The organism is Paraburkholderia heleia NBRC 101817 (genome assembly GCF_000739775.1).
Taxonomy (GTDB): domain Bacteria; phylum Pseudomonadota; class Gammaproteobacteria; order Burkholderiales; family Burkholderiaceae; genus Paraburkholderia; species Paraburkholderia heleia.
The window spans coordinates 1-95,117 of record NZ_BBJH01000017.1 but is presented as its reverse complement, the minus strand read 5'-3'; the positions used below and the strand labels follow the sequence as shown (position 1 = coordinate 95,117).

General features: G+C 65.4%; 86 protein-coding genes and 1 tRNA gene. 52 read left to right on the top strand and 35 right to left on the bottom strand.

Annotation, left to right across the window (positions count from 1 at the left end; all coding sequences use genetic code 11):
• Positions 1–197: 197 nt before the first annotated feature.
• The 4 genes from BHE01S_RS15560 to dndC are packed head-to-tail and all read right to left on the bottom strand — an operon-like array spanning position 198 to position 5,163.
• Positions 198–1,742, bottom strand: coding sequence for an FtsK/SpoIIIE domain-containing protein (locus BHE01S_RS15560; RefSeq protein ID WP_042265559.1), 1,545 nt, complete (start codon positions 1,740–1,742; stop codon positions 198–200).
• The gene (dndD, locus tag BHE01S_RS15555; RefSeq protein WP_042265557.1) at positions 1,739–3,808 is read right to left on the bottom strand and encodes a DNA sulfur modification protein DndD; all 2,070 of its coding nucleotides are present in this window, start codon (positions 3,806–3,808) and stop codon (positions 1,739–1,741) included. Before dndD ends, BHE01S_RS15560 begins: the two co-directional genes overlap by 4 nt.
• Before the next feature lie 10 nt (positions 3,809–3,818).
• Positions 3,819–4,034 carry a DNA modification system-associated small protein gene (locus BHE01S_RS15550; RefSeq protein WP_042265555.1) on the bottom strand — a complete coding sequence of 72 codons (216 nt, stop codon included), beginning with the start codon at positions 4,032–4,034 and terminating at the stop codon, positions 3,819–3,821.
• Positions 4,027–5,163: a DNA phosphorothioation system sulfurtransferase DndC gene (gene dndC / locus BHE01S_RS36810; protein WP_084068895.1), complete on the bottom strand. Its 1,137-nt coding sequence runs from the start codon at positions 5,161–5,163 to the stop codon at positions 4,027–4,029. The genes BHE01S_RS15550 and dndC overlap by 8 nt, the downstream gene beginning before the upstream one ends.
• Positions 5,164–5,529: 366 nt before the next feature.
• Here dndC and BHE01S_RS15540 point away from each other — a divergent pair, with 366 nt between their 5' ends.
• Together BHE01S_RS15540 and BHE01S_RS36805 are read left to right on the top strand one after the other, a co-directional pair.
• The gene (locus tag BHE01S_RS15540; RefSeq protein ID WP_157025409.1) at positions 5,530–6,123 is read left to right on the top strand and encodes a hypothetical protein; all 594 of its coding nucleotides are present in this window, start codon (positions 5,530–5,532) and stop codon (positions 6,121–6,123) included.
• A gap of 1 nt (position 6,124) precedes the next feature.
• Positions 6,125–7,261, top strand: coding sequence for a DGQHR domain-containing protein (locus tag BHE01S_RS36805; RefSeq protein ID WP_084068893.1), 1,137 nt, complete (start codon positions 6,125–6,127; stop codon positions 7,259–7,261).
• Between the two features lie 490 nt (positions 7,262–7,751).
• Here BHE01S_RS36805 and BHE01S_RS39855 read toward each other — a convergent pair whose 3' ends face one another.
• The 6 genes from BHE01S_RS39855 to BHE01S_RS15510 form a co-directional block, all read right to left on the bottom strand.
• On the bottom strand, positions 7,752–7,988 hold the full coding sequence (locus BHE01S_RS39855; RefSeq protein WP_157025407.1) for a hypothetical protein: 237 nt from the start codon (positions 7,986–7,988) through the stop codon (positions 7,752–7,754).
• 154 nt (positions 7,989–8,142) lie between these two features.
• Positions 8,143–8,218 (bottom strand) — tRNA-Ala (locus BHE01S_RS15530).
• A gap of 67 nt (positions 8,219–8,285) precedes the next feature.
• Positions 8,286–8,621 carry a c-type cytochrome gene (locus BHE01S_RS15525; RefSeq protein ID WP_042265547.1) on the bottom strand — a complete coding sequence of 112 codons (336 nt, stop codon included), beginning with the start codon at positions 8,619–8,621 and terminating at the stop codon, positions 8,286–8,288.
• Positions 8,621–9,403 (bottom strand): BON domain-containing protein, encoded by a 783-nt coding sequence (locus tag BHE01S_RS15520; RefSeq protein ID WP_042265546.1) that lies wholly within the window; start codon positions 9,401–9,403, stop codon positions 8,621–8,623. The genes BHE01S_RS15525 and BHE01S_RS15520 overlap by 1 nt, the downstream gene beginning before the upstream one ends.
• 28 nt (positions 9,404–9,431) lie before the next feature.
• A complete protein-coding gene (locus BHE01S_RS15515) occupies positions 9,432–10,019 on the bottom strand; it encodes a phosphoheptose isomerase (RefSeq protein WP_042265543.1) in 588 nt (195 codons plus the stop codon).
• Positions 10,020–10,133: 114 nt separating this feature from the next.
• Entirely contained in the window at positions 10,134–10,673 is a 540-nt protein-coding gene (locus BHE01S_RS15510; protein WP_052405947.1) for a YraN family protein, read from the bottom strand.
• Here BHE01S_RS15510 and rsmI point away from each other — a divergent pair.
• Entirely contained in the window at positions 10,672–11,574 is a 903-nt protein-coding gene (gene rsmI / locus BHE01S_RS15505; RefSeq protein WP_042265542.1) for a 16S rRNA (cytidine(1402)-2'-O)-methyltransferase, read from the top strand. The genes BHE01S_RS15510 and rsmI overlap by 2 nt on opposite strands.
• Positions 11,575–11,734: 160 nt before the next feature.
• Here rsmI and BHE01S_RS15500 read toward each other — a convergent pair whose 3' ends face one another.
• The gene (locus BHE01S_RS15500; protein ID WP_042265540.1) at positions 11,735–12,334 is read right to left on the bottom strand and encodes a septal ring lytic transglycosylase RlpA family protein; all 600 of its coding nucleotides are present in this window, start codon (positions 12,332–12,334) and stop codon (positions 11,735–11,737) included.
• A gap of 781 nt (positions 12,335–13,115) precedes the next feature.
• On the opposite strand from BHE01S_RS15500, the gene BHE01S_RS15495 reads away from it, so the two are divergent.
• The 3 genes from BHE01S_RS15495 (at position 13,116) to BHE01S_RS15485 (ending at position 14,955) form a co-directional block, all read left to right on the top strand.
• Entirely contained in the window at positions 13,116–13,760 is a 645-nt protein-coding gene (locus BHE01S_RS15495) for an MBL fold metallo-hydrolase (protein ID WP_042265537.1), read from the top strand.
• A gap of 14 nt (positions 13,761–13,774) precedes the next feature.
• The gene (locus BHE01S_RS15490; protein ID WP_042265535.1) at positions 13,775–14,407 is read left to right on the top strand and encodes a 3'-5' exonuclease family protein; all 633 of its coding nucleotides are present in this window, start codon (positions 13,775–13,777) and stop codon (positions 14,405–14,407) included.
• A 77-nt stretch (positions 14,408–14,484) separates the two neighbouring features.
• Positions 14,485–14,955: an Lrp/AsnC family transcriptional regulator gene (locus BHE01S_RS15485; RefSeq protein ID WP_174479506.1), complete on the top strand. Its 471-nt coding sequence runs from the start codon at positions 14,485–14,487 to the stop codon at positions 14,953–14,955.
• A gap of 54 nt (positions 14,956–15,009) precedes the next feature.
• Here BHE01S_RS15485 and BHE01S_RS15480 read toward each other — a convergent pair whose 3' ends face one another.
• From BHE01S_RS15480 to BHE01S_RS15470, 3 genes are all read right to left on the bottom strand, one after another.
• Complete coding sequence (locus BHE01S_RS15480; protein WP_042265533.1) at positions 15,010–16,191, bottom strand: cation diffusion facilitator family transporter; 1,182 nt, start codon at positions 16,189–16,191, stop codon at positions 15,010–15,012.
• A 294-nt stretch (positions 16,192–16,485) separates the two neighbouring features.
• Positions 16,486–16,794 (bottom strand): H-NS histone family protein, encoded by a 309-nt coding sequence (locus BHE01S_RS15475; protein ID WP_042265531.1) that lies wholly within the window; start codon positions 16,792–16,794, stop codon positions 16,486–16,488.
• Between the two features lie 412 nt (positions 16,795–17,206).
• Positions 17,207–17,884 carry a HugZ family pyridoxamine 5'-phosphate oxidase gene (locus BHE01S_RS15470; protein WP_042265530.1) on the bottom strand — a complete coding sequence of 226 codons (678 nt, stop codon included), beginning with the start codon at positions 17,882–17,884 and terminating at the stop codon, positions 17,207–17,209.
• A 169-nt stretch (positions 17,885–18,053) separates the two neighbouring features.
• Here BHE01S_RS15470 and BHE01S_RS15465 point away from each other — a divergent pair, with 169 nt between their 5' ends.
• Positions 18,054–19,274, top strand: coding sequence for an MFS transporter (locus BHE01S_RS15465; protein ID WP_042265528.1), 1,221 nt, complete (start codon positions 18,054–18,056; stop codon positions 19,272–19,274).
• A gap of 105 nt (positions 19,275–19,379) precedes the next feature.
• Here the strand turns inward: BHE01S_RS15465 and BHE01S_RS15460 are convergent, their stop codons facing one another.
• Positions 19,380–20,525, bottom strand: a complete 1,146-nt coding sequence (locus BHE01S_RS15460) for a branched-chain amino acid ABC transporter substrate-binding protein (protein WP_042265525.1) — start codon at positions 20,523–20,525, stop codon at positions 19,380–19,382.
• 571 nt (positions 20,526–21,096) lie between these two features.
• On the bottom strand, positions 21,097–22,299 hold the full coding sequence (locus BHE01S_RS15455) for an NAD(P)H-dependent flavin oxidoreductase (protein ID WP_042265524.1): 1,203 nt from the start codon (positions 22,297–22,299) through the stop codon (positions 21,097–21,099).
• Between the two features lie 266 nt (positions 22,300–22,565).
• Between BHE01S_RS15455 and BHE01S_RS15450 the strand changes: the two genes are divergently transcribed.
• Entirely contained in the window at positions 22,566–23,264 is a 699-nt protein-coding gene (locus BHE01S_RS15450) for a dienelactone hydrolase family protein (RefSeq protein ID WP_042265522.1), read from the top strand.
• Between the two features lie 187 nt (positions 23,265–23,451).
• Positions 23,452–24,966 (top strand): amidase, encoded by a 1,515-nt coding sequence (locus BHE01S_RS15445; RefSeq protein ID WP_042265580.1) that lies wholly within the window; start codon positions 23,452–23,454, stop codon positions 24,964–24,966.
• A 94-nt stretch (positions 24,967–25,060) separates the two neighbouring features.
• Here BHE01S_RS15445 and BHE01S_RS15440 read toward each other — a convergent pair whose 3' ends face one another.
• The 3 genes from BHE01S_RS15440 to BHE01S_RS15430 form a co-directional block, all read right to left on the bottom strand.
• Positions 25,061–25,372, bottom strand: coding sequence for a high-potential iron-sulfur protein (locus tag BHE01S_RS15440; RefSeq protein WP_042265518.1), 312 nt, complete (start codon positions 25,370–25,372; stop codon positions 25,061–25,063).
• 216 nt (positions 25,373–25,588) lie between these two features.
• On the bottom strand, positions 25,589–26,695 hold the full coding sequence (locus tag BHE01S_RS15435) for an NAD(P)/FAD-dependent oxidoreductase (RefSeq protein ID WP_042265516.1): 1,107 nt from the start codon (positions 26,693–26,695) through the stop codon (positions 25,589–25,591).
• A gap of 208 nt (positions 26,696–26,903) precedes the next feature.
• On the bottom strand, positions 26,904–27,212 hold the full coding sequence (locus tag BHE01S_RS15430; RefSeq protein WP_042265515.1) for a DUF4148 domain-containing protein: 309 nt from the start codon (positions 27,210–27,212) through the stop codon (positions 26,904–26,906).
• Positions 27,213–27,832: 620 nt separating this feature from the next.
• Between BHE01S_RS15430 and BHE01S_RS15425 the strand changes: the two genes are divergently transcribed.
• The 13 genes from BHE01S_RS15425 (at position 27,833) to BHE01S_RS15365 (ending at position 42,475) form a co-directional block, all read left to right on the top strand.
• Positions 27,833–28,285: a hypothetical protein gene (locus BHE01S_RS15425; RefSeq protein ID WP_042265513.1), complete on the top strand. Its 453-nt coding sequence runs from the start codon at positions 27,833–27,835 to the stop codon at positions 28,283–28,285.
• Between the two features lie 52 nt (positions 28,286–28,337).
• The gene (locus BHE01S_RS15420; protein ID WP_042265511.1) at positions 28,338–29,138 is read left to right on the top strand and encodes an endonuclease/exonuclease/phosphatase family protein; all 801 of its coding nucleotides are present in this window, start codon (positions 28,338–28,340) and stop codon (positions 29,136–29,138) included.
• A 698-nt stretch (positions 29,139–29,836) separates the two neighbouring features.
• Complete coding sequence (locus BHE01S_RS15415; protein WP_042265508.1) at positions 29,837–30,607, top strand: ferredoxin--NADP reductase; 771 nt, start codon at positions 29,837–29,839, stop codon at positions 30,605–30,607.
• A gap of 419 nt (positions 30,608–31,026) precedes the next feature.
• Positions 31,027–32,079: a sensor histidine kinase gene (locus BHE01S_RS15410; protein WP_084068890.1), complete on the top strand. Its 1,053-nt coding sequence runs from the start codon at positions 31,027–31,029 to the stop codon at positions 32,077–32,079.
• Positions 32,076–32,732 (top strand): response regulator transcription factor RqpR, encoded by a 657-nt coding sequence (gene rqpR, locus BHE01S_RS15405; RefSeq protein ID WP_042265507.1) that lies wholly within the window; start codon positions 32,076–32,078, stop codon positions 32,730–32,732. The genes BHE01S_RS15410 and rqpR overlap by 4 nt, the downstream gene beginning before the upstream one ends.
• Positions 32,733–33,034: 302 nt before the next feature.
• Positions 33,035–34,453, top strand: coding sequence for an amino acid permease (locus tag BHE01S_RS15400; RefSeq protein WP_042265505.1), 1,419 nt, complete (start codon positions 33,035–33,037; stop codon positions 34,451–34,453).
• 463 nt (positions 34,454–34,916) lie between these two features.
• Complete coding sequence (locus tag BHE01S_RS15395) at positions 34,917–35,414, top strand: (2Fe-2S)-binding protein (protein WP_042265503.1); 498 nt, start codon at positions 34,917–34,919, stop codon at positions 35,412–35,414.
• Positions 35,415–35,428: 14 nt separating this feature from the next.
• Complete coding sequence (locus BHE01S_RS15390; protein WP_042265578.1) at positions 35,429–37,819, top strand: xanthine dehydrogenase family protein molybdopterin-binding subunit; 2,391 nt, start codon at positions 35,429–35,431, stop codon at positions 37,817–37,819.
• Between the two features lie 13 nt (positions 37,820–37,832).
• Positions 37,833–38,630, top strand: coding sequence for an FAD binding domain-containing protein (locus tag BHE01S_RS15385; protein ID WP_042265501.1), 798 nt, complete (start codon positions 37,833–37,835; stop codon positions 38,628–38,630).
• Positions 38,631–38,707: 77 nt separating this feature from the next.
• The gene (locus BHE01S_RS15380; RefSeq protein WP_042265497.1) at positions 38,708–39,595 is read left to right on the top strand and encodes an AAA family ATPase; all 888 of its coding nucleotides are present in this window, start codon (positions 38,708–38,710) and stop codon (positions 39,593–39,595) included.
• A gap of 71 nt (positions 39,596–39,666) precedes the next feature.
• Positions 39,667–40,896, top strand: coding sequence for a vWA domain-containing protein (locus tag BHE01S_RS15375; RefSeq protein WP_042265575.1), 1,230 nt, complete (start codon positions 39,667–39,669; stop codon positions 40,894–40,896).
• A gap of 11 nt (positions 40,897–40,907) precedes the next feature.
• Positions 40,908–41,480 (top strand): CoxG family protein, encoded by a 573-nt coding sequence (locus BHE01S_RS15370; protein ID WP_042265496.1) that lies wholly within the window; start codon positions 40,908–40,910, stop codon positions 41,478–41,480.
• The gene (locus BHE01S_RS15365) at positions 41,453–42,475 is read left to right on the top strand and encodes an XdhC family protein (protein ID WP_042265494.1); all 1,023 of its coding nucleotides are present in this window, start codon (positions 41,453–41,455) and stop codon (positions 42,473–42,475) included. Before BHE01S_RS15370 ends, BHE01S_RS15365 begins: the two co-directional genes overlap by 28 nt.
• Positions 42,476–42,660: 185 nt before the next feature.
• Here the strand turns inward: BHE01S_RS15365 and BHE01S_RS15360 are convergent, their stop codons facing one another.
• On the bottom strand, positions 42,661–42,789 hold the full coding sequence (locus BHE01S_RS15360; RefSeq protein WP_042265492.1) for an MFS transporter small subunit: 129 nt from the start codon (positions 42,787–42,789) through the stop codon (positions 42,661–42,663).
• A gap of 13 nt (positions 42,790–42,802) precedes the next feature.
• A complete protein-coding gene (locus tag BHE01S_RS15355; RefSeq protein WP_042265491.1) occupies positions 42,803–44,203 on the bottom strand; it encodes an L-lactate MFS transporter in 1,401 nt (466 codons plus the stop codon).
• A 451-nt stretch (positions 44,204–44,654) separates the two neighbouring features.
• Between BHE01S_RS15355 and BHE01S_RS15350 the strand changes: the two genes are divergently transcribed.
• Complete coding sequence (locus BHE01S_RS15350) at positions 44,655–46,613, top strand: DUF3857 domain-containing transglutaminase family protein (RefSeq protein ID WP_052405946.1); 1,959 nt, start codon at positions 44,655–44,657, stop codon at positions 46,611–46,613.
• Positions 46,614–46,628: 15 nt separating this feature from the next.
• On the opposite strand, the gene BHE01S_RS15345 is transcribed toward BHE01S_RS15350, so the two are convergent.
• Together BHE01S_RS15345 and BHE01S_RS15340 are read right to left on the bottom strand one after the other, a co-directional pair.
• On the bottom strand, positions 46,629–47,672 hold the full coding sequence (locus BHE01S_RS15345; protein ID WP_084068888.1) for a serine/threonine protein kinase: 1,044 nt from the start codon (positions 47,670–47,672) through the stop codon (positions 46,629–46,631).
• Between the two features lie 101 nt (positions 47,673–47,773).
• On the bottom strand, positions 47,774–47,986 hold the full coding sequence (locus BHE01S_RS15340) for a hypothetical protein (protein ID WP_042265489.1): 213 nt from the start codon (positions 47,984–47,986) through the stop codon (positions 47,774–47,776).
• 546 nt (positions 47,987–48,532) lie between these two features.
• On the opposite strand from BHE01S_RS15340, the gene BHE01S_RS15335 reads away from it, so the two are divergent.
• The 5 genes from BHE01S_RS15335 (at position 48,533) to BHE01S_RS15315 (ending at position 56,428) form a co-directional block, all read left to right on the top strand.
• Positions 48,533–51,715, top strand: a complete 3,183-nt coding sequence (locus BHE01S_RS15335; protein ID WP_042265487.1) for an efflux RND transporter permease subunit — start codon at positions 48,533–48,535, stop codon at positions 51,713–51,715.
• Positions 51,716–51,725: 10 nt separating this feature from the next.
• Complete coding sequence (locus tag BHE01S_RS15330) at positions 51,726–53,015, top strand: efflux RND transporter periplasmic adaptor subunit (protein WP_042265485.1); 1,290 nt, start codon at positions 51,726–51,728, stop codon at positions 53,013–53,015.
• Entirely contained in the window at positions 53,012–54,553 is a 1,542-nt protein-coding gene (locus BHE01S_RS15325) for an efflux transporter outer membrane subunit (protein WP_084068886.1), read from the top strand. Before BHE01S_RS15330 ends, BHE01S_RS15325 begins: the two co-directional genes overlap by 4 nt.
• 111 nt (positions 54,554–54,664) lie before the next feature.
• A complete protein-coding gene (locus BHE01S_RS15320; RefSeq protein ID WP_042265483.1) occupies positions 54,665–55,906 on the top strand; it encodes an MFS transporter in 1,242 nt (413 codons plus the stop codon).
• A 336-nt stretch (positions 55,907–56,242) separates the two neighbouring features.
• Complete coding sequence (locus BHE01S_RS15315) at positions 56,243–56,428, top strand: hypothetical protein (protein WP_042265480.1); 186 nt, start codon at positions 56,243–56,245, stop codon at positions 56,426–56,428.
• A 133-nt stretch (positions 56,429–56,561) separates the two neighbouring features.
• Here the strand turns inward: BHE01S_RS15315 and BHE01S_RS15310 are convergent, their stop codons facing one another.
• Together BHE01S_RS15310 and mgrA are read right to left on the bottom strand one after the other, a co-directional pair.
• Positions 56,562–57,485, bottom strand: coding sequence for a fatty acid desaturase (locus tag BHE01S_RS15310; RefSeq protein WP_042265477.1), 924 nt, complete (start codon positions 57,483–57,485; stop codon positions 56,562–56,564).
• Between the two features lie 284 nt (positions 57,486–57,769).
• Positions 57,770–58,813 carry an L-glyceraldehyde 3-phosphate reductase gene (gene mgrA, locus BHE01S_RS15305; protein ID WP_042265476.1) on the bottom strand — a complete coding sequence of 348 codons (1,044 nt, stop codon included), beginning with the start codon at positions 58,811–58,813 and terminating at the stop codon, positions 57,770–57,772.
• A gap of 245 nt (positions 58,814–59,058) precedes the next feature.
• On the opposite strand from mgrA, the gene BHE01S_RS15300 reads away from it, so the two are divergent.
• On the top strand, positions 59,059–59,265 hold the full coding sequence (locus BHE01S_RS15300; protein WP_042265473.1) for a DUF3185 family protein: 207 nt from the start codon (positions 59,059–59,061) through the stop codon (positions 59,263–59,265).
• Positions 59,266–59,288: 23 nt separating this feature from the next.
• Here the strand turns inward: BHE01S_RS15300 and BHE01S_RS15295 are convergent, their stop codons facing one another.
• The gene (locus BHE01S_RS15295; RefSeq protein WP_042265471.1) at positions 59,289–60,050 is read right to left on the bottom strand and encodes a phytanoyl-CoA dioxygenase family protein; all 762 of its coding nucleotides are present in this window, start codon (positions 60,048–60,050) and stop codon (positions 59,289–59,291) included.
• Between the two features lie 526 nt (positions 60,051–60,576).
• Between BHE01S_RS15295 and BHE01S_RS15290 the strand changes: the two genes are divergently transcribed.
• Positions 60,577–60,945 (top strand): hypothetical protein, encoded by a 369-nt coding sequence (locus tag BHE01S_RS15290; protein WP_042265469.1) that lies wholly within the window; start codon positions 60,577–60,579, stop codon positions 60,943–60,945.
• Positions 60,946–61,116: 171 nt separating this feature from the next.
• Here the strand turns inward: BHE01S_RS15290 and metK are convergent, their stop codons facing one another.
• Positions 61,117–62,310 carry a methionine adenosyltransferase gene (gene metK / locus BHE01S_RS15285; protein WP_042265468.1) on the bottom strand — a complete coding sequence of 398 codons (1,194 nt, stop codon included), beginning with the start codon at positions 62,308–62,310 and terminating at the stop codon, positions 61,117–61,119.
• 285 nt (positions 62,311–62,595) lie between these two features.
• On the opposite strand from metK, the gene BHE01S_RS15280 reads away from it, so the two are divergent.
• From BHE01S_RS15280 to hslU, 9 genes are all read left to right on the top strand, one after another.
• On the top strand, positions 62,596–63,483 hold the full coding sequence (locus BHE01S_RS15280; RefSeq protein WP_042265466.1) for a lipid A biosynthesis lauroyl acyltransferase: 888 nt from the start codon (positions 62,596–62,598) through the stop codon (positions 63,481–63,483).
• A 58-nt stretch (positions 63,484–63,541) separates the two neighbouring features.
• Positions 63,542–64,420: a diaminopimelate epimerase gene (dapF, locus tag BHE01S_RS15275; RefSeq protein WP_042265464.1), complete on the top strand. Its 879-nt coding sequence runs from the start codon at positions 63,542–63,544 to the stop codon at positions 64,418–64,420.
• Positions 64,421–64,550: 130 nt separating this feature from the next.
• Complete coding sequence (locus tag BHE01S_RS15270) at positions 64,551–65,234, top strand: DUF484 family protein (protein WP_042265463.1); 684 nt, start codon at positions 64,551–64,553, stop codon at positions 65,232–65,234.
• Between the two features lie 57 nt (positions 65,235–65,291).
• On the top strand, positions 65,292–66,194 hold the full coding sequence (gene xerC, locus BHE01S_RS15265) for a tyrosine recombinase XerC (protein ID WP_042265566.1): 903 nt from the start codon (positions 65,292–65,294) through the stop codon (positions 66,192–66,194).
• Between the two features lie 58 nt (positions 66,195–66,252).
• Positions 66,253–67,467, top strand: coding sequence for a class I SAM-dependent rRNA methyltransferase (locus BHE01S_RS15260; RefSeq protein WP_042265461.1), 1,215 nt, complete (start codon positions 66,253–66,255; stop codon positions 67,465–67,467).
• Between the two features lie 231 nt (positions 67,468–67,698).
• Positions 67,699–68,793, top strand: a complete 1,095-nt coding sequence (locus BHE01S_RS15255) for a CobW family GTP-binding protein (protein WP_174479507.1) — start codon at positions 67,699–67,701, stop codon at positions 68,791–68,793.
• A 607-nt stretch (positions 68,794–69,400) separates the two neighbouring features.
• Entirely contained in the window at positions 69,401–69,820 is a 420-nt protein-coding gene (gene dksA, locus BHE01S_RS15250; RefSeq protein WP_028203189.1) for an RNA polymerase-binding protein DksA, read from the top strand.
• Positions 69,821–70,157: 337 nt separating this feature from the next.
• Positions 70,158–70,694, top strand: coding sequence for an ATP-dependent protease subunit HslV (hslV, locus tag BHE01S_RS15245; protein WP_042265455.1), 537 nt, complete (start codon positions 70,158–70,160; stop codon positions 70,692–70,694).
• Between the two features lie 36 nt (positions 70,695–70,730).
• Positions 70,731–72,092 carry an ATP-dependent protease ATPase subunit HslU gene (gene hslU, locus BHE01S_RS15240; protein WP_042265454.1) on the top strand — a complete coding sequence of 454 codons (1,362 nt, stop codon included), beginning with the start codon at positions 70,731–70,733 and terminating at the stop codon, positions 72,090–72,092.
• Between the two features lie 68 nt (positions 72,093–72,160).
• On the opposite strand, the gene BHE01S_RS15235 is transcribed toward hslU, so the two are convergent.
• Together BHE01S_RS15235 and BHE01S_RS15230 are read right to left on the bottom strand one after the other, a co-directional pair.
• The gene (locus BHE01S_RS15235) at positions 72,161–72,703 is read right to left on the bottom strand and encodes a response regulator transcription factor (RefSeq protein WP_028203192.1); all 543 of its coding nucleotides are present in this window, start codon (positions 72,701–72,703) and stop codon (positions 72,161–72,163) included.
• Between the two features lie 18 nt (positions 72,704–72,721).
• Positions 72,722–74,155 (bottom strand): ATP-binding protein, encoded by a 1,434-nt coding sequence (locus BHE01S_RS15230; protein WP_042265452.1) that lies wholly within the window; start codon positions 74,153–74,155, stop codon positions 72,722–72,724.
• 117 nt (positions 74,156–74,272) lie between these two features.
• On the opposite strand from BHE01S_RS15230, the gene BHE01S_RS15225 reads away from it, so the two are divergent.
• The gene (locus BHE01S_RS15225) at positions 74,273–75,919 is read left to right on the top strand and encodes a tetratricopeptide repeat protein (protein ID WP_042265449.1); all 1,647 of its coding nucleotides are present in this window, start codon (positions 74,273–74,275) and stop codon (positions 75,917–75,919) included.
• On the opposite strand, the gene BHE01S_RS36800 is transcribed toward BHE01S_RS15225, so the two are convergent.
• Complete coding sequence (locus BHE01S_RS36800) at positions 75,909–76,145, bottom strand: cysteine-rich CWC family protein (RefSeq protein ID WP_084068881.1); 237 nt, start codon at positions 76,143–76,145, stop codon at positions 75,909–75,911. The two genes, BHE01S_RS15225 and BHE01S_RS36800, sit on opposite strands and share 11 nt — an antisense overlap.
• Positions 76,146–76,478: 333 nt before the next feature.
• Here BHE01S_RS36800 and argB point away from each other — a divergent pair, with 333 nt between their 5' ends.
• From argB to BHE01S_RS15185, 8 genes are all read left to right on the top strand, one after another.
• A complete protein-coding gene (argB, locus tag BHE01S_RS15220; protein WP_028203194.1) occupies positions 76,479–77,378 on the top strand; it encodes an acetylglutamate kinase in 900 nt (299 codons plus the stop codon).
• Positions 77,379–77,430: 52 nt separating this feature from the next.
• Positions 77,431–78,174: a pyrimidine 5'-nucleotidase gene (locus BHE01S_RS15215; protein ID WP_042265564.1), complete on the top strand. Its 744-nt coding sequence runs from the start codon at positions 77,431–77,433 to the stop codon at positions 78,172–78,174.
• Positions 78,175–78,219: 45 nt separating this feature from the next.
• Positions 78,220–78,906 (top strand): nucleoid occlusion factor SlmA, encoded by a 687-nt coding sequence (gene slmA / locus BHE01S_RS15210; RefSeq protein ID WP_042265447.1) that lies wholly within the window; start codon positions 78,220–78,222, stop codon positions 78,904–78,906.
• 60 nt (positions 78,907–78,966) lie between these two features.
• The gene (locus tag BHE01S_RS15205) at positions 78,967–79,560 is read left to right on the top strand and encodes an HdeD family acid-resistance protein (protein WP_042265446.1); all 594 of its coding nucleotides are present in this window, start codon (positions 78,967–78,969) and stop codon (positions 79,558–79,560) included.
• A gap of 313 nt (positions 79,561–79,873) precedes the next feature.
• Entirely contained in the window at positions 79,874–81,019 is a 1,146-nt protein-coding gene (metX, locus tag BHE01S_RS15200) for a homoserine O-succinyltransferase MetX (RefSeq protein ID WP_042265444.1), read from the top strand.
• Positions 81,016–81,624: a methionine biosynthesis protein MetW gene (gene metW, locus BHE01S_RS15195; protein WP_042265442.1), complete on the top strand. Its 609-nt coding sequence runs from the start codon at positions 81,016–81,018 to the stop codon at positions 81,622–81,624. The genes metX and metW overlap by 4 nt, the downstream gene beginning before the upstream one ends.
• An 81-nt stretch (positions 81,625–81,705) precedes the next feature.
• Complete coding sequence (locus BHE01S_RS15190) at positions 81,706–83,100, top strand: AmpG family muropeptide MFS transporter (protein ID WP_042265441.1); 1,395 nt, start codon at positions 81,706–81,708, stop codon at positions 83,098–83,100.
• Entirely contained in the window at positions 83,097–84,227 is a 1,131-nt protein-coding gene (locus BHE01S_RS15185; RefSeq protein ID WP_245639751.1) for a M48 family metallopeptidase, read from the top strand. The genes BHE01S_RS15190 and BHE01S_RS15185 overlap by 4 nt, the downstream gene beginning before the upstream one ends.
• Before the next feature lie 30 nt (positions 84,228–84,257).
• On the opposite strand, the gene BHE01S_RS15180 is transcribed toward BHE01S_RS15185, so the two are convergent.
• The 5 genes from BHE01S_RS15180 to gatC all read right to left on the bottom strand — a co-directional run bounded on the left by BHE01S_RS15180 (position 84,258) and on the right by gatC (position 89,704).
• Entirely contained in the window at positions 84,258–85,037 is a 780-nt protein-coding gene (locus BHE01S_RS15180; RefSeq protein ID WP_042265439.1) for an exodeoxyribonuclease III, read from the bottom strand.
• Between the two features lie 84 nt (positions 85,038–85,121).
• Complete coding sequence (locus BHE01S_RS15175) at positions 85,122–85,958, bottom strand: PPK2 family polyphosphate kinase (protein WP_042265437.1); 837 nt, start codon at positions 85,956–85,958, stop codon at positions 85,122–85,124.
• Positions 85,959–86,110: 152 nt separating this feature from the next.
• Positions 86,111–87,586, bottom strand: coding sequence for an Asp-tRNA(Asn)/Glu-tRNA(Gln) amidotransferase subunit GatB (gatB, locus tag BHE01S_RS15170; protein ID WP_042265434.1), 1,476 nt, complete (start codon positions 87,584–87,586; stop codon positions 86,111–86,113).
• A 2-nt stretch (positions 87,587–87,588) separates the two neighbouring features.
• A complete protein-coding gene (locus tag BHE01S_RS15165; protein WP_042265431.1) occupies positions 87,589–89,211 on the bottom strand; it encodes an amidase family protein in 1,623 nt (540 codons plus the stop codon).
• 193 nt (positions 89,212–89,404) lie between these two features.
• Positions 89,405–89,704 carry an Asp-tRNA(Asn)/Glu-tRNA(Gln) amidotransferase subunit GatC gene (gene gatC, locus BHE01S_RS15160; RefSeq protein WP_028203206.1) on the bottom strand — a complete coding sequence of 100 codons (300 nt, stop codon included), beginning with the start codon at positions 89,702–89,704 and terminating at the stop codon, positions 89,405–89,407.
• A 430-nt stretch (positions 89,705–90,134) separates the two neighbouring features.
• On the opposite strand from gatC, the gene BHE01S_RS15155 reads away from it, so the two are divergent.
• The 4 genes from BHE01S_RS15155 to mrdA form a co-directional block, all read left to right on the top strand.
• Positions 90,135–91,178, top strand: coding sequence for a rod shape-determining protein (locus BHE01S_RS15155; protein WP_004189550.1), 1,044 nt, complete (start codon positions 90,135–90,137; stop codon positions 91,176–91,178).
• A 191-nt stretch (positions 91,179–91,369) separates the two neighbouring features.
• The gene (gene mreC, locus BHE01S_RS15150; RefSeq protein ID WP_042265401.1) at positions 91,370–92,488 is read left to right on the top strand and encodes a rod shape-determining protein MreC; all 1,119 of its coding nucleotides are present in this window, start codon (positions 91,370–91,372) and stop codon (positions 92,486–92,488) included.
• On the top strand, positions 92,488–93,000 hold the full coding sequence (gene mreD / locus BHE01S_RS15145) for a rod shape-determining protein MreD (protein WP_042265399.1): 513 nt from the start codon (positions 92,488–92,490) through the stop codon (positions 92,998–93,000). The genes mreC and mreD overlap by 1 nt, the downstream gene beginning before the upstream one ends.
• A gap of 113 nt (positions 93,001–93,113) precedes the next feature.
• On the top strand, positions 93,114–95,117 hold a 2,004-nt coding region (mrdA, locus tag BHE01S_RS15140; RefSeq protein ID WP_042265397.1), incomplete at its 3' end, for a penicillin-binding protein 2.

Below are 95,117 nucleotides of genomic sequence, written 5' to 3'. Positions count from 1 at the left end.
GGCATACGAGATGGCTCCGACCCCGAGCGGGAAGCTGCTACCGCGCGCCTTTTCAAGGAACGCGGTACTTCGGTGAGCAGGAAGACATGAGAACGATTTTTCCACGGAGCTCGGTGCTTTGCACCAACCTCGAATCTAGCGGCCATAACATCAGCGATATTTTCGGCGGAAGCGTTTCACGGACGGTACTTCCTCAACTACCTAGCCCCTGCAGCGACCAATTGCGCAATGTTCTCCAGCTTCACGAACACTCCATGGGCACGTCTTGGCCCTTCACCCGGCATGCGGATCAGCATATCACCTGAGCCGAGCAGGTTCTCCGCACCTTTCTCGTCAAGGATGATGGTCGACTCTGTACTCTTCTGAACAGTTAAGGCGATCCGTCCCGGGATGTTGCTCCGGATGAGCCCCGAGAAGGTCTCTGAGTCTGGGCGTTGTGTCGCCAGCACAAGGTGGATACCGGCCGCACGCGCCTTCTGTGCTAGCCGTGCAATAAGCGGCTCGATACTGGGGTCTTGCAATACCAGATCTGCAAGCTCCTCGATAAGCAACACAATAAATGGCATTGCTTGCCCTTTTCGACGAGCCTCACTAATGTTGGAAACACCAAGCCGGCTGAAGATGCTGTAGCGAGCGTCCATCTCAACACCAAGCTCCTGAAGCATTTCGCGCGCTTGGGCAAGTTCAGTCGCAACCGCACCCCCGTAGAGGTTCTGGAGCTTCGCATATTGAGCAAACTCAACCTGCTTCGGGTCAATAAGGGCGAGTTGCAACGTGTTGGGCTTGTGCCTTTGGAGCAGAGACAAGATGAGTGAATGGAGGCAGACACTCTTGCCGGAACCGGTTGTCCCCCCTACCAGCAGGTGCGGGGTAACCGCCAGATCGAACGCGACATCTTCCCCTGTTACATCAACGCCAGCGTAGACCATTAGTTGATTTGCGTCCTTCGGACCGACTTGCGCCCACTCGCGCAGTCGTTCAATGCCAACCGTCTTCCACGTTGCTTTGGGGCGAGGCAAATCGATAAATAGTGTTTTGGCCTCGTCGCCGTTAGATACCGTCGGTAAAGCGCTTCCAAGATTGAGCGCGAGTCCCAATTGCGGCATGCTGCGCTTGAGCTTCGCCGAGTCCGCAAGATTGACTAGAAGAACGCGGTAACGTGTCATGCGCGGTCCATGAATCGTACCCTTGACTTGCACCTTGATGCCGAGTTCGGCGAGCGCCTTCGGCAATGCCTGAGAAGCGTCATTCGACGTAAGCTTGTCCGCTAGGTCCTCAGAATCAGCCTCCTTGATGGCGGGTCGTTTCGCGGCGAAGTCCGGCATATCCGAGCGGCGCATCAAGGCTTCGATAAACTTATCGTAGTTCCGATCGACACCGACCCAATCAGCCCAGAGAGCGACGGCGCCACGGTGCCAGTGAGCGCGGATGGATGTTCGCAAACCATCCATCGAGTCAATCGCCGCGCCGCCATTGGTCAATGAGTGTGAGACCAACAGCCCAACCCATGCGCCAATGTTTTCCGGAGAGAACAGTGACATGGCAGGAATATCCTTACCTTGCGAGTCGACGGTCTCATTCGAAAGCTTTCCCATGGCTAGGGAGCGTCCGATGGCCAAACGAGCCACCTGTGCCTTGGTATCTAGGCCAAGTAACTGACGCAATTGGTCCGTATAGTTATCCGCTTCAAGGCTGGTTCGGTACCGAAGACTGAGCGCTTGCTGTACGTCCAGGTCACTCATTTCGCAGCTCCGAAGTATTTGCCTTCCCTTGCAGTTGTACGGCCGATGCCGTCACCAACGTCTTCATGTTCAAGCAGGTATGTCACGGACACGCTCTTGTTGATGCGCCTGTAGAAGTCAATATCGATTTCTTGGTCTTGGGATAACAAGATGACCTGGCGGTCCGGGTTTCCTGTCCAGAACTGGAAGATATTTTGACGGTGTTTGCTGTCGAGGCGGCCCAGCGGCGTATCGACGACCATTGGCGCCTTAACACCTGACACTTCAGCAAGGCCGGCAATGAGTGCGGTTGCGAAAATCTGGTTCTCGCCCGCGGATCGATCAAACGACATTTCCTTACCCGTCTTACCCAAGATATGCGTAGTGCCGTCGTTGTCAATGGTGATACTCGCCACTTGGTCTTTATGTGCCAGTTGCTTGTAGACCTTCGTCATTGCTCGCCCCAATGCCTGAACCTTCAAAGGAAATAGCAATGGCACGACCTCTTCCAGGACCGATCGAACGCGCTCCGATTTATTTAGCAGTTGCCGAACTGGGCTTGTCTCGTCACGCCGCTTCGCTTCTTGGGTATATCGGGAGCGCATGTTGTTGACCGTGACTTCAAGGCCAAGCACTTCGCGGTCGTCCTCGCGAATATGTGCTTCCATTTCGTCAATTTCGGCGGAGACGCGACTGAGGTTGCTTTTCAGCTCAGTCAACGTACCGTCTCGGTCAATGCCCTCCACACGCGCAATCTTGCGGTTAAGCTCCTCGATGCGCTCTCCAAAGTCGCGCTGCTCAGACAATAAGTCATGCACCTCTTGTTGCCCGACAGCAATGGTGTCCAAAAACTGAAGCGCACGTGTGCGCAAGCCTTCATGAAGGTACCCATGAATGACTGTGTCAGCGCAGTTTGGCGGTGGCGGATGAAAAAGAGACGCCCATGCTGTCTCAATCCGACCTTTTAACGCCTCGATTTGATCGACAGTCAAAGCCGGTGAAATTTCTGGGCTCGCCGCGCCAAGGAATGCGCTTTGAAACTGATCTCGCTTCGGTTGTAACGCACGGCATTCAGTTTGCCACTCCGCCAGCGCCACTTCTTCGTGCAGCTGATTTTTGAAGTCAGCCAAGAGCGCCTTCGGCATTAGATGAAACGGCAATTTCTCGGCGAGGATACGCTCCAGGGCCTTCTGCGCATCCTTTTGTGCACCGCGAAGCTGCTCGCGCTCTTCCACGAGATCTTTGACAGTCGCAATGTCGCCACCGCCGCCGCCGGAAGCGGTGATACGTTCGAAGTACGAAGTACGCTCCGCCTTAAGTTGAGTCAGCTTACGCTGACTGTTTTCCGCGTCTTTCTGGAGGAGTTTGAGTCGCTCTTCGTCAGTAGTCAGTGCTTCCAGCAGTCGGTCGATGTTTTCATCGTCAACGCTTGAGATCGCGGAACGCTTGGTGCTCTCGAAAGTCTTAAGCCGTTCGGCGAGGTTGCGCAACAATACGACGCCAAGCAAACCTTCCAAGCCTTGCTTGACCTGCTCAATACGAGATTGATCCGCAAGCTTCTTGACTTCTTCGCCGTCAAAAAAGAAAAACGGCGCGATGTGTGCCGGCACGAAGTGGTCGTCAAGAAGGTCTGCGAGTTGGAAGCCAGCCTTTCCGTCCCTCTTAGGAACGCCCGGTACACTGCGCGTCACCTCGCGCACAATGGCTTCTTCCTCGAGCCACTGTCCTGTAGAGGTCTTAAAGTACCACCGCCGGGAAATGTCGATGCCTTTGGTCTTCGTACGCTGGACCACCACCCGGACCGTCATCTGGTCTTGGCCCTCTCGCCGCGCCTCTCCGTTGAAGGCTCTTTCCAGAAACGTCGGATAGCCTTTGTAATCATCGGGCTTCAGGCCTGCGCGCGCCAAGTGAACCATGGCGTCCTTGCCATACAAGCAAAGGTAGAGCGCTTCAAGAATTGAAGTCTTCCCGTAACCGTTCAAACCGCCCACAAGAACGATGTTCCGACCGTCGGCCGGCTCAGGAAAATTGAATTCCGCGTGAGGATAGCTTTTGAAATGCGTCAGTTCAATCTTAGAAATCCACAAAATAAGTCCCCTAGTCCATGCTTCCTAGGATTTCCTCGATGCGGGCATAGATGCCCGCTGCGCGTTCTTGGTGCTGCCTCTCGCGCTGAAGTGAAACCAGATCAGTGATAACCCCGATGGGCACGTTATATTTATTGCACACGTCGGCCAAGCGATTGTTCGCTTCGGTATTAGACCACAACGGAAGGTCTGCGACGGAGCTATCGTCGTATTGTTCGTCAGACATTTGCTAGACTTTCTTCTTGCTGTAGTTCGGTTGCCCACGTCTTGTGGATAAGTTCGAGTTCGTCGTCCGATATCAGGCGCCCGCCAAACTCTGACTGCACAAGCAACAATCGATCTAAGATTTCGCGACGCGCCTGGATCGTGAATGGACCAGGAATATGTTTGCCAGTGAGATCAAAGGTGAGGCGCCCATTGCGCCGGATGGCGCTGCGACGATTTGGATCATTGCGGATGTCTACAAGCCAGTCGCGGAAACCAACGAGTGGCTGATAGCGATGTTTGCCCGAGTCGATAAACCCTTGCAGACTCTTGTCCTTCTCGACGACCGTGCAGGTCCAGCAGCCGAACCGACTATTCGGCGTACCGCACCCCGGAGCTTCGTCTTTGCTCAGCACAACGGGGCACTCCCCCCCTTCCGCATCACGATAAAGCTGAAACAGCTTACTATGAGTCCCCCCCCACGGGGCTGGAAAGGATCCCAGGATTTCCCAGACATCGTCCGTCGATAAATCGACGATAGGACGAAAGACGTATGCCCCCGGGATGCTTGAATGCGGGTTTAGGTTTGTACCGCGCTCGTTCTCATACTTATCGACAGTCATCATGCGACGGATGCTTTCGGTCCGACGAACGCCCAGCACTACAATCGCCGCACCGTGATCGGAGATGTTTGCCTTGATATAGCCGCTGGTAGGTTGAATCTTCAGCCGGTCTGTGCACCAGCGCATTTGGGAGTTTGGGCTTGGATAGCCCTTACCTATGAGCAAGACCCAAAATGACTTATCGAGCTCTGGGCGTGTACGCGCGACCGTGAGCGGCAGACCCAAACTACTCACTGCGTCGTCGATTTGCGCCGTTACCTCATCGAGGTGCGCGATTACGAGCGGACTTTCAACCAGCGTGTCGTTGGACACGATGTGAACCGGCCTAGCGCGTTGTGACGGTGGGACTGCGCGCAGCGCTTCGAAAACAGCGTGGGCTACGACGGTCGAATCCTTGCCGCCCGAGAATCCAACAATCCATGGGTAGCCCTGTGTAGGTGAGAGGTACTCGTCCTTTACATGCTGGACGATTCCTTGCCAGCGTTCAGCAATAGGGCGATCAACATCTTCAGACACAAACTTCTCCATGTTTGGCGCCTCAGAACCGCAGCACATACGGAAGCCTGCCGTGCCAAGAGAGCGGGCGGACGCTACGTTCGATAGGCAGCCGAATTCTACCAAAGAAGCGACCTATGAACTGGGCAACTGCGGCACTACCGCAGGTCGCAGCCACGCTCATCCGCTACGAGAAGCGCGAGACTCATACCCCAAAAATCGTCACAATCTGTTACATTAAGTGTACACGAGGCCCGTCTGAAGCACTACCGCCGCAAGGCAAACTTGCCCATATATTGGGCAAAAATATGAAGTCGCAAAAACCGCCAATAATATTGCGTCAATAGCACACATATGCCGTCTTTCGATTGACGCGCTCCAACGCCTTCGAGCACTTAGATGAATAAGCATCAATTTCCGAAGCAATTTCCAAGCAATTTCCTGGGATGGGTTCTTGTTTTTTTAAGATGGATATTTGGCAATCTAATTTTGGGATCCATTGCATTGCTAGTTAGCTTAATCGCAACTGCACTCAGCCTTAAGCCACCAAGCCTGCCCCAAGATTTTATCTTGGGAATCACCGTACTTGCGATGACCATCGCAGCAACAAGCGCGGAATGGCTAGACGAATCGGAAGACGCCCTACTGAAGGAATCCAAGGCGTGGCTTAGACGAATCACGATATTGGTGCTCATCGTCGGCGCGCTCCTTGCCTTCGTAAAAACTCCCAGCGAACTTCTTCAGGATAAAAAGATTGACAACCATATTGCCCTTTGGGTTAGCTTGGGATTACTTCTGAGTTCTGTAATAATCGGCTTTCTCTCGCATCTTGTTCAACTCAAAGGGCGGGACGCACTCGTTGTCTCTGTAATATCTGAAACGGTTAAATCACTACAAAAGACCGAGGACTACGCAGAACAGGAAAAAAACATGACCACAACTATCCAAAAAATATCTGCGGACGTAACCATCCATAACGGCATGCGGTATTAATATGAAAACGATAGAATTTTATGCAACAAAGGTCACTCAGCCGATTGGAGAGTTCTTTGTCTGCGTTCTACCCGCGGAAGTTGTCCGAAGAACAGCCGCACCGGAGCCTCGGAAGGTCGTCGACGCCAAAGACGAAACGAACGAGGGAATTCAACGCGCCCTGAGTGAACGGCGTGTAAGCGAGATTCGAGATTATCTTGCGACCGTCGATGCGAGCTTTCCCAATTCAATAATACTGAGTTTGGCCAAAAAATCACTGCTTGATGGACCAACTCCAATATCCACTGACGGCAGAGACCGAGGACTGTACAAATTTCAGATTCTTGACAGTAAAGATTCTTTTTCGGTTATCGACGGACAACATCGCCTGAAAGGTTTTAATGACGAGAACAGCAAAAAATTCGACTTAATCGTAACTATATTCATCGGCCTGGAGGAAGAAGAGAAAGCATATTTATTTTCCACAATAAACTCCACGCAAACCAAGGTGAGCAAATCACTAGTATACGATTTATTCGATATTGCCGAGACTCGAAGCCCGCAGCGCAGCGCCCACTTGGTAGCAAAAGGCATGAACTCAGATGAGAATTCTCCATTTTATAGGCGAATCAAACTCCTCGGAACCAATCCAAAGGTTGGTGATCAATTTTTATACAAGGCAAATCTGAGTCAAGGGACCGTTGTAGAGCGCCTCCTCAATCTCATTACAATGGATGCTGCAATGGATCGGGATGCAGTCAAGCGAGGACAGACCCCTCAATACGATGAAAAAGCGCATGGCGCCCTCGTTTTTCGGAAGCTTTGGATAGATGAAGAAGATGCGATCATCATGCGCATCATGACAAACTATTTCAATGCGGTTTCGTCCGTTTTTAAATCTGAATGGAACGATTACCAATCCCCGCTTTCCAAAACCATCGGATTCGGCGCGCTCATGCGGCTCTTACCGATTTTTTTTCGGATAGGGGAAGAAAAGAAAGACCTTTCCGAGGATTTTTTTACATCATACATGCGCAAAATCCACAAAAACTTCGTCGAGTCTGGCATAGAGCTCAGCTTTTCCAACTTCCCGGCAGCCGGAAATGGGGAAACTAAACTCTTTAAGCAACTCTCGGAATGGGCAGATTTGAAAGAATGACATCGGAGGGGCGCGCGAGGCCGCTCACCGATTGCTCGCTCCCTGACGCGGCCTCCTCATGCTCGCGCCAGCTCGCAAGCGCGTTTACAAGTGCATTCGGGGCCACGATGTCTAAGGATTGGGCCTCCTCACCAAATTCTAGCCGGGTCAATACAGTAGCCCCTGGGCCGCCTCGTCTTCAGCAGGCTAGCGCTTGAGTTCGCCTTCGAAGCTGCGCAATCTCCTCGGTAAGCTGGCCGTAGCGCCGATGTAGCCGCAGCAAGATTCAAACGAGCCGCGGTAGTAACGCCTTGGTTGGATCATCCGGCAAGGCTAGCAGCCGGATGGATGGCAAGCTAACGCCGAATTCGAGCAGAAGCCGTGGATCTGGTTGGTCGTGGCCGTACGCCCCGGTCACCGGTGCCTGGCGCGCGCAATACAGTGCAAGCAGCGTCCGCTGGTCGGGCGTCTTGACTGCGACGAAGCGCATGGACGGTCCCAACGCCGCTTCTTAGATTGCGTCGGCATCATCGAAATCGCTCTTGCTTCCTTTCACGAAGGGGCGTGCGAACTGCGGCACGGTCGGCAGCACCCGATGCCGAATATCTGGAGCTTGCGAAAGAGTGCGCGCTGCGTAGCTTGCAAGCGATGTCGGTAGTTGAGCACGCGTGAATCTCTTGCGCCACACATCATGCCCGTGGCCGCCCTGCGCATGTGGGAAGAGCTTGCCCAGATCGATTCCGATCAACGTGGCGACGCCGATGACGATCTCCCAAAAGAGGAAATGGCCCGCTCAGCATAAGCCAATCGGGCCATTTCGGTCAGGCTGATCATCTCTACCCCCGCGAGCCTTATAGGACGCGGGGTTTGCGGACTTCTTTGGAACTGCCTGGAATGTCTGATGGTGGAGCGGAGGAGGATCGAACTCCCGACCTTCGCATTGCGAACGCGACGCTCTCCCAGCTGAGCTACCGCCCCAACGAATCACCGATTCTACACACACGAAATCCATTTTGCCAAGTGTCAAATTTGACCCCAAGCAAAACTACTTCGAAGGCGCTCCAGCCAGCACCCAGCCCACCACGGAATGAATATCGGCGGCGCTCATCGCGGGGTGAGAGGGCATGGGAATCGCCCCCCAAACCCCAGCCCCGCCGTCGCGCACCTTCTTCTCCAGCCTGGCCTCGGCAGCACCATCGCCCTTGTACTTCGCAGCGACATCCTTGAACGATGGCCCCACAAGCTTGCGATCCACCGCATGGCACCCCATGCAGGCATTCGCCTGAGCCACCCTCAACCCATCCGGCACAGCCGCAAAAGCCGGCAAAGCGAACCCAACAAGCGCCCCAGCAGCCACAACCCCACCCATAAACCGCCGCATCACAAAGCCCCCGAATTCCCCGGCCTTGTCGCCGACGAATTCGTCACCGGCGCGGGCGGTTGGTGATCAATAGGCTGCGAAGTCACGCCCGAGTCCGGCACCGCCCCCACCATCGGCGCTTCGGCAGCAGGCGCCGCCGGCGCACTGGGCGCCGCAGCAGCCGTCGCCACCGCCGCCTGCTGCGCATCGATGTACTGATAGCACTTCACCACCTGCGCCACGCCCATCACCCCGGCCGTCGCGTTGGCGGCGATATTGCCTTCCTCCGGCGTAACCAGGCCCATCAGATAGATCGTGCCGCGCTCGCTCACCACCTTGAAGTTGTTCGCGGAGATGTCCTTATAGGCAATCAGCTCCGCCTTCACGCGTCCTTCGAGGTACGAGTCGTTCGCGCGCGAGGAGAACGAGCTGGCCGGCTGCACCGCCAGTTCGTTGACGATCGAAGCCACGTTCGTCACGCCTCGCACGATGCTCTCGGCCTTCTGCTTCGAGGCGTCGTCGGGCACTTCACCCGTGATCAGCACGCGCTGGTTGAACACCGCCACGTTCACGTGCGCCGTATCGGGCAGTTGCTTGCCGAGATCGGCCAGCGCCTTCACCTGGATCTCGCGGTCTTCGGTTTGCGATCCCACCGTGCGGCGGTCGGTTGCCACCAGCGCCGTGCCGCCCGCCGCGCCCGCCAGCGCCAGGAAGCAGCCCTGCAAGCTTGCGCAGAGCGAGGCTGCGAAGCCGATCGTCAGCGTGGTCCGTGCCAGCGCGCGCGTCATGCCGTATCTGCTCATCAACTTCCCCTCTCTTCGTCTTACGGTGTCAGTCTTCGCCCAGCAGCATCGCGTCGATGCCGTCGCACAGGCAGTGAATAATTAACTGATGCACTTCCTGAATACGCGCCGTCCGCTCGCTCGGCACGCACAGCTGGATGTCGGTATCGGCGAGCACGCTGTTCACGTCGCCGCCGCCCCTGCCGGTCAGCGCGATCACGACCATTTCGCGTTCGTGCGCTTCCTGGATGGCGGCCAGCACGTTCACGGAGTTGCCCGAGGTCGTGATGGCAAGCAGCACGTCGCCGGGCTGGCCGAGCGCGCGCACCTGCTTCGCGAATACCTGCTCGTACGCGTAGTCGTTGGCAACGGCGGTGAGCACCGAGGCGTCGGTGGTCAGCGCGAGCGCGGGCAGGCCCGGGCGTTCGCGCTCGAACCGGCCGATCAGTTCGGCAGCGAGTTGCTGGGCGGTGGCGGCGGATCCGCCGTTACCGCACGCGAGAATCTTGTTGCTGTTCGCCAGCGCGGCGAACATCGTATCGACCGCGGCGGCAATCGGGACCGCCAAGGTTTCCATGGCCGCGAGCGTGATGGCTGCGCTATCGCGGAAGTGCTGTTGAATGCGTTCGACGGACATCGACTCTCTAATCTGTACTGCGGGTATCGCAAATTTTCCGCGTAATGCGGCGTGCCGCAAGTTTAGCGCACTCGAGGGCCTTCATTTTCACCCTTCTTTTTATGAGCCTCTGTTTTAGCTCTGGTGGGCTTCCGGTCGAAACGCGTCGCGCAGCCACACGAGCCGGCCGCTCTCGAACGCGATCACGTCGAAGCGGCACGCGGGCGGCGTGCGCGCTGGCGTGTGAGCTTCGCCGTTCGCACCGCCGTTCGCACCGCCGACGCGCCACGTCGCGAGAAAGTACCGCGCCGCGCGCAACACGCGCTGCTGTTTGCGCCACCCCACGCTGGCCGCCGCGCCACCGAACTCCGGACGCGCCCGTGCGCGCACTTCCACGAACACCAGCGTGCCGTCGCGCTCGCGCATCACGAGATCGATTTCGCCGCCGCGGCAACTCACGTTGCGCGCGACCAGCTCCAGGCGCTCGCGCCGCAAAAACGCCAGTGCATGCGCTTCGAAACGCGCGCCTGTCGCGCGGCGTTGGGCATTCGACTGCGCTCGCGCATAAAAGTTGTCTACGCGTGCACATTCGTTCGCGCCGCTTCCCTCGGGTGCGCTCGCGGGCGCGTGGCACAATGTCGGCCTCTTTTCCTGCATTCGCGCGTTGCGTGTCATGACGTCCCTCTCGTCCCCCTTCGAACTCGCACAGACCCAGCAGTATCCGGCCGCCACGCTGTACGTCGTGGCCACGCCCATCGGCAATGCCGCCGACATCACCTTGCGCGCGCTGCACCTGCTCGGTCTCGTCGATCGCATCGCCGCTGAGGACACGCGCAACACCGGCCAGCTCCTCGCGCGCTACGGTATTTCGAAGCCGCTCGTCGCCGTGCACGAGCACAACGAGCGCGAGGCGGCGCAACGCGTGATCGAGTTTCTGCGCGCGGGCGAGCGCGTGGCCTGCGTGTCCGACGCGGGCACGCCAGGCATTTCCGACCCGGGCGCCAAGCTCGTGGATGCCGTGCGCGCCGCCGGCCTCAACGTCGTGCCGCTGCCTGGCGCGAGCGCACTCGCCACGGCGCTTTCCGCTGCCGGCGACTGGGTCTCGACTTTCACGTTCCTCGGTTTTCTGCCGCCCAAGGCCAGGCAACGCGCGGCCGCATTGCAGCCGCTCGCCGCGCATACGCACGCGATGGTGTTTTACGAAGCCCCGCATCGCATCGTCGAAACCGTGCAGTCGCTCGCCGATGCGTTCGGCCCCGCGCGCCGCATCCTCATCGCCCGCGAATTGACGAAGCTACACGAGTCGCTCTGGAGCGGCACCCTGGCCGAAGCGCCAGCGTGGCTCGCTGCGGATGCGAACCGTCAGCGCGGCGAGTTCGTACTGGTGGTGGAAGGCGCGAGCGGGCAGGCAGAGGGCGAGGCCGATCACGACGCGCTCCTGCGCGTGCTGCTTCAGGAAGTGCCGGTCAAGGGCGCGGCGAAGATCGCGGCGGCGCTCACGGGCGCGTCGCGCAATGCGCTTTACGCGCGGGCGCTGGAACTGAAGGGCGAAGGCGAGGAAGAAGAGCACGACTGAGCCGCCGGCCGAAGCCGTCAAAAGCACGAGCCGTAAAAACCGAAGGGCCGCCTAACAAGGCGGCCCTTCGCGTATGCATTCAGCGGTATCGAACGTGCAACAAGCGGTTCAGCTTCGGGCGCGTCGCGGCGCACTCAGCGCCACGCCCAAACGAATGCGCTTAGTGATCGACGTTCGAGTTCGCGGCAACCATTTCGGCTTGTGCGGCCTTCGCTTCCTGGCGCGTGAGGCCTTCGATGTCGACCTTCGCCGTACCGGCGTGCTGCACGCCAAGGAGCTTGGCTGCGGCATACGAGAGGTCGAGTACCCGGCCACGTGCGTACGGGCCGCGGTCGTTGATCTTCACCACCACCCACTTCGACGTGCCGGGCACGCTCACGCGCACATACGAGCCGAGCGGCAGCGTGCGGTGCGCAGCCGTGAGCGCCTTCATGTTGAAGCGCTCGCCGCTTGCGGTGCGGCGGCCGTGGAACGCGCGGCCGTACCACGAGGCGCGGCCGGTCTGGTGGAACGAATGGACGTCGGGGCTGTCCTCGTCGATCGCCTCGGCGTTCGCGAGCGAGTTGTCCTTCGCGGTGCCCGATGCGGGCAGCGCAGCGAGCGCGGAGCCGTAGCCCTGCGGCGCGATGAATGCGGCGTCCTTCGTGCGAAGGGCGTCGCTGGACGCCTGGTCCTGCGGGCCAGGCGGCATGGCGCAACCGGCCAGAATGGACACGGCTGCGAGACTCCCGAGTCGTCGTCGAGTCAGTCTAAGGTTCATAACATTGCCATCACGTTTTCGAAGCCCGTCCCGCGCCATGTGTGCGCGTTGTCGGAAGGCTTCGGCGGTCGCGGGCAAAGCTTCGCCATCGCTCGCCTGGAATGAAAAAGGCGAACGCGTGCCAATGCCCGGATGCAGCCCCAATAAGCCGCTAACCGCTAGTTATCTTTCACGTCTGGCGCAACCTGTCCCCGGCAGCCTGACCAGACCCCACATGCCGCCATCGAACGATGAAGCTCGTTCAGGCGCACCGGAAACTCCCGGCGCACAGGAACGGCGGCGTAGGCCCCACCCAGCGTCACGGCATGTAGGCCGTTGCAGGCGCGTGGCACCTGGCTGGGCAAGACGTGCGGCGTCGAACGGATCGACACCTGATTTGCTATCTTGTAAGGCAGCCTCTTTCGGCCCGCCTCGAACGACAGCACTGCTTGACGGCGATGTATGCGACCTCTTTTTTTGCGAAGGTCACACCGCCCTTTGAGAGCACGAATTTCGTGCGTGATGGGTCGCATTATACCCAAAAGTTATTCCTGTCACGCCGGTGCCCCACAAATCTCCATGATTTTTCACTATTGATGTAACAAAGCCGTTCGTCTTGCGCCGCCGCATCCCTTGTCAGACAAGGGGTTCCGGCCACCGCGAGCCGCGTCGGCGGCGCTTCCTGCACCCCGGTACAATCGATCCTTTGGCTGGGGCCTGCCGGCGCGCATCGATCGCTTTCGAAGCGTGGCTGCGCCCGCCCCGCGAGACCGAACCGCACCAACCCGCCCACGATTCCCGCATGAAAGTCACGCTGATTCCCGTCACGCCGTTCCAGCAAAACTGCTCGCTGCTCGTCGACGAAACGACGAACCGCGCCGCCGTTGTCGATCCGGGCGGCGACCTCGAACGCATCGAAGCCGAGATCGAGCGTCAGGGCGTGCAGCTGGAAAAGGTGCTGCTCACCCATGGCCACCTCGACCACTGCGCCGGCGCGAAGGCGCTCGCCACGAAGTTCGGCGTGCCGATCGAAGGCCCGCAGGAAGACGAGCGCTTCTGGATCGACCAGTTGCCGCAGCAGAGCGTGCGCTTCGGCTTCGGTCACGCCGAGGCGTTCGAGCCCACGCGCTGGCTTCACGACGGCGACACGGTGCGCTTCGGCAGCGAGGAACTCGAGGTCTACCACTGCCCCGGGCACACGCCCGGTCACGTGATCTTCTTCAGCCGCAAGCACCGGCTCGCCACGGTCGGCGACGTGCTGTTCGCGGGTTCGATCGGGCGCACGGACTTTCCGCGCGGCAATCATGCGGACCTGATCCGTTCGATCCGCGAAAAGCTCTGGCCGCTCGGCGACGACGTCACGTTCGTGCCGGGCCATGGCCCGGTTTCGACTTTCGGCGAGGAGCGCCGCTCCAACCCCTACGTCGCAGATGGCGTACCCGGATGAGAGTGAAAAGTACGATGAATCAAGCCGCTATTGAAGAGATTTACGTCAGCACCGACGTCGAGGCGGATGGTCCCATTCCCGGCCCGCATTCGATGTTGAGTTTCGCTTCGGCGGCGTACACCGCCGACAAGCGTCTGATCGCCACGTTCTCGGCCAATCTCGAGATGCTCGAAGGCGCGGCGCCGCATCCGGTGCAGGCCGCCTGGTGGGAAACGCAGCCCGAAGCCTGGGCCGCCTGCCGCCAGGACCTGCAAGACCCGGCGGCGGCGCTCGTCGCCTATGTCGAATGGGTGGAGGCGCTGCCCGGCAAGCCCGTGTTCGTGGCGATGCCGGCGGGCTTCGATTTCACCTTCATGTTCTGGTACATGATGCGCTTCGCCGGGCGTTGCCCGTTCTCGTGGTCGGCGCTCGACATCAAGACGCTCGCCTTCGCGATGACGGGCCTGCCGTACCGCAAGTGCATCAAGCCGCGCTTTCCGAAGCACTGGTTCGACGACCATCCGCACACGCATGTCGCGCTCGACGACGCGATCGAACAAGGCGCCCTCTTCTGCAACATGCTCGCCGACCTGCGGGCGCAGCAAGCCGCGCTCGCCGCTGATGGGGACGACTCAGGGCAAAACGCCGCGAGCACTCCGGCAAATTAGGTAATCTCCCTCATCATCTGCGCTTCGCATTGCGTTCTGTTCTCCTGGCCTCTAACATTCAGGAATACAGCGACGCAATGGAGGCGCAGTTGACACTCGATACGTTCTCTCAGAAGATCCTGCGCCTGCTGCAGCTCGACGCGCGCCGTTCGGTGCAGGAAATCTCCGACCAGGTGGGGCTTTCCAGCACGCCCTGCTGGCGTCGTATCAAGGACATGGAACAGTCGGGCGTGATCCAGCGCTACACGGCGCTGCTCGATCGCGAAAAGCTGGGCCTGCACGTGTGCGCACTCGCGCACATCCATCTCACGCGCCACACCGAAGGCGGTGTCGAAGCCTTCGAGCGCGAGATCGCCACCTGCCCCGAAGTCACCGAGTGTTACAGCACCACGGGCGAATCGGACTACATCCTCAAGATCGTCGCGCCCGACATCAAGGCCTACGACGCCTTCCTGCACGAGCGCATCTTCCGCATTCCCGCCGTGGCGCAGGTGCGCACGAGCGTCGTATTGCGGGAGATCAAGTTCGATACGCAATTGCCGCTGTGAATGCGCGAAGGCGCGACGGCTTCCCTGTCGCGCCGCCCGCATTTTTCGCGCGCTTCAATGCGTCTCGCGCGGTTTGCCGTGCGCGGCCTGCGCGCCATGCGCATCGAGCGGCTGCACGACCTCGAGCTTGCTCGCGCCGAGGCGCGCACGCAGCGCCTCCAGATCCACGCCAGCCGCGCGGCGCGCATCGTCTGCCGCGGCCAGCACCACCTGAATTTCCAGACCCGTGCTCAAGTAGTGCAGCGTGACGGCTTCCACATGCACGTCATGCTCCGCCAGCGCGCTTCGCAGGCGGGCTGCGACATCGTCGCGCGCAGGCAGGTTGGCCACGGACCGCACGTGCATGTCGTCTTCGGGGTCGACGTGAATCAGCGCGTCGAGCACGCGGGCATCGGTGAGCAGGCGCGCGCGCGCTGTCTCCGCGATGTAGTGCCCTTCCGAAACCGAAATCAGCGGATCGACGAGGATGTGCGCGTCCACGAGCGCGAGGTCGCCGGTCTTGCGCGTGCGCATCTCGTGCACGTCGAGCACGCCCGGGGTGCCCATCAGCAGCGCGCGCAGGTCCGCGGCGGCGGCTTCGTCGAGCGCGCGGTCGGAGAGGTCCTGCAGCGCGTCCCAGCCGAATACCCAGCCCATGCGCGCGACCATGAAGCCGACGATGGCCGCGGCGATCGGATCGAGCAGCCGCACGCCCGCGAGGCTGCCCACGATGCCGATCGCCACGACGAGCGACGACGCCGCGTCCGAGCGCGCATGCCACGCATTGGCGATCAGCATGGCCGAGCGCACGCGCTGCGCCTCGCGCAGCATGTAGCGAAAGAGCCCTTCCTTGGAAACCAGCACGAGGAGCGCCACGACCAGCGCGCTCACGTGCAGCGCCGGAATATCGCCGAGATTCATGATGCGCGTGCCGGCGCGCACCAGCATGCCGACGCCCACTGCAATCAGCAATGCGCCAAGGAATAACGACGCGACCGTCTCATAACGGCTGTGGCCGTAATTGTGATCGGCGTCCGGCTTGGCGCCGCTGTGCCGGTTGGCCAGCAGCACGACGAAGTCCGAAACGATATCGGCCAGTGAATGAACGCCGTCGGCGATCAAAGCCTGCGAATGCGCAAACACGCCGACGACGATTTGCAGCACTACCAGCACGCTATTGACGGCAACGCTGACCCACGTCGTGCGGCGCGCGACCTCATGTTTATCTGACAGCGGTGGGGCGGCGGAAGAAGTCATGTGCGGCGGGAGAGCAAATTAGGGAATAACCGCGATTGTAACGGCCAGCTGCGTCGATTTTATGGATATCCCTAAAAATCTCTTTTAAATCATATGCCTACAATAGCGGGAAGCATTCTCATTCAAGCCGGCGATACCGCCGGTCGCAACCTGACGCGGCGCAGAAAATCAAAAAGCCGCGCGTCCCCAGACTGCGCGGCTTCTTGTTTTCGGGAATCAGGAGATGCCTGACCTGACTCCGTTCCTGCTTTCACTCATGCGCAGCGCGTTCAAACGCGCCACTGACAGGCTGATTTACTTCTGGATCAGAAAACGATCGCGGTCTTGACCGGCGATCCAGCGCGGCGGCTTGCCGCGGCCCGACCACGTGCTGCCGCTGTCGGGATCGCGGTATTTCGGCGCGACGCTCGCACGCGAACGGCTGGCCGCCTTCGCGGCTTTGCCGCCGGCGCGGCCGCCGCCGAGTTCTGCCAGGGTAATGCCGTAGTCGGCCATCTTTTGCTTGATTTCGTCGAGGACTTCGGCATATTCGCGAGCCTTCGCCTCTTCAATCTGCTTTTCCAGCTTTTCTCGCTGAGCGAGAAGTTCCTTGTAGGAAGACATAGGTGCCCTTGTGGTTTGATCTTTAATGGCTACTGATCTCGCGCCAGTATGCCGATTGATAGATGCATGCCTCGGAAATCGGTGGCGAGATTAACACAAAATTGAATGCCGGGATGCATGTAAGCAATAAAAATAATTAAAGCCAGATTTCAATCCATCACCGTCACGCAAGGCGCTAACGCCCTGTCATTCCGTGCAAATCCCATTTTTACTAAATCCCGCTTTTGCCAGATAAATCCACATCTCATAATTAGCAGCGGATGAAAATTAAATACGTTGAAATAGGTCAAACATTTCATCGCATGACAACTTTGAGTCAACCAATGGGGACAGAAACAGGTTGTTGCAAAGCAGCATAAGGCTACACGCTATACAGGACGGCGGATAACACCCGCATGGGCGGAAAAAACCGTCATTGCGTATGGCGCTCGATGCAGTCTGCTAGCACCGCATGCAAGGATTGCAGATCGAGCTGTGGCGCATCGAAAACGAAGCGCGTGCGGGCGCCGTCGATCGCGAGATCGGCGCCGTAGCGATCCACGCCTGCGAGCGCCAGTCCGGCACGCCGCGCGGGGTGCGCTTCGAAAAAGCGGATCAGCGTGGCTTCTTCGGCGGGAGCGAGCGGCGCCAGCGTGTCGAGGTCGGCGCCGTCCATCCAGCCCATCGCGCCAAAGCCGCCGATATAGCGCAGCCGCTCGACGTGCATGACCCAGAAGGTGAAGTCGCCGAGTGCGAGATAGCGCTCGGCGTCCGGGTGATAGCGCACGTAGCGCCGCGCCAGCGCATCGTTCGCCTCGTGGGCAGCCGCCTCGACCGGCTCGAAGCGGCCGAGCAGCGTGGCCCGCGGCGCGTTCAGCACGTCGGCGTCGCTGGCGTGCGCGACGAGAAAGCCCGCGCGCGGGTCGTCGAGCAGATTGCGCGTGTGCTCGGCGAGGCGGCTCACCAGGATCACCGGACGGTGCCTGGCGTCGGGCGCGAACGGCAGCAGCGTGGGATACGGGAAGCCGCGCGGCTCGCGCGAGTGCGTGGCGAGCGTGGCGGTGGGCGCCTGGTGCAGCAGATGCAGCGGCGCGTGAGCGGGAATCTTCAAGGGGGCGTCCTCGAGCGATGGATGCCCCAATAGTAGAGCAGTTGGCTCGGCAAACAGAGCAGCCGGCTCGGCAAGCGCGCTCCGACAGGCCAATCGCAGCTTCGTTAGAATCATCGTTTGCTTTCAGGCGCCTTCCTGGCCCACCTTCTCTCTTCTAGCCGGAATTCCCGTGTCCGACCGACCGTCCGATCCCCCCCTCGCCGTTGCGAGCCCCGCCGCCCACCATCGCGCGCTGCCCGCCGCCACGCGTCAGCGCGCGCGCATCGCGACCATGGCGCTCTTTTTCATCGCCGGCATGATGTACGCGTCGTGGGGCGTGCACGTGCCCACCGTGCGCGACAAGTTCCATCTGAGCCCGGCGCTGCTCTCCTACGCGCTCTTCGCGGTCGCGGGCGGCTCGATCGCCGCGATGACGACCATCGGCGGCTGGATCGCGCGGGCGGGCTCGCGCCGCGCCTGCCTCACCGGCGGCCTGACGATGTCCGTGTGCGGCGCGCTGATCCTGGTCGTGCCGTATTACTGGATGCTGATCGTCGTGCTCGCCTTTTTCGGCGTGGGCATGGCCACGCTCGACGTCGCCATGAACGCCGAAGCGAGCGCCGTGGAAGAAGCCGTCGCCAGGCCGATCATGTCGGGGCTGCACGGCATGTTCAGCCTGGGCGGCATGGCCGGCGCGGCGATTGGCGGCGCGCTGCTCGCGCGCGGCATGGCGCCGGCGCTGCATCTCTTTCTCGCATCGGCGCTGGCGGCGCTCGTGCTCTTCATCTCGTGTCCGGCCGTCCTGCCGCACGTGCCGCACGCCACCCACGGCGAGCACGCGAAAACCGGCAACCGCTGGCGCACGCCCGCGCTCTGGGCGCTCGGCGCCATCGCGCTGATCGCCCTGATCGCCGAAGGCGCGATGTACGACTGGGCCACGGTCTATATGCGCGACGTGGTGCTCTCCACGCCCGCGCTCGCCAGCGCGGCCTACGCGGCGTTCTCGGGCGGCATGGCCGCGGCGCGCTTCGCCGGCGACGCCGTGCGCGCGCGCTTCGGCGCGCCGCAGCTCGTGATGGCGAGCGCCTCGCTCGCGTGCGCGGGCATGATCGGCGCGCTGCTGCTGCCGTTCCCGTTCACCGCGCTCACGGGTTTCACGCTGATGGGCCTGGGCCTCGCCAACATGATGCCGGTGCTGTTCGCGGCCGCCGCGCGCGTGAAGGGCATTCACGCGGCCGAAGGGCTCGCGCATGTGGCGGGCATCGCGTATTTCGGCTTGCTGTTCGGGCCGGTGATGATCGGCGGGATTACCCAGGTGACCAACCTCACGGTCGGGCTGGCCGTCGTGGCGTTGTGCGCGGCGCTCGTGGCATTCGCGGGGCCGAAGGTGTTGCGGCGGCTGGGAATCTGACAGCGCATCGCTTGCCGCGTCGCGCGAAACCGAAACAAAAAAAGCCCGCGAGTCCGAAAACCCGCGGGCCTTTCCAGTCGCGTGAGCGAAATCGCTAAACGCGATTTACATCTTCACGACGTCGAGCAGCGACTTCTTGCCCGACTTGTAGTTGTACAGCGAGATCACGCCGTGCTTGAGGTCGCCCTTCGAATCGAAGGTCGTCTCGCCAATCACGCCCTTGTAGTCCGTGCTCGGCATTTCGGCGAGGATCTTTGCCGGATCCGTCGAGTTCGCACGCTTCATGGCGTCGACGATGATGTACACGGCGTCATACGTGAACGGTGCGTAGATCTGGATCGGCTGGCCGAAGCGCTTCTCGAACTTGGCTTCGAATTCCTTGCCGCCCGGCATCTTTTCGAGCGCCATGCCCGCTTCCGAACACACGATGTTGTCGGTCGCGTCGCCGGCCAGGTCGGCCAGCTTGTCGGTACAGACGCCGTCGCCCGCGAGCACCTTCGCGCGCAGGCCAAGCTGCTTGGCTTGCTTGGCGAACGGGCCGCCGGTGGCGTCCATGCCGCCGTACATGATCGCGTCGGGGTTTTCGCCCTTGATCTTCGTCAGAATGGCGCGGAAGTCCACGGCCTTGTCGTTCGTCGCGTCATGCGACAGCACGTTCATGCCGAGCGACTTGGCGGTCTTCTCGAATTCGTTCGCGAGACCCTGGCCATAAGCCGTCGAGTCGTCGACCACGGCAACGGTCTTGACCTTCAGGGCCTTCGCCGCGTAGTTCGCGAGCGCCGGGCCTTGCTGGGCGTCGGTCGCCACGACACGGTAGGTCGTCTTGAAGCCTTGTTGCGTGTAGGCCGGGTTCGTGGCCGACGGCGAGATCTGCACGATGCCGGCATCGCTGTAGATCTTCGATGCCGGGATCGACGTGCCCGAGTTCAGGTGGCCGACGACGGCAACGACCTTGTCGTCGACGAGCTTCTGCGCGACCTGGGTGGCCGTGCGGGGGTCAGCTGCGTCGTCTTGCGCGTCGAGCACGAGCGTGACCTTCTGGCCGCCGATGACGAGGCCCTTTGCGTTGATCTCTTCGACTGCGAGACGTGCGCCGTTTTCGTTGTCTTTACCGAGGTGCGCAATCCCACCCGTAAGCGGCGCGACGTGGCCAATCTTGACCGTAACGTCTGCGCTCGCTGCCGTTGCGAACGACGCGAACATCATGGCCGCAGCGCTGATCGGCAACAGCTTGTGAAGCTTGATAGTCATGTAAGTCTCCAGTTTCGAACCCAAAATCTACGTAATCGCCCAGTGCTCCCGCGCCCCGAACGTGTCGCTCCCCGTGCGGACGACCACGCAGGATGCATCCTTGATGCACCTGGCCAGCATGGCGAATGACCCGTTCATGGCGGGCCGCCCATCCATACTTGCGCGCAAGTGTAGGTGATCAAATTAATTTGGGGGATTTTTTTCAGATATTGGTGCGAGTACCAATATGCGTGCTGCAAGAACGGTTCGAAAACCCTATCAAGCGATCGAAAGCCTTGTGTAATAGGACATCCGGACTTTGGATCCCGTTCTTGGGAGATTCCCTGAGCGGCCGCCGCGCGAATCGTTTTTGAGATTAATTGACGGGAGTTATTGGGGTGTTGGCGCATGCATTGCGGGAATCCACCAGGGCGCGTTGCGACCATAGGAAAGTCCCGCGCATTTGCGACAACGTTTGCGAGTCCCGCGGCAGTCGGGCACGCGCTTTTTTGCGCGCGCCGGTTCAAGTAAGCATTCGATTAATTTCGGTTGCCGATGCGCTGCCAACGCGCGTCTCGTGCGGCCACGTGCCTCACGACTCGTGACTGAAGTTGCCGCTGAAGTTGCCGCTGAAGTTGCCGGGTAGTTTGCTGAGAAGCGCGCGCCATTCGGCATCGAGCGCTTCTACGATTTGCCCTGCGCCGAGACCCGCCTCGCGCGTGCGCGAAAGCGGGGCGCCCTGCCCCGACCACAGCGAAAGATAATCGCCGTCGTTCTCGCGCGCCGCGCGCTGGCGCAGCGGCTGCGTGAGCGCGTTCTGCACGGGGTACGGCGCAACCGCTTCGGGCCGCGCCTCGAGTTGCTGCATGAGCGGATTGCGAATGCCGCGTGCGTGGCGCCCGGTGATCGCGCGCGTGACCGAGGTAGCGGTATCCGTCGACGCACGCAGCCGCGCCTTCCAGTCGGCGGGAATCGCACTTTCTGCGCAGCCTAAAAACGCAGTGCCCATCTGGACGCCTTGCGCGCCCAGCGCGAGCGCCGCGGCGATGCCGCGCCCGTCCATGATGCCGCCCGCCGCCAGCACCGGCAGGCCGCTTGCGCCTGGCACACCGGGCACACCGGGCACACCGGGCGCACCGACTGCATCGACGAGTTGCGGCACCAGCGCCATCGTGCCGACGAGCGCGTGCGGCGCCTCGCCGATGAACGTGCCGCGGTGGCCGCCCGCTTCGGCGCCTTGCGCGACGATCGCATCCGCGCCCGCGTCGCGCCACGCCACGGCTTCGGCCACGTGCGTCGCCGTGCCCATCACGAAGCTGCCTGCCGCGTGCAGGCGGGCGACATCGGCCTTGGGCAAGAGGCCGAACGTGAAGCTCACCACCGGCACGCGCAGCTCGATCACGGTGTCGAGTTGCGCGCGCAGGTCGGGCGCGTAACGTGCGAGCGCCTGACCGGGCGGCAGGCCGAACTGCGCCGCCACCGGATCGATCGCTTCGAGCGCGCGCCGCACGGTGGCGTCGTCGGGTTGCGCGGGGTCGAGCACGAAGAGATTCACGCCGAACGGCTTGTCGGTGAGCGCGCGAATCGCGGCAACTTCGCTTGCGATCTTTTCGGGCGCGAGCGCCGCCCCGGCGAGAAAACCGAGACCGCCCGCATTCGACACCGCCGCGACGAGCGCGGGCGTGGTCGGGCCGCCGGCCATCGGCCCCTGCACGAGCGGCAGGCGCAAACCGAAGCGGCGGCTGAACGGGGTGGAAAGGTCGGGCGACGGGCGCAACGCGGGAGCAGAACGCATGAGGCAATCCTTGTATGGCTGAATGAGCGATGACGATGCAAACCGCTACCGACTCTAGCCAAAGGCCTCGTGCCCGAAAAATGAATAATCGAGATCATTACGATCCGCTTGCGAGAACGGGTTTTCCGTGGCGTGCGCTGCAGAGGTTCAAGGGCCTATGGCAAACTGGCTCCCCGATTTCGCGACGCGCCGCGGGCAGTGTGCGAGCCGCCTGCCAGCGCGCTGCCGTGCGTCGCATGACTCATTGATGAAGACGGAGAAACAACATGAGCGTTTCGAGCAGATGGATCGACATTCCCGCCGGCAATGACAGCTTCGGCGCTTACCTCGCGCTGCCCAAGGGCGGCAAGGGTCCCGGCATCGTCATCCTGCAGGAGATCTTCGGCGTGAACGGGCACATCCGCGACATCGTCGAGCAATACGCGCTCGACGGCTACGTGGCCATCGCCCCCGACGTGTTCTGGCGCGCGGCTCCGCGCGTCGAGCTCGACTACGTGGGCGCGGACCGCGACCGCGGCATCGCGCTGATGCAGAAAACGGACGTCGACCTCGTGGTCGAGGACATCGCCGCGACGGCGGCCGCGCTGCGCGCGCTGCCCGAGTGCACGGGCAAGGTCGCGGCGATCGGCTATTGCTTCGGCGGCCGCCTTGCCTACCTTGCGGCCGCCGGCGGCTCGGTGGATGCAGCCGTGTCCTACTACGGCGGCGGCATCCAGAATCAGCTCGATCTCGCCGACAAGGTCACCAGGCCGATTCTGTTCCACTACGCCGAACTCGATCACGGCATTCCGCTGACGGCGGTGGGCCAGGTGAAAGAGCGCTTCGCGGGCCGCCCGAACGCCGAGTTCCACCTGTACCCGAACGCCGATCACGGCTTCAACTGCCCGGTACGCGCCTCGTACAACCAGCACGCTTCGGCGCTCGCGCACGGCCGCACGCTGAGCTTCCTCGCCGGGCATCTGTAATACCCGGGTCCGACGGGCGGCGGCGCTTGCTGCGTCGATGCCCCGCCGCCGCCTATCTGTCGTTGCGCACGCGTTGATGCATCGATGCGCGCGCAACGACAAACCCGGCCAGCGCGCCGCCCGCTTACACTCCTTGCGTAGCCCGTATCGCTCAAGCCCGGCCCCAACCCGACGAGGAGTGCGCGCCTTGCAGTCCGACTACCTGGAATACGACGCCATCGGCCTCGCCGATCTCGTGCGCCGCCGCGAGGTGAGTGCGCGCGAGCTGCTCGACACCGCCATCGCCCGCGCGGAAGCCGCCAATCCCGCGATCAACGCCATCGTTCTCAAGGACTATGAAGCGGCGCGCGAGCGCGCGCGGCGCATCGAGGCGTCCGGCAACGGCGTGAACGCGCTAAGCGTCGGGCCGCTCGCGGGTGTGCCGTTTCTCGTCAAGGACCTCGGCGCTGCAGTAGCCGGGCTGCGCATGACGTTCGGCAGCCGCCACTACCGCCACTACATCCCCACTGCCGACGCGCCCGTGGTCGCGCGGTTTCGCGCTGCGGGCCTGAACATCTTCGGCAAGACGAGCGCCTCGGAACTCGGGCAGATGCCCTACACCGAACCCGAGCTGTTCGGCCCCTGCCGCAACCCGTGGAACCTCGATCACACGCCCGGCGGCTCGAGCGGCGGCGCGGCCGCCTCGGTCGCGGCGGGCATCGTGCCGCTCGCGCACGCGTCCGACGGCGGCGGGTCGATCCGCATTCCGGCGTCGTGCTGCGGGCTGTTCGGCTTCAAGCCGTCGCGCGTGTTCCAGCCGGCGTCCGACGTGCCGCCGCCGCCCGGCGCGCTCGGCGTCGATCTCGCGGTGTCGCGCAGCGTGCGGGACAGCGCGCTCATGCTCGACCTGATCGCCGGCGACCCCGCGCTGCCGGCCGGCGCGCCCGGCACCTTCCTCGCCGCCGCGCGTACCCCGCTCGACGGCTCGAAGCCGCTCGCCGTTGCGCTGCTGACCGAGCCGATGTTCGCGGACACGCTCTCGCCCGATGTGCGCGGCGCGCTCGACGATGCCGCCGAACTGCTCACGTCGCTCGGCCATCGCGTGGAGCCGTATTCGCTGCCCGTGGATTACGCGCAGGCGCGCGAGGCGTTCCTGATGCTGTGGTCGGTGGTGGCCGAACAGTACGTGCTGCACGCGGACGACATCACGGGCACGAAGCCGCGCCGCCGGGAGTTCGAGATCGCCACATGGGCCATGGCGCACATCGGCCAGAAGCTCGGCGAGCGCGAGTTGCCCGCGGCGCTCGACGTGCAGCAGCGCATCACGGCGCAGCTCGCCGACCTGATGAAGCGCTACGACGTGCTCCTGTGCCCGACGCTCGCGGCGCCTCCGGTGAAAATCGGCGAACTGAAGCCGAGCCAGAGCGAGCGCATCCAGATGCGCGCGGTCACGGCCATGCCCGTGGAAGTGCTGATGAGAAAGCTGCTGACCGAAGCCTCGAACAAGGCGTTCGCGTGGGCGGGCTGCACGGAGCTGTTCAACCTGACAGGCCAGCCGTCGATGTCGGTGCCGCTCGCGTGGAATGCGCGTGGGCTGCCGATCGGCGTTCAGTTCGCCGCGCGCGAGGGCAACGACGCGTTGCTGCTGCGCCTCGCGGCGCAACTGGAGGCGGCGCGCCCGTGGTTCAACCGGCGGCCGCCGTTGCTGCAGGCGCGGCTCTAGCGCGCCTGCGCCTTTGCGACCGGGCTGCGCGGGCAGCCAGGCGCGCGGGGCCTACGCCTTGGGATCGACGCACTGGCGCGCACGCACCGGTTCATCACGCCTTTTTGTTATAGGCGCTGCACCAGCCCTTGCCCGCCACCTGCTTGCCGCCGAACATCGGGCACGGCGCGAACGCGTCGGTGGCCTTGCCCTGATAGAACGTGCAGTTGCTGCAGTCCTGGCCGGCGGCGTACTTCGCGAACCTGGCCTTGTCGACCTTGGTTGCGTCGAGCTTGTAGCCGAGCGCCTGGGCGGTGGGATCGGATTCGGCAGCCTTGGGCGCGTCGGCGAAGGCCTGGCGCGAAAGCGCGAGCGTCGAAGCGACGCCGATGCTCGTGATCAGAAAGCTGCGGCGGGACGATTTCATATGACTCACTCCAGTATTGTGGCGATTCGTTCGCTGGGTTTTCGCGCGGCGCGATTGTGTGGCGCGTGCCACGCATGCCTCTGAGCCGCTCTGGTGGCGGCGTCGCGAAGAAGCTTAACAACGAAGCAAGCCCAGGTGGCGCTGCAATGCCGGAGATAAGTGAGCGGCATGATGCCGCCCAGCGGAACAAGGGCGCAAGACTGGCGCAAGCACGGATCAGTCGAACGAAGCCATCTCGCACACGCGCTGCGCGATCGCAAGCGAAGCCGTGAGCCCCGGCGACTCGATGCCGAACAGGTTCACGAGGCCGCGCACGCCGTGCGACGCCGCGCCCTGGATCATGAAGTCGGCGGCGGGTTCGCCCGGCCCGGAGAGCTTCGGGCGGATGCCCGCGTAGGCCGGCTGCAGTGCACCGTCGGGCAGCGCGGGCCAGTAGGTGCGGATCTGGGCGTAGAAGGAATCGGCGCGGCGCGGATCGACGTCGTAATCGACCGCATCGATCCACTCGACGTCGGGACCGAAGCGCGCCTGGCCACCCAGATCGAGCGTGAGATGCACGCCGAGGCCCGCGTCGTTGGGCATCGGGTAGATGAGACGGGAGAACGGCACGCGGCCCGAGACGCTGAAGTAATTGCCGCGCGCCAGATAGAACGGCGGCACGTGGCGCGCGTCGAGCCCGCGAATGCGTTTGGCGAGCTTCGTCGCATGCAGGCCGGCGCTATTGACGACGCAGGTGGCACGGATGTCGATCGGCGCGTCGCCGCCCGTTCGCACCGTGAAGCCGCTGCCCAGTGCATCGATCGACTCGACCGGCGACTTCAGCGCGATCACGGCGCCGTCGCGCTCGGCGTCGCCTTGCAGCGCGAGCATGAGCTGATGGCTGTCGACGATGCCGGTTTGCGGCGAGTACACGGCCGCGACGCATTCGAGCGCCGGTTCGAGCGAGAGCGCCTCGCTGCCGCTGATGCGCGTGAGGTCGAACACGCCGTTTTCCTTGCCGCGCGCGCGAATCGCCTCGAGTTGCGGAATCTGGTTCGCGGCCGTGGCGACTAGCAATTTGCCGCAGCGCGCGTGCGTGACGTTGCGCGACGCGCAGTACTCATAGAGCATTTCTCGCCCCCGCACGCACAAGGTGGCCTTGAGCGAGCCGCGCGGATAGTAAAGCCCGGCGTGAATGACCTCGCTGTTGCGCGAACTGGTGCTGGTGCCGATGGCCTCGGCGGCTTCGAGCACGATCACCTCGCGCCCGCGCGCGGCAAGCGCACGCGCTACGGCGAGGCCGACCACGCCCGCGCCGATCACCACGCATTCGATCTGGTCCATGTCCCTGCGTCCCGCCTTCGCCGCGCCGGCAGGCAAGCCAGCCGCACCGCGATCCTCTCTGCCATGGGGGCGGCCGCGCGCGAAGCGCGCCGCCGCATGACAAAAATTGTACGCCGCCCGGCGGAGAGGCTACGCCAGACGCTCGCAAGGAAAGAGCGGAAGGGAACAGAGCAGCGGGCAGCGCAGTCGCCGCAGACCCGCCGAAGCGTCAGTTGGCGACGCGGCGAGCGTGGAAGAAACCCGCGGCCTGCTCGCGAGGCGCGGTATAGCCGCCCATCGCGTATTGCTGCGGATACGCCGGCGAATTCGGGTTCAGACTCAGTTCGCCGTGAGCACGGGCGCTGGCCAGCTCGGCCTTCACTTCGGCGCGCGTCTTCGGGCCGTTCGTGGCGACCGCCGCGACAGGCAGCGATTGAACCGCCTGGGCCGCCGCATCGGCGCCAGCCAAGGCGGGCGCGGCAACAAGGGCGGTGGCGGCGCTGACCAGCAGGGCAGCAAGCGTAGCGGACTTCTTCATGGCGATGCTCCTTCGAGTGGATGCGCGGCGAGCTTCGCAACCCATGCTGGCCGGCCGGCGGAATCCCGGACAACGTGCTGGACACGTCGAAGCCAGTGTAAACACGGGCTATCGAAAAACCATCCCGATAAGCAACAAGTCAGTGTTGCAGGCAGGACAACAATTTCCCTCAGATCACCTTCTATGATTTGTGTTTGTTGCACTTCAATAACCAATCACGCAGCGCCCGACGGTTGAAGCGCGCCTGCCGCATCCCCATCTCCAATGAACCGCTGCGGTCCGGCGTTTGCGAACCCGGTATAGGATCGATGGTCAGAACGTACCCGCCCCGCCGTAGCGTTGCCGACACTGTCGCCTCGCGCAGCGCCGTGCACGGAGCCAGCCATATGAAGTTGTGGAAACATTGCCTTGCCCTGATGCTGTCCGCCGTCCTCGTGGGAGCGAGTGCGTGCGCGCTGGCGCAAGCAACGGCGCAGCCCGCTTATGCACAGGCTGCGGAACCGCCCATCCTGCCGGGCGCGCAAGCGCCGGCACACCCCCCGCCACCGCCGCCTCCCCCGCCGCCGACCTCACGCGCCGTGACACCCCCGCCGCCGCCCGCTGCGCCCGTCGCACCCGCCATGGCGCCCGCGACGGCGCCTGTCACGCAGGGCGCCGTGCAGTGGGAACTGCAGGTGATACGCGACGGCCAGCAAATCGACGCGTTCAACGGCACGACCTCAATCGGCCAGGCGCACACCGACACGCATCACAAGGTCGTCTCGCACAACGTGGGCTGCAAGGACCAGCCGGCGGGCAGCATCGATCTGTCGCGCACGATCACCGTTTCGCCGCTGCAGGTGCGCGCGAACCTGGTCATTCTGTCGATCGATGCGCAGGAAACGCTCGAAAACGACGCCGCGCCGACGACGCCCGAAGGGTGCCGGCTGCCGCCGCAGCCGCGCCAGGTGAACGCGAGCCATCCGGGCCTGATCGTGCCCGACGGGCAGTGGGTGACCTGGCAGATCGTCGACCAGAACCCCTCGCTTGCGTATCGGGTGCGCGCCACGCTCGCGCCGCCGTCCGCACAGTGACCGCACGCCCCATGCACGACCCGGCGTGACCCAATCCGTTAGAAAAACACGCATGCGAAATCCCGAACAACCGCTCATCGACACCTCTCTGAGCAAAGACTTCGTCGCCGTGAGCTGGAATCTGCACAAGGGCCGCTCGCCGCTGGGCTTCGAGGCCTGGGAGGCGATGCGGCGCTGGGTGCAGTCCACCCATGCCGACGCCTGGTTTCTCCAGGAAGCGATGGCCCGCCGCTTGCCGCAACCGGTGCTCGCCTCGGCCTTCGGCGCGCAGCTGGGCGACCCGCTCGACGACGTCTGGCACTGCCAGGCCACCGAAATCGCCACCGCGCTCGAACTGCAGATCGCCCTCGGGCCCAATGTGTTCAAGCCTTCATGGCGGCACGGCAACGCGATCCTCTCGCCGCACCCGCTCGATCTGGGCGGACGCTGGGACATTTCCGCGCACCGCTTCGAACGGCGCGGGCTGCTCGTTGCGCGCGCAAACGTAGCCGGGCAGTCCGTCACGCTGCTGTGCGCGCACCTCGCGCTCACGCGCAGCGCGCGGCTGCGGCAGATGAACTGGATCGCGCACTGGATCGTGAAGGAAGCGCCCCAGGGGCCGCTCGTGCTGGCGGGCGACTTCAACGACTGGCGCAACGACTCCGTGCCGCTCTTCGCGGAGCATGGGCTGCAGGAAGTCGCGACGCTGCTCGGCGAGCCGGCGCGCACCTTTCCGGCCTTCTCGCCGGCGCTCGCGCTCGACAAGATGTTCGTGCGAGGGCTCAAGCCCGTCGAGCTGATCCAGCCCGCGCAGGAGACCGCCTGGCTCTCCGATCACCTGCCGTACATGGCGCGCCTGCGGCTCGAAGACTGACGCGCCGGGCAGCGGCGCGCGGCTCACCCGAAGCATGCGCGCCTCGCGCGCCGCGGCACACCGTCGCACCACCGTTGCAGCGTCGAAATGGCGCCATGACGCGTGCATCGGCGCCTAAAGCGCCTAAACGCCGCACCGTAACTGCCCCGCCAGCAGGGTCAATGCTGCGGGCTGTCAGACCTTCCGGTATCATTTAGCCGAAAATTCGCACACCCGATCGCGCTTTCGCGGTCTGGCGCGTGTCGCCAGCGGCAGGAGATCCCGCTCTCGCGGGTCCTGGCAAGGTCCGCTCCGGCCCGCGAGGCCGGGCGAAGTTGACCCGCCGCCCCCTTTTGCCGTCGCTGGCAGCCTCCCGCCGAAGCGTGTTGCGGCCCATGCGCGGATGCCAGCACACCGCCGCAGCGAGCCACCCTCCCTTGCCGCGCAGGGGATCCCACCCGGTCCAGGCAGATCGGCAGGCAGGATCGAGCGGGTCCTCGTGGCTCGAGCGCGGTAAAATAGCGAATTGCGCCTCGTTCGCAGCGGGGCGATCTGGCAAAAGACAGGGAAAAAGACAAGGAAAGCAGCAGGGACTTGCCTGCCGTGGCGTAAAGCCAGGCTGCCGGGTCCCGGGCATATCGTCAAAGCTACGCTGTACTGGACAGCAAGCCGGCAGGATCGCCGCCGTCAGGCGGCGCTTGTTTCGCACTTCAGGAACCATGAGCAAATTCACCGAAGAAACCGTTCTGAGCGTCCATCACTGGACCGACACGCTTTTCAGCTTCACCTGCACGCGCGACCAGGCCCTGCGTTTCGACAACGGCCAGTTCACCATGGTCGGCCTCGAAGTGGACGGCAAGCCGCTGATGCGTGCGTACTCGCTCGCGAGCGCCAACTATGAAGAGCATCTGGAGTTTCTGAGCATCAAGGTGCCGGACGGTCCGCTCACGTCGCGCCTGCAGCACCTGAAGATCGGCGACAAGGTGCTGATCGGCAAGAAGCCCGTCGGCACGCTGGTGGCCGACAACCTGCTGCCCGGCAAGGTGCTGTGGCTGCTCTCGACCGGCACGGGCCTCGCCCCGTTCATGTCGATCATCAAGGACCCGGACATCTACGACCGTTTCGACAAGATCGTGCTCACGCACACCTGCCGTTTCGTCGACGAACTCGCGTACAAGGACTTCATCACCGAAGAGCTGCGCGAGCATGAATACCTCGGCGAAATCGTGCGCGAGAAGCTGGTGTACTACCCGACCGTCACGCGCGAAGTGTTCGACAACCGCGGCCGTATCACCGAGCTGATCGACACGAAGAAGCTGTTCGAAGACCTCGATCTGCCGCCGTTCTCGCCCGAGCGCGACCGCATCATGCTCTGCGGCAGCACGCACATGCTGCGCGACACCGTCGAGCTGCTCGAAAAGGCGGGCCTCACGGAAGGCAGCAACAACCAGCCGGGTCACTACGTGGTGGAAAAGGCGTTCGTCGGTTAAGCGCCCGCGCAAGGTCGCTCGCGACCCGAAGAACCGGAGCCTCGCGCTCCGGTTTTTTTTCGCCTGCGTATTTTTATTTGGCCCTTTATTTTGCCGCGCGCTTGCCCATGACGCAGTTACAGTTGTCACACAAATGCGATACCTTTCCTGTCAGTATTTTTCCTACATGACAACGGCCCGCGACCTCATGCGACACCTGAAGTTTGGCGGCTAACCCTTGTCCAGCCTGAAGTTTTTATTTTTTTGAGATATTATCGCGGCGCAACATTGGACACACTAGTCCCTGTCCAGGGGGCAGAGCCAGGTTGTTACCGGTTGTAAATTTCGTTACGCTGCGCCGTGCTGTTCGCCGTCACGTCGAGGAGGCCAAATCCCGACAGACGTCTGACAGCAGGAACCGGTTCCTGAACGGGGGAATGATGGATACGTCGAGATACGCCGCGCCGAACGCGCGCACGCCAGCCGGCGATGCGCCGCGCGCCGCTCATGGCGTCGACGGCCTCGCTTTCCTCGCATGGTCCGCCGCCGCCGACGAGGCGGCCACGGTGGCCGCGCTCGAAAACCTCGACCGCGCGCGTCGGCAGATTGCCCCGCCTGCGCGCGGCGCCCGCCGGCGCGCGAGCCGGGCGCTTGCCCACGGCAGCGCCGCCCAATCCATTCACGCCGACGAAGCCGTCCGCCACCAGCTCGCCCGCGATTTGCACGACAGCGTGGGCGCGGAACTCGCCGCCACGCACTTCGCGCTCGCCAACGTCCACACCTGGCTGCCCGCCAACGCCCCGCCGCAGTGCGCCGAGGCGCTCGCGCTCGTCGCCCGCTCGCTCGAAGCCGCCACCGGCGCGATGCGCCAGGTGCTCGACGGCCTGCATGCGCCGCACCTCGACGCGGGCCTCGCTTGCGCGCTCTCGAGCTGGGTGCACGGCTTCGCGGCGCGCACCGGTCTCGCCGCCCGCGTAACCGGCGCGAGCGACGACGCGCGCCTCGCCCGCCTGCCCGCCGAGGCCGCGCTCGCGGTGTTCCGCGTCGCCCAGGAAGCGCTCGCCAACGTGGCGCGCCACGCGCAGGCCACGTGCGCCGAGGTACGGCTCGAGAGCACGGCGCGCCACCTCACGCTCACCATCGCCGACGACGGCATCGGCCTCGCGCGCGTCGCAAGCCGCACGCTCCCCGGCCCGGCGAGCGCACACGGCGGCCACGACGACGCAGCGAGACGCGCGAGCCACGCCGGCCACCCAAGCCACTACGGCCACTACGGCATCGCCGGCATGCGCGAGCGCTGCGCCGCCTTCGGCGGCTCGCTGCGCGCCGTCAAGGGCGGCATTGCACGCACGCATCCCGGCCCCGGCGACGCACAGCAGGAAGCCGCCCCAAGCGGCACGACCGTGCGCGCACGCTTCGCGTGGGACGCGCTGCTCGCCGGCTCCCTTTGCGGCTCGCCCCTCCTCCCCATCCAGGAAGGCGCCCGCTCATGACCCATCGCATCCTGCTCGTCGACGACCATGCCGTCGTGCGCCAGGGCGTTCGCCAGCTGTTGCTCGACCGTGGCGTTGCCGCGGAGGTGATCGAGGCGCAAACGGGCGCCGAGGCGCTCGCCGCGATCGCGAAGCATGTGTGCGACGTGGTCCTGCTCGACATTTCGCTGCCGGACATGAACGGCGTGGAGGTCCTCAAGCGCGCGAAGAAAAAGGCGCCGCGCGTGCCGGTGCTGATGTTCTCGATGTACCGCGAGGATCAATACGCGGTGCGCGCGCTGAAGGCGGGCGCGGCCGGCTATCTCTCGAAGACGGTGGACGCCGCGCAGATGATCGCCGCGATCCAGCAGGTCGCCGCGGGCCGCAAGTACGTGAGCCCGGCCATGGCCGAAGCGCTCGCCGACTATGTGCTGGTGGACGGCGAACAGCTGCCCCACGAGAAGCTCTCCGACCGCGAATACCAGACGTTGTGCATGCTCGCCTCGGGCAAGCGTCTCACCGACATCGCGCACGCGCTCTCGCTTTCGGTGAAGACGGTGAGCGTCTACCGCACGCGCCTGCTCGAAAAAATGAAGCTCACCAACAACGCCGAGCTGACCTTCTATGTGATGAGCAACCGGCTCGTCGACCTCTCGCCCACGGTCAGCGCCTGAGATTGCGGCGCCCCTGCGGCATCAAGGCGGCCTTCTCGCCACAAAACGTCGATCCGGAAATGAATTGCGCCGTTTGTGCGGGTCCCGGCAAGGATCGCGCTCGGGCGTGCCGGATTGCGGCGGAATCGTCCGCGTCAAACGCGTGTTGCCGACCCTGCTCGAGCGGTCTCGCGCGCGACTTCCGCTAAAATTTAGGGTTTCCCCCAAAGACATCCGGCACGCGAAGCCGGCGCAGGCGGACGTGGGTCAACCACGGCTGCGGCAGCCCGCCTTCGCGCGTTTTACGTGGAGTTCCCCGCCAAATGTCCCTCTTTCGCAAGAAGAACGTCGAGCACATGTTGCAGGCGAGCGCCCAGGGCGCCGGCCTGAAAAAAGCACTCGGCGCACTCGACCTCACCTTTCTCGGCATCGGCGCGATCATCGGCACCGGCATTTTCGTGCTGACCGGCACGGGCGCGGTACAGGCCGGCCCGGCGCTCATGATCGCGTTCCTGATCGCGGCGGTGGCCTGCTGCTTCGCCGCGCTTGCCTACGCCGAGTTCGCCTCGACCATTCCCGTGGCCGGCTCGATCTACACCTATTCGTATGCCACGCTCGGCGAACTGGCCGCGTGGGTGATCGGCTGGGACCTGATGCTCGAGTACGGGCTCGCCACTTCCGCGGTCTCGGTTGGCTGGTCGGGCTACCTGCAGTCGCTGCTTTCCGGCTTCGGCCTCACGCTGCCCGCCGCGCTCTCGGCGGCGCCCGGCGCCGTCCCCGGCGTGCACACGCTCTTCAATCTGCCCGCCTTCCTCGTGATGATGGCGATCACGGCGCTGCTTTCCGTGGGCGTGCGCGAATCCACGCGCATCAACAACATCATGGTGGCGATCAAGGTGACCGTGGTGCTGCTCGTGATCGCCGTGGGCGTGTTCCATGTCACCCCGGCGAACTGGCATCCGTTCATGCCCAACGGCTGGCGCGGCGTGTTCGGCGCCGCGGCCGTGATGTTCTTCGCGTTCATCGGCTTCGACTCGGTGTCTTCCGCCGCCGAGGAAGTGAAGAACCCCAGGCGCGACCTGCCCATCGGCATCATCGCCTCGCTCGCCGTGTGCGCGGTGCTCTACGTCGCCGTGGCGGCGGTCGTGACCGGCATCGTGCCCTCGCCGCGCTTCGCCCATATCGGCCACCCGGTTTCGTTCGCGCTCCAGGTGGCGGGCGAAAACTGGGTCGCGGGCTTCATCGATCTGGGCGCCGTGCTCGGCATGCTCACCGTGATCCTCGTGATGAGCTACGGCCAGACCCGCATCATCTACGCGATGTCGCGCGACGGTCTCTTGCCCGCCAGACTCTCGAAGGTGCATCCGCGCTTCGCCACGCCGTTCTTCACGACCTGGCTCGTCGGCATTTTCTTTGGCCTGATCGGCGCGCTCGTGCCGCTGAACGTGCTCGCCGAACTCATCAACATCGGCACGCTCGCGGCCTTCTCGATGGTGTCGATCGCCGTGCTCGTGCTGCGCCGTACGCACCCGCACCTGCCGCGCGCGTTCCGCTGCCCGGGCGTGCCCGTGGTGCCGGTTCTCGCGGTGGCTTCGTGCCTGTTCCTCATGATCAACCTCCAGCCGCTCACGTGGATCGCGTTCCTCGTCTGGACCGCGTTCGGCCTCATCGTCTACTTCGGCTACTCGCGCCGCCATTCGCGTCTCGCGCACGCACCGCACGAGCGCGTGCATCACAGTTGATGCGCGCGTGATCCCGCGGCGCTTCGCTTGCGCCGGGATCGCGTTCTATCGTTGCACCGCAACGCAACGGCCCGCCCCGAGTCATCGGGGCGGGCCGTTGCTTTTCGCACGCTGCAGGCATTCTGGAAGGTAAAACCCGCGCAGCGAAATTCGGCAAATTGTGCTTTACTGTCCGGGCGTCACCCCAGGCTTCACTGAACAGCAAGGCACCAGCCGGACCCAGATTCCGCTCCACCCGTATTGGTTCGATCCGCCCGAAGCGCCCCGCGTGGTTGGCGAGGCGCCCTGAGTTGCGCGCGCGAAGAGGCGCAATGCGCTGGAGGGGCGAGTTATCCTGCGGGCGGTCAGGGCGGTCGATTCAGTGCAAAGAAGAACGGGCCCAGGCAGGTCTCTATCCCATCATCTGGCATGGGACCGGAGCCACACGCAGCGCCGTGCTCCGGTCGACATTGGAGACACATCCATGGCGATCAGTATTAGCCTCACGGTCAACGGCGCGCCCGTGACCGCCGAGGTCGAACCTCACACGCTCCTCGTCCAGTTCCTGCGCGAACAGCAGCGTCTCACCGGCACGCACGTCGGCTGCGACACGGCACAATGCGGGGCCTGCACCGTCCACCTGAACGGCCGCGCCATCAAGTCGTGCAACCAGCTCGCCGTGCAGTGCGACGGCATGGCGGTGACGACGATCGAAGGCCTCGCGAAAAATGGCGAGCTGCATCCCATGCAGGCCGCGTTCCGCGAATGCCATGGCCTGCAATGCGGCTTCTGTACGCCCGGCATGGTGATGTGCGCGACCGCGCTCGCCGCCGCCAACCCCGACCTCACGGAAAGCGAGATTCGCGAAGGCCTCGACGGCAACTTCTGCCGCTGTACGGGCTATCACAACATCGTGAAGGCCGTGGCCGCCGGTGCGCAGGCAATGCGCGCAGGCGCCCCCGCTGCCGCCACGAGCGCGTGAACCGGGAGGCCGCCATGAACGCACCCGAAACCAATCGCATGATCGGCGCGAGCGTCAAGCGCAAGGAAGACTACCGCTTCCTCACCGGCGCCGGCCAGTACACCGACGACGTCGTGCTGCCCGCACAGACCTGGGCCGTGTTCGTGCGCTCGCCGCACGCGCATGCGCGCATCAAGGGCATCGACACGAACGCGGCGAAGGCCTCGCCCGGCGTCGTGGCCGTCTTCACCGGCGCGGATCTCGCGGCGGAAAACGTGGGCGGTCTGCCGTGCGGCTGGCTCATCCACAGCATCGACGGCACGCCGATGAACGAGCCGCCGCATCCCGTCATCGCGCATGAGAAAGCGCGCCACGTGGGCGACCAGGTCGCGCTCGTGATCGCCGATTCGGTCAAGGCCGCGAAGGATGCCGCCGAACTCGTCGAGATCGATTACGAAGAGCTGCCGGCCGCCGTCGACACGGCCCACGCCGCCGACGCCGGCCAGCCGCTCGTGCACGACGGCGTGCCGAACAACACCTGCTACACGTGGGGCCATGGCGACAAGGCTGCGACCGACGCCGCCTTCGCGCAGGCCGCGCACGTGACCACCCTCGACATCGTCAACAACCGGCTCGTGCCGAACGCCATCGAGCCGCGCGCCGTGAACGCGAGCTACTCGCCGTACGACGACAGCTATACGGTGTACGTGGCGAACCAGAATCCGCACGTCGAGCGCCTGCTGATGGCCGCGTTCGTGCTCGGGCTGCCGGAAACGAAGCTGCGCGTCGTCGCGCCCGACGTGGGCGGCGGCTTCGGCTCGAAGATCTTTCTGTATGCCGAAGATGTCGCGCTCACGTGGGCCGCGAAGAAAATCCGGCGCCCGGTGAAGTGGACCGCCGAACGGTCGGAGTCCTTCGTTTCCGATGCGCACGGCCGCGACCACGTGACGAAAGCCGAACTCGCGCTCGACAAGGACGGCAAGTTCCTCGCCATGCGCGTGCACACCACGGCGAACATGGGCGCGTATCTGTCGACGTTCGCCTCGAGCGTGCCGACCATCCTCTACGCCACGCTGCTCGCGGGCCAGTACACCACGCCCGCGATCTACGCCGAGGTGAAGGCCGTGTTCACGAACACGGTGCCCGTGGATGCGTACCGCGGCGCGGGCCGCCCGGAGGCGACCTACGTGGTCGAGCGTCTCGTGGAGACCGCCGCGCGCGAGATGAACATCGACCCGGCCGAAATCCGCCGCCGCAACTTCATCACCACGTTCCCGTATGCCACGCCCGTGGGCCTCACCTATGACACGGGCGATTACGAAGCGTGCCTTGGCCGCGCGCTGGAACTCGCCGACGTGAAGGGCTTCGCCACGCGGCGCGACGCATCGAAGGCGCAGGGAAAACTGCGCGGCCTCGGCTACTCGTGCTACATCGAGGCGTGCGGGCTCGCGCCGTCGAACATCGCGGGTGCGCTCGGCGCGCGCGCGGGCCTCTTCGAAGCCGGCGAGGTCCGCGTGAACCCGACCGGCTCGGTCACCGTGTTCACGGGCTCGCACAGCCACGGCCAGGGCCACGAGACGACCTTCGCGCAAGTCGTGGCCGATCGCCTCGGCGTGCCGATCGAGCAGGTCGAGATCGTGCACGGCGACACGGGCCGCATTCCGTTCGGCATGGGCACCTACGGCTCGCGCTCGATTTCGGTGGGCGGCTCGGCCATCATGAAGGCGCTCGACAAGATCGAAGCGAAGGCGAAGAAGATCGCCGCGCACATGCTCGAAGCGGGCGCGGAGGACATCGAGTTCGCCGACGGCGTGTTCCGCGTGGCGGGCACCGACCGCACGAAGACCTTCGCCGAAATCTCGCTCGCCGCGTACGTGCCGCACAACTATCCACTGGAGACGCTCGAACCGGGCCTCGACGAAAGCGCGTTCTACGATCCGACCAACTTCACCTATCCGTCGGGCGCGTATCTCTGCGAAGTCGAAGTCGATCCCGAGACGGGCGAGACGCGCATCGAGCGCTTCACCGCGGTGGACGATTTCGGCAACGTCATCAACCCGATGATCGTCGAAGGCCAGGTGCACGGGGGTCTCGGCCAGGGCATCGGCCAGGCGATGCTCGAACAGTGCGTGTACGACCACGAGAGCGGCCAGCTGCTCTCGGGCTCGTACATGGACTACGCGATGCCGCACGCGTCGGATGTGCCTTCGTATACGGTCGAAACCGCGAAAGGCACGCCGTGCACGCACAATCCGCTTGGCGTGAAGGGCTGCGGCGAAGCCGGCGCGATCGGCTCGCCGCCTGCCGTCATCAACGCGATTCTGGACGCACTCGCCCCCCTGGGCGTGAAGGACCTGCAGATGCCGGCCACGCCGCATCGAGTATGGCAAGCGATCCAGGCCGCGCAGGCCCCTTCACAACCTTGAGCGGAGGCGCTCCATGTACGCATTCGACTATCAGCGCGCAAGCGACGCGCAAGGCGCCGTGAAAGCCCTCGCGGCGGACGCCGACGCCAAATTCCTGGGCGGCGGCCAGAGCCTGCTCGCGGCGATGAAGCTGCGGCTCGCCCAGCCCACCACGCTCGTGGACGTGACGCGCATACCCGAGCTGAAAGCCGTTCAGGTGGACGGCCAGGTGGTGAAGGTGGGCGCGGCCGTGTGCCATGCCGATGTCGCCGAAAACGCGCAGATCCGCAACACGCTGCCGGCGCTCGCGGACCTCGCGGGCATGATCGGCGACCGCCAGGTGCGCGCGCTCGGCACGCTGGGCGGCTCGCTCGCCAACGACGATCCGGCCGCCGACTATCCGGCGGCGGTGCTCGCGCTGAACGCGACGGTGGTGACGGACCGGCGGCGCATCGCGGCGGACGACTTCTTCCTCGGCATGTACGAAACGGCGCTAGCGCCCGACGAGCTGATCGTAGCCGTCGAATTCCAGGTGCCCGAACGCGCGGCCTACGAGAAGTTTCGCAATCCGGCCTCGCACTTCGCGCTCGCAGGCGTGTTCGTCGCGAAGTACAGTGGGGGGGTGCGTGTGGCGGTCACGGGGGCCGGGCCTTCGGTATTTCGCGCGGGCGCGCTCGAAAGCGCACTGAAGACGCACTTCGCGCCCGAAGCCGCACGCGCGGTGAAGCTCCCCGCCGACGACCTCAACACCGACCTGCACGCGAGCGCGGCCTATCGCGCGCACCTCATACCGGTGCTCGCGGCGCGCGCGGTGGCGAAGGCCAACGGCTAGGCTTGTCCCGAGGGCGAGCGCTTCCAGTTGGACGGGGAAGCGCTCGCCGCCTTTGATTCGCGTTGCCAGAATCCCGCATGCAATCCGCCTCGATCGACGACACGCTCGCACAACTCGAAGCGCGCGGCTATTTCGCGAGCCGCGAACTCGCCACGGCGCTCTTTCTTGCGCTGCGCATGGAACGCCCGCTGTTTCTCGAAGGCGAGCCGGGCGTGGGCAAGACCGAGCTGGCCAAGGCCGCCGCGGCCATGCTCGGCACGACGCTCCTGCGCCTGCAATGCTACGAGGGGCTCGACACGGCGAGCGCGCTTTACGAGTGGGACTATCCGCGCCAGATCATGGCGCTGCGGCTTGCCGAAGCCGCCGGTGAAAAGCCGCGCAACGACACGCTCTATCGCGACGAATTTCTGCTCAAGCGCCCGCTGCTCCAGGCCCTGCAACCCGACCCGCAAAACCCGGGCGCGCGCCGCGTGCTGCTGATCGACGAAATCGACCGCGCCGACGAACCGTTCGAAGCCTTCCTGCTCGAACTCCTTTCGGACTTCCAGGTATCGATTCCCGAATACGGCACCGTGCGCGCGAGCACGCCGCCGCTCGTCGTGATCACGTCGAACCGCACGCGCGAAGTGCACGACGCGCTCAAGCGGCGCTGTCTTTATCAATGGCTCGGCTACCCGGACCGCGCGCGCGAACTCGCGATCGTGGCCGCACGCGCGCCGGAAACCGCACCGGCATTGCAGCATCGCGCCGTGGCCTTCGTGCACCAGTTGCGCACGATGGACCTCTTCAAGGCGCCCGGCATTGCGGAAACGATCGACTGGTGCAGGGCGCTTAGCGCGCTCGCCGTGACGGAACTCGATCCGCAGTCGGTGCAGGACACGCTCGGCGTGCTGCTGAAGTACCAGGACGACCTCGCGCAGCTCGACGCACAACGCATCGCGCAAACGCTCGCGCTCGCGGAGTGAGCACGATGCCCTCCGGTTCATCGTCCCTGTCGCCCGGAACCCGCACTCCATCGTCCGCCTCGTCCGCCGCCATGCCCACGCTCGCGCCCGTATTCGCGCGCAACGTCGTGCATTTCGTGCGCGTGCTGCGTGGCGCGGGCCTGCCGATGTCGCCTTCGCGCGCCGTCGACGCGATCGAGGCGCTGCGCCACATCGACCTCGGCCGCCGCGACGATGTGCACGCGGCGCTCGCCGCGCTCCTCACGAGCGCACCCGACGAGCGCGAGATCTTCGACGCCGCATTCGCGCTGTTCTGGCGCGATCCGGATTTCGAAGGCAAGCTGCGCGCGCTCCTGCTGCCGAAGGTGCAAGGCGGCGTGCCGCCGCCGCGCCGCAACAACCGCCTCGCCGATGCGCTCGCGGCGCGTCCGGCCCAGCCTCCGGGCGCGAGGCCGCCGCCCTCGCACGAACAACACGAGTTGCGCGCCCACGCCACGTTCAGCGCCGAAGAACGCCTGCGCCAGCGCGACTTCGACACGCTCACCGCCGACGAATGGCGCACGCTGCGCCACCTGATCCGCGCGCGCCGCCTGCCGCTCGCAACCGTTCGCACGCGGCGCCTGCAGGCATCGTCGCGCGGCACGCACGCCGATCTGCGCGCGAGCGCGCGCCACGCGGTGCGCGCGGGCGGCGACTGGACCGTATGGAAATATCGCGCGCCCGTGGAACGCAAGCTGCCGCTCGTGCTGCTGCTCGACATTTCCGGCTCGATGAGCAGCTACTCGCGCGCGGTGCTCTACTTCTGCCACGCGTTGCTGCAATCGCGCGAACGCCTGCAGGTGTTCCTGTTCGGCACGCGCCTGACGCACGCCACGCGTGCGCTGCGCGAACGCGACCCCGACGTCGCGCTCGCACAGCTTGCCACCCAGGTCGCGGACTGGTCCGGCGGCACGCGCATCGGCGCCACGCTCGCGGAGTTCAACCGCCGCTGGGCGCGCCGCATGCTCGGCGCTCGCGCCACGGTGCTGATCGTCACCGACGGGCTCGATCACGACGAGTGCGGCCTGCTCAGCGAGGAGATGGCACGTCTGCACCGCTTCGCACATCGCGTGATCTGGCTCAATCCGCTCTTGCGTTACCGCGATTTCGCGCCGAAGGCGCGCGGCGTGCAGGCGATGCTGCCCCACGTCGACGCGCACTACCCCGTTCACAATCTCGACAGCCTCGAAGCGTTCGCGCGCAGCCTGTGCGAAACCGCGCCGGGCGGGCACGCGCCCCGTGCGGCACGCGCATTGCACGGCATGCAGGCGCGAGCATCATAAGGAGAAACACGATGGAGCTGACCGAAAGCCATACGCTGCCCGTGCCGCAACAGCGCGCCTGGGAAGCGCTCAACGACACGGCGATCCTCAAGGCGTGCATACCGGGCTGCGAAAGCATCGAAGCCGACGGCGAGAACGCCTACGCCGTCGCGCTGACCGCCGCGGTGGGTCCGGTGAAGGCGCGCTTCAAGGGCCGCATGCAACTCGCCGATATCGACGCCCCGAACAGCTACACGATCGTCTTCGAGGGCCAGGGCGGCGCAGCGGGCTTCGGCAAGGGCGACGCGCACGTGAAGCTCGCAGCCGCCGGCGACGAATCGACCACGCTCACGTACACTGCGAACGCCCAGGTGGGCGGCAAGCTCGCGCAGATCGGCTCGCGGCTCGTGGACGGCGCGGCGCGCAAGATCGCCGGCGAGTTTTTCAGGCGTTTTGGGGAACAGCTGGGTGGCGGCGCGCAGCAAAATACCGACGAGGCGGCACAACCGGCCGCAAGCGACGCAGAAGGCGAGCCGCAAGCCGAAAGCGCAGAGGAAACACCGAAGAGGAAACGATCATGGACAGCGTGGATCTCGAAGTCCTGAAATCCAGCGTGCGCTGGCTCGACGCAGGGCACCGCGCGCTGCTGGTGACAGTGGTGAAAACGTGGGGCTCGTCGCCGCGTCCCGAAGGCGCGATGCTCGTGGTGCGCGGCGACGGCCTCGTGGTCGGCTCCGTGTCGGGCGGCTGCATCGAGGACGATCTCATCGAGCGCGTGCGCCGCGAAGGCGTGACGATCGCGAAGCCCGAAGCCGTCAAGTACGGCATCACGGCGGAAGAGGCGCATCGCTTCGGACTGCCATGCGGCGGCACGATCCAGCTCGTGCTCGAACCGCTCTCCGAGGCCTCGGGCATTCGCGACCTGCTCGAAACCGTCGAGCGCGGCGAACTCGTGGCACGCACACTCGACATGGCGACCGGCCGTGCCACGCTCGGCCCCGCGAAAGCGACCGATGGCGTGGACTTCGACGACGCGCGCCTGCTCACGATTCACGGGCCGCGCTACCGCATGCTGGTGATCGGCGCGGGGCAGCTCTCGCGCTATCTCTGCCAGATCGCGGTGGGGCTCGATTACCAGGTGACCGTGTGCGACCCGCGCGAGGAATATACCGACACCTGGGACGTGCCCGGCACGGCGCTCGTGCGCACCATGCCCGACGACACGGTGCTCGACATGAAGCTCGACGAACGCTGCGCCGTGATCGCGCTCACGCACGACCCCAAGCTCGACGACCTCGCGCTGATGGAAGCGCTCAAGACGCCGGCGTTCTACGTGGGCGCGCTGGGCTCGCGGCGCAACAACGCGGCGCGGCGCGAGCGGCTCAAGGAGTTCGACCTGAGCGCGACGGAACTCGCGCGGCTGCACGGGCCGGTGGGCATCTACATCGGCAGCCGCACGCCGCCGGAAATCGCGGTGTCGATCCTCGCCGAGGTCACGGCGGCGAAGAACGGCGTCTCGCTGCCGACCATTCTGCAGGTGGAAGGCGCAAAAGCCGCGCGGGAACAGGCAGCGGGAGCGGGATCGACGTGCGATGTCTGAGGCCGCTTCGCGGCCGCCATCACGCGTGAGGCGAACGAGCGTCCTGCTCCGCCCTGCGCCGCCGTTCCCGCTCGCGCCCGTGCGGCCCCCAAAAAACGGCGGGCCGCGACTCACGCCGGCGGCCCGCAATACGTTGTTTCTGGCGGGCGGCTCGCGCCGCCTCGCCTCACTCGAGCGTCACGGCATCAGCCGAACAGCTTCATCGCCTGCGTGAGCGTGTTGGTCACGCCCCACGCGAGCGGCACCAGCACGTAGAGCCAGAAGATCGCCATCAGCACCTTGTTCGAAGATTTCGGGGCGGCTTGAGTCGTCATTGCGCATTCCTCCTTATTTACCGGCGGCGAGTTGCGTCTCGCTCATGTGATGCTTCGCGTCCACGCGGCGCACGAGCAGGTTGCAGATGAAGCCGATCACGAGCAGCGAAGCCATGATGTGCACGGTCATCGTGTACGCATCGGCCTTCGCCACGCCGTGCGCGACCTGGTACGCACGCACGTAGTTCACGAGCACCGGGCCCGCCACGCCTGCGGCGGCCCACGCCGTGAGCAGACGGCCGTGAATGCCGCCCACGAACGCCGTGCCGAACATGTCCGCGAGATACGCGGGCACGGTCGAGAAGCCACCGCCGTACATCGAGAGAATCAGGCAGAACGCGAGCACGAAGAACACGATGTTGCCGCTCTGCGCGAACTGCGGCACCGCGTAATAGAGCACCGCACCGAACACGAAGAAGATGAAGTAGGTGTTCTTGCGGCCCACCCAGTCGGAAGCCGAAGCCCACACGAAGCGCCCGCCCATGTTGAAGAGCGAGAGCAGGCCGACGAAGCCCGCCGCCGCGCCTGCGCTCACGGTGTCCTTGAAGCTCTCCTGGATCATGACCGAGGCCTGGCCCAGAATGCCGATGCCGGCCGTCACGTTGAGGAACAGCACGAGCCAGATCAGGTAGAACTGCGGCGTCTTGAGCGCCTGGTCGATATGCACGTGCTGGTTCGACACGAGCTTCTTCGCCACCACGGGCGGCGTCCAGCCTGCGGGCTTCCAGTCCGGCGCGGGCACGCGGATGGTGATGGCCCCGATCGTCATCGAGATGAAGTACGCCACGCCGAGCACCACGAAGGTCTGGGCGACACCCACGCTCGTGTCGCTCGCGAAATGCTTCATCAGCATGACAGACAGCGGTGCGGCGATCATCGCGCCGCCGCCGAAGCCCATGATCGCAAGGCCCGTCGCCATGCCGCGGCGGTCGGGGAACCAGCGGATCAGCGTCGAAACCGGCGAGACGTAGCCGAGCCCGAGGCCGATGCCGCCGATCACGCCGTAGCCGAGATAGAGCAGCGCGATCTGATGCAGATACACGCCGAGCGCCGAAACGAGGAAACCGCCGCCGAAGCAGCACGCGGCGGTGAACATCGTGCGGCGCGGACCCACGCGTTCGAGCCACTTGCCGCCAAACGCGGCGGAAAGGCCGAGAAACACGATGGCCAGCGAGAAAATCCAGCCAAGCGTGGTGAGCGACCAGTCATCGGGCGCGGACTGCGTAATGCCGATCACCTTCGTGAGCGGCGCGTTGAACACGGAAAACGCGTAAGCCTGGCCGATGCACAGATGCACCGCCAGCGCTGCGGGCGGCACCATCCAGCGCGAAAAGCCCGGCGGGGCGACAGTCGCCTCTTTGGAAAAGAAAGGTGCGCTTTGCGCACCGCGCGTCGAATCTGCAACGCTGCTCATGGGATCTCCCGAATCGACCAGAGGTTGAGAGCGCGGGGTGAACGCTCGCTCCGGTCCCATCCAAAATGGCTGTTGGTAGGCGTGGTCTGATGTGCTCTTTTTATGCGCAAGCGCAAAGAACACTTAATTGCCGCTTGACGGCTGCACGAACCTTAGTCCCCAAGCGCCGCCTTGGCAATATGAGGTGAACATACATATGCCATACAGCGGCGCGCGCGGCACCGTGCTTCGCCGATTGTTGCGTGCGCAGCAAATCGGCGGCAGCGCCGTATGACGCCACGGAACACGCTGCAGGCGGGCATGTCGTTGCGCGGTCCGTCTTTTAGACTCAATACTCGATACAGGGGCGCCCGCGGGCGGTGTGCGGGCCATCCGCTTGACAAGCGGGTGGCATGACTTTTAAGTGGCAGAAGTAGCGCTCATCCGCGACCCGCCACCTGCCGAGCCCCCCATGCGCCTCGCTCTCGCTCTTTGCCTCGCCGTGCTCGGCCCCGCCACGGGAACCTTCGCCGCCGACCTGCGCCCGGGCGTGGCGCAGCTCACACCGGTGCCCCTCGAGGCGGGCGCGCTGAATCCGGCAGGCAGCGCAGCCCAGGCGCCCTACACCAACGAATCGGAAACGCAGACCTTCACCGTCAACGCGGACGGCTCGTACACCAAGCTCGACTCGCTCACGCTGCGAGTGAACACGGAAGCCGGCATTGCGCGCGCGGGCCAGTATTACGTGTGGTTCAACCGCGAGATGGCCCACGTGGACGTGCTCGAAGCGTGGACCGAAGACGCCCGGGGCGGGCGTCACGACGTGCGCCCCGAGCAGATCCGCGACGTGCAGGAAGTGCACTCGTTCGACGCCCCGATGTTCCAGGACGTGCAGGACAAGGTGATCGTGTTCCCGGCCGTGGAGCCGGGTGCGCGCGTACATCTCACGTGGCGCAAGATCCAGCGCGTCCCGCTCGTGCCCGGCTGGTTCAGCGACTTCACGCCGCCCGACCTCGCGCCCACCCGCAACTTCCGCGTGATCTACGACCTGCCCGCGAAAGTGCCGCTCTACGCCGACGCACGCGGCTTTACCGTGCTGCCGCCCGCCACGGTGAACGGCCGCACGCGTTATGAGTACCGCTACGACAAGGCGAATTTCGAGCGCCTCGAATATGGCTCGGTCGCCTACGTGAGCTACGGCGACCGGCTGATGGTGTCCACCTTCCCCGACTACGCGGCCTTCGCGAAGGTCTATCGCGACGCGGCGGTGGATCCCAGCGCGCGCGATCCGGCCATCGTGCGCCTTGCGCAGACGCTCACGGCGCACGACGACACCCCGCGCGCGAGGGCGCAAACGCTCTATGACTGGGTGCGCCGCAACATCCGCTATGTGGCGATGAATATCGGCCGCGGCGAGATCGTGCCGCACCGCGCGACCGACGTGCTCGCAAACCGCTACGGCGACTGCAAGGACCACGTCGCGCTCTACGGCGCGCTGCTCGGCGCCGTGGGCATACGCAGCACGCCGGCGCTCGTGAACAGCGGCACGGTCTACTCGCTGCCGGGCGTGCCGGGCTTCGGCGTGATCAATCACGTCATCACCTGGTTGCCCGATCTGCAGATGTTCGCGGACTCCACGGCGAGCAACATCGAGTTCGGCTATTTGCCGTCGACGGACATGGACCGCGAGGCCGTGCTCGCCGGCGACGGCACGCGGGTGCGCACGCCCCCCACGGCCACGACCACGCGCGAGAGCGACCTCGACATCACGGTCGCGCCCGACGGCTCGGCGCGCTTCATCTACCGCTTGCAGTCAGAGGGCTGGTCCGCCGAACAGACCCGCAGCGTGCTGCGCCTGCAAACGCCCGCGCAGCGCGAGGAGTCGCTGCAGTGGGAGTTGCGCAACGCCAACCTGCGCGGCAGCGCCACGCTCGCGTCCAGCCCGCTCGACGCCACGGCGGGCCCGCTCGTGCTCACGCTCACGGGTACCTTCGACGGCTTCGTCGACCCTGAAATGACCACGCCCGTACCCACGCTCACGAGCTTCGTGGGCGGCCTCGACGCGAATCTGCGCTACTGGCTCGGCGAGCCGCGGCGCACGCAGCCCTTCGTGTGCCGCAACGTGGTGGTGACCGAGCGCACGCGCATCGTGCTGCCGCCGGGCATGCGCGTGCTCGACGTCCCCATGCCGCAGCACGCCGACAACCGTTTCATCGATTTCAGTTCGCAGTACGCGCTCGATTCCCAAACGAATGTGCTGCGCGTCACGCGGACGGGTCAAACGCATTTCGCGAGCGACGTATGCAGCGCCGACGATTTCGCGCAGATGCGCCCCGCGTTCGAGACGATGGCGCGCGACCTGCGCGCGCAGTTGATCGTCAAGCCGTCGGCCCAGGGCGCCGTGCCGGGGAGTCCGGCGAGCGCGCAGTGAGCCGGCGCACGGCGTTCACACCGGCCAGAGCGGGCCTTCCTGCATTGCGCCGATCTGCTCGCGCAATTCGAGAATGCGCTCTTCCCAGTAGCGCTGCGTGTTGAACCACGGGAAGGCGGCCGGAAACGCGGGGTCGTGCCAGCGTCGCGCGAGCCAGGCCGAGTAGTGGATGAGGCGCAGCGTGCGCAGCGCTTCAACGAGATGCAGCTCGCGCGGCTCGAATTCGCAGAAGTCCTCATAACCGGCGAGCAGATCCGCCATCGCGCGCGAAGCCCCCGCGCGGTCGCCGGGCAACAGCAGCCACAAATCCTGGATAGCGGGACCCATGCGGCTGTCGTCGAAGTCCACGAAATGCGGGCCGGCGTCGGTCCACAGCACGTTGCTCGGATGGCAGTCGCCGTGCAGGCGCAGCGAACGCACGTCGCCCGCGCGCTCGAAGGCCGCCTCCACGCCTTCGAGCGCGAGCGTCACCGCGGCCAGCCACGCCTCGCGCACGTCTGTCGGCACGAAGCCCTGGTCGAGCAGATACGCGCGCGGCTCGTAGCCGTAGGATTGAATGTCGAGCGTGGGGCGAGCCTCGTACGGCCTCGTCGCGCCCACGGCGTGAATGCGGCCGATGAAACGGCCGAGCCATTCGAGCGTGTCGCTGCGGTCCAGATCGGGCGCGCGGCCGCCGCGCCGCTCGAACAGCGAGAAGCGAAACCCCTCGAACTCGTGCAGCGTGCGCCCTTCGAACGCGAGCGCGGGCACGGCCGGAATCTCGCGCGCGGCGAGTTCGGCGACGAATGCGTGCTCTTCGAGGATCGCCTCGTCGCTCCAGCGCCCAGGGCGATAGAACTTGGCGACGAGCGGCGGCCCGTCTTCCACGCCCACCTGGTACACGCGGTTCTCGTAACTGTTGAGCGCGAGCATGCGGCCATCGGTGCGGCGACCGGCCGGGATCAGCACGCCGTCGACGGCGTCGAGGACGCATTCGGGCGTGAGGCGCGCGTAGGGTGCGGCTTGCTGGTCGCTGGAATCGCCAGGCTCGCCCGGGATAAAAGAAGGATCGTGATTCATACCCGCAATTGTGCCTCTTGCGGGCAGTGCCGGCGAGCGCGCCGCGCGCAACCCCGCGACGAGACGCGGCGCGCCTCGTCAACGTGTCACAGGGCCCGGGCTCAGTGGAGCTGCGCGCCGGCGGGCATGACGTGCTCGCCGGTATCGATCAGATCTTCGAGAAAAAAGGGCTCGGTGTTGAGCTGCGCCGACGAGCCAGGCTCCCCGGCATACCACGTCACCATCGCCATGTCGCCGAGAATGCGCATCACGATGCCGCGCGCGCCCTGTGGCACTGCGATATGAACGGAACGGACGATAGAACCGATTTGCATGATGTTTCCCCGATACCTCGCTACCTTCGCCGGCTCCCTCGAAGGAAGTCCGGTCGGCGTGCTGACAAAAAACCGATGCGCACCATCGGTTGCGCGCGCATCCAAACCCGCCTCGGGCGACCCGCTCTCGCCGCGCGCTTCAAGCACGGCCGGCCCCCTGGCTTCCCCATTGTTGCCTGTTTGAGCGCGCGAGCAAAGCAAAAAAATAGGGGGGTGTATCAACGGCGGCGTGCAGACGCCGCTTCGTACCGTCACAACCCCGCCCAGCCTTGCTCGCGCAACTTACGAAAAGCTGACTGTAACAGATGGTAAACCCCATTCTTCGCGGCATTGCCAGGGCAGTCCCTGAAAAGTACGCTGATGCATGCTGACTGGCGCTATAGTCCTGTCCCAACCGTGCACCATCAAGGCCCGGCGCAGCACAGGCAAAGCCGTTACGCGCGCCACAACAGCCGGCCACGATACCGATAACCTGAACGCTCGCCACCACGGCCAGACCTGCCGCGCGAGCCACACTCCGCCATCAGCGAAGGAACCTGTCGTTCCATGTGGATCGTTCGACTCGCGCTCAAGCGCCCGTACACGTTTGTCGTGCTCGCGTTGCTGCTGTTGATCATCGGGCCGCTGACGATCCTGCGCACGCCCACGGACATCTTCCCGAACATCGACATTCCGGTGCTTTCGGTGATCTGGACCTACACGGGTCTGCCCGCAGACGAGATGGAAAAGCGCATCGTGCTCAACTACGAGCGCGGCCTTTCCGTTGCGGTGAACGATATCGAGCACACCGAATCGACGTCGCTAAACGGCATCGCGGTCGTGAAGATCTTCTTCCAGCCGCATGCCAATATCCAGGAAGCGCTCGCCGAAGTCACGGCGCTGTCACAGGCGCAGCTGCGCTCGCTGCCGCCCGGCATCCAGCCGCCGTTCATCCTGCGCTACAACGCCTCGACGGTGCCGATCCTGCGCCTGTCGCTTTCTTCGCCGCAGCTGACCGAGCAGGAGCTGTTCGACTACGGCAACAACTTCCTGAAGACGCAGCTCGCGACCGTGCCGGGCGCCTCCGCCCCGCTGCCCTATGGCGGCAAGCAGCGGCAGATCATGGTCGATATCAACCAGCGCGCGCTGCAGCAGCACAATCTCTCGCCCATGGACGTGGTGAACGCGATCAGCGCGCAGAACCTCATCCTGCCTTCGGGGACGGCCAAAATAGGCGCAACCGAATATTCGGTGACGATGAATGCGAGCCCCGACAGCCTGGCGGGCCTGAACGACATTCCCGTGAAAACCACGGCGAGCGGCACGATCTACATCCGCGACGTGGCGCACGTGCGCGACGGCTACGTGCCGCAAACCAATATCGTGCGCGTGGACGGCCAGCGCGCCTCGCTGCTCACCATCAACAAGAGCGGCAACACCTCGACACTGGAGATCGTCGATCGCATCAAGGACATGATGCCGACGCTGCGCAATCTCGTGCCGCCGTCGCTCAACATCGATCCGGTCGCCGACCAGTCGCTCTTCGTGCGCGCCTCCGTGCAGGGCGTGCTGCGCGAAGCGCTCATTGCGGCGGCGCTCACGGCGCTCATGATCCTGCTGTTTCTCGGCAACTGGCGCGCCACGCTCATCATCGCGATCTCGATTCCGCTTTCGATGATCACCTCGGTGATCGTGCTCGCGGCGCTCGGCGAGACCATCAACATCATGACGCTGGGCGGCCTCGCGCTCGCGGTCGGCATTCTGGTTGACGACGCAACGGTTGCAATCGAGAACATCAGCCAGCAACTGGAGCAAGGCAAGACGCTCGAACAGGCGATTCTCGACGGCGCGCATCAGATCGCGATTCCCACGCTCGTCTCCACGCTCTCCATCTGCATCGTATTCGTGCCGATGTTCCTCCTCACGGGCGTGGCGCATTATCTCTTCATTCCGCTTGCGGAAGCCGTGGTGTTCGCGATGCTGGCCTCGTACTTCTTCTCGCGCACGCTCGTGCCCACGCTCGCGAAGTACCTGATGCGCCATCATCACAGGCCCGCCGACCTGCATCACATGCATGGCACGACGCGCAATCCGTTCATGCGCGTGCACCTCGCGTTCGAGCGCCGCTTCGAAGCGCTGCGCGAGCGGTATCGCGTGTTTCTCGCGGCACGCGTGAAGCATCCCGGGTGGTTCGTCGTGGCGTTTCTCGCCTGCTGTGGCGCGTCGTTGCTGCTCATGCCGTTCCTCGGGCGCGACTTCTTTCCGCAGGTCGATGCGGGTACCATCGCGCTGCACGTACGCGCGAAAACCGGCATGCGGGTGGAAGAAACCGCCGTGCTCGTCGACCGCATCGACAAGCGCGTGCGCACGCTGATTGCGCCGCACGAGCTGCATTCGATCATCGACAACATCGGCCTGCCCGTCTCGGGCATCAACCTCTCGTACAGCAATACGGGCACCATCGGCACCTCCGACGCCGACGTGCTGATCTCGCTGAACGAGGGCCATCGCCCCACCGCCGAATACGTGCGCCTGTTGCGGCGCACGCTCAACGACGAATTCCCGGGCGTGCAGTTCGCCTTCCTGCCCGCCGATATCGTGAGCCAGACGCTGAACTTCGGCATGCCTTCACCCATCGACGTGCAGATCGTGGGCCGCGACGTGGCCGGCAATCGCGCGTTCGCCGCGAACCTGCTCGCGCGGCTGCGCGGCGTGCCCGGTTTCGCCGACGCGCGCATCCAGCAGCCTGCGGACCTGCCGCGTATTTTCATCGACGTGGACCGCACGCGCGCGCAGCAGGCGGGCTTCACGCAGAAGGACGTGGCGAGCGACCTGCTCATCACGCTCTCGGGCAGCCAGCAGACCACGCCCACGTTCTGGCTCAATCCGGTCAACGGCGTGAGCTACAACGTCGTCACGGAAGCCCCGCAATACACGATCGATTCGCTGCAGTCGCTCGCCAACATTCCGCTCACCGCCAACGGGCGCAGCAACATCCTCGGCTCGCTCGCGAGCATGCAGCGCGTGGCGGGCAACGCGGTGGTCACGCACTACAACGCGCAGACCACCATCGACATTTACGGTACCGCCGACGGACGGGATCTCGGCGCCGTTTCCGACGACATCGCGAAGATCATCGACCAGACGCGCGGCGAACTGCCAAAGACGTCGAGCATCAAGCTGCGCGGCCAGGTCCAGACGATGAACGATTCGTTCTCCGGATTGTTCGGCGGGCTCGTCTTCGCGATCGTGCTCGTGTATCTGCTGATTGTCGTGAACTTCCAGTCGTGGCTCGATCCGTTCATCATCATCACGGCGCTGCCGGGCGCGCTCGCGGGCATTGTCTGGATACTGTTCCTCACGCACACCACGCTCTCCATTCCCGCGCTCACGGGCGCGATCATGTGCATCGGCATCGCCACGGCGAACTCCATTCTCGTCATCAGCTTCGCGCGCGAGCAGTTGCGCCTGCACGGAGACGCGGCGCGCGCTGCGATCGAAGCGGGCTATACACGCTTTCGCCCGGTGCTCATGACCGCGCTCGCCATGGTGATCGGCATGGTGCCGATGGCCATCGGCCTTGGCGAAGGCGGCGAGCAGAACGCGCCGCTCGGGCGCGCCGTGATCGGCGGCCTCGCGGTGGGCACGCTCGCCACGCTGATCTTCGTACCCGTGGTGTTCTCGCTCATCTACCGCAAGCTCGGCGAGCGCCGCCAGCGCGCCAGTGAAAACGTGGTGCCCAAATCGTGAATACCCCGTCATGACGACTCATTCGCAAACGCCTTCGCCGCAAGAGCCGCATCGTCCTCATCAACCGCGGCGCTGGCCCATCGTGCTCGCCGCGCTCATCGTGATCGGGCTCGCCGCGCAGGGCATCTGGTCGCGTCATAACGCGCATGCGGCGCTCGAACGCGAGGCCAAATCCGCGAGCACGCTTTCCGTGCAGGTGGTCACGCCGCAGCGCTCGGCGCGCGCGCTCGACCTTGTGCTGCCGGGCAACGTGCAGGCGTTTCTCGATACGCCGATCTATGCGCGCACGAGCGGTTATCTGCGCAAGTGGTACTTCGACATCGGCGCGCACGTGAAGGCGGGCCAGTTGCTCGCCGAAATCGACGCGCCCGAAGTGGACGACCAGTTGCGCGCCGCGCGCGCCGATCTCGCCAACGCCGAAGCGAACTACGCGCTCGCCAAAACCACCGCCGACCGCTGGACCCAGATGCTGCAGACACGCTCGGTGGCGAAACAGGATACCGACGAAAAAGTCGGCGACATGCTCGCGAAAAAGGCCACGCTCGACAGTGCGCGCTTCAACGTCTCGCGGCTCTCGCAGCTGCAGTCGTACGAACGCGTGACGGCGCCCTTCGACGGCATCGTCACGGCGCGCAACGTGGACGTGGGCGCGCTCATCGACGCGGGCAACGGCGGCACCTCGCAAAAGGAGTTGTTCCATCTTGCGCAGGCCGACCGTCTGCGCGTGTACGCGAACGTGCCGCAGGCTTACGCGCAACAGATACGCGTGCAGCAGCACGCGTATCTCACGCTCAACGAGGAGCAGGGCAAGCACTTTCCAGGCGTCGTCGCGCGCACGGCGGGCGCGGTCGATGCGCAGCAGCGCACCATGCTCGTGGAAGTCGATGTGGACAACCGCAGCGGCGAGCTGCTGCCCGGCGCGTATGCGCAGGTCCACTTCGCACTCGACGGCTCGGCCACGCCAATGACGCTGCCCGGCAATGCCTTCCTGTTCCGCCCCGACGGCGTGAAGGTCGCGACCGTCGATGCGCAAAACCGCGTGAAGCTCGTCAAGGTCACGCTCGGCACCGACTTCGGCACGCGCGTGGCGGTGGCGGCGGGGCTCACGGGCGACGAGCGCGTGATCGTCAATCCGCAGGATGCGATCGTCGACGGCACGCCGGTGCGCATCGTAGCGCCGCGCGGCGAGCACGAAGCCGGTGCGGCGCATGGTGCGGGCGCTGCGAGCGGTGCGAGCGGTGCGAGCGCGGCGGGCGCTGCGGGCACTGCGGGCAATTCCGCGCAGGCGCAGGGCGAATGATGAAGCGCGCGCGGATTCGGTTTGTCGCGTTGGCCATGCTTGCGGCGCTCGGCGGCTGCACGGTCGGGCCCGACTATGTGCGCCCGGCCATGCCCGTGGCCGCGACGTTCAAGGAGCTCGAAGGCACGGGCTGGACGCTTGCGCAACCCGCCGATCACGCTTCGCGCGGCGCCTGGTGGACGATCTACGAAGACGCCGCGCTCGACGCACTCGAAGCCCAGGTCGAAAGCGCGAACCAGAACGTGCAGGCCGCGCAGGCGCACTTTCGCGCCGCGCGCGCGAACGTCGCGCAGCAGCGCTCGAGCTTTTTCCCGCTCGTGACGGCAAGCGGCGACTTTTCGCGCTACCGCACTTCGGAGAATCTGCTGTACACGTCGAAAGCCGGTCAAACGATCAACGACTACGCCGTGGGCATCGACGCCACCTGGGAGCCCGACATCTGGGGCCGCGTCGCGCGCAACGTCGAGGCCGCGAAGGCGAATGCGCAGGCGAGCGCCGCCGACATGCAGGCCGTGCTGCTCTCGATGCAGGCCGAACTCGCGACCGACTACTTCGAACTGCGCGGCATCGACCGCGAACGGCAACTACTCGACGACACGATCAAGGCGTACCGCGAATCGCTCGAACTCACGCAGAACCGCTACGCGGGCGGCATCGCCACCGACGCCGACGTGGGCCAGGCGCAGACGCAGTTGCAGACCACCGAGGCGCAGGCGATCGATCTCGGCGTGCAGCGCGCGCAACTCGAGCATGCCATTGCGATTCTCATCGGACAGTCGCCTTCCGCGTTCACGCTCGCGGCCGCGCCGAAGGAGGCCTACGTGGTGCGCGCGATCGCGAGCCCGCCGGGCGTGCCATCGACGCTGCTCGAACGGCGCCCCGACATCGCGGCTGCCGAGCGCCGCGTCGCCGCCGCGAACGCGCAGGTGGGCGTGGCGACGGCGGCATTCTTCCCGAGCCTCATGCTCGCAGTCACGGGCGGCCTCGAGGCGACCAACTTCAGCCAGTGGCTCGTCGCACCCGCGCGCTTCTGGTCGCTCGGGCCGACGCTCGCGGGCACGCTGATCGACTTCGGCGGGCGCGAGGCGGTGCGCAACGAAGCGCGCGCCCAGTATGACGAGAACGTCGCGCAGTATCGCCAGACGGTGCTCGACGCCTTCGGCGAGGTCGAGGACAACCTCGCGGCGCTGCGCGTGCTGGAACAGGAAGCGACAGCCCAGGACCGCGCGGTGGACGCCGCGCAGCGCACGCTCGTCACCATCAACAACCGCTACCTGAGCGGCGCGATCACGTACCTCGACGTGGTGGTCGCGCAAACCACGGCGCTCACCAACGAGCGCCAGGCGGTGGCGATCTCGCGCCGGCGCATGGCGGCGAGCGTCGCGCTCGTGAAGGCGCTGGGCGGCGGGTGGAGCACGGCGGATTTGCCGGGCGATGCGGCGCTGGTCCACCCGGACGATGTGCAAAAGGCGCAGCCCGCCGGCGGGCCGCCGGGCGCTGCGGCGAGCGCGCCGGGCGCGTTGCGCTCTCCAGGCTAAGCGGTCGCGCCAGGCACCCGGCCTGCGGCGCTCGACAACGCCATTGGCCCAACAGGCGTATCGTTGCGCCTTTGCAATATCCGCGCTTTGCGTGGGACAGGAGATCAAGTCGTGACCGCATCACCGGGCGCCTCGCGCACCTGCGCGCCCACCGCCGTTCCGTACATCGAACGCGGCACCCGCGAATTCTGGCGCGCAAGCCTCGCGCTGCTGTTCGCCGGCTACGCCACCTTTTCGCTTCTCTACTGCGTGCAGCCGCTCCTGCCCGCGTTCTCCGAAACCTTCGGCGTGAGCCCCGCGCAAAGCAGCCTCTCGCTCTCGTTCACCACGGCCGCGCTTGCCATCGCGATCTTCGTCGCAGGCTTCGTCTCCGAAGGCTGGAGCCGGCGCGGCATGATGACCGCGTCGCTGTGCGCCTCGTCGCTGCTCACGCTCGCCACCGCCTTCGTGCCGCACTGGCACGAGCTGCTCGTGCTGCGCACGCTCCAGGGCATCGCGCTCGGCGGCGTGCCTGCCGTGGCCATGGCCTGGCTCGCCGAGGAAATGCACCCGGACGGCCTCGGCCTGTCGATGGGCCTCTACGTGGGCGGCACGGCGATCGGCGGCATGGCGGGGCGCGTGATCACGGGCATCGCGACCGATCTGTTCGGCTGGCGTGCGGCGATCGCGGTCATCGGCGTGCTCGGGCTCGCCTCCATGTTCGCGTTCCGCTCGCTCCTGCCGCCCTCGCGCCATTTCGTGCCGAAGAGCGGCCTCGGCTTTGCGCATCATCGCGCTGCGCTGCTGCGCCATTTCGCACGGCCCGGCCTGCCCATGCTGTTCGCCATGGGCTTCGTGCTGATGGGCAGCTTCGTCACGCTCTACAACTACATCGGCTACCGGTTGATCGCGCCGCCTTATCACATGAGCCAGGCGGCCATCGGCGCGATTTTCCTCGTCTACCTGACCGGCGTCGTCGCCTCGCCGTGGTCGGGCCGCATGGCCGACACGTTCGGGCGCGGCCGCGTGCTGATCGCCAGTCTCGCGCTGATGCTCGCGGGCGTCGTGCTCACGTTGTTCGCGCCACTCGCGGCGATCGCGGCGGGCATCGCCTGCCTGACCATCGGTTTCTTCGCGGGGCATGCGGTGGCGAGCGGCTGGATCGGCAGGCTCGCGCGCGAAGCGAAGGGCCAGGCGGCCGCGCTTTACCTGCTCGCCTATTACCTCGGGTCGAGCGTGATGGGTTCGATCGGCGGGCGCTTCTGGACCGGCGCGGGTTGGGGCGGCGTGGCCGGCCTCGTGATCGTGCTGCTGGTCGTGGGGCTCGCACTGGCGCTCACGTTGCGCAGGCGCGAGCGCGCCGGAGCGGCCTGAACGCCAGGAAGCCGCCTGCGCGGCGGCATGCAACGTGCGCGCTCGCGCGTTTGTGTGGTGCGCGTCACGGCAATCGAAAGATATTCGTAATATTCAGACGACTCGGGATTTTGCGGCCGCGCGCCTCGCACCGCGGCGCAACGCCGCCTCTGGCGGGCTTTTGCGGCGCGGCATGCGCATCACGGAGAGCCTCGCGGCGCACACGCGCGCCGCTGTGCTCGCCGCCCTCACCTATACTCGATTTCAGGCCCGGAGCCGCAGCGTCATGCCACCGGCATGACGACGAGAACGACAACCACTGCGAGCCTTCGTCGCCCATACGATAAGGAGACGAGCATGGAAGGTTATTTCACGATCGGCGATTTCGTGATGATCATCCCGATGGCCCTCGCTGGCGCGCTCTTTCTTGGCGCAGTGCCGTGCGCGACGGAATTCAGACACAACACGCTGCGCGTGATCGGCGCGCTGATCGGCGCACTCGCGGCCGTTGCACTCGTCGAGACGCTGCCGGCGCTGATGTAGCGTACGTTTCCCGTACCCATCATGGGACGCCAGGCGGCTCGCGAAGCGTCCGCGCGAAGTGACGATGCGGCATTCTCGCGGCTCGACGCGCCGCAGTTTGCGCGCACGCGCGCCATTCGCTCGCCCCCTCCTCTCAGCCGGGATCGATGCCCGGCTGCAAGCCCCTGAACTGACGCAACACAGCGGCCAGATAGCCCGCGCGCGCCGCAACGCCTGCGGCCGCTTCGGCCTGCGCGAGCGCCGGCAGCGCCGTCCAGGGCAGCGTCGGATGCAGATGATGCTGGCGATGCAGATGGTGATTCATCAGCAGCACGCCCAGCGCGCGCGGCACGCGAAAGTCCCGCGCGCGGCCCGGTTCGTCGAGCGCGACGCCGTAGTGCGGCAGGTTGTCGGCAAGCGAGAGCCACAGCCCGCGCAGATACATCGCTGCGAGCAGCACGGGCCAGGCCTTGCCGTAGAGGGCGAACGAAGCCGCGTAAATCGCGAGCGACGCAAGCCAGTCGCGCCGCGCGCGGCGGCGCCTCACGGGATCGGCGGCATGGTTGGCGAAGAGCCGCTGCACCTGCGCGCCTTCGCGGCCATGCACGCCCACGCCGCGTGCGATGATGGCGCGCGCGATCCGCGCCGGGAGAAACGCCAGAAGCGGCAGCAGCAATTCGGCGAGGTACAGGCCGCCCATCAGCCGCCCGTAGTACGCCACGCGACGCCGCCAACGCGGCCCGCTCGCGTCGTGCGTGTCGTGCACATCGGGCCGGTCGAACGGCTCGCGCGTGAAGCGGTGGTGCATCAGGTGTCCGAAACGCACGGCGTCGAACGGCATTGCCAGACCGATCGAGAGCGCGCGGGCGAGCCACTCGTTCGCGCGCCGCTCGCGCGCCAGTTGTCCGTGTATGCCTTCGTGAATGAGGCCCCAGTGGATCGGCGTGGCAAGCACGACGGGCGCGAGCGTCGCCAGCAGGGCGAGCGTCGGCCCGCCCGCTGCGTCCAGCAACAGCGGCAATCCGATGAGTTCGTAGCCGAGCGCCGTGAACGCGAACGCGATCAGCGCGGCGTTCATGCGGGCCGCCGTTGCCGCCCGCGGTGGGTGGGTTGGCCGCCTGGCGGGTTCAGCGCGGATGGCGGACGGGGAAAGCGCTTCCGTTTCGGCGCTCGAGAACTCCATGGTGATTCCTCGCGGCAAAGGCTGCCGCGACGTTAGCAGGGCCACATGACAAAGCGAAGAATGGCGCGCCGTGCGGTCATGGCCGATGCGCGCCGACCGTTCGCGCATAAAGGAACCGCCTCGCAAGGAGGCGGTTCTTTGCGCCGGGAAGCGGGCACAAGCGGGCACAAGCGTGCCGCTCAGATGTGCTGATCGGTCGACGGCTTCTCCCACAGGTTCACGCCGCCTTCGGTTGCATAGCGGTCGATCTCCGCGAGTTCTTCCTTCGAGAACGCCAGGTTCTTCAGCGCCGCGACGTTCTCGCGCACCTGCTCCGCGCGGCTCGCGCCGATCAGTGCCGAGGTCACGCGGCCGCCGCGCAGTGTCCAGGCGATCGCCATCTGCGCGAGGCTCTGGCCGCGGCGCAGCGCGAGGTCGTTGAGCTTGCGCACGTGCCCGATGTTCTGCGCACTGAGGTGCTCGCTCTTGAGCGAGCCGCCGCCCGGGCGGTTCACGCGCGCATCCTCCGGCACGCCGTTCAGGTACTTGTTCGTCAGCACGCCTTGCGCGAGCGGCGTAAACGCAATGCTGCCCGTGCCCAGATCCTCGAGCGTGTCGAGCAGTTCTTCCTCGACCCAGCGGTTGAGCATGTTGTACGACGGCTGGTGAATCAGCAGCGGCACCTTGTATTCGGCGAGGAGCCTCGCCATTTCGCGCGTCTTCGCGGGCGAATACGACGAGATGCCGACATAGAGCGCCTTGCCCTGCTGCACGGCCGTGGCGAGCGCGCCCGCCGTTTCTTCGAGCGGCGTTTCCACGTCGAAGCGGTGCGAATAGAAGATGTCGACGTAGTCGAGACCCATACGCTGCAGGCTCTGGTCGAGGCTCGCGAGCACGTACTTGCGCGAGCCGCCGCCCTGGCCGTACGGACCCGGCCACATGTCCCAGCCCGCCTTCGACGAGATCAGCAGCTCGTCGCGGTACGGACGGAAATCGTCCCTGAAAATGCGGCCGAAGTTGGTTTCGGCACTCCCGTACGGCGGGCCGTAGTTGTTCGCGAGGTCGAAGTGCGTGATGCCGAGATCGAACGCGGTGCGCAGGATGTCGCGCTGGGTCGAGATCGGCGTGGTGTCGCCGAAGTTGTGCCACAGACCGAGCGACAGCGCGGGCAGCTTGAGCCCCGACTTGCCGCAAAAGCGGTATTGCATGTCCGAATAGCGTTCTGAGGCTGCTTCGTAAGCCATGGTTTGAATCCTCGGCGAAAACGGGAAATGAGCGAAGGGACGGGCGCGGCGCGCGGTGAAGCGCGCCGCTTCGCGTGAGGCAGCTATGTTAGCCAATCCGCCCAAGCCGTGCAGATGCCCACTATGCGGGAAAGGCGATGCAAGGTGCGTGAGCGCGCGCGTCGGGCCGCAGGAAAAACCGCACCCTGGACGCGCCGCGGCCACTCGCCTACACTGCGGCGTCCATCCTTTGCGAGAGGTTGTTCATGGCCAAAGCGGTTTCGATCGCGCTCATCGCCTGTGGCGTCGTCCTGTTGTACTTCGGCGGCCAGTCGCTCCATTCGTTCGCGAACGACATGTCGCGCCTGTTCACCGGCGCCCCCACCGACCGCACGATCCTCCTGATTGGGGGCGGCATTGCCGCGACGCTCGCGGGCATCACCGGGCTCGCGATGTCGGGGCGGCGGCGCTAGACGCGAGGCGCCGCTGCGCCGGCTCAGAGCTTCACTTCGGGCTTCAACGCCGAGCGCGTGCCCGGCAGCGGCACGTTGCTCGCGCCGTGATAGGTGTACACGAGCGAAAACTTTACCTGATCGCTCTGGTTCTGCCCCGCCGAATGCAGCGTGTTGCAGTGGAAGAAGACCACATCGCCGGCGGCGAGCGTCGGGGCAACGGCGCGGTCGATCCAGACCTTGTTCTCGGGCAGGTCGGCGCGGAAGAATTTCGCGGCGTCGAACTTGTCCGAGGTGAACGGCGCCTCGTGCGAGCCCGGCACGAACCACAGGCCGCCGTTTTCCACCTTCTCCGGTCCGAGCGCGAGCCAGACCGAAACGAGGTCGTCGCGCTCGAACGACCAGTAGCGCACGTCGCGGTGCCAGCCCGTGAGGCTGCCGTAGTGCGGATGCTTCGTCATCATGCAGTTGTGATGCGCGCGCGACAGGACCGGCTCCTCGCCGAAATAAAGCTCCATCCACCCCGCGATTTCCGGCGACGTGGCCCACTCGCGATAGAGCGCGTGGCGCGAGTAGGCGTCGAGCAGGCGCCGCACCGTATGGCCGCCCGGGGCGTCCTTCGATTCGGGTGCGCCGGGATAGCGCAAATCGGCTTCGAATTCGAGCGGTGCGGCAGCGGCCAGCAACTGCTCCTGCGCGACCTGCCTGATCGCCTCGCAGCGCCCGGGCGAGACGAGCCCCGGCACGACCACGAAGCCGCGCTCGCGCAGCGCCTGCACCTGTTCTTTCTTTGAATGGACTGACATGGGACTTCCGTTAAGCGATCTCGATGCGAGCAAGGGCCGCAGCCCGCGTGCGTCGCTTCGTCGAACGACGAGGCTGCGGCGTCGGCGCGCGCCGACTCGTCGATTGTAAAGCGTGCCGGCACGGCGGGAAGGACCACGCTCTCATACGAGGTGGCTCCATGCGCGCCGGGCAGCGAGCCGCACGCGAATGGCGCGCGCGCACCGCGATGAAGACAAAGGGTGGGATCGTGTGCATCAAAGACGCGCAGGGCCGGGTATTAACCGACTTTCTGCGGTCATGATTCGCGTGTAGCCTGTTGCTCATGTTGTTTGACTTCGCCGAATTCTCATCGCACGGGCGGATCGCCGTGAACGCCTTGCCGCACAAGGCGCTCCAACAGAAGAATCCGTCGCGTCGCGTCTTACGCCGCGCCTTGCGGCCCGTCTCCCGTCCACCCGGATCGTGACGCCCTGGAAGACAGGCACGTTTGCTGCTCGACGTAAAGCGTCGCGCAAGGCGCACCTCGAACCCGATTGCTCAACCGCCATGCATACCCTCTTCGATACTCAACGCATGACCCACGCCGCTCACACAGCCCTGAAGGCGGCACGCCCCGCCCGCCGTCATCTGGTGCGCGCACTGCGTCACCACGCCGCCCGCACCCGCGCGCTCGCACAACAGGTGCGCGAGACGAAGCCCGTCGACAGCATGCGCACCTGGTTCCACTCGTTCTTCTCCGTGCTGCGCACGCGCTCGGGCGCGCGTCACTTCTCGCTGCGCACGCTGCTGTATCGCCCGAATGCGCCGCTGCGCACACTCGCCGCGCCCTCCACGGTTCATGTGGCGCGCAGCACGCGCAAGCCGCGCCGTATGGCCGCGAGCAGCACAGGCTGGTTCGGCTTCGCAATGCGCTGACGAGCGCATAACCGCACGCCCGCGCGCGACTCACGCCGCGGTCCGCAGAAAACAGAAACCCCGCACGGGCTTGCGCCCTGCGGGGTTTTTCTTCGCGTCGCTGCGCGCTTGACCAGCGTTGCCGCCGGCTCGCGCCAGGCCAGCTTGCGAACGCTCAGGCCAGCGCTGCTCTTAGGCGAGCGCTGCTGCGCTCACCGGCGCCGTGCCGGCGGCTTCGGCCAGAGCCAGCGCCTTGTCGGTCGCTTCCCACGAGAATTCCGGCTCTTCGCGGCCGAAGTGGCCGTAAGCGGCGGTCTTTTCGTAGACCGGGCGCAGCAGGTCGAGCATCTGGATGATGCCCTTCGGACGCAGATCAAAGTGCTCGCGCACGAGCTTCGTGATGGTCGCGTCCGACACCTTGCCGGTGCCGAACGTGTTGACCATGACCGAGGTCGGCTCAGCCACGCCGATGGCGTAGGACACCTGGATCAGGCAGCGCGACGCGAGGCCGGCGGCCACGATGTTCTTCGCGACGTAGCGGCCGGCGTAGGCTGCCGAGCGGTCCACCTTCGACGGATCCTTGCCCGAGAACGCACCGCCGCCGTGCGGGGCTGCGCCGCCGTACGTATCGACGATGATCTTGCGGCCCGTGAGACCGCAATCGCCCTGCGGGCCGCCGATCACGAAGCGGCCGGTCGGGTTCACGAGGAACTTGATGTCGCCCTTGATGAGATCGGCCGGCAGCACCGGCTTGATGACTTCTTCGATCACGGCTTCGCGCAGCGTGCCGAGGTCGATGTCCGGCGAGTGCTGCGTGGAGAGCACGACGGTGTCGATGGCGTGCGGCTTGCCGTCGACGTAGCGGATCGTGACCTGCGACTTCGCATCCGGACGCAGCCAGGGCAGACGACCGTCGCGGCGCAGGTTCGACTGGCGCTCGACCAGACGGTGCGAGAGGTGGATCGGCAGCGGCATCAGTTCGGGCGTTTCATCGCACGCATAGCCGAACATCAGGCCCTGGTCGCCGGCGCCCTGGTCGAGGTTGTTGTCGTGCGCGCGGTCGACGCCCTGGGCGATGTCCGGCGACTGCTTGTCGTAAGCGACGAGCACCGCGCAGCCGCGGTAGTCGATGCCGTAGTCCGTGTTGTCGTAGCCGATGCGCTTGATCGTGTCGCGCGCGACCTGGATGTAGTCGACGTTGGCCGTCGTGGTGATTTCACCGGCGAGCACGACGAGACCCGTGTTGCACAGCGTTTCCGCTGCAACGCGCGAGTACTTGTCTTGTGTGAGGATGGCGTCGAGGATCGCGTCCGAAATCTGGTCGGCGACCTTGTCCGGATGGCCTTCGGAGACGGATTCGGAGGTGAAGAAATAGTCGTTTGCCACGTGTCAGGCTCCTTGTAGCTGGTGACGGTTGAGTTCACGTAGCCAGCTTCGGGAGCTTTGAAGCGGCGACGCTTTAGCGGAATTGCTGCCCGGTTGCCATGATTCGCGATCGATCACGCGTGGTTATCACGTGTCATTCGCAGCCCACCGGCTTCGCCCCGCAAGTTGTCTATTAACTCGGCGAAGCCCTTATTATAGCGACTTCCTTAAATTGTCGCAGAGTCTCCCACGCGTGCCGTCCCTCGCCCCTTCCACAGTTCGCAAGCCCTGCAGCGGAGTTGCCGCATGCTAGGCAAACTCGGCTCCCGTTTCGCCATCGGCTTGCTCAAGCTGTTCGCGATCCTGCCCTATGGCTTCGTCGCGCGTCTGGGCGACGGCCTCGGCTGGCTGCTGTACCAGATCCCGAGCCGGCGCAAGCGCGTCGTTCATACGAATCTGCGCCTGTGCTTCCCCGAGTGGAGCGACGAAAAGCGCGAGGAAGTGGCGGGGCTGCACTTCCGTCACGCCATTCGCAGCTACATGGAGCGCAGCGTGCAATGGTTCGCCTCGGCGAAGAAGCTCGAAAAAATCGTCGAGCTCGACAGCGAGATCGATCTCACCGATCCGAACCTGCCGCCCACGCTCTTTCTCGGCCTGCATTTCGTGGGCATCGAGGCGGGCTCCATGTTCCTGAACTACTCGCTGCACCGGCCGTGCGGCTCGCTCTACCAGCCGTTCTCCAACCCCGAATTCGAAGCGGCGGCGAAGGCGGGACGCAGCCGTTTCGGCGCGGAAATGGTGAGCCGCGCGGACAGCGCGCGCGCCGTGCTGCGGTGGCTGCGCGACAGGAAGCCCGTGATGCTCGGCGCCGACATGGACTACGGCATGCGCAATTCCACGTTCGTGCCCTTCTTCGGCGTGCCGGCGTGCACGCTCACGGCGGTGGGGCGTCTGGCGAAGGTGGGTCATGCGCAGGTCGTACCGTTCATCGGCGAGGTGTTGCCCGATTACAAGGGTTATCGGCTGAAAGTGTTCAAACCTTGGGAAAATTATCCGACCGGCGACGACGATCTCGACGCACGCCGCATGAACGCCTTCCTCGAAGAGCAGATTCCGCGCATTCCCGAGCAGTACTACTGGGTCCACAAGCGCTTCAAGACGCGGCCGCCGGGCGAGCCGAGTGTATACAGCTGAGCGTCGCGCGCACGACCCGGGCGCGGGTTTTCGCCCGGGCCTCGCTTACAATACCGGCATGAAACTCAAATTCACCAAGATGCATGGCGCGGGCAACGACTTCGTCGTGCTCGACGGCTACAGCCAGGACCTCGCGCTCACGCCCGAGCGTGTGCGTGCGCTCGCCGACCGCCACTTCGGCATCGGCGCCGACCAGCTGCTGCTGGTCGAGAAGCCGACCGTGGAAGGCGTGGACTTCCGCTACCGCATCTTCAATTGCGACGGCGGCGAGGTCGAGCACTGCGGCAACGGTGCGCGCTGCTTCGTGAAATTCGTGCGCGACCGCAAGCTGACCGATTCGAACCGCGTGCGCGTGCAGGTGCAGAAGGGCACGATCACGCTCGTCGTGCAGGAAAACGGTGAAGTCGTCGTCGACATGGGCCGCCCCGAGTTCGAACCGGCGCGCGTGCCGTTCGACGCGAACGGCCTCGAAGGCCGCCGCGAAGGCAACGACACGCTCTGGCCGCTCGACCTGGGTGGCGAAATGCGCGGTGAGCGGCGCTGGGTGTCGGTCGTCTCGATGGGCAACCCGCACGCGGTGCAGGTGGTGGACGACGTCGAGGCGTACCCGGTGAAGGCCGAAGGCGCGGTCATCGAGACGCATGCGCGCTTCCCGAACAAGGTGAACGCCGGTTTCATGCAGATCGTTTCGCGCAACGAAGTGAAGCTGCGTGTATTCGAGCGCGGCGCGGGCGAAACGCTCGCGTGCGGCACGGGCGCGTGCGCGGCCGTGGCGGCAGGCATTCGCCGCGGCCTGCTCGACACGCCCGTGAAGGTGCATACCCACGGCGGCCTGCTGACCATCGCCTGGGACGGCGCGCGCGACGAATCCGCCGCGCTTACCATGGCGGGCCCGGCCGCCACGGTGTTCGAAGGCGAGATCGAGCTGGCCGACTAGCCCGTACCGCCGGCCTCGTACGGCGCGCGCAACGAGAGAACGTCGCGCCGCACGAATACTCGAAAGCCATCAACCGAATGACAGACTGCGCGCCGCTGCGCGCGCCTCACAACTACAACGCGTCCACGACATGAACGATCGCGAAGTTGCCGACTATCTGCTCGCCCACCCCGATTTTTTCGTCGAGCACGCCGAACTGCTCGCGACGATCAAGCTAGGCAATCCGCACGGCAAGGCTGCCGTCTCGCTGCAGGAGCGCCAGATGGAAATGCTGCGCGAGAAGAACAAGCATCTCGAGCGCCGTCTTTCGGAACTGCTGCGCTACGGCCACGAGAACGATTCGATCGCCGCGAAGTTCAACCGCTGGACCACGCGCATGATCGCCGAGCGCGATCCGTACGCGCTGCCGCGCTCGATCACGCAGAACCTGCGCGACGTATTCGACATGCCGCAGGCCGCGCTACGCATGTGGGACGTGGCCGAGGCCTACAGCCAGGCCGATTTCGCGCGCCATACCGGCGAAGAAGTGCGGATCTTCGCGAATAGTCTCGACACGCCGTATTGCGGCGCGAACACCGGCTTCGAGGCCGCGCAATGGCTCGACCCGGCCGACGGCGCCGCCGAATCGGTCGCGATCATCGCGCTGCGCGCACCCGCCGTGGCCTCGAACGACGCGCCGGCGGGCGAAGCCTTCGGCCTGCTGGTGATGGGTTCGCCCGACCCGCGCCGCTTCCACGAAGGCATGGCCACCGACTTTCTCACGCAGATCGGTGCACTGGCGAGCGCGGCGCTCTCGCGCCTGCTGCCGCACTGACGCCCATCCAAGCCGCCCAACGTGAACCCAACCGACCCGATCGCCGACTATCTCGCGATGCTCGAACACGAGCGGCGGCTCTCGGAGCACACGCTGCGCGGCTATACGCATGAACTCGACGAGCTGAAAAAGCTCGCCGACGGCAAGCCGCTCGAAGCGATCAGCGCCGCACAAGTGCGCAACGCGGTGGCGCGCGCGCATGCGGGCGGCCTCTCGGCGCGCTCGATCGCGCACCGGCTTTCGGCCTGGCGCGCCTTCTATCGCTGGCTCGCGGGGCGCATCGAAATGGACGCGAATCCCGTGGCCGCCGTGCGTGCGCCCAAGCGCGCCAAAACGCTGCCGAAGGCGCTTTCCGTCGACGACGCCGCGCATCTCATGGAAGCGCCTGCCGTCGCCGGCACGGAAGAAGGCGGCCCCGAGGCCCTGCGCGACCGCGCGATGCTCGAGCTGTTCTATTCCTCGGGGCTGCGGCTCGCCGAACTCGTGGGACTCGACGTGCGTTACGTCAAGCGCGACGGTTACGAATCGGCGGGCTGGCTCAAGCGCGACGCCGCCGAAGTCGAGGTGCTGGGCAAGGGCAACCGCCACCGCATGGTGCCGGTCGGGCGCAAGGCGCTCGACGCGCTCGACGCCTGGCTCGCCGCCCGCAGCGCCTTCGTCAGGCACGACGACGCCCCGCTCTTTCTCTCCGTGCGCGGCAACCGCATGGCGCCGGGCGTGGTGCGCGAGCGCGTGAAGCGCGCCGCCATCGCGGCGGGCATTCCCGCGAACGTGCACCCGCACGTGCTGCGCCACTCGTTCGCCACGCATCTGCTGCAGTCGAGCGGCGACCTGCGCGCCGTGCAGGAACTGCTCGGCCACGCGAGCATCTCGGCCACCCAGGTCTATACGTCGCTCGACTTTCAGCATCTCGCGAAGGTCTACGACATCGCCCATCCGCGCGCCAAGAAGCGCGATTGATACGCGGGCGCTCGCGCCACGCTGCGCGATAGCCGCGCCGCGGCCCATCGAACTCATCATGAATATCGTCACCCTCAAGCCTTCCAAAGAAAAATCCCTGCTGCGCCGCCATCCGTGGGTCTACGCGAACGCGATCGACCGCGTGGAAGGCAAGCCCGCGCCAGGCGCGACCGTCATCGTGCGCTCGGCCGACGGCCGCTTTCTCGGGCGCGCCGCCTACAGCCCGCATTCGCAGATCCGCGCGCGCGTATGGAGCTTCGACGAAAACGAGCCGATCGACCACGCGTTCTTCAAGCGACGCGTGCAACGCGCCGTGGCCGACCGCCGCGCGATGGTGAGCAACACGGGCGCGGTGCGCCTCATCTTCGGCGAGGCCGACGGCCTGCCTGGCCTGATCGTCGACTACTACGTCGAAGACGGCGGCGATGCTGCAAAAAGCGGCCGCGGCCAGCTCGTGTGCCAGTTCATGGCGGCGGGCGTCGAGGCGTGGAAGGAAGCGATCGTCGCCGCGCTCACGTCGGCGACGGGCTGCCCGAACGTGTACGAGCGCTCGGACGTGTCGATCCGCGAGAAGGAAGGGCTCGAACAGATCACCGGCCTGCTCGCCGGCGACGAACCGCCTGCAACGATCATCACGAGCGAGAACGGCGTGCGCTATCACGTGGACGTGCGCAACGGGCACAAGACCGGCTTCTACGTGGATCAGCGCGACAATCGCGCGCTCGTGCAGACGTACGCGCGCGAGCGCGAAGTGCTCAACTGCTTCTGCTACACCGGCGGCTTCTCGCTCGCAGCCATGAAGGGCGGCGCGAAACGCGTGGTGTCGATCGACTCCTCGGGCGAAGCGCTCGCCACGGCGCAGCGCAACGTCGAGGCGAACGGCTTCGACCCCGCGCGCGCCGCCTGGCTCGACGCCGATGCCTTCAAGACGCTGCGCCGCCTCTACGACGAAGGCGAGCGCTTCGATCTCGTGGTGCTCGATCCGCCCAAGTTCGCGGCCTCGCGCGAGCACGTGGACCGCGCCGCGCGCGCCTACAAGGACATCAACCTCACGGGTTTCAGGCTGCTGCGTCCGGGCGGTCTGCTGTTCACGTATTCGTGCTCGGGTGCGATCGATCCGGCGCTGTTCCAGAAGATCGTGGCGGGCGCCGCCGCCGACGCCAGGGTGGACGCGCGTATCCTCAAACGCCTTGGCGCGGGTGTGGATCATCCGCTGCTCACGGCGTTTCCAGAAGGCGAATATCTGAAGGGCCTGCTGTTGCAAATTGCCTGAGAGGGCCTTACTTGAGGCTTTTCGGCGGCGTGCAGCAGCGCCTTTCGGGCTTCCTGTTCGCGCCCCCGATTGGGTCGCGCGGGTCTCGCGCCCGGCCGCCGCATGCGGGCGCGGCGCAGATATGTTTCAATAGGCAGTTATGTTGTAACACTCGAAGGCAGCGACAGCACGAAGCGGCGCGCCTGACCGTACCCCTCGAACACCTACCAGGCAGACAGCATGGCATCCAGCATGATTCCCGTCACTATCCTGACCGGCTTCCTCGGCAGCGGCAAAACCACGCTGCTCAAGCGCATCCTGAACGAGAAGCACGGCATGAAGATCGCCGTGATCGAGAACGAGTTCGGCGAAGAGAACATCGACAACGAGATCCTCGTGCAGGACAGCACTGAGCAGATCATCCAGATGAGCAACGGCTGCATCTGCTGCACGATTCGCGGCGACCTCGCCCGCGTGCTCGGCGACCTCGCGCAGCAAAAGCGCGACGGCAAGCTGGACTTCGACCGCGTGGTGATCGAAACCACCGGCCTCGCGAATCCGGGCCCGGTCGCGCAGACGTTCTTCATGGATAACGAGATCGCCGACGAATTCCTGCTCGACGCGATCATCACGCTCGTGGACGCCAAGCACGGCAACCATCAGCTCGACGAGCACGAAGTGGTGCAGCGCCAGGTGGGTTTCGCCGACCGCCTCTTCATCACGAAGGCCGACCTCGTCGACGAAACGGAGCTCGCCGACCTGCGCCATCGCGTGCTGCACATGAACCCGAAGGCGCAGATCCGCCAGGTCAATTTCGGCGAGGCCGACATCAAGGAAGTGTTCGACCTGCGCGGCTTCAACCTGAATGCGAAGCTCGAGATCGACCCCGACTTCCTCGCCGAAGACGATCACGCGCGCGATCACGACCACGCGCATGATCACGACCATGACCACGCGCATGACCATGATCACGCCGGTTGCGACCACGATCACGGCCAGTGCAACCACGAGGGCCACGACCACGGCCACCACCATCACGCGCACCACGACGACAAGATCAAGTCGTTCGTCTACCGCAGCGACCGGCCGTTCGATCCCAACCGCCTCGAAGACTTCCTTGGCGGCATCCTGCAGATCTACGGCGAGCGCCTCTTGCGCTATAAGGGCGTGCTCTACATGAAGGGCGTGGACCGCAAGGTGGTGTTCCAGGGCGTGCACCAGATGATGGGCAGCGACCTGGCCGCCAAGTGGCTGCCGATCGAGAAGAAGGGCAGCAAGATGGTGTTCATCGGCATCGAGCTGCCGCAGGACCTGATCACCGACGGGCTCGACGCCTGCCTCGCCTGACGGATTTCCTGCCTTTCCCGCTACGCCCGGCCCACCGCCGGGCGTTTTCGTCTGGACATGGCGCGCTGCGACGCGGCGCCGGGGCAGCGTTTGCCGCTCGCGCGAGGACCTCCTTGCGGGTTCGTGCGTCAAATAACGTACCCGACCATCGCTTTTTCACGATTGGCGCGTTATATTTTCTGGATATCGACCGGTTCGCAAACGGGTTCGCAAACGGCGTGGCGGCAGGCGGGCCACCGCAGGGATTTCCCGCTTGCGGCGCGAGTTTGCGGTTCGGTTACAATACGGCCCCACTGGAAGAGAGGTGCCCCGGATTTCAGCCGAGGGCCGCCCCGCCGGCAGCGCAACGGTCGCAGCGCGCAGTCGGTACGATATATGCCTCAGAAGCATCTGATGACCGGTTTCCAGAGGAGTTCGGCCCCGCAGCGGCGCTTCGGGCGTCACGACAGTTCATCGTCCGTGCCCGCCAGCGCGCATAGAACGGCGCGGTGACTGCGCCTGGCAAAGTGGTAAAGGTTGGATATTGGCCACCGCGGCCACTGCGGGCAACACAAAAGTGCAGGCAAGATGTGCCAGTTTTGCCTCACTCATTGAAGAAGCAAGCCAGATGACGACGAAACGACTCTTGACCGAAGCCGAAATCCTGAAGATGAGCGACAAGGATTACATGAACGAGGATCAGCTCGCCTTCTTCAAGAACCGGCTCGAACAGCTGCAGGCGGAAATCCTCCGCAATGCGGGCCAGACCACTGAGAATCTGCGCGAAACCGTGATCGTTCCCGATCCGGCCGACCGCGCGACGATCGAAGAAGAGCATGCGCTCGAGCTGCGTACGCGCGACCGCGAACGCAAGCTGCTCAAGAAGGTGCAGCAATCGCTCGCCCGCATCGATTCCGGCGACTACGGCTGGTGCGAAGAGACGGGCGAGCCGATCGGCATCCCGCGTCTGCTCGCGCGTCCGACCGCCACGCTCTCGCTCGAAGCGCAAGAGCGGCGCGAGCTGCGCCAGAAGCTGTTCGGCGATTGAGCTTTTTTCCGGCCGCGAAGCCCTGCTTGCGCGGCTAGCAACTTGCCTTCCCTGTCGAAGCGCACGGAGCCCCGTGCGCTTTTTTCTTTTGCGCGCGCCATTTCACAGCTGGCCGCCAGGCCGTTTTCTGCGCCCACGGCCCTTGATATGTCCTGCGCCGCCCTAAACTCCAACTGATATGCGTTCGCGGCGCGCGAGAGGCGCGCGCGGCGCATCCGGATTCAGGGCGGCGGCGCCACCAGCGTGCACGGCGCGCGAGCACCGCGGCGCCCACCCGAAAGCGGCAGGCACACCGCCTTCGCATCCCACCCGGCATCAACGGTAAAAAGGAACGCACATGGAGCAATTTCACGGCACGACGATCGTATCCGTGCGGCGCGGCGACAAGGTCGCGCTCGGCGGCGACGGCCAGGTCACCCTCGGCAACATCGTCATGAAGGGTGGCGCGAAGAAGGTCCGGCGCATCTACGGCGGCAAGGTCATGGTCGGCTTCGCCGGCGGCACCGCCGACGCGTTCTCGCTGCTCGACCGCTTCGAAGCCAAGCTCGAAAAGCATCAGGGCAACCTCACGCGCGCCGCCGTCGAACTCGCCAAGGACTGGCGCACCGACCGCATGCTGCGCCGCCTCGAAGCCATGCTGATCGCCGCCGACGCGAGCACGACGCTCGTGATCACCGGCAACGGCGACGTGCTCGACCCGGAAGGCGGCATCTGCGCGATCGGTTCGGGCGGCGCGTATGCGCAGGCCGCGGCCCGCGCGCTCGTGGAGAACACCGAACTCTCGCCGCGCGAGATCGTCGAAAAATCGCTCGAGATCGCGGGCGACATGTGTATCTACACGAATCACAACCGCGTGATCGAAACCATCGAATAACTCGCCAACCGACCGTACAGACGAGAAGGAATCAGGATGAGCACCATGACCCCCGCCGAGATCGTCTCGGAACTCGACAAGCACATCATCGGCCAGGCGAACGCGAAGAAAGCCGTGGCCGTCGCGCTGCGCAACCGCTGGCGCCGCCAGCAGGTCGCCGAGCCGCTGCGCCAGGAAATCACGCCGAAGAACATCCTGATGATCGGGCCGACGGGCGTCGGCAAGACCGAAATCGCGCGGCGTCTCGCGAAGCTCGCGGACGCGCCGTTCATCAAGATCGAAGCGACCAAGTTCACCGAGGTGGGCTACGTGGGCCGCGACGTGGACAGCATCGTGCGCGACCTCATCGAAATCTCGGTGAAGCAGACGCGCGAAACGGAAATGCGCAAAGTGCGCAGCAAGGCCACCGATCAGGCCGAAGACCGCATTCTCGACATCCTGCTGCCGACGGCGCGCCCGGTAGGCTTCGGCTCGTCCGATGCGGCAAGCCACGCCGAAAGCGGCCGGGGTGACAACGACGGCACCACGCGTCAGACCTTCCGCAAGCGCCTGCGCGAAGGCCAGCTCGACGACAAGGAAATCGAGCTGGACGTCGAGCAGCCGCAAGTGGGCATGGACATCATGGGCCCCCCGGGCATGGAAGACATGACCGAGCAGATCCGCTCGATGTTCGCCAATCTCGGCGGCGGCAAGAAAACGCGCCGCAAGGTGAAGGTCAAGGAGGCGCTCAAGCTGCTGACCGACGAGGAAGCCGGCAAGATGCTCAACGACGAAGAGGTCAAGCAAAAGGCCGTGCAGAACGTCGAGCAGAACGGCATCGTGTTCCTCGACGAAATCGACAAGATCGCCTCGCGCAACAACGAAGGCAGCGGCGGCGAAGTTTCGCGCCAGGGCGTGCAGCGCGATCTGCTGCCGCTCGTGGAAGGCACGACCATCAACACGAAATATGGGATGGTCAAGACCGATCACATCCTGTTCATCGCCAGCGGCGCGTTCCATCTCTCGAAGCCGAGCGATCTGATTCCCGAACTGCAGGGCCGTTTCCCGATTCGCGTGGAACTCGACTCGCTCTCCGTGAAGGACTTCGAAGCGATTCTGGTCGCGACCGACGCGAGCCTCGTGAAGCAGTATCAGGCGCTGCTCGCAACCGAGGACGTGCAGCTCGATTTCGCCGAAGACGGGATTCGCCGCCTCGCGGAAATCGCCTTCTCCGTGAACGAGAAGACCGAGAACATCGGCGCGCGCCGTCTTTACACGGTGATCGAAAAGCTGCTGGAAGATGTGTCGTTCGCGGCCGGCAATCACGCAGGCAAGAGCGTGACGATCGACGCCGCCTATGTCGACAAGGCGCTCGGCGAAGTGGCGCAGGACGAAGACCTGTCGCGTTACGTGCTCTAAGGCGCAACGCGTGGCGCATGAAAAGGGACCCCGCGGGGTCCCTTTTCTTTTGCCGCGCCGGACTTGCCCTACTGGCGCACCGGGCGCTTCGCGAGCTTGCGCTGCAGCGTGCGCCGGTGCATGTTGAGCGCGCGCGCCGTGGCCGAGATGTTGCCGTTGTGCTCGGCCAGCACGCGCTGGATGTGCTCCCATTCGAGCCGCGCGACCGAGAGCGGCGCCGGGTGCTCGATGGCCTCTTCGGCCTGCATGGCGCTCGCGTCGCTTTGGAGTGCCGAGAGAATCATCTCGACGTTGGCAGGCTTGGCCAGATAGTTGTCCGCGCCGTCCTTCACGGCTTGCACCGCCGTGGCGATGCTCGCGTAGCCCGTGAGCACGAGCATGCGGGCGTCCGGCTGCAGTTCGCGCAGCGGCGCGATGAGCGACAGGCCCGAGTCGTTGCCGAGATGCAGGTCCACCGTGATCTGCGAGAACTTCTGCTGGTTGGCGAAGCGAATCGCCTCTTCCGCATTGTGTGCCTGCTTCACCTCGAAGCCGCGCCGCGTGAGGCCGCGCGTGAGGATGTCGGAGAACACTTCGTCGTCGTCGATGACCAGAAAACTCATATCGCTCATGCCTGATTCTCCGTGTTGTTACGCGGCGCCGGGCCGGGCCGGCCCATCACCTGATCCAATCTCCGAACCCGCGGGCGCTGCGCCTTCGCGCGCCGCCGCAGGGTTCGCCTGACCCGCCTTGACCTGCTTCGCCGGCAAGCGCAGCACCGCGCGGGTGCCGCGCGCGCGGCGCGTGCGCATGCCGCTCCCGGTTGCGCCGCCAGTCGGCGTCTCGTCTTCTGCGCCGCTCACTTCGCCCGACGCGCTGCCGGGCGGCGTGACGTCGTTGAGTTCGATCGAGCCGCCAAGCCGCGCCGCCGACGAGAACGCCAGGTACAGCCCGACGCCGTGACCGCCCTGGGTGCTGTCGACGGGCGCGGCGCCCAGCGATGCACGCAACGACGACGGAATGCCGGGCCCCGCATCGCTGACTTCGAATTCGACGTAACCGGCCCGCACGGCCGCATAGGCACGCAACATCACGAAATCGCGGCTGGCACGCGCGGCATTGTCGAGCAGGATGGTGAGGATCTGGCCAACGGCGACGGTGTCGTCGAGGGCGAAGTCGCCCGGTCCGTTGTCGACGAGTTCGAACTTCACGTGCGGATGGCGCAGGCGCCATTGCTCGACGAACGGCCCGAGCCATTCGCCCACGGCCTGGCGGGCGCCCGTGGACGACGCGCGGCTCCTCAGCCGTGCGAGCGCCGAGGTGCAAAGCGAGATCTGCTTGTCGAGCAGTTCGAGGTCGGCGGAATACGGTTCGAGGCCCTTGTCCGTGCGCGCGACGTCGCGCAACTCCTCGGTGAGCATGGCGATGGTCGAGAGCGGCGTGCCGATCTCGTGCGCCACGGTGGCGGCCTGCACGCCCAGCGCCACGGCGCGCTCGTCGCGCAGCAGGCGCTGCTGCGCGTCGCCGAGCGCGGTATCGCGCTGGCGCAGCGCACGCGACATCCGCGCGACGAACCACACGATCAGGCACACGCTCACCATGAAGTTCACCCACATGCCCGCGCGGTAGTAGTCGAACAGGTTGGCGGGATTGTCCAGATTGAGCGGCACGTTGTCGAAGCCGAGCAGCACGTAGCAGGCCACCGCGAAGGCCGCGAGCCAGGCGGTGAGATACCACGGCAGCACCGCGGCCGCGATGGCGAGCGAGGGCAGGTAGAGCGAGACGAACGGATTGGTCGTGCCGCCGGAAAGAAAGAGCAGCGCGGAAAGCGCGCCGAGATCGACCCAGAGCTGGCCGAACAGTTCGAGATTCGACTCGGGACGATCCTGCGTGACGCGCAGCCAGGTCACGCCGTTGAACGCCACTTCCATGGCGATCACGAACAGCATGGCGGGCAGCGGCAACTGCACGCCGATGAAGAGCTGCACGAACGCGATCGTGCAGAGCTGGCCGATGATGGCGAGACTGCGCAGCCAGAATAGATGGCTGAGATTGACGCGAGCACTGACAGTTATGCGATACATGCTGTCAGTTTACCGGTTAAGACTTCTCTGATTCATCATCTTGAAAGGGTTTGGTTCAATCTATGTCATCCGCCGGGCACAATTATCCCGGCGCTTTCTGACAAGCAAGACGGAACAATGCAGGCCTCGCCCCCCGACATACTCCACACCGTGCGCAAGCTCTTTTTCGATTTCATCGACGCCGCCGCCGGTGGGACCGCCGAAGCGACCGGTGCGTGCGCACACGAATTGCTGGCTGCCACGCGCGCTGCGCTGCGCGGCCTCGACGACGACGCGCTCATGACCCTCGCCGCTCGCGCACAGGACAGCGCCCTGGCGCAAGAAGCCGTGCGCCTGAGCGCCGCGATCGCCCGGCTCTTGCCGAAGCGGGCCGCGGCGTGGTTCGCCGCGGGCCTCGCGCTGCAGTTTGCAAACCGTCACGCCGAAGCGGTAGAACCATACCGCCACGCACTGGGAATCGCGCGGACGTTTCCAAATCTGCGCAACAATCTTGCTACAGCTTTGATGCAGATCAATTTTGGAGACCGTGAGATTCTGCCGCTGCTCGAAGAAACGGTCGCCGAAGAGCCCGACAACGTCAACGCCTGGATCAACCTTGCCCGCGTATTCCTGACCGATACCGACGCGGCGCGCGCGCTCCACGCGAGCCGCCGCGCGCTCGAACTCGCACCGCAAAACCCGCTCGCCCTGAACAACCATGCGATGGTCTGCAAGGAAGCCCAGCAGTGGGACGAGGCAGAACGCGCGGCGCGCGCCGCCTGCCAGTATGCGCCCAACGACGCCTCGCTACGCTTGAACCTGTCGATGACCCAGCTTCTGCGGGGCAACTATATCGAAGGCTGGCCCGGCCACGAGATGCGCTGGCAGGGGTCGAGCGAACTGTCCGCGGGGCGCCCGGCGTTCCCGAAGCCCGAGTGGCGAGGCGAGCCGCTCGCGGGTCGCACATTGCTGGTATGGGGCGAACAGGGCATGGGCGACCTGCTGCAATTCTGCCGCTACGTGCCCGTGCTCGCCGGGCGCGTGCATCGCGAAGGCGGCCGGCTCGTCTGGAATTCGTTTCCGCAGATGGGCGCGCTGCTCGCGCGCAGCCTCGGCAGCCATTGCGACCTGTACTGCGCGGGCGGCCCCGTCGACAACCTGCCGCCCTACGATTGCGAAGTCTCGCTGTTGAGCCTGCCGCTCATATTCGGCACCGAGGAAGCGACGATCCCGGCTCCCACGGGTTATCTCAAGGCCGATCCCGTGGCGGCGGCGCGCTGGCGCGCACGCCTTGCGGGCGAAAGGCGCCTGAAGGTCGGGCTCGCGTGGACGGGCAGCCTCACGCACAAACGCAATCCGTTTCGCCGCGTCGGGCTCGAGCGGTATACCCGGCACTTCGGCGGCATCGAGGGCGTGACGTTCTACTCGCTGCAGCCCGGCGCGCAGCATGACATCGCCGCCGCGCGCGAAGCGGGCTTCGAGGTCACCGACTTCAGCGGGGAGTGGAAGACCTTCGACGACACCGCCGCATTCGTCGACGCGCTCGACCTGGTGATTTCCGTGTGCACGTCGAGCGCGCACCTTGCCGGCGCCCTGGGCAAGCGCGCCTGGGTGCTGCTGGACGTGAATCCGCATTGGGTCTGGCTGCTGGATCGCCGTGACAGCCCGTGGTATCGGGATACCCGGCTGTATCGTCAGAAGACCTTCAAACAGTGGGAGCCCGTGCTCGACGAGGTGAGCGCCGACCTCGCGGCGCTCGCGCACGGCGCGCAACTCAGGGTATAGCGCGCCTGCCCTTCTGCGCGGCTCCCGCGGCCGGAGCCGCCGCCGCCGCGAGGCATTCGGGGCAAAGGCAGCGCCCGCGCGGGTCCAGCTCGCTCGCAGGCAACGCGGGCAGGGACTTGCACCAGCAATCGAACGGTTCGGTGTTCCTGCCGCAATCGAAGCTGTTGCCGCAGCGCGGGCAACGGGCGCTTTTCATGCCGGTGGCGGGCACGGCGGAGGCGGTCATGGCGCGCACTCCTCTCGAAGCCATGGGTTGGCGACAGGAAGATGATGCCACAGCCGGCGCGCGCGTCCTGCACCCCGCTTTTCACGCCCGCCATCGCCCGCCCATCGCCCGCCATTCCCCGCCGGTTTCGCCCCGGTTTGCGGCGCGGCCGATGCATTCGCGCCCGTGTTGCGCCTGTGCCTCGCCGAGCCTGGGATGCGCGCCGTTTTCCCCGCCGTTTTCCCCGCTGCACCGCGCCAGGCCAGTCCTGTACAATCCGGCCTGTTTCGACCGTTTTGCGGCCGCGTTCTTCGTCCGCGAGTTTCGTCTGTTTTTCGTCCAGTCTCCGCCGCCATGTCCGAGCCCATCGACCTTTCGCAGATCGCCCCCACCCTGAAAGCCGAAATTCTGGCCGAAGCGCTGCCTTACATTCGCCAGTATCACGGCAAGACCGTCGTCATCAAGTACGGCGGCAACGCCATGACCGAAGAACGTCTCAAGCAGGGTTTCGCGCGCGACGTCATCCTGCTCAAGCTCGTGGGCATCAATCCGGTCATCGTGCACGGCGGCGGCCCGCAGATCGACACGGCGCTCAAGAAGATCGGCAAGCAAGGCACGTTCATCCAGGGCATGCGCGTGACCGACGAAGAAACCATGGAAGTCGTCGAGTGGGTGCTCGGCGGCGAGGTGCAGCAGGACATCGTCACGCTCATCAACCACTTCGGCGGTCACGCGGTCGGCCTGACCGGCAAGGACGGCGGCCTGATCCACGCCCGCAAGCTGATGATGCCGGACCGCGACAACCCCGGTCAGTACATCGACATCGGCCAGGTGGGCGAAGTCGAGGCAATCAACCCGGCGGTCGTGAAGGCGCTCCAGGACGACGCGTTCATTCCGGTGATCTCGCCGATCGGCTTCGGCGAAGACGGCCTCTCGTACAACATCAACGCCGACCTCGTGGCGGGCAAGCTCGCCGTGGTGCTCAATGCCGAAAAGCTCGTGATGATGACGAACATCCCGGGCGTGATGGACAAGGCGGGCAATCTGCTCACCGACCTCTCGGCGCGCGAGATCGACGCGCTATTCGAAGACGGCACGATCTCGGGCGGCATGCTGCCGAAGATTTCGTCGGCGCTCGACGCGGCCAAGAGCGGCGTGCGTTCGGTGCACATCATCGACGGCCGTATCGAGCACTCCGTGCTGCTGGAAATCCTGACCGAGCAGCCGTTCGGCACGATGATCCGCTCGCACTAAGCCCGCTCCTCCCGGCGGCGGCGCCGTGCCGCCGCCGCGTCCCACGTCCGCGATGACCGACTCCAGCCTTCATGCCAGGCGTGCCCGGCGCCGGCCGCGCCGCATCGCCCGCCCAGCGGGCGCCCCGGTCTGGCTTTTCGACCTCGACAACACGCTGCACAATGCGTCGCGTGCGATCTTCCCGGCCATCAATGCCGGCATGACGCAGTACATCGCCGATGCGCTCGGCGTGAGCTGCGACGAAGCCAATCACCTGCGCACGAGCTACACGCGCCGCTACGGCGCGACGCTGCTCGGCCTCACGCGCCACCATCCGATCGACCCGCACGACTTCCTCAAGGTCGTGCACACCTTCGACGACCTGCACGGCATGCTGCATGCCGAGCGCGGCCTCGCCCGCACGCTCGCCGCTCTCCCCGGGCGCAAGATCGTTCTCACCAACGGCCCCGAGGACTACGCGCACGCGGTGCTCGCGGCGCTCGGCATCGAGCGGCGCTTCGAACGCGTGATCGCCATCGAAGCCATGCGCTCGCGCTGCCACTGGCGCGCCAAGCCCGACTGCGCGATGCTGCGCGGCACGCTTCGCCGGGCGGGCGTCGCGCTCGCCGATGCGATCCTGATCGAAGACACGCGCAGCCATCTCAAGCGCTACCGGCGCCTCGGCATCCGCACCGTCTGGATCACCGGGCATTTGCCCGCGCACCTGCCGGGCACCGGCAGGCCTCACTATGTCGATCGTCGCATTCGTTCGCTAAAATCCCTGAAACCAGGCCTGCAGTCGGGACGCTCGAAGTAAAACGGGGGAGCGCCAACCCAGAGGCCAACGCCAGGGACGATATCCATGCAGCCGACACAAACGCGTGAAGCAGTCGAAGCAGCAGAATCGCCGGGCGCGGCCCGCCGCGCCCCCCGCCCGAAACCGGGCGAACGCCGTATCCACATTCTCCAGACGCTCGCCACCATGCTCGAGGCGCCGCGCGGCGAAAAAATCACCACTGCGGCGCTGGCCGCGCGCCTGGGGGTTTCCGAGGCGGCGCTGTATCGCCATTTCGCGAGCAAGGCCCAGATGTACGAGGGCCTGATCGATTTCATCGAGCAGACGCTCTTCGGGCTCATCAACCAGATCGTCGAAAAGGAACCGAGCGGCGTCCTGCAGGCGCGCGCGATCGCCCTGATGCTCGTCAACTTTTCCACACGCAACGCCGGCATGACCCGCGTACTGACCTGCGAGGCCCTCGTGGGCGAGCACGAGCGCCTCGCCGAGCGCGTCAACCAGATGCTCGATCGCGTCGAGGCGTCACTGCGCCAATGCCTGCGCATCGACCTCGCGCAGGAGGCCGAGCGCAAGGCGATTTCGGGGTCTGACCATGTCAACGCGAAGCCTGCCGCCAAAGGATACGATCCAACGGTCCGGGCGAATCTGGTCGTGCGCTATGTGATCGGTTGCTGGCATCGCTATGCGCAAAGCGGTTTCACTCGTTCACCGAGCGAGCACGCCGACGAACAGATCCGCATCATTCTTCAATAGCGCGGCCGCGCGGCGTTTTTCCGTGGCGGCTGCTCGCGTCGCTACCAGGAGAACCGTCGCATGAACCGTCCCGTTCCTCCCCTCGGCCTGCCGCCCATCCTGATGGGCCTCTCCGCCCATTGGGGCTGGCTCGTCGCCCGCGGCATCGCCGCCATCGTCTTCGGCGTGCTCGCCTTCTCGCTGCCCGGACTCACTGTGCTCACGCTCGCCATCGTCTGGGGCGCCTACGCCCTCGTCGACGGCGCCTTCGCGCTCATCTACGGCGCGCGCGGCGGCGGCACGCGGCGCTGGACCTACGTCGTCATCGGTCTGATCGGCGTGATCGCCGGCCTCGTGGCGTTCTTCTGGCCTGGCGAGACGGCCATCGTCCTCGTGATGATCATCGGCGTGTGGGCGTTCTTCACGGGCATCTTCGAGATCGTCTATGCGATCCAGTACCGGCACGCCATCGCGCATCCGTGGGCGGTCGGCATTTCTGGGCTGCTCTCGGCCACGGTGGGCTTCTTCTTCGCGATGTTCCCCGGCGCGGGCGCGCTCTCGCTGATCTGGGTGATCGCCGCGTATGCGGTCCTCTACGGCCTCCTGATGATCATCGCTGCCCTGCAGCTGCGGCGCTGGCGCAACGCGCATCCGCCCGCACCCGGGAAGGGATAAGGCTTCGCGGCCTCGCGCGGTGCGCGGGCACGTGAAGCGGCGGTTTAATGGGGCGGGCGGCAGCATGCCCGCCCTGCCTTTCCCGTGTGCCGCGTCGCTTTGCACTTTTTCCGATATACTCTGCGTTCCTTTTGCAATACCCACGCGCCGATTTGCTGACTCGATTGCGGGCGCGTGAACTTCAGGGCCGTCGTTGGATTGCGGCCCGGGGTTCGATATAAATGCGGCTAAAGAGGTCGTCAGCTGCGCCAATCCTTTCGCACTCCGCGCCCGCCGACACCGTTTAGCCGCCCGAAAAACCAAGGCGGAACGAATGGAATCGATCGGCATCGTCGCTCCTCAAACACTGCATTTCGACGCGCCCCTGCAACTGCAGAACGGCACGGCGCTGGCCGGGTACGACCTCGTGGTCGAAACCTACGGCACGCTCAACGCCGCGCGCAGCAACGCGGTGCTCGTCTGTCACGCGCTCAACGCGTCGCACCACGTGGCGGGCGTCTACGCGGACGACCCCAAAAACGTCGGCTGGTGGGACAACATGGTCGGCCCGGGCAAGCCGCTCGACACCAACCGCTTCTTCGTGATCGGCGTGAACAATCTCGGCTCGTGCTTCGGCTCGACCGGCCCGATGAGCCTCGACGCGGCCACGGGCCAGCCCTATGGCGCGAAGTTTCCGGTCGTGACCGTCGAGGACTGGGTGGACGCCCAGGCGCGCGTGGCCGATCGCTTCGGCATCGAGAAGTTCGCCGCGGTGATGGGCGGCAGCCTTGGCGGCATGCAGGCGCTTGCCTGGAGCCTGCGCTATCCGGATCGCCTCGACCACTGCATCGTGGTCGCCTCCACGCCCAAGCTCTCGGCGCAGAACATCGCGTTCAACGAGGTCGCGCGCTCGGCCATCCTCTCGGACCCCGACTTCCACGGCGGCGACTACTACGCGCACCACGTGAAGCCGCGCCGCGGCCTGCGCGTGGCGCGCATGATCGGCCACATCACCTATCTGTCCGACGACGACATGGCCGAGAAATTCGGCCGGGCGCTGCGCCGCGCGGAAGGCGCCGAGAACGCCTACAACTTCAATTTCGACGTGGAATTCGAAGTGGAGTCGTACTTGCGCTATCAAGGCGACAAGTTCGCCGACTACTTCGACGCCAACACCTACCTGCTGATCACGCGCGCGCTCGATTACTTCGACCCCGCCAAGGCCTATGACGGCGACCTCACGCGCGCACTGGCGCACACGAAGGCGAAATACCTCGTGGCGAGCTTCGCGACCGACTGGCGTTTCGCACCCGCACGCTCGCGCGAACTCGTGAAGGCGCTGCTCCATCACAAGCGCCAGGTGACCTACGCGGAAATCGACGCGCCGCACGGCCACGACGCCTTCCTGCTCGACGACGCGCGCTATCACAATGTGGTGCGCGCTTACTACGAACGTATTGCTGCTGAGGTGGGCGCATGAATCAAAGCGCTTTCGACAGTCTTTCCGCCCGTCCCGACTTTCGCACCATCGCGCGCTGGATCGAACCGCGCGCCACGGTGCTCGACCTCGGCTGCGGCGACGGCGCGTTGCTTTCGCTGCTCTGCGAGGAACTCGAGTGCTCGGGCTACGGCATCGAGATCAACGACGCGGGCGTGCTCGCCTCGGTGAAGAACGGCATCAACGTGATCCAGCAGAACCTGGAAGACGGCCTGCGCCTGTTCGAGGACGCGAGCTTCGACTTCGCGATCCTCTCGCAAACGCTGCAGACCATTCACCAGACGGCCGCGATCCTGCGCGAGACGGCGCGCGTGGGCAAGGAGTGCATCGTCTCGTTCCCGAACTTCGGCTACTGGCCGCACCGGCTTTCGGTACTGCGCGGACGCATGCCGGTTTCGAAGTCGCTGCCCTACCAGTGGCATAACACGCCGAACGTGCGTGTTCTCACGGTGAAGGACTTCGAGGCGCTCGCCCCCGAGGTGGGCATCGAAATTCTCGACCGCGCCGTGCTCCATGGGGGTCAGACCGTTCGTTGGGGTGTGAACTGGCGTGGTAGTCTTGCGGTCTATCGCGTGAGAAAAAAATGACGCCGTACGCGGCGTCGCGTGTTTTTCTGCCCGACCGGTTCATCAGGAACCGCACCCAACACCGCCGCCGCTAACGACGACATGCAGAATCCGCCCCACGAGGCACCCGCTCTTACCGCTCACGAATCCCACCCCGGCTGGCGTGCGTATCTGAATACGCACATGCTGATCTGCGTGTTCCTCGGCTTCACCTCCGGGCTGCCGCTCTTCACGCTCGTCTATCTGGTGCAGGCGTGGCTGCGCTCGGAGGGCGTCAATCTCAAGGAGATCGGCCTCTTCGCGCTGATCCAGTTTCCGTACACCTGGAAGTTCGTCTGGGCGCCGCTCATGGACCGCTATGTGCCGCGCCTGCCGGGCTGGCGCCCGGGGCGGCGGCGCGGCTGGATGCTCGTCACGCAAATCCTGGTGGCGCTCGCCATCGGCACGCTCGGCTACGTTTCGCCGAAAGATTCGATCTGGACCGTGGCCGCACTCACCGCGCTGGTGGCGTTCTTCGGCGCGAGCCAGGACATCTCCATCGACGCCTACCGGCGCGAACTGCTCACCGACACGCAGCAGGGCCTCGGCAACGCGGTGCATGTGAACGCCTACAAGATCGCGGCGCTCGTGCCGGGTTCGCTCGCGCTGATCCTCTCCGACCACCTGCCGTGGAGCACCGTGTTCGTCGTGACGGCGGCGTTCATGATTCCCGGCATGATCATGACGCTCGTCGTGAAAGAGCCCGAAGTGCACGGCGCGCCGCCCAGGAACCTGCGCGAAGCCATCGTGCAGCCGTTCGCCGAATTCGTGCGCCGCGACGGTCTGGCCGCGGCACTGTTCGTGCTCGCCTTCATCTTCCTCTACAAGCTCGGCGATACGATGGCGACCACCCTGTCCACATCGTTCTTCCTCGACATCGGCTATTCGCGCACCGAGATCGGCGTGATCGCCAAAATGACGGCGTTCGGCGCGAGCCTCGCGGGCGGCATCGTCGGCGGCGTGGCGCTCGTGAAGATCGGCATTGGGCGCGGTCTGTGGATCTTCGGTTTCCTGCAAATGATTTCTACTCTGGGTTTCGCGTGGCTCGCGCAACTCGGCGCAGGATCGCCCTCGCTCGCCGCCATCTACGACGCCGTGCTCGCCGTGAGCCACGCGGTTTCGTGGGCCGCGGGTCTCGTCGGCGCCAACGTGCAGTTCACGCTCGACCCGCGCGCCGTCGCGCTCGCGCTCGTCTACGGTTTCGAGACCTTTGCGACGGGACTCACGCTCGCCGCGTTCACTGCCTATATTGCAAGCACGACCGATCCGCGTTACACCGCCACGCAGTTCGCACTCTTCACGAGCCTCGCCTCCGTGCCGCGCACGCTGGCCTCCGCCGCGAGCGGCTACGTGGTCGCGAAGATCGGCTGGTTCGACTATTTCATCGTCTGCACGGTGCTCGCGGTACCGGGTATGCTCCTGCTCATTCGTATTGCCCCGTGGAGAATCCGGTCGTGAGCCCGCATGAGACCGTCGCGCAAAGCCCGCGTGCGCCGCAGCGCAGCGGCGCGCGCGCCCGCGTGCTCGTGCTGGCGCTCGCCGCCGCCTGGCCGGCCCTTTGCGCATGCAATGCCTGGGCTACCGAGAATCCGGCCGCCACGAGCACGCCGGCGAGCATGCCGGGCAACCCTGCCACGCCGCCAGCAGGCAGCGCCGCGAGCGCAGGCAATGCCGCAGCGAACCCGGCGAATAGCGCGAATAGCGCGACCGGCGCAACAAACAGCGGCGCGAGCGCCTCGCCGGGCAGCGTCGCGACCGGTGCGCCGAACACGGGCCGCGTGGTGCGCTTCGGCAACGCCGCCGTGTACCGCAACCTGATTCCCTCGCCGATGCTCGAAGCGCAGGCCGCGGCCGAATTCAACGAGATCGTGCGCGGCGCGGCCCATTCGAACCGCCTCTATGCCGAAAGCGATCCGCACGTGCAGCGCGTGCGGGCGTTCGTCGACCGGCTCGCGCCTTACGCGCTGAAGTGGAGCGATCGCGTCAGGAACTGGAAGTGGGAAGTGGCGGTGATCCGCTCGAACGACATCCGCATGTACGCCTTGCCGGGCGGCAAGATCGTCGTATATGGCGGCCTGCTCGACCGCGTGAAGCTCAACGACAACGAGTTCGGCATGCTGCTCGGCCACGAGATCGCGCATGCGGTGCGCGAGCACGTGCGCGAGCGCCTTGGCGAACAACAGGCCGCGCAGATCGAGTCGGGCACCGTGCCGCAGCTTTTCGGGCTCGCGGATCTCGGCGTGTTTCCGCTCGGTATCGGCTCACAGCTCGTGGAGATGCACTACGGCCGTGCCGACGAAACCGAAGCCGACGTGATCGGCAGCGATATCGCCTCGCGCGCGGGCTTCGATCCGCGCGCGGCGCTCACGCTCTGGGACAAGCTCGCGGCGGCGACGCGCGCCGACCGCGACCAGGGTTTCATCTACGTGCATCCGTACACGCCGGCGCGGCGCGCCGATATCGCCAAGCGCCTCGCCGACATGATGCCGCTCTACGCCAAGGCCATGGGCAAACCGCTCGCCGCGTTGCCCGACTACGAGGGCATCCCGGCCGTGCAGAAGCGCAAGGTCGTGTCGGCGCCCTGAAAGCGGTTTCGCCGCGCGCCGGGCTGGGCGTCAGCTCTTGACCGTGTAGTCGTAGTCGACGGTCAGCGGTGCGTGATCGCTGAACTTGATGTCCTTGAAAATCGACGTCTTTTTCGCCTTGTGCGCAATGCCGGGCGTCGCGATCTGATAGTCGATGCGCCACCCCACGTTCTTCGCATACGCCTGGCCGCGATTGCTCCACCACGTGTACTGCTCGGGACGCGGGTCGAGCGTGCGGAACACGTCCACGTAGCCCACGTCGTCGAAGAGGCTCGTGAGCCATGCGCGCTCTTCGGGCAGGCAACCCGAATTCTTCTGGTTGCCCTTCCAGTTCTTGATGTCGATTTCCTTGTGGACGATGTTCACGTCGCCGCACAGGATCACTTCGCGCTCGCGCTTGAGTTGCGCGAGATGCGGCATGAATTCGTCCATGAAGCGGTACTTCGCGGCCTGACGCTCCTCGCCGCTCGAACCCGAAGGCACGTACACCGAAATGACCGAGAGCTTGCCGAAACGCGTTTCCACATAGCGCCCTTCCGGGTCGAACTCCTCGCTGCCAAAGCCGATGATGACGTCGTCGGGCTCGTGGCGCGAATAGACGCCCGCGCCGCTATAGCCCTTCTTCACCGCATGCTGGAAGTAGCCCGTGAAGTCGTGCGGGGCGAGGAATTCGGGCGTCATGTCGTCCTGCGAGCACTTGATCTCCTGCACGCAGAGCACGTCGGCCTTCTGTTCGCCGAACCATTCGAAAAAGCCCTTCTTCGCCGCCGAGCGGATGCCGTTCAGATTCGCTGTGATCACACGCAACATGTCTTCTTTCCTCTGGATTGTGCGCTGCTTTTACGTTTTCTCGCGCCGCGCCGAACTGCGCCGCGCGAGGGGATACGGCCGCTCTCAGTCGATCCTGAGACCCTTGAGTTCGGCCTTGGCCGGCGGATACTCGAGCTTCAGGCTTTCCATCAGGCGCAACAGCAACTCGCCCACCATGACGTTGCGATGCGACTTCGAATTGGCGGGAATCACGTACCACGGCGCGTATTCCGTGGAGGTGGCCGCGAGCGCGTCATGGTACGCGGCCTGATACGCATCCCAATGCTTGCGCGCCTCCAGGTCGGACACATCGAACTTCCAGTGCTTGGTGGGATCGTCGATGCGGGCCTGGATGCGGCTCCTCTGCTCGTCCTTCGAGATGTGCAGCATGCACTTGATGATCGACGTGCCGCTCTCGGCAAGCAGCGCCTCGAATTCGCGGATCTGCCGGAACCGGCGCTCGCATTCGGCCGGATCGATCTGGCCGATCACGCGCGGCACGAGCACGTCCTCGTAGTGGCTGCGGTTGAAGATGGCCAGCTCGCCCGCACCGGGCACCTGCAGATGCACCCGCCAGAGAAAGTCGCGCGAAGCCTCGATCAGGGTGGGCGCGCGAAACGGCACGATGCGCAGGCCGAGCGGATCGACATCGTGGAACACGCCGCGGATCGTGCCGTCCTTGCCGCTCGTGTCCATGCCCTGCAACACGAGCAGAACGCGCTGGTGGCGCTGCGCGTGCAGACGCTCCTGCAGCACGTCGAGCTTGACGCCAATCTCGGAGAGACGGCTGCGGTCGCCGTCCTTGCTGCCGGTCGAGAACGGTTTCGCGGCAGGGTCGAGCGCGCTGAGCGAGAACGTCTCCTGCTTCTTTGCGCTGAAATACGGCACGCGGTAATCGTCGAGACTCGGGGGCTTCGCCATGGGGGTTCTCCTCTTCTGGATACGACCGCGTCACCGGTCGGCTAATACCGTTGCAGGGGGTGGAAGCGGCAAGGCGGCGCCGCACTGCTACGCGCGACGCCGCCTTGCCAGCATGCCCGAATCAGGCGGGACTCACTCGGACTCAGCCAAACTCAGCCCAGCTTCTTCTTCAGCAGTTCGTTGACCTGCTGCGGATTCGCCTTGCCCTTCGTGGCCTTCATGGCCTGGCCGATCAGCGCGTTGAACGCCTTTTCCTTGCCGGCGCGGAATTCTTCCACCGACTTCTGGTTCGCCGCGAGCACCTCGTCGATGATCGCTTCGAGCGCGCCCGTGTCCGAGATCTGCTTGAGGCCCTTCGCTTCGATGATGCGGTCGGCGGCATCGACGTCCGCGGCCTTCTCGTCCCACATCGCCTGGAACACTTCCTTGGCGATCTTGTTCGAGATCGTGCCGTCGGCGATGCGCGCGAGCAGCACGGCGAACTGCGCGGCCGAGACCGGCGAGGCTTCGATGTCGAGGCCTTCGCGGTTGAGCTGCGACGAGACTTCGCCCATCAGCCAGTTGGCGGCAGCCTTGGCCTGAGCGGCGCCCGCCTTCGCGACGACGGCCTCGAAGTACGCAGCCATTGCCTTCGAAGACGTGAGCACGTTCGCGTCATACGGCGTCACGCCGTACTGCCCGACAAAGCGCGTTTGCATCGTCGCGGGCAGCTCGGGCAGCTCGCCCTTCACGCGCTCGACCCATGCCGCATCGATCACGAGCGGCATCAGGTCGGGGTCGGGGAAGTAGCGGTAATCGTGCGCGTCTTCCTTGCTGCGCATCGAACGCGTCTCGCGCTTGTCCGGGTCGTAGAGGCGCGTTTCCTGCACCACGGTGCCGCCGTCTTCGATCAGCTCGATCTGGCGGCGCACTTCGTACTGAATCGCCTCTTCGAGGAAGCGGAACGAGTTCAGGTTCTTGATCTCGGCGCGCGTGCCGAATGCCTTCTGGCCGACCGGACGCACGGAGACGTTCGCGTCGCAACGGAACGAGCCTTCCTGCATGTTGCCGTCGCAGATGCCGAGCCACACGACGAGCGTGTGCAGCGACTTCGCGTACGCAACCGCTTCGGCGGCGCTGCGCATTTCGGGTTCCGTGACGATTTCGAGCAGCGGCGTGCCGGCGCGGTTCAGGTCGATGCCCGTCATGCCCGCGAAGTCTTCGTGCAGCGACTTGCCGGCATCCTCTTCGAGGTGCGCGCGCGTCAGGTTGACGGTCTTCTCGTAGGCCTCCTTGCCGGCCTTTTCGTTAGCCGGGACCTGAATGGTGATCTGCCCGCCCTGTACGACCGGAATCTCGTACTGGCTGATCTGATAGCCCTTCGGCAGGTCCGGATAGAAGTAGTTCTTGCGCGCGAAAATGCTGCGCGGCGCAATCGTCGCGCCGATCGCGAGGCCGAACTGGATCGCGCGCTCCACGGCGCCGCGGTTCATCACCGGCAGCACGCCCGGCAGCGCGAGATCGACGGGGCAGGCCTGCGTATTGGGCGCCGCGCCGAATTGCGTCGATGCGCCGGAGAAGATCTTCGACGCCGTGGACAATTGCGCGTGCGTCTCGAGACCGATAACGACTTCCCATTGTGTTGCCATGCTCATGCCTCCCGCCGAGCCGCCTCAAGGGAGGCATGCGCCCCCCCACCGGGGGGCGACGAACGAAGTGAGTGCGGGGGCTCATTCGACACCCCTGCCGGCGCCTTGCGATGCCAGTCGGTCGCGCGCTGGAAGGCGTCGGCGACCTGCAGCATGCGGGCCTCGTTGAAATAGTTGCCGACGATCTGCAGACCGACAGGCCGCTGCGCGTTCGCGCCCGCGCCGAAGCCGCACGGCACGCTCATGCCGGGCAGGCCCGCGAGGCTCGTGGAGAGCGTGTAGATGTCCGCGAGGTACATCTGCAGCGGATCGTCGCCCTTGGCGCCGAGGTCCCATGCCACGCTCGGGGCGACCGGCCCCATGATCACGTCGCACTGCCTGAACGCTTGCTGGAAATCCTGCGCAATGATGCGGCGGATCTTCTGCGCCTGCAGGTAGTACGCGTCGTAGTAGCCGTGCGAAAGCACGTAGGTGCCCACCAGAATGCGGCGCTTTACCTCAGGGCCGAAGCCCTCGGCGCGCGACTTCTTGTACATGTCGAGCAGATCGCGGTATTCGGCGGCGCGGTGGCCGAAGCGCACGCCGTCGAAGCGCGAGAGGTTCGACGACGCTTCCGCCGGGGCGATCACGTAGTACACGGGAATCGACAGCTCGGTCTTCGGCAGCGTGACTTCCACGAGTGTGGCGCCGAGCGATTCGTACGTCTTCAGCGCGGCGTCGATGGCGGCGCGCACGTCGTCGGCAAGACCCGCGCCGAAGTATTCCTTCGGCAGGCCGATGCGCAGGCCCGCGAGCGGCTTGCCGGCGCCGGCGTCCTGGCTCCCGCCGTTGTCCGCGCCGTTGCCCCCGCCGTTGCCCCCGCTGTCGCCCCACTTCTGGCCGATGAAACGCGTGTAGTCCTCGTGCGCGTGCGTGAGGCTCGTCGAGTCGCGCTCGTCGAAACCGCCCATGGCGTTCAGGAGCAGCGCGCAATCGCCGGCGCTGTGCGCGAACGGGCCGCCCTGGTCGAGCGACGAGGCGAACGCGATCATGCCGTAGCGCGAGACGCGGCCGTAGGTGGGCTTGATGCCCGTCACGCCCGTGAACGATGCCGGCTGGCGAATCGAGCCGCCCGTGTCGGTGCCGGTCGCAGCGGGCGCGAGGCGCGCGGCGACGGCCGCGGCAGAGCCGCCCGACGAGCCGCCCGGGACGGCCTTAGTGTCCCACGGGTTTTTCACGGCGCCGAAATGCGAGTTCTCGTTGGACGAGCCCATCGCGAATTCGTCCATGTTGGTCTTGCCGAGGCAGACCATGCCTGCGCGCTCGAGCCGCTCGACCACGGTCGCGTCGAACGGGCTCACATAGCTGGCAAGCATCTTCGAGCCGGCGGTCGAGCGCCAGCCGCGCGTGACGAACACGTCCTTGTGCGCGAGCGGAATGCCCGCGAGCGGGCCCGCGTGGCCCGAGTGCAGGAGCGCGTCGGCGGCCTTCGCCTGGGCGAGCGTCAATTCGGGATTGACGTCGACGAAGGCGTTCAGGTCCTGGTGCGCCTCGATCCGGCCCAGAAAGTGCTGGGCCAGCTCGACTGCGGAGCACTCCTTCGCCGCCAGCGCGGCGCGCAGTTCGGTCAAGCTTTTGTCATGCATTGCGTGATTCCTGGAAGAACGTCACGGCGTGATCGAAATCGGATCGTTGCGCCGTCCAAAAAGCGGTGTGCCATACGTTTGCAAACGGGTTGGCCGCTTCTCGGAAAACCCGGGAAAACTCGGGAGTCCGTGCCTTTTCGAACTGTTCTGATGACTCGTGGGAACTCGAAAATGGCGAAAAAATGCTGCGCGCCTACTCAATCACGCGCGGTACGAGGTAAAGTCCGTCCTGCACCGCGGGCGCGGGACGCTGCAGCGCTTCGCGATCCACGATTTCGGTCACGGCGTCCTCGCGCAGACGCAGCGCGACGTCCTCGATCTGCTCGATCGGGTGGGCGAGCGGGGCAATGCCGGTCGTGTCCACGGCCTGCATCTGCTCGACGAGGCCGAAGAAGTCGTTCAGGCGTTCGAGCGTATTGCCGGCTTCGGCGTCGGCCAGTTCGAGGCGCGCAAGATGCGCGATGCGCTTCACATCGTTCAGGGTCAGGGCCATGCGGTCACCGGAAAAAGGGGCTGCGGCAGTTCGGGAATTCGGTGCTGCAACAGCGGTTTATCGCGCCGGATCCGGCTCTGGAGGAAAGCTACGATGAGGTCAAAAACTGCCTTCCGGATCCTGCAAAACAGGCAAAATTATAAGGTATCATTACGCGTTCGACCCAAACCCGGACCGCCTTGCATCCGCCTTTCGGTTCTGTACGCAGCGCAATGCGGCCAGACAAGATCAAAGGGGCGGCACAGCCAGGCTGCCTCCGGTAACCATCCCCGCAGTCCCAGGCCCTTCGTGGCGCCCCTTGCGACGCCCTCCGCCGTGATTTCGGGGTGCCCTCGTGGCGCAGCATGTCGCCCTGAGGCTGTTAATTTTTCCGCTGCCGCCCTCGTCCACGAAGCTGGAAGGACGGCCACAAGCGAGACAGGATTTTTGAATGTTCGGTTTTCTGCGTAGCTACTTCTCCAACGACCTGGCGATCGACCTCGGCACCGCCAACACCCTCATCTACATGCGCGGCAAGGGCATCGTCCTCGACGAACCCTCGGTCGTCTCCATTCGCCAGGAAGGCGGCCCGAACGGCAAGAAGACGATTCAGGCGGTCGGCAAGGAAGCCAAGCAGATGCTCGGCAAGGTCCCGGGCAACATCGAAGCCATCCGCCCGATGAAGGACGGCGTGATCGCCGACTTCACCGTCACCGAGCAGATGATCAAGCAGTTCATCAAGACGGCGCACGAGTCGCGCATGTTCTCGCCGTCGCCGCGCATCATCATCTGCGTGCCGTGCGGCTCGACCCAGGTCGAGCGCCGCGCGATCAAGGAAGCCGCGCACGGCGCGGGCGCCTCGCAGGTCTACCTCATCGAAGAACCGATGGCCGCCGCGATCGGCGCGGGCCTGCCGGTTTCGGAAGCCACCGGCTCGATGGTCGTCGACATCGGCGGCGGCACGACCGAAGTGGGCGTGATCTCGCTCGGCGGCATCGTCTACAAGGGCTCGGTGCGCGTGGGCGGCGACAAGTTCGACGAAGCGATCGTCAACTACATCCGCCGCAACTACGGCATGCTGATCGGCGAACAAACCGCCGAAGCCATCAAGAAGGAAATCGGCTCGGCCTTCCCGGGTTCCGAAGTCAAGGAAATGGAAGTGAAGGGCCGCAACCTGTCGGAAGGCATTCCGCGCAGCTTCACCATTTCGAGCAACGAGATTCTCGAAGCGCTCACCGACCCGCTGAACCAGATCGTCTCGTCGGTGAAGATCGCGCTCGAACAAACGCCGCCGGAACTGGGCGCCGACATCGCCGAACGCGGCATGATGCTCACGGGCGGCGGCGCGCTGCTGCGCGACCTGGACCGCCTGCTCGCCGAAGAAACCGGTCTGCCGGTGCTCGTGGCCGAAGACCCGCTCACCTGCGTGGTGCGCGGCTCGGGCATGGCGCTCGAGCGCATGGACAAGCTTGGCAGCATCTTCTCGTACGAGTAAGCGCGCCGCGCACTGCTGCGCTCGCCCGCGGCGCGGTTCCGGCGCCGCCGCGCCACTGATGGCGTGGCGGCACGCGCGCCGCCGCGGCGCCCGCAACGGGGCGTCCTTCGGGGCGCCGAAGTTTCACACTTCGTTGTGCCCTCCGTTACACCCTCTGTTTCACCGAACCGCACACGCCCCCGGCGCCGACCATGGAATACAGTCCGCCGCCCCTCTTTAAACAGGGCCCATCGGCACTCGCACGGCTGATCTTCTTCGTCGTGCTGTCGCTCGCGCTCCTCGTCTCCGACGCGCGTTTCAAGACGCTCGAAGTCGTGCGCGGCGTGCTCGGCGCGGGCCTCTACCCGCTGCAACGCGCGGCCCTCGTGCCGCGCGACTTCTTTATGGGCGCCGCCGATCTGGCCGTGACGAGTTCCGCGCTGCGCACCGAAAACACCCAGTTGCACGCGCGCAATCTCCAGCTTTCACAGCAGGCCAACGAGGCCGCTTCCCTCGCCGCCGAGAACGCGCACCTGCGCGCGCTTCTGCAGTTGTCGCAGCGCATCGGCGCGCAAACCACGCCAGCGGAAATCCAGTACGACACGCGCGACCCGTTCACGCAGAAGGTGGTGATCGGCGGCGGCTCGCAGCAGGGCGTCCAGAACGGCTCGCCGGTATTGAGCGAGGACGGGGTGATCGGCCAGGTCACGCGCGTGTTCCCCATGCAGTCCGAGGTCACGCTCGTCACCGACAAGGACCAGGCCGTGCCGGTCGAAGTCGTGCGCACGGGCCTGCGCAGCGTGATCTATGGCACGGCGAAGGGCGACCTGCTCGATCTTCGCTTCGTGCCGATCAGCGCCGATCTGCAAGTGGGCGACGAACTCGTGACGAGCGGACTCGACGGCATCTATCCGCAAGGACTGCCGGTCGCGAAGGTATTGCGCGTGGACAAGCAGGCCGACACCGCGTTCGCACGCGTGGTCTGCCTGCCGCTCGCCGCCGTGCGCGGCGCGCGCCAGGTGCTCGTGCTGCACTATGTGCCGCAGGTGCCGCCCAACCCGATCGCCGCCGAAGAAGCCGCTGCAGCCGCCGAGGCGAAGGACGCGAAGAAGAAGCCCACCAGGGCCGCGGACAAGAAGAGCGACAAGAAGGCCGATGACGCGAAGGCGAAACCCGCCGCCGCCGCCTCTGCCCCGGCGCAGCAGACGAAGCCGGCCGCGAACGCGGCCGCGGCAGAGACCAAGCCGGCGCAGCAAAAGCCGCCCGAGAGAAGGCCCAGGGAGAGCCTGCGGGAAGAGGCAGCGAAGGCTGTCGAGAAAGGGGGCCATTGATGCCGCGTCCGCAATACATTCTGCAGCCGGTCAATCCGTACTTCATCGTTTTCAGCCTCGCGGCGGCGTTCCTGCTGAACCTGCTGCCCTGGGGCAAGCTGCCCGGCGTGCCCGACTTCGTCGCGCTCGTGCTGCTGTTCTGGAACATTCACCAGCCGCGCAAGGTCGGCATGGGCGTCGCGTTCCTGCTCGGGCTCCTCATGGACGTCCACAACGCGAACCTGCTCGGCGAGCACGCGCTCGCGTACACGCTGCTTTCGTATGGCGCGATCACCATTCACCGCCGCGTGCTGTGGATGTCGATCGGCTTGCAGATGTTCGCCGTCACGCCCATGCTGGTCGGCGCGCAGGTCGTGCCGTTCGTGATCCGCCTGCTGATGGGCGCGTCGTTTCCGGGCTGGGGTTACCTCATCAGCGGCTTCGTCGAGGCGATCCTCTGGCCGGTCGCGAGCGTGCTGCTGCTCCTGCCGCAGCGCCGCCCCGTCGATCCCGACGACACCCGGCCCATTTGAGCGGCGCGCCGCTCGCCGCTGGAAGACTCGCTTGACTACCTGCTTGACTACCTCCTACGCACCCTGGCCCGCCGTTCCTCGCGATCGGAACCGTGGCGCCCGGGTCTGACAGCATGACCGAATTCAAGGACACCCAGCAGCAGCTCACGAAGTTCCGCCTGCGCGTCGCGGCGGCGGGGCTGTTCGTGTTCGTCTGCTTCGGGCTGATCGCGTTCCGCTTCCTCTATCTGCAGGTCTGGAACCACAGCAAGTACTCGCTGCAGGCGGACGAGAACCGCATTTCCGTCGCGCCGATCGTGCCGAACCGCGGCATCATCACCGACCGCAACGGCGTCGTGCTCGCGAAGAACTACTCGGCGTTCACGCTCGAAATCACGCCCTCGAAGCTCACCGACACGCTCGACAACACGATCGACGCGCTCTCGACCGTGATCCCGATCGACGCGCGCGATCGCCGCCGCTTCAAGAAGCTGCTCGAAGATTCGAAGAACTTCGAGAGCCTGCCGATCCGCACGCGCCTGACCGACGACGAAGTCGCGCGCTTCACGGCCCAGCGCTTCCGCTTTCCCGGCGTGGAAGTGCGCGCGCGGCTGTTCCGCCAGTATCCGCTCGGGCCCACGGCCGCGCACGTGATCGGCTATATCGGCCGGATTTCGCAGCGCGACCAGGAGCGCATCGACGACCTCTCCGACAAGAACGACAGCGATCCCGAGCACTACGATCCGCGTCTGGACGCGAACAACTACAACGGCACCGACTACATCGGCAAGATCGGCGTCGAGCAGAGCTACGAAACCGAGCTGCACGGCCTGACCGGCTTCGAGGAAGTGGAAGTGACGGCGGGCGGGCGCCCCGTGCGCACGCTCTCGCGCACCCAGGCCACGCCGGGCAACAACCTCGTGCTCTCGATCGACATCGGCCTGCAGCAGGTGGCCGAGCAGGCCTTCGCCGGCAAACGCGGCGCGCTCGTGGCAATCGAGCCCTCCACGGGCGACATTCTCGCGTTCGTCTCGGCGCCGAGCTTCGATCCGAACTCTTTCGTGGACGGCATCGACCAGCAGACCTGGGACGAGCTCAACAACTCGCCCGATCACCCGCTGCTGAACCGTCCGCTGCACGGCACCTACCCGCCGGGCTCGACCTACAAGCCGTTCATGGCGCTCGCCGCGCTCACGCTGCACAAGCGCACGCCGCAGTGGGGCTTCTCCGACCCCGGCTACTACATGTTCGGCGGCCACCGTTTCAACAACGACGTGCGCTCGGGTCAGGGCTGGATCGACATGAACCGCGCGATCATGGTGTCGAACGACACCTACTTCTTCATGCTCGCGCACGACCTGGGCGTGGACAACATCGCGAACTTCATGAAGCCGCTCGGCTTCGGCCAGCTCACCGGCATCGACATCGCGGGCGAGGCGCGCGGCATCCTGCCCTCCACCGAATGGAAGCGCAAGGCGTACCGCAAGCCCGAGCAGCAGCGTTGGTACGAGGGCGAGACGATCAGCCTCGGGATCGGCCAGGGCTACAACTCGTTCACGATCCTGCAGCTCGCGCACGCCACGGCCACGCTCGCCGACAACGGCGTTCTGATGAAGCCCCACCTCGTGAAGGAGATCGAGAATCCGATCACGAAGCAGGAGCGCCTCACGGTGCCGAGCGAAAGCGGGCGCCTGAACGTGAGCCAGGCCGATATCGACGTGGTGAAGCGCGGCATGGAAAACGTGACGATGAATCCCTCCGGCACGGCCTACCAGGTGTTCCGCAACGCGCCATACACGTCGGCGGGCAAGACCGGTACGGCACAGGTGTTCTCGCTGCAGGGCGGCAAGTACCGGGCGCATGCGCTCGCCGAGAATCTGCGCGACCACGCGCTCTTCATCGCGTTCGCACCGGCCGAGAAGCCGCAGATCGCCGTCGCGCTGATCGTCGAAAACGGGGGCTGGGGCGCGCAGGCCGCAGGCCCGATCGCGCGCCGCGTGCTGGATTACTGGCTCGTGGACCGCCTGAAGCCCGGCGTCGAACAGGCGGCCGTGAGCGCGGCGGCTTCGGCCACGGAGGATGCGTCCGCGCCCGTGATCGGCGCGCCGCCCGAGGCGGCGTCGGCAGCGTCGGGCGCC

What these genes read in the sequence shown, in the direction of transcription:
- BHE01S_RS15420 (WP_042265511.1), top strand. Translation starts at nt 28,338, where the DNA reads ATGCGAAATCCCGAACAACCGCTCATCGACACCTCTCTGAGCAAAGAC.
- BHE01S_RS15460 (WP_042265525.1), bottom strand. Translation starts at nt 20,525, where the DNA reads ATGACTATCAAGCTTCACAAGCTGTTGCCGATCAGCGCTGCGGCCATG.
- metW (WP_042265442.1), top strand. Translation starts at nt 81,016, where the DNA reads ATGAATCAAAGCGCTTTCGACAGTCTTTCCGCCCGTCCCGACTTTCGC.
- BHE01S_RS15540 (WP_157025409.1), top strand. Translation starts at nt 5,530, where the DNA reads ATGAATAAGCATCAATTTCCGAAGCAATTTCCAAGCAATTTCCTGGGA.
- BHE01S_RS15560 (WP_042265559.1), bottom strand. Translation starts at nt 1,742, where the DNA reads ATGAGTGACCTGGACGTACAGCAAGCGCTCAGTCTTCGGTACCGAACC.
- BHE01S_RS15290 (WP_042265469.1), top strand. Translation starts at nt 60,577, where the DNA reads ATGCATACCCTCTTCGATACTCAACGCATGACCCACGCCGCTCACACA.
- dksA (WP_028203189.1), top strand. Translation starts at nt 69,401, where the DNA reads ATGACGACGAAACGACTCTTGACCGAAGCCGAAATCCTGAAGATGAGC.
- BHE01S_RS15410 (WP_084068890.1), top strand. Translation starts at nt 31,027, where the DNA reads ATGGATACGTCGAGATACGCCGCGCCGAACGCGCGCACGCCAGCCGGC.
- slmA (WP_042265447.1), top strand. Translation starts at nt 78,220, where the DNA reads ATGCAGCCGACACAAACGCGTGAAGCAGTCGAAGCAGCAGAATCGCCG.
- BHE01S_RS15455 (WP_042265524.1), bottom strand. Translation starts at nt 22,299, where the DNA reads ATGCGTTCTGCTCCCGCGTTGCGCCCGTCGCCCGACCTTTCCACCCCG.
- BHE01S_RS15260 (WP_042265461.1), top strand. Translation starts at nt 66,253, where the DNA reads ATGAATATCGTCACCCTCAAGCCTTCCAAAGAAAAATCCCTGCTGCGC.
- rsmI (WP_042265542.1), top strand. Translation starts at nt 10,672, where the DNA reads ATGACGTCCCTCTCGTCCCCCTTCGAACTCGCACAGACCCAGCAGTAT.
- BHE01S_RS15475 (WP_042265531.1), bottom strand. Translation starts at nt 16,794, where the DNA reads ATGTCTTCCTACAAGGAACTTCTCGCTCAGCGAGAAAAGCTGGAAAAG.
- BHE01S_RS15205 (WP_042265446.1), top strand. Translation starts at nt 78,967, where the DNA reads ATGAACCGTCCCGTTCCTCCCCTCGGCCTGCCGCCCATCCTGATGGGC.
- BHE01S_RS15450 (WP_042265522.1), top strand. Translation starts at nt 22,566, where the DNA reads ATGAGCGTTTCGAGCAGATGGATCGACATTCCCGCCGGCAATGACAGC.
- BHE01S_RS15500 (WP_042265540.1), bottom strand. Translation starts at nt 12,334, where the DNA reads ATGAACCTTAGACTGACTCGACGACGACTCGGGAGTCTCGCAGCCGTG.
- mreC (WP_042265401.1), top strand. Translation starts at nt 91,370, where the DNA reads ATGGAATACAGTCCGCCGCCCCTCTTTAAACAGGGCCCATCGGCACTC.
- BHE01S_RS15525 (WP_042265547.1), bottom strand. Translation starts at nt 8,621, where the DNA reads ATGCGGCGGTTTATGGGTGGGGTTGTGGCTGCTGGGGCGCTTGTTGGG.
- BHE01S_RS15510 (WP_052405947.1), bottom strand. Translation starts at nt 10,673, where the DNA reads ATGACACGCAACGCGCGAATGCAGGAAAAGAGGCCGACATTGTGCCAC.
- metX (WP_042265444.1), top strand. Translation starts at nt 79,874, where the DNA reads ATGGAATCGATCGGCATCGTCGCTCCTCAAACACTGCATTTCGACGCG.
- BHE01S_RS15485 (WP_174479506.1), top strand. Translation starts at nt 14,485, where the DNA reads ATGGAGGCGCAGTTGACACTCGATACGTTCTCTCAGAAGATCCTGCGC.
- BHE01S_RS15315 (WP_042265480.1), top strand. Translation starts at nt 56,243, where the DNA reads ATGGAAGGTTATTTCACGATCGGCGATTTCGTGATGATCATCCCGATG.
- BHE01S_RS15515 (WP_042265543.1), bottom strand. Translation starts at nt 10,019, where the DNA reads ATGTCCGTCGAACGCATTCAACAGCACTTCCGCGATAGCGCAGCCATC.
- dndC (WP_084068895.1), bottom strand. Translation starts at nt 5,163, where the DNA reads ATGGAGAAGTTTGTGTCTGAAGATGTTGATCGCCCTATTGCTGAACGC.
- dapF (WP_042265464.1), top strand. Translation starts at nt 63,542, where the DNA reads ATGAAACTCAAATTCACCAAGATGCATGGCGCGGGCAACGACTTCGTC.
- BHE01S_RS15415 (WP_042265508.1), top strand. Translation starts at nt 29,837, where the DNA reads ATGAGCAAATTCACCGAAGAAACCGTTCTGAGCGTCCATCACTGGACC.
- BHE01S_RS15365 (WP_042265494.1), top strand. Translation starts at nt 41,453, where the DNA reads ATGGACAGCGTGGATCTCGAAGTCCTGAAATCCAGCGTGCGCTGGCTC.
- BHE01S_RS15400 (WP_042265505.1), top strand. Translation starts at nt 33,035, where the DNA reads ATGTCCCTCTTTCGCAAGAAGAACGTCGAGCACATGTTGCAGGCGAGC.
- BHE01S_RS15235 (WP_028203192.1), bottom strand. Translation starts at nt 72,703, where the DNA reads ATGAGCGATATGAGTTTTCTGGTCATCGACGACGACGAAGTGTTCTCC.
- argB (WP_028203194.1), top strand. Translation starts at nt 76,479, where the DNA reads ATGTCCGAGCCCATCGACCTTTCGCAGATCGCCCCCACCCTGAAAGCC.
- BHE01S_RS15270 (WP_042265463.1), top strand. Translation starts at nt 64,551, where the DNA reads ATGAACGATCGCGAAGTTGCCGACTATCTGCTCGCCCACCCCGATTTT.
- BHE01S_RS36800 (WP_084068881.1), bottom strand. Translation starts at nt 76,145, where the DNA reads ATGACCGCCTCCGCCGTGCCCGCCACCGGCATGAAAAGCGCCCGTTGC.
- xerC (WP_042265566.1), top strand. Translation starts at nt 65,292, where the DNA reads ATGCTCGAACACGAGCGGCGGCTCTCGGAGCACACGCTGCGCGGCTAT.
- hslU (WP_042265454.1), top strand. Translation starts at nt 70,731, where the DNA reads ATGAGCACCATGACCCCCGCCGAGATCGTCTCGGAACTCGACAAGCAC.
- BHE01S_RS15335 (WP_042265487.1), top strand. Translation starts at nt 48,533, where the DNA reads ATGTGGATCGTTCGACTCGCGCTCAAGCGCCCGTACACGTTTGTCGTG.
- gatB (WP_042265434.1), bottom strand. Translation starts at nt 87,586, where the DNA reads ATGGCAACACAATGGGAAGTCGTTATCGGTCTCGAGACGCACGCGCAA.
- BHE01S_RS15215 (WP_042265564.1), top strand. Translation starts at nt 77,431, where the DNA reads ATGACCGACTCCAGCCTTCATGCCAGGCGTGCCCGGCGCCGGCCGCGC.
- BHE01S_RS15280 (WP_042265466.1), top strand. Translation starts at nt 62,596, where the DNA reads ATGCTAGGCAAACTCGGCTCCCGTTTCGCCATCGGCTTGCTCAAGCTG.
- BHE01S_RS15325 (WP_084068886.1), top strand. Translation starts at nt 53,012, where the DNA reads ATGATGAAGCGCGCGCGGATTCGGTTTGTCGCGTTGGCCATGCTTGCG.
- BHE01S_RS15230 (WP_042265452.1), bottom strand. Translation starts at nt 74,155, where the DNA reads ATGTATCGCATAACTGTCAGTGCTCGCGTCAATCTCAGCCATCTATTC.
- BHE01S_RS15355 (WP_042265491.1), bottom strand. Translation starts at nt 44,203, where the DNA reads ATGAGCAGCGTTGCAGATTCGACGCGCGGTGCGCAAAGCGCACCTTTC.
- BHE01S_RS15360 (WP_042265492.1), bottom strand. Translation starts at nt 42,789, where the DNA reads ATGACGACTCAAGCCGCCCCGAAATCTTCGAACAAGGTGCTGATGGCG.
- BHE01S_RS15300 (WP_042265473.1), top strand. Translation starts at nt 59,059, where the DNA reads ATGGCCAAAGCGGTTTCGATCGCGCTCATCGCCTGTGGCGTCGTCCTG.
- mgrA (WP_042265476.1), bottom strand. Translation starts at nt 58,813, where the DNA reads ATGGCTTACGAAGCAGCCTCAGAACGCTATTCGGACATGCAATACCGC.
- BHE01S_RS15425 (WP_042265513.1), top strand. Translation starts at nt 27,833, where the DNA reads ATGGCGCCCGCGACGGCGCCTGTCACGCAGGGCGCCGTGCAGTGGGAA.
- gatC (WP_028203206.1), bottom strand. Translation starts at nt 89,704, where the DNA reads ATGGCCCTGACCCTGAACGATGTGAAGCGCATCGCGCATCTTGCGCGC.
- BHE01S_RS15345 (WP_084068888.1), bottom strand. Translation starts at nt 47,672, where the DNA reads ATGAATCACGATCCTTCTTTTATCCCGGGCGAGCCTGGCGATTCCAGC.
- BHE01S_RS15440 (WP_042265518.1), bottom strand. Translation starts at nt 25,372, where the DNA reads ATGAAATCGTCCCGCCGCAGCTTTCTGATCACGAGCATCGGCGTCGCT.
- BHE01S_RS15490 (WP_042265535.1), top strand. Translation starts at nt 13,775, where the DNA reads ATGAATCAAGCCGCTATTGAAGAGATTTACGTCAGCACCGACGTCGAG.
- BHE01S_RS15395 (WP_042265503.1), top strand. Translation starts at nt 34,917, where the DNA reads ATGGCGATCAGTATTAGCCTCACGGTCAACGGCGCGCCCGTGACCGCC.
- BHE01S_RS15430 (WP_042265515.1), bottom strand. Translation starts at nt 27,212, where the DNA reads ATGAAGAAGTCCGCTACGCTTGCTGCCCTGCTGGTCAGCGCCGCCACC.
- BHE01S_RS15340 (WP_042265489.1), bottom strand. Translation starts at nt 47,986, where the DNA reads ATGCAAATCGGTTCTATCGTCCGTTCCGTTCATATCGCAGTGCCACAG.
- BHE01S_RS15380 (WP_042265497.1), top strand. Translation starts at nt 38,708, where the DNA reads ATGCAATCCGCCTCGATCGACGACACGCTCGCACAACTCGAAGCGCGC.
- BHE01S_RS15155 (WP_004189550.1), top strand. Translation starts at nt 90,135, where the DNA reads ATGTTCGGTTTTCTGCGTAGCTACTTCTCCAACGACCTGGCGATCGAC.
- BHE01S_RS15180 (WP_042265439.1), bottom strand. Translation starts at nt 85,037, where the DNA reads ATGTTGCGTGTGATCACAGCGAATCTGAACGGCATCCGCTCGGCGGCG.
- rqpR (WP_042265507.1), top strand. Translation starts at nt 32,076, where the DNA reads ATGACCCATCGCATCCTGCTCGTCGACGACCATGCCGTCGTGCGCCAG.
- BHE01S_RS15310 (WP_042265477.1), bottom strand. Translation starts at nt 57,485, where the DNA reads ATGAACGCCGCGCTGATCGCGTTCGCGTTCACGGCGCTCGGCTACGAA.
- BHE01S_RS15480 (WP_042265533.1), bottom strand. Translation starts at nt 16,191, where the DNA reads ATGACTTCTTCCGCCGCCCCACCGCTGTCAGATAAACATGAGGTCGCG.
- BHE01S_RS15225 (WP_042265449.1), top strand. Translation starts at nt 74,273, where the DNA reads ATGCAGGCCTCGCCCCCCGACATACTCCACACCGTGCGCAAGCTCTTT.
- BHE01S_RS15375 (WP_042265575.1), top strand. Translation starts at nt 39,667, where the DNA reads ATGCCCACGCTCGCGCCCGTATTCGCGCGCAACGTCGTGCATTTCGTG.
- BHE01S_RS15390 (WP_042265578.1), top strand. Translation starts at nt 35,429, where the DNA reads ATGAACGCACCCGAAACCAATCGCATGATCGGCGCGAGCGTCAAGCGC.
- BHE01S_RS15350 (WP_052405946.1), top strand. Translation starts at nt 44,655, where the DNA reads ATGCGCCTCGCTCTCGCTCTTTGCCTCGCCGTGCTCGGCCCCGCCACG.
- BHE01S_RS36805 (WP_084068893.1), top strand. Translation starts at nt 6,125, where the DNA reads ATGAAAACGATAGAATTTTATGCAACAAAGGTCACTCAGCCGATTGGA.
- BHE01S_RS15435 (WP_042265516.1), bottom strand. Translation starts at nt 26,695, where the DNA reads ATGGACCAGATCGAATGCGTGGTGATCGGCGCGGGCGTGGTCGGCCTC.
- BHE01S_RS15370 (WP_042265496.1), top strand. Translation starts at nt 40,908, where the DNA reads ATGGAGCTGACCGAAAGCCATACGCTGCCCGTGCCGCAACAGCGCGCC.
- BHE01S_RS15295 (WP_042265471.1), bottom strand. Translation starts at nt 60,050, where the DNA reads ATGTCAGTCCATTCAAAGAAAGAACAGGTGCAGGCGCTGCGCGAGCGC.
- BHE01S_RS15550 (WP_042265555.1), bottom strand. Translation starts at nt 4,034, where the DNA reads ATGTCTGACGAACAATACGACGATAGCTCCGTCGCAGACCTTCCGTTG.
- BHE01S_RS15385 (WP_042265501.1), top strand. Translation starts at nt 37,833, where the DNA reads ATGTACGCATTCGACTATCAGCGCGCAAGCGACGCGCAAGGCGCCGTG.
- BHE01S_RS15520 (WP_042265546.1), bottom strand. Translation starts at nt 9,403, where the DNA reads ATGAGCAGATACGGCATGACGCGCGCGCTGGCACGGACCACGCTGACG.
- BHE01S_RS15330 (WP_042265485.1), top strand. Translation starts at nt 51,726, where the DNA reads ATGACGACTCATTCGCAAACGCCTTCGCCGCAAGAGCCGCATCGTCCT.
- BHE01S_RS15175 (WP_042265437.1), bottom strand. Translation starts at nt 85,958, where the DNA reads ATGGCGAAGCCCCCGAGTCTCGACGATTACCGCGTGCCGTATTTCAGC.
- BHE01S_RS15495 (WP_042265537.1), top strand. Translation starts at nt 13,116, where the DNA reads ATGAAAGTCACGCTGATTCCCGTCACGCCGTTCCAGCAAAACTGCTCG.
- BHE01S_RS15255 (WP_174479507.1), top strand. Translation starts at nt 67,699, where the DNA reads ATGATTCCCGTCACTATCCTGACCGGCTTCCTCGGCAGCGGCAAAACC.
- BHE01S_RS15165 (WP_042265431.1), bottom strand. Translation starts at nt 89,211, where the DNA reads ATGCATGACAAAAGCTTGACCGAACTGCGCGCCGCGCTGGCGGCGAAG.
- hslV (WP_042265455.1), top strand. Translation starts at nt 70,158, where the DNA reads ATGGAGCAATTTCACGGCACGACGATCGTATCCGTGCGGCGCGGCGAC.
- mreD (WP_042265399.1), top strand. Translation starts at nt 92,488, where the DNA reads ATGCCGCGTCCGCAATACATTCTGCAGCCGGTCAATCCGTACTTCATC.
- BHE01S_RS15190 (WP_042265441.1), top strand. Translation starts at nt 81,706, where the DNA reads ATGCAGAATCCGCCCCACGAGGCACCCGCTCTTACCGCTCACGAATCC.